This window comes from Mesorhizobium sp. M0938 (genome assembly GCF_040319125.1).
GTDB lineage: Bacteria > Pseudomonadota > Alphaproteobacteria > Rhizobiales > Rhizobiaceae > Mesorhizobium > Mesorhizobium robiniae.
Genome location: NZ_JAMYNS010000007.1, coordinates 1 through 105,498 on the forward strand (window position 1 = coordinate 1; position 105,498 = coordinate 105,498).

Annotated in this window: 137 protein-coding genes, 2 tRNA genes and 1 pseudogene (1 of these 140 only partly in view); 85 read left to right on the plus strand and 55 right to left on the minus strand. The window is 61.3% G+C overall.

Annotated elements, in window-relative coordinates; translation table 11 throughout:
- The 3 genes from NKH73_RS13890 to purM all read right to left on the minus strand — a co-directional run.
- Positions 1–477, minus strand: a 477-nt coding sequence (locus tag NKH73_RS13890) for a SixA phosphatase family protein (protein ID WP_352932280.1), incomplete at its 3' end; no start/stop codon positions are given.
- A 16-nt stretch (positions 478–493) separates the two neighbouring features.
- Complete coding sequence (gene purN / locus NKH73_RS13895) at positions 494–1,204, minus strand: phosphoribosylglycinamide formyltransferase (protein ID WP_352932283.1); 711 nt, start codon at positions 1,202–1,204, stop codon at positions 494–496.
- Entirely contained in the window at positions 1,201–2,265 is a 1,065-nt protein-coding gene (gene purM / locus NKH73_RS13900; RefSeq protein WP_352932285.1) for a phosphoribosylformylglycinamidine cyclo-ligase, read from the minus strand. Before purM ends, purN begins: the two co-directional genes overlap by 4 nt.
- Positions 2,266–2,884: 619 nt before the next feature.
- Between purM and NKH73_RS13905 the strand changes: the two genes are divergently transcribed.
- The 5 genes from NKH73_RS13905 to NKH73_RS13925 all read left to right on the plus strand — a co-directional run bounded on the left by NKH73_RS13905 (position 2,885) and on the right by NKH73_RS13925 (position 6,205).
- Positions 2,885–3,442, plus strand: a complete 558-nt coding sequence (locus tag NKH73_RS13905) for a CDP-alcohol phosphatidyltransferase family protein (RefSeq protein WP_352933011.1) — start codon at positions 2,885–2,887, stop codon at positions 3,440–3,442.
- Positions 3,414–4,613, plus strand: a complete 1,200-nt coding sequence (locus NKH73_RS13910; RefSeq protein ID WP_352932287.1) for an AI-2E family transporter — start codon at positions 3,414–3,416, stop codon at positions 4,611–4,613. The genes NKH73_RS13905 and NKH73_RS13910 overlap by 29 nt, the downstream gene beginning before the upstream one ends.
- A 5-nt stretch (positions 4,614–4,618) precedes the next feature.
- Positions 4,619–5,323, plus strand: coding sequence for a DnaA regulatory inactivator HdaA (gene hdaA, locus NKH73_RS13915; protein WP_352932289.1), 705 nt, complete (start codon positions 4,619–4,621; stop codon positions 5,321–5,323).
- Between the two features lie 244 nt (positions 5,324–5,567).
- Complete coding sequence (locus NKH73_RS13920; protein ID WP_095483249.1) at positions 5,568–5,825, plus strand: type II toxin-antitoxin system Phd/YefM family antitoxin; 258 nt, start codon at positions 5,568–5,570, stop codon at positions 5,823–5,825.
- Positions 5,822–6,205: a type II toxin-antitoxin system VapC family toxin gene (locus NKH73_RS13925; RefSeq protein WP_352932291.1), complete on the plus strand. Its 384-nt coding sequence runs from the start codon at positions 5,822–5,824 to the stop codon at positions 6,203–6,205. Before NKH73_RS13920 ends, NKH73_RS13925 begins: the two co-directional genes overlap by 4 nt.
- Positions 6,206–6,554: 349 nt before the next feature.
- On the opposite strand, the gene NKH73_RS13930 is transcribed toward NKH73_RS13925, so the two are convergent.
- The gene (locus tag NKH73_RS13930) at positions 6,555–7,571 is read right to left on the minus strand and encodes a GlxA family transcriptional regulator (protein WP_352932294.1); all 1,017 of its coding nucleotides are present in this window, start codon (positions 7,569–7,571) and stop codon (positions 6,555–6,557) included.
- Between the two features lie 130 nt (positions 7,572–7,701).
- On the opposite strand from NKH73_RS13930, the gene NKH73_RS13935 reads away from it, so the two are divergent.
- On the plus strand, positions 7,702–8,529 hold the full coding sequence (locus tag NKH73_RS13935) for an alpha/beta fold hydrolase (protein WP_352932296.1): 828 nt from the start codon (positions 7,702–7,704) through the stop codon (positions 8,527–8,529).
- A gap of 103 nt (positions 8,530–8,632) precedes the next feature.
- Here the strand turns inward: NKH73_RS13935 and NKH73_RS13940 are convergent.
- Positions 8,633–8,709: transfer RNA gene (locus tag NKH73_RS13940), tRNA-Pro, on the minus strand.
- Positions 8,710–9,016: 307 nt separating this feature from the next.
- Here NKH73_RS13940 and NKH73_RS13945 point away from each other — a divergent pair.
- Both NKH73_RS13945 and NKH73_RS13950 read left to right on the plus strand, forming a co-directional pair.
- Positions 9,017–9,322 carry an ETC complex I subunit gene (locus NKH73_RS13945; RefSeq protein WP_027152615.1) on the plus strand — a complete coding sequence of 102 codons (306 nt, stop codon included), beginning with the start codon at positions 9,017–9,019 and terminating at the stop codon, positions 9,320–9,322.
- A 62-nt stretch (positions 9,323–9,384) separates the two neighbouring features.
- A tRNA-Arg gene (locus tag NKH73_RS13950) sits at positions 9,385–9,461 on the plus strand.
- 87 nt (positions 9,462–9,548) lie between these two features.
- On the opposite strand, the gene NKH73_RS13955 is transcribed toward NKH73_RS13950, so the two are convergent.
- From NKH73_RS13955 to NKH73_RS14030, 16 genes are all read right to left on the minus strand, one after another.
- The gene (locus NKH73_RS13955; RefSeq protein ID WP_352932300.1) at positions 9,549–10,580 is read right to left on the minus strand and encodes a tyrosine-type recombinase/integrase; all 1,032 of its coding nucleotides are present in this window, start codon (positions 10,578–10,580) and stop codon (positions 9,549–9,551) included.
- A 210-nt stretch (positions 10,581–10,790) separates the two neighbouring features.
- The gene (locus tag NKH73_RS13960) at positions 10,791–11,156 is read right to left on the minus strand and encodes a hypothetical protein (RefSeq protein ID WP_352932302.1); all 366 of its coding nucleotides are present in this window, start codon (positions 11,154–11,156) and stop codon (positions 10,791–10,793) included.
- Positions 11,153–11,380, minus strand: a complete 228-nt coding sequence (locus NKH73_RS13965) for a hypothetical protein (protein ID WP_352932304.1) — start codon at positions 11,378–11,380, stop codon at positions 11,153–11,155. The genes NKH73_RS13960 and NKH73_RS13965 overlap by 4 nt, the downstream gene beginning before the upstream one ends.
- Positions 11,377–11,730, minus strand: coding sequence for a hypothetical protein (locus NKH73_RS13970; RefSeq protein WP_352932306.1), 354 nt, complete (start codon positions 11,728–11,730; stop codon positions 11,377–11,379). Before NKH73_RS13970 ends, NKH73_RS13965 begins: the two co-directional genes overlap by 4 nt.
- On the minus strand, positions 11,727–11,978 hold the full coding sequence (locus NKH73_RS13975; protein ID WP_352932308.1) for a hypothetical protein: 252 nt from the start codon (positions 11,976–11,978) through the stop codon (positions 11,727–11,729). Before NKH73_RS13975 ends, NKH73_RS13970 begins: the two co-directional genes overlap by 4 nt.
- On the minus strand, positions 11,975–13,363 hold the full coding sequence (locus tag NKH73_RS13980) for a Lar family restriction alleviation protein (RefSeq protein ID WP_352932310.1): 1,389 nt from the start codon (positions 13,361–13,363) through the stop codon (positions 11,975–11,977). Before NKH73_RS13980 ends, NKH73_RS13975 begins: the two co-directional genes overlap by 4 nt.
- On the minus strand, positions 13,360–13,752 hold the full coding sequence (locus tag NKH73_RS13985) for a DUF968 domain-containing protein (RefSeq protein ID WP_352932312.1): 393 nt from the start codon (positions 13,750–13,752) through the stop codon (positions 13,360–13,362). The genes NKH73_RS13980 and NKH73_RS13985 overlap by 4 nt, the downstream gene beginning before the upstream one ends.
- A gap of 205 nt (positions 13,753–13,957) precedes the next feature.
- Positions 13,958–15,532: an ATP-binding protein gene (locus NKH73_RS13990; protein WP_352932314.1), complete on the minus strand. Its 1,575-nt coding sequence runs from the start codon at positions 15,530–15,532 to the stop codon at positions 13,958–13,960.
- Complete coding sequence (locus tag NKH73_RS13995) at positions 15,529–16,956, minus strand: AAA family ATPase (RefSeq protein WP_352932316.1); 1,428 nt, start codon at positions 16,954–16,956, stop codon at positions 15,529–15,531. Before NKH73_RS13995 ends, NKH73_RS13990 begins: the two co-directional genes overlap by 4 nt.
- Positions 16,953–17,978, minus strand: a complete 1,026-nt coding sequence (locus NKH73_RS14000; RefSeq protein WP_352932318.1) for a PD-(D/E)XK nuclease-like domain-containing protein — start codon at positions 17,976–17,978, stop codon at positions 16,953–16,955. Before NKH73_RS14000 ends, NKH73_RS13995 begins: the two co-directional genes overlap by 4 nt.
- On the minus strand, positions 17,975–18,364 hold the full coding sequence (locus tag NKH73_RS14005) for a hypothetical protein (RefSeq protein WP_352932320.1): 390 nt from the start codon (positions 18,362–18,364) through the stop codon (positions 17,975–17,977). The genes NKH73_RS14000 and NKH73_RS14005 overlap by 4 nt, the downstream gene beginning before the upstream one ends.
- Positions 18,361–18,621, minus strand: a complete 261-nt coding sequence (locus NKH73_RS14010) for a hypothetical protein (RefSeq protein WP_352932322.1) — start codon at positions 18,619–18,621, stop codon at positions 18,361–18,363. The genes NKH73_RS14005 and NKH73_RS14010 overlap by 4 nt, the downstream gene beginning before the upstream one ends.
- 27 nt (positions 18,622–18,648) lie before the next feature.
- The gene (locus NKH73_RS14015) at positions 18,649–19,017 is read right to left on the minus strand and encodes a hypothetical protein (RefSeq protein WP_352932324.1); all 369 of its coding nucleotides are present in this window, start codon (positions 19,015–19,017) and stop codon (positions 18,649–18,651) included.
- Positions 19,014–19,442: a hypothetical protein gene (locus NKH73_RS14020; protein ID WP_352932326.1), complete on the minus strand. Its 429-nt coding sequence runs from the start codon at positions 19,440–19,442 to the stop codon at positions 19,014–19,016. Before NKH73_RS14020 ends, NKH73_RS14015 begins: the two co-directional genes overlap by 4 nt.
- A gap of 333 nt (positions 19,443–19,775) precedes the next feature.
- Positions 19,776–20,606 (minus strand): hypothetical protein, encoded by an 831-nt coding sequence (locus NKH73_RS14025; protein ID WP_352932328.1) that lies wholly within the window; start codon positions 20,604–20,606, stop codon positions 19,776–19,778.
- A 72-nt stretch (positions 20,607–20,678) separates the two neighbouring features.
- On the minus strand, positions 20,679–21,320 hold the full coding sequence (locus NKH73_RS14030; RefSeq protein ID WP_352932330.1) for an XRE family transcriptional regulator: 642 nt from the start codon (positions 21,318–21,320) through the stop codon (positions 20,679–20,681).
- 29 nt (positions 21,321–21,349) lie between these two features.
- Here NKH73_RS14030 and NKH73_RS14035 point away from each other — a divergent pair, with 29 nt between their 5' ends.
- From NKH73_RS14035 to NKH73_RS14110, 16 genes are all read left to right on the plus strand, one after another.
- Complete coding sequence (locus NKH73_RS14035) at positions 21,350–21,571, plus strand: helix-turn-helix domain-containing protein (protein ID WP_352932332.1); 222 nt, start codon at positions 21,350–21,352, stop codon at positions 21,569–21,571.
- Positions 21,568–21,735 carry a hypothetical protein gene (locus tag NKH73_RS14040; RefSeq protein ID WP_352932334.1) on the plus strand — a complete coding sequence of 56 codons (168 nt, stop codon included), beginning with the start codon at positions 21,568–21,570 and terminating at the stop codon, positions 21,733–21,735. Before NKH73_RS14035 ends, NKH73_RS14040 begins: the two co-directional genes overlap by 4 nt.
- 133 nt (positions 21,736–21,868) lie before the next feature.
- Positions 21,869–22,198, plus strand: coding sequence for a LexA family protein (locus NKH73_RS14045; RefSeq protein ID WP_352932335.1), 330 nt, complete (start codon positions 21,869–21,871; stop codon positions 22,196–22,198).
- Positions 22,195–22,965, plus strand: coding sequence for a deazapurine DNA modification protein DpdA family protein (locus NKH73_RS14050; RefSeq protein WP_352932336.1), 771 nt, complete (start codon positions 22,195–22,197; stop codon positions 22,963–22,965). Before NKH73_RS14045 ends, NKH73_RS14050 begins: the two co-directional genes overlap by 4 nt.
- Positions 22,962–23,135 (plus strand): hypothetical protein, encoded by a 174-nt coding sequence (locus NKH73_RS14055; protein ID WP_352932339.1) that lies wholly within the window; start codon positions 22,962–22,964, stop codon positions 23,133–23,135. Before NKH73_RS14050 ends, NKH73_RS14055 begins: the two co-directional genes overlap by 4 nt.
- A 243-nt stretch (positions 23,136–23,378) precedes the next feature.
- On the plus strand, positions 23,379–23,768 hold the full coding sequence (locus NKH73_RS14060; protein WP_352932341.1) for a hypothetical protein: 390 nt from the start codon (positions 23,379–23,381) through the stop codon (positions 23,766–23,768).
- Positions 23,769–23,798: 30 nt separating this feature from the next.
- The gene (locus NKH73_RS14065) at positions 23,799–24,371 is read left to right on the plus strand and encodes a hypothetical protein (protein WP_352932343.1); all 573 of its coding nucleotides are present in this window, start codon (positions 23,799–23,801) and stop codon (positions 24,369–24,371) included.
- A gap of 6 nt (positions 24,372–24,377) precedes the next feature.
- Positions 24,378–24,749 carry a hypothetical protein gene (locus tag NKH73_RS14070; protein WP_352932344.1) on the plus strand — a complete coding sequence of 124 codons (372 nt, stop codon included), beginning with the start codon at positions 24,378–24,380 and terminating at the stop codon, positions 24,747–24,749.
- Positions 24,746–26,023: a DNA-methyltransferase gene (locus tag NKH73_RS14075; RefSeq protein WP_352932346.1), complete on the plus strand. Its 1,278-nt coding sequence runs from the start codon at positions 24,746–24,748 to the stop codon at positions 26,021–26,023. The genes NKH73_RS14070 and NKH73_RS14075 overlap by 4 nt, the downstream gene beginning before the upstream one ends.
- Positions 26,020–26,580 carry a hypothetical protein gene (locus tag NKH73_RS14080; protein WP_352932348.1) on the plus strand — a complete coding sequence of 187 codons (561 nt, stop codon included), beginning with the start codon at positions 26,020–26,022 and terminating at the stop codon, positions 26,578–26,580. The genes NKH73_RS14075 and NKH73_RS14080 overlap by 4 nt, the downstream gene beginning before the upstream one ends.
- Positions 26,581–26,893: 313 nt before the next feature.
- On the plus strand, positions 26,894–28,333 hold the full coding sequence (locus tag NKH73_RS14085) for a DnaB-like helicase C-terminal domain-containing protein (RefSeq protein ID WP_352932350.1): 1,440 nt from the start codon (positions 26,894–26,896) through the stop codon (positions 28,331–28,333).
- Entirely contained in the window at positions 28,333–28,680 is a 348-nt protein-coding gene (locus tag NKH73_RS14090) for a hypothetical protein (protein WP_352932352.1), read from the plus strand. The genes NKH73_RS14085 and NKH73_RS14090 overlap by 1 nt, the downstream gene beginning before the upstream one ends.
- Positions 28,677–28,850 carry an NrdR family transcriptional regulator gene (locus NKH73_RS14095; RefSeq protein WP_352932354.1) on the plus strand — a complete coding sequence of 58 codons (174 nt, stop codon included), beginning with the start codon at positions 28,677–28,679 and terminating at the stop codon, positions 28,848–28,850. The genes NKH73_RS14090 and NKH73_RS14095 overlap by 4 nt, the downstream gene beginning before the upstream one ends.
- Positions 28,847–29,296 (plus strand): hypothetical protein, encoded by a 450-nt coding sequence (locus NKH73_RS14100; protein ID WP_352932356.1) that lies wholly within the window; start codon positions 28,847–28,849, stop codon positions 29,294–29,296. The genes NKH73_RS14095 and NKH73_RS14100 overlap by 4 nt, the downstream gene beginning before the upstream one ends.
- Positions 29,293–29,532 (plus strand): hypothetical protein, encoded by a 240-nt coding sequence (locus tag NKH73_RS14105; protein WP_352932357.1) that lies wholly within the window; start codon positions 29,293–29,295, stop codon positions 29,530–29,532. Before NKH73_RS14100 ends, NKH73_RS14105 begins: the two co-directional genes overlap by 4 nt.
- Positions 29,519–30,202, plus strand: coding sequence for a hypothetical protein (locus NKH73_RS14110; protein WP_352932360.1), 684 nt, complete (start codon positions 29,519–29,521; stop codon positions 30,200–30,202). Before NKH73_RS14105 ends, NKH73_RS14110 begins: the two co-directional genes overlap by 14 nt.
- Here NKH73_RS14110 and NKH73_RS14115 read toward each other — a convergent pair.
- Together NKH73_RS14115 and NKH73_RS14120 are read right to left on the minus strand one after the other, a co-directional pair.
- Positions 30,199–30,465 carry a helix-turn-helix domain-containing protein gene (locus NKH73_RS14115; RefSeq protein ID WP_352932362.1) on the minus strand — a complete coding sequence of 89 codons (267 nt, stop codon included), beginning with the start codon at positions 30,463–30,465 and terminating at the stop codon, positions 30,199–30,201. The two genes, NKH73_RS14110 and NKH73_RS14115, sit on opposite strands and share 4 nt — an antisense overlap.
- A gap of 298 nt (positions 30,466–30,763) precedes the next feature.
- Positions 30,764–31,204, minus strand: a complete 441-nt coding sequence (locus NKH73_RS14120) for a DUF4145 domain-containing protein (protein WP_352932364.1) — start codon at positions 31,202–31,204, stop codon at positions 30,764–30,766.
- Between the two features lie 267 nt (positions 31,205–31,471).
- Here NKH73_RS14120 and NKH73_RS14125 point away from each other — a divergent pair, with 267 nt between their 5' ends.
- Genes NKH73_RS14125 through NKH73_RS14135 form a run of 3 tightly spaced genes read left to right on the plus strand, consistent with a single transcriptional unit; the run spans position 31,472 to position 35,173 of the window.
- Complete coding sequence (locus tag NKH73_RS14125; RefSeq protein WP_352932366.1) at positions 31,472–31,837, plus strand: hypothetical protein; 366 nt, start codon at positions 31,472–31,474, stop codon at positions 31,835–31,837.
- Positions 31,752–33,365, plus strand: coding sequence for a terminase large subunit (locus NKH73_RS14130; protein WP_352932368.1), 1,614 nt, complete (start codon positions 31,752–31,754; stop codon positions 33,363–33,365). Before NKH73_RS14125 ends, NKH73_RS14130 begins: the two co-directional genes overlap by 86 nt.
- On the plus strand, positions 33,362–35,173 hold the full coding sequence (locus tag NKH73_RS14135; RefSeq protein WP_352932370.1) for an anti-CBASS protein Acb1 family protein: 1,812 nt from the start codon (positions 33,362–33,364) through the stop codon (positions 35,171–35,173). The genes NKH73_RS14130 and NKH73_RS14135 overlap by 4 nt, the downstream gene beginning before the upstream one ends.
- On the opposite strand, the gene NKH73_RS14140 is transcribed toward NKH73_RS14135, so the two are convergent.
- Positions 35,165–35,653: a hypothetical protein gene (locus NKH73_RS14140; RefSeq protein WP_352932372.1), complete on the minus strand. Its 489-nt coding sequence runs from the start codon at positions 35,651–35,653 to the stop codon at positions 35,165–35,167. The two genes, NKH73_RS14135 and NKH73_RS14140, sit on opposite strands and share 9 nt — an antisense overlap.
- Positions 35,654–35,727: 74 nt before the next feature.
- On the opposite strand from NKH73_RS14140, the gene NKH73_RS14145 reads away from it, so the two are divergent.
- The 20 genes from NKH73_RS14145 to NKH73_RS14240 all read left to right on the plus strand — a co-directional run bounded on the left by NKH73_RS14145 (position 35,728) and on the right by NKH73_RS14240 (position 52,243).
- Positions 35,728–36,552, plus strand: a complete 825-nt coding sequence (locus NKH73_RS14145) for a minor capsid protein (protein ID WP_352932374.1) — start codon at positions 35,728–35,730, stop codon at positions 36,550–36,552.
- The gene (locus NKH73_RS14150; protein WP_352932376.1) at positions 36,552–36,962 is read left to right on the plus strand and encodes an HK97-gp10 family putative phage morphogenesis protein; all 411 of its coding nucleotides are present in this window, start codon (positions 36,552–36,554) and stop codon (positions 36,960–36,962) included. Before NKH73_RS14145 ends, NKH73_RS14150 begins: the two co-directional genes overlap by 1 nt.
- Positions 36,963–36,970: 8 nt before the next feature.
- Positions 36,971–38,056, plus strand: a complete 1,086-nt coding sequence (locus tag NKH73_RS14155) for a DUF2213 domain-containing protein (protein WP_352932378.1) — start codon at positions 36,971–36,973, stop codon at positions 38,054–38,056.
- Positions 38,057–38,129: 73 nt separating this feature from the next.
- Positions 38,130–38,594 carry a structural cement protein Gp24 gene (locus NKH73_RS14160; protein ID WP_352932380.1) on the plus strand — a complete coding sequence of 155 codons (465 nt, stop codon included), beginning with the start codon at positions 38,130–38,132 and terminating at the stop codon, positions 38,592–38,594.
- A 60-nt stretch (positions 38,595–38,654) separates the two neighbouring features.
- Positions 38,655–39,662: a major capsid family protein gene (locus NKH73_RS14165; RefSeq protein WP_352932382.1), complete on the plus strand. Its 1,008-nt coding sequence runs from the start codon at positions 38,655–38,657 to the stop codon at positions 39,660–39,662.
- Between the two features lie 75 nt (positions 39,663–39,737).
- The gene (locus tag NKH73_RS14170) at positions 39,738–40,067 is read left to right on the plus strand and encodes a hypothetical protein (RefSeq protein WP_352932384.1); all 330 of its coding nucleotides are present in this window, start codon (positions 39,738–39,740) and stop codon (positions 40,065–40,067) included.
- A 3-nt stretch (positions 40,068–40,070) separates the two neighbouring features.
- Positions 40,071–40,538 carry a DUF4054 domain-containing protein gene (locus tag NKH73_RS14175; protein ID WP_352932386.1) on the plus strand — a complete coding sequence of 156 codons (468 nt, stop codon included), beginning with the start codon at positions 40,071–40,073 and terminating at the stop codon, positions 40,536–40,538.
- A complete protein-coding gene (locus NKH73_RS14180) occupies positions 40,538–40,909 on the plus strand; it encodes a hypothetical protein (protein WP_352932389.1) in 372 nt (123 codons plus the stop codon). Before NKH73_RS14175 ends, NKH73_RS14180 begins: the two co-directional genes overlap by 1 nt.
- Before the next feature lie 5 nt (positions 40,910–40,914).
- Positions 40,915–41,205: a hypothetical protein gene (locus NKH73_RS14185; RefSeq protein ID WP_352932391.1), complete on the plus strand. Its 291-nt coding sequence runs from the start codon at positions 40,915–40,917 to the stop codon at positions 41,203–41,205.
- Positions 41,195–41,617, plus strand: a complete 423-nt coding sequence (locus tag NKH73_RS14190) for a DUF3168 domain-containing protein (protein WP_352932394.1) — start codon at positions 41,195–41,197, stop codon at positions 41,615–41,617. Before NKH73_RS14185 ends, NKH73_RS14190 begins: the two co-directional genes overlap by 11 nt.
- 77 nt (positions 41,618–41,694) lie before the next feature.
- Complete coding sequence (locus tag NKH73_RS14195; RefSeq protein ID WP_352932397.1) at positions 41,695–42,426, plus strand: hypothetical protein; 732 nt, start codon at positions 41,695–41,697, stop codon at positions 42,424–42,426.
- A gap of 8 nt (positions 42,427–42,434) precedes the next feature.
- The gene (locus NKH73_RS14200) at positions 42,435–42,863 is read left to right on the plus strand and encodes a gene transfer agent family protein (RefSeq protein WP_352932399.1); all 429 of its coding nucleotides are present in this window, start codon (positions 42,435–42,437) and stop codon (positions 42,861–42,863) included.
- 20 nt (positions 42,864–42,883) lie between these two features.
- A complete protein-coding gene (locus NKH73_RS14205; protein WP_352932401.1) occupies positions 42,884–43,030 on the plus strand; it encodes a hypothetical protein in 147 nt (48 codons plus the stop codon).
- A complete protein-coding gene (locus NKH73_RS14210; RefSeq protein ID WP_352932404.1) occupies positions 43,030–45,345 on the plus strand; it encodes a tape measure protein in 2,316 nt (771 codons plus the stop codon). The genes NKH73_RS14205 and NKH73_RS14210 overlap by 1 nt, the downstream gene beginning before the upstream one ends.
- Positions 45,342–46,055 (plus strand): hypothetical protein, encoded by a 714-nt coding sequence (locus NKH73_RS14215; protein WP_352932406.1) that lies wholly within the window; start codon positions 45,342–45,344, stop codon positions 46,053–46,055. Before NKH73_RS14210 ends, NKH73_RS14215 begins: the two co-directional genes overlap by 4 nt.
- Positions 46,056–46,643 carry a hypothetical protein gene (locus NKH73_RS14220; RefSeq protein WP_352932408.1) on the plus strand — a complete coding sequence of 196 codons (588 nt, stop codon included), beginning with the start codon at positions 46,056–46,058 and terminating at the stop codon, positions 46,641–46,643.
- Entirely contained in the window at positions 46,636–47,037 is a 402-nt protein-coding gene (locus NKH73_RS14225; protein ID WP_352932410.1) for a DUF6950 family protein, read from the plus strand. Before NKH73_RS14220 ends, NKH73_RS14225 begins: the two co-directional genes overlap by 8 nt.
- Positions 47,034–49,187, plus strand: a complete 2,154-nt coding sequence (locus tag NKH73_RS14230) for a phage tail protein (RefSeq protein WP_352932412.1) — start codon at positions 47,034–47,036, stop codon at positions 49,185–49,187. The genes NKH73_RS14225 and NKH73_RS14230 overlap by 4 nt, the downstream gene beginning before the upstream one ends.
- A gap of 15 nt (positions 49,188–49,202) precedes the next feature.
- The gene (locus NKH73_RS14235; RefSeq protein ID WP_352932414.1) at positions 49,203–51,506 is read left to right on the plus strand and encodes an SGNH/GDSL hydrolase family protein; all 2,304 of its coding nucleotides are present in this window, start codon (positions 49,203–49,205) and stop codon (positions 51,504–51,506) included.
- A 23-nt stretch (positions 51,507–51,529) separates the two neighbouring features.
- Positions 51,530–52,243, plus strand: coding sequence for a GDSL-type esterase/lipase family protein (locus tag NKH73_RS14240; RefSeq protein WP_352933014.1), 714 nt, complete (start codon positions 51,530–51,532; stop codon positions 52,241–52,243).
- Here NKH73_RS14240 and NKH73_RS14245 read toward each other — a convergent pair.
- Entirely contained in the window at positions 52,215–52,943 is a 729-nt protein-coding gene (locus tag NKH73_RS14245) for a hypothetical protein (RefSeq protein WP_352932416.1), read from the minus strand. The genes NKH73_RS14240 and NKH73_RS14245 overlap by 29 nt on opposite strands.
- A 123-nt stretch (positions 52,944–53,066) precedes the next feature.
- On the opposite strand from NKH73_RS14245, the gene NKH73_RS14250 reads away from it, so the two are divergent.
- Positions 53,067–53,822, plus strand: a complete 756-nt coding sequence (locus tag NKH73_RS14250) for a class I SAM-dependent methyltransferase (RefSeq protein WP_352932419.1) — start codon at positions 53,067–53,069, stop codon at positions 53,820–53,822.
- Positions 53,823–54,024: 202 nt separating this feature from the next.
- On the opposite strand, the gene NKH73_RS14255 is transcribed toward NKH73_RS14250, so the two are convergent.
- Positions 54,025–54,234: a hypothetical protein gene (locus NKH73_RS14255; RefSeq protein ID WP_352932421.1), complete on the minus strand. Its 210-nt coding sequence runs from the start codon at positions 54,232–54,234 to the stop codon at positions 54,025–54,027.
- 222 nt (positions 54,235–54,456) lie between these two features.
- Between NKH73_RS14255 and NKH73_RS14260 the strand changes: the two genes are divergently transcribed.
- From NKH73_RS14260 to NKH73_RS14295, 8 genes are all read left to right on the plus strand, one after another.
- Positions 54,457–55,335, plus strand: coding sequence for an N-acetylmuramidase family protein (locus NKH73_RS14260; RefSeq protein WP_352932423.1), 879 nt, complete (start codon positions 54,457–54,459; stop codon positions 55,333–55,335).
- Positions 55,332–55,535 (plus strand): Pam3-gp28 family putative phage holin, encoded by a 204-nt coding sequence (locus NKH73_RS14265; RefSeq protein ID WP_352932425.1) that lies wholly within the window; start codon positions 55,332–55,334, stop codon positions 55,533–55,535. Before NKH73_RS14260 ends, NKH73_RS14265 begins: the two co-directional genes overlap by 4 nt.
- 2 nt (positions 55,536–55,537) lie before the next feature.
- Positions 55,538–55,666 (plus strand): hypothetical protein, encoded by a 129-nt coding sequence (locus NKH73_RS14270; RefSeq protein WP_352932426.1) that lies wholly within the window; start codon positions 55,538–55,540, stop codon positions 55,664–55,666.
- The gene (locus NKH73_RS14275) at positions 55,663–55,935 is read left to right on the plus strand and encodes a hypothetical protein (RefSeq protein WP_352932428.1); all 273 of its coding nucleotides are present in this window, start codon (positions 55,663–55,665) and stop codon (positions 55,933–55,935) included. Before NKH73_RS14270 ends, NKH73_RS14275 begins: the two co-directional genes overlap by 4 nt.
- On the plus strand, positions 55,920–56,123 hold the full coding sequence (locus NKH73_RS14280; protein ID WP_352932429.1) for a hypothetical protein: 204 nt from the start codon (positions 55,920–55,922) through the stop codon (positions 56,121–56,123). Before NKH73_RS14275 ends, NKH73_RS14280 begins: the two co-directional genes overlap by 16 nt.
- Positions 56,123–56,446, plus strand: a complete 324-nt coding sequence (locus tag NKH73_RS14285) for a hypothetical protein (RefSeq protein ID WP_352932431.1) — start codon at positions 56,123–56,125, stop codon at positions 56,444–56,446. The genes NKH73_RS14280 and NKH73_RS14285 overlap by 1 nt, the downstream gene beginning before the upstream one ends.
- Before the next feature lie 176 nt (positions 56,447–56,622).
- Positions 56,623–58,071 (plus strand): M12 family metallopeptidase, encoded by a 1,449-nt coding sequence (locus NKH73_RS14290; protein WP_352932433.1) that lies wholly within the window; start codon positions 56,623–56,625, stop codon positions 58,069–58,071.
- Between the two features lie 32 nt (positions 58,072–58,103).
- The gene (locus NKH73_RS14295; protein WP_352932436.1) at positions 58,104–58,322 is read left to right on the plus strand and encodes a KTSC domain-containing protein; all 219 of its coding nucleotides are present in this window, start codon (positions 58,104–58,106) and stop codon (positions 58,320–58,322) included.
- Positions 58,323–58,493: 171 nt separating this feature from the next.
- On the opposite strand, the gene NKH73_RS14300 is transcribed toward NKH73_RS14295, so the two are convergent.
- Positions 58,494–58,688 carry a hypothetical protein gene (locus tag NKH73_RS14300; protein WP_352932437.1) on the minus strand — a complete coding sequence of 65 codons (195 nt, stop codon included), beginning with the start codon at positions 58,686–58,688 and terminating at the stop codon, positions 58,494–58,496.
- Between the two features lie 88 nt (positions 58,689–58,776).
- On the opposite strand from NKH73_RS14300, the gene NKH73_RS14305 reads away from it, so the two are divergent.
- Genes NKH73_RS14305 through NKH73_RS14320 form a run of 4 tightly spaced genes read left to right on the plus strand, consistent with a single transcriptional unit; the run spans position 58,777 to position 61,349 of the window.
- A complete protein-coding gene (locus tag NKH73_RS14305) occupies positions 58,777–59,655 on the plus strand; it encodes an ATP-dependent DNA ligase (RefSeq protein ID WP_352932438.1) in 879 nt (292 codons plus the stop codon).
- Between the two features lie 39 nt (positions 59,656–59,694).
- Positions 59,695–60,225 (plus strand): DUF2231 domain-containing protein, encoded by a 531-nt coding sequence (locus NKH73_RS14310; RefSeq protein WP_352933015.1) that lies wholly within the window; start codon positions 59,695–59,697, stop codon positions 60,223–60,225.
- 55 nt (positions 60,226–60,280) lie between these two features.
- A complete protein-coding gene (locus tag NKH73_RS14315; protein ID WP_352932440.1) occupies positions 60,281–60,790 on the plus strand; it encodes a ferritin-like domain-containing protein in 510 nt (169 codons plus the stop codon).
- Between the two features lie 7 nt (positions 60,791–60,797).
- Positions 60,798–61,349 carry a DUF2243 domain-containing protein gene (locus tag NKH73_RS14320; protein WP_352932442.1) on the plus strand — a complete coding sequence of 184 codons (552 nt, stop codon included), beginning with the start codon at positions 60,798–60,800 and terminating at the stop codon, positions 61,347–61,349.
- A 70-nt stretch (positions 61,350–61,419) separates the two neighbouring features.
- On the opposite strand, the gene NKH73_RS14325 is transcribed toward NKH73_RS14320, so the two are convergent.
- The 4 genes from NKH73_RS14325 to NKH73_RS14340 are packed head-to-tail and all read right to left on the minus strand — an operon-like array spanning position 61,420 to position 62,890.
- Positions 61,420–61,653 (minus strand): hypothetical protein, encoded by a 234-nt coding sequence (locus NKH73_RS14325; RefSeq protein ID WP_352932444.1) that lies wholly within the window; start codon positions 61,651–61,653, stop codon positions 61,420–61,422.
- A complete protein-coding gene (locus NKH73_RS14330; protein ID WP_352932446.1) occupies positions 61,650–61,829 on the minus strand; it encodes a hypothetical protein in 180 nt (59 codons plus the stop codon). The genes NKH73_RS14325 and NKH73_RS14330 overlap by 4 nt, the downstream gene beginning before the upstream one ends.
- Positions 61,826–62,518: an SOS response-associated peptidase gene (locus NKH73_RS14335; protein ID WP_352932447.1), complete on the minus strand. Its 693-nt coding sequence runs from the start codon at positions 62,516–62,518 to the stop codon at positions 61,826–61,828. Before NKH73_RS14335 ends, NKH73_RS14330 begins: the two co-directional genes overlap by 4 nt.
- A gap of 6 nt (positions 62,519–62,524) precedes the next feature.
- Positions 62,525–62,890 carry a hypothetical protein gene (locus NKH73_RS14340; RefSeq protein ID WP_352932448.1) on the minus strand — a complete coding sequence of 122 codons (366 nt, stop codon included), beginning with the start codon at positions 62,888–62,890 and terminating at the stop codon, positions 62,525–62,527.
- A gap of 79 nt (positions 62,891–62,969) precedes the next feature.
- Between NKH73_RS14340 and NKH73_RS14345 the strand changes: the two genes are divergently transcribed.
- From NKH73_RS14345 to NKH73_RS14365, 5 genes are all read left to right on the plus strand, one after another.
- Positions 62,970–63,281, plus strand: coding sequence for a hypothetical protein (locus NKH73_RS14345; protein ID WP_352932450.1), 312 nt, complete (start codon positions 62,970–62,972; stop codon positions 63,279–63,281).
- Positions 63,278–63,649 carry a hypothetical protein gene (locus NKH73_RS14350; RefSeq protein ID WP_352932452.1) on the plus strand — a complete coding sequence of 124 codons (372 nt, stop codon included), beginning with the start codon at positions 63,278–63,280 and terminating at the stop codon, positions 63,647–63,649. The genes NKH73_RS14345 and NKH73_RS14350 overlap by 4 nt, the downstream gene beginning before the upstream one ends.
- An 800-nt stretch (positions 63,650–64,449) precedes the next feature.
- Positions 64,450–64,749, plus strand: coding sequence for a DUF1236 domain-containing protein (locus tag NKH73_RS14355; protein WP_352932454.1), 300 nt, complete (start codon positions 64,450–64,452; stop codon positions 64,747–64,749).
- A 233-nt stretch (positions 64,750–64,982) separates the two neighbouring features.
- Complete coding sequence (locus NKH73_RS14360) at positions 64,983–65,138, plus strand: hypothetical protein (protein WP_352932455.1); 156 nt, start codon at positions 64,983–64,985, stop codon at positions 65,136–65,138.
- Positions 65,139–65,792: 654 nt separating this feature from the next.
- Positions 65,793–67,019 carry an anion transporter gene (locus tag NKH73_RS14365; RefSeq protein WP_352932457.1) on the plus strand — a complete coding sequence of 409 codons (1,227 nt, stop codon included), beginning with the start codon at positions 65,793–65,795 and terminating at the stop codon, positions 67,017–67,019.
- A 38-nt stretch (positions 67,020–67,057) separates the two neighbouring features.
- Here NKH73_RS14365 and NKH73_RS14370 read toward each other — a convergent pair whose 3' ends face one another.
- Positions 67,058–67,642 carry a TetR/AcrR family transcriptional regulator gene (locus tag NKH73_RS14370; RefSeq protein ID WP_352932460.1) on the minus strand — a complete coding sequence of 195 codons (585 nt, stop codon included), beginning with the start codon at positions 67,640–67,642 and terminating at the stop codon, positions 67,058–67,060.
- 83 nt (positions 67,643–67,725) lie between these two features.
- Between NKH73_RS14370 and NKH73_RS14375 the strand changes: the two genes are divergently transcribed.
- Positions 67,726–68,541 carry a crotonase/enoyl-CoA hydratase family protein gene (locus NKH73_RS14375; RefSeq protein ID WP_352932462.1) on the plus strand — a complete coding sequence of 272 codons (816 nt, stop codon included), beginning with the start codon at positions 67,726–67,728 and terminating at the stop codon, positions 68,539–68,541.
- A 67-nt stretch (positions 68,542–68,608) separates the two neighbouring features.
- On the opposite strand, the gene NKH73_RS14380 is transcribed toward NKH73_RS14375, so the two are convergent.
- The 6 genes from NKH73_RS14380 to NKH73_RS14405 form a co-directional block, all read right to left on the minus strand.
- Entirely contained in the window at positions 68,609–68,998 is a 390-nt protein-coding gene (locus tag NKH73_RS14380) for a YkvA family protein (protein ID WP_352932464.1), read from the minus strand.
- 256 nt (positions 68,999–69,254) lie between these two features.
- Positions 69,255–69,584 carry a cupredoxin domain-containing protein gene (locus tag NKH73_RS14385; protein ID WP_352932466.1) on the minus strand — a complete coding sequence of 110 codons (330 nt, stop codon included), beginning with the start codon at positions 69,582–69,584 and terminating at the stop codon, positions 69,255–69,257.
- A complete protein-coding gene (locus NKH73_RS14390; protein ID WP_352932468.1) occupies positions 69,581–70,141 on the minus strand; it encodes a DUF4142 domain-containing protein in 561 nt (186 codons plus the stop codon). The genes NKH73_RS14385 and NKH73_RS14390 overlap by 4 nt, the downstream gene beginning before the upstream one ends.
- A gap of 60 nt (positions 70,142–70,201) precedes the next feature.
- The gene (locus tag NKH73_RS14395; protein WP_352932470.1) at positions 70,202–70,867 is read right to left on the minus strand and encodes an RNA polymerase sigma factor; all 666 of its coding nucleotides are present in this window, start codon (positions 70,865–70,867) and stop codon (positions 70,202–70,204) included.
- Between the two features lie 117 nt (positions 70,868–70,984).
- On the minus strand, positions 70,985–72,073 hold the full coding sequence (locus NKH73_RS14400) for an HPP family protein (RefSeq protein ID WP_352932471.1): 1,089 nt from the start codon (positions 72,071–72,073) through the stop codon (positions 70,985–70,987).
- A gap of 264 nt (positions 72,074–72,337) precedes the next feature.
- Positions 72,338–73,504 carry a cystathionine beta-lyase gene (locus NKH73_RS14405; RefSeq protein ID WP_352932473.1) on the minus strand — a complete coding sequence of 389 codons (1,167 nt, stop codon included), beginning with the start codon at positions 73,502–73,504 and terminating at the stop codon, positions 72,338–72,340.
- 442 nt (positions 73,505–73,946) lie between these two features.
- Here NKH73_RS14405 and NKH73_RS14410 point away from each other — a divergent pair, with 442 nt between their 5' ends.
- The 5 genes from NKH73_RS14410 (at position 73,947) to NKH73_RS14430 (ending at position 79,002) form a co-directional block, all read left to right on the plus strand.
- Positions 73,947–74,975 (plus strand): amino acid ABC transporter substrate-binding protein, encoded by a 1,029-nt coding sequence (locus tag NKH73_RS14410; RefSeq protein WP_352932475.1) that lies wholly within the window; start codon positions 73,947–73,949, stop codon positions 74,973–74,975.
- Positions 74,976–75,037: 62 nt separating this feature from the next.
- Positions 75,038–76,225, plus strand: a complete 1,188-nt coding sequence (locus NKH73_RS14415) for an amino acid ABC transporter permease (RefSeq protein ID WP_352932477.1) — start codon at positions 75,038–75,040, stop codon at positions 76,223–76,225.
- Between the two features lie 4 nt (positions 76,226–76,229).
- On the plus strand, positions 76,230–77,387 hold the full coding sequence (locus NKH73_RS14420; protein ID WP_352932479.1) for an amino acid ABC transporter permease: 1,158 nt from the start codon (positions 76,230–76,232) through the stop codon (positions 77,385–77,387).
- A gap of 21 nt (positions 77,388–77,408) precedes the next feature.
- On the plus strand, positions 77,409–78,212 hold the full coding sequence (locus NKH73_RS14425; RefSeq protein ID WP_352932481.1) for an amino acid ABC transporter ATP-binding protein: 804 nt from the start codon (positions 77,409–77,411) through the stop codon (positions 78,210–78,212).
- 121 nt (positions 78,213–78,333) lie between these two features.
- Positions 78,334–79,002: a TIGR02117 family protein gene (locus NKH73_RS14430; protein WP_352932483.1), complete on the plus strand. Its 669-nt coding sequence runs from the start codon at positions 78,334–78,336 to the stop codon at positions 79,000–79,002.
- An 8-nt stretch (positions 79,003–79,010) separates the two neighbouring features.
- Here the strand turns inward: NKH73_RS14430 and NKH73_RS14435 are convergent, their stop codons facing one another.
- Both NKH73_RS14435 and NKH73_RS14440 read right to left on the minus strand, forming a co-directional pair.
- Positions 79,011–80,237 (minus strand): FAD-dependent monooxygenase, encoded by a 1,227-nt coding sequence (locus NKH73_RS14435; RefSeq protein WP_352932485.1) that lies wholly within the window; start codon positions 80,235–80,237, stop codon positions 79,011–79,013.
- 16 nt (positions 80,238–80,253) lie between these two features.
- Positions 80,254–80,499: a zinc-finger domain-containing protein gene (locus NKH73_RS14440; protein WP_352932487.1), complete on the minus strand. Its 246-nt coding sequence runs from the start codon at positions 80,497–80,499 to the stop codon at positions 80,254–80,256.
- Positions 80,500–80,816: 317 nt separating this feature from the next.
- Here NKH73_RS14440 and NKH73_RS14445 point away from each other — a divergent pair, with 317 nt between their 5' ends.
- Both NKH73_RS14445 and ppx read left to right on the plus strand, forming a co-directional pair.
- Entirely contained in the window at positions 80,817–83,018 is a 2,202-nt protein-coding gene (locus NKH73_RS14445; protein ID WP_352932489.1) for an RNA degradosome polyphosphate kinase, read from the plus strand.
- A complete protein-coding gene (gene ppx, locus NKH73_RS14450) occupies positions 83,018–84,550 on the plus strand; it encodes an exopolyphosphatase (RefSeq protein WP_352932491.1) in 1,533 nt (510 codons plus the stop codon). Before NKH73_RS14445 ends, ppx begins: the two co-directional genes overlap by 1 nt.
- Positions 84,551–84,688: 138 nt before the next feature.
- On the opposite strand, the gene NKH73_RS14455 is transcribed toward ppx, so the two are convergent.
- From NKH73_RS14455 to NKH73_RS14470, 4 genes are all read right to left on the minus strand, one after another.
- On the minus strand, positions 84,689–85,105 hold the full coding sequence (locus tag NKH73_RS14455; RefSeq protein ID WP_352932493.1) for a DoxX family protein: 417 nt from the start codon (positions 85,103–85,105) through the stop codon (positions 84,689–84,691).
- Between the two features lie 149 nt (positions 85,106–85,254).
- On the minus strand, positions 85,255–85,677 hold the full coding sequence (locus NKH73_RS14460) for a DoxX family protein (RefSeq protein ID WP_352932495.1): 423 nt from the start codon (positions 85,675–85,677) through the stop codon (positions 85,255–85,257).
- A 122-nt stretch (positions 85,678–85,799) separates the two neighbouring features.
- Entirely contained in the window at positions 85,800–87,197 is a 1,398-nt protein-coding gene (fumC, locus tag NKH73_RS14465; RefSeq protein ID WP_352932498.1) for a class II fumarate hydratase, read from the minus strand.
- 106 nt (positions 87,198–87,303) lie between these two features.
- On the minus strand, positions 87,304–88,086 hold the full coding sequence (locus NKH73_RS14470) for an NIPSNAP family protein (RefSeq protein WP_352932499.1): 783 nt from the start codon (positions 88,084–88,086) through the stop codon (positions 87,304–87,306).
- Positions 88,087–88,181: 95 nt separating this feature from the next.
- Between NKH73_RS14470 and NKH73_RS14475 the strand changes: the two genes are divergently transcribed.
- Complete coding sequence (locus NKH73_RS14475; RefSeq protein ID WP_352932501.1) at positions 88,182–88,847, plus strand: TetR/AcrR family transcriptional regulator; 666 nt, start codon at positions 88,182–88,184, stop codon at positions 88,845–88,847.
- 54 nt (positions 88,848–88,901) lie between these two features.
- On the opposite strand, the gene NKH73_RS14480 is transcribed toward NKH73_RS14475, so the two are convergent.
- Positions 88,902–89,342 carry a hypothetical protein gene (locus NKH73_RS14480; RefSeq protein WP_352932503.1) on the minus strand — a complete coding sequence of 147 codons (441 nt, stop codon included), beginning with the start codon at positions 89,340–89,342 and terminating at the stop codon, positions 88,902–88,904.
- A 273-nt stretch (positions 89,343–89,615) separates the two neighbouring features.
- On the opposite strand from NKH73_RS14480, the gene NKH73_RS14485 reads away from it, so the two are divergent.
- A complete protein-coding gene (locus NKH73_RS14485) occupies positions 89,616–90,737 on the plus strand; it encodes a metallophosphoesterase (RefSeq protein WP_352932506.1) in 1,122 nt (373 codons plus the stop codon).
- Positions 90,738–90,806: 69 nt separating this feature from the next.
- On the opposite strand, the gene NKH73_RS14490 is transcribed toward NKH73_RS14485, so the two are convergent.
- Positions 90,807–90,995 carry a CsbD family protein gene (locus NKH73_RS14490; RefSeq protein WP_352932508.1) on the minus strand — a complete coding sequence of 63 codons (189 nt, stop codon included), beginning with the start codon at positions 90,993–90,995 and terminating at the stop codon, positions 90,807–90,809.
- A gap of 539 nt (positions 90,996–91,534) precedes the next feature.
- On the opposite strand from NKH73_RS14490, the gene NKH73_RS14495 reads away from it, so the two are divergent.
- The 5 genes from NKH73_RS14495 to NKH73_RS14515 all read left to right on the plus strand — a co-directional run bounded on the left by NKH73_RS14495 (position 91,535) and on the right by NKH73_RS14515 (position 93,282).
- Positions 91,535–91,744 carry a cold-shock protein gene (locus NKH73_RS14495; RefSeq protein WP_010915421.1) on the plus strand — a complete coding sequence of 70 codons (210 nt, stop codon included), beginning with the start codon at positions 91,535–91,537 and terminating at the stop codon, positions 91,742–91,744.
- Positions 91,745–92,089: 345 nt separating this feature from the next.
- The gene (locus NKH73_RS14500) at positions 92,090–92,317 is read left to right on the plus strand and encodes a hypothetical protein (RefSeq protein WP_352932511.1); all 228 of its coding nucleotides are present in this window, start codon (positions 92,090–92,092) and stop codon (positions 92,315–92,317) included.
- Positions 92,317–92,724, plus strand: coding sequence for a hypothetical protein (locus NKH73_RS14505; RefSeq protein ID WP_352932513.1), 408 nt, complete (start codon positions 92,317–92,319; stop codon positions 92,722–92,724). The genes NKH73_RS14500 and NKH73_RS14505 overlap by 1 nt, the downstream gene beginning before the upstream one ends.
- Before the next feature lies 1 nt (position 92,725).
- Positions 92,726–92,893: a hypothetical protein gene (locus NKH73_RS14510; RefSeq protein WP_352932516.1), complete on the plus strand. Its 168-nt coding sequence runs from the start codon at positions 92,726–92,728 to the stop codon at positions 92,891–92,893.
- 5 nt (positions 92,894–92,898) lie between these two features.
- Positions 92,899–93,282 carry a YkgJ family cysteine cluster protein gene (locus NKH73_RS14515; RefSeq protein WP_352932519.1) on the plus strand — a complete coding sequence of 128 codons (384 nt, stop codon included), beginning with the start codon at positions 92,899–92,901 and terminating at the stop codon, positions 93,280–93,282.
- A gap of 9 nt (positions 93,283–93,291) precedes the next feature.
- Here NKH73_RS14515 and NKH73_RS14520 read toward each other — a convergent pair whose 3' ends face one another.
- Together NKH73_RS14520 and NKH73_RS14525 are read right to left on the minus strand one after the other, a co-directional pair.
- Entirely contained in the window at positions 93,292–94,590 is a 1,299-nt protein-coding gene (locus NKH73_RS14520; protein ID WP_352933018.1) for a metal-dependent hydrolase family protein, read from the minus strand.
- A gap of 470 nt (positions 94,591–95,060) precedes the next feature.
- Positions 95,061–95,906, minus strand: coding sequence for a class I SAM-dependent methyltransferase (locus NKH73_RS14525; RefSeq protein ID WP_352932522.1), 846 nt, complete (start codon positions 95,904–95,906; stop codon positions 95,061–95,063).
- A 277-nt stretch (positions 95,907–96,183) separates the two neighbouring features.
- Here NKH73_RS14525 and NKH73_RS14530 point away from each other — a divergent pair, with 277 nt between their 5' ends.
- Entirely contained in the window at positions 96,184–96,795 is a 612-nt protein-coding gene (locus tag NKH73_RS14530; protein WP_352932525.1) for a LysE family translocator, read from the plus strand.
- 8 nt (positions 96,796–96,803) lie between these two features.
- Here NKH73_RS14530 and NKH73_RS14535 read toward each other — a convergent pair whose 3' ends face one another.
- Both NKH73_RS14535 and NKH73_RS14540 read right to left on the minus strand, forming a co-directional pair.
- Complete coding sequence (locus tag NKH73_RS14535) at positions 96,804–96,938, minus strand: hypothetical protein (RefSeq protein ID WP_352932528.1); 135 nt, start codon at positions 96,936–96,938, stop codon at positions 96,804–96,806.
- Positions 96,939–97,000: 62 nt separating this feature from the next.
- The gene (locus NKH73_RS14540) at positions 97,001–97,672 is read right to left on the minus strand and encodes a VOC family protein (RefSeq protein WP_352932532.1); all 672 of its coding nucleotides are present in this window, start codon (positions 97,670–97,672) and stop codon (positions 97,001–97,003) included.
- Positions 97,673–98,022: 350 nt separating this feature from the next.
- Here NKH73_RS14540 and NKH73_RS14545 point away from each other — a divergent pair.
- Together NKH73_RS14545 and NKH73_RS14550 are read left to right on the plus strand one after the other, a co-directional pair.
- Positions 98,023–98,322, plus strand: a pseudogene (locus NKH73_RS14545) (LysE family translocator); the annotation flags it as partial.
- 238 nt (positions 98,323–98,560) lie between these two features.
- Positions 98,561–100,024 (plus strand): FAD-dependent monooxygenase, encoded by a 1,464-nt coding sequence (locus NKH73_RS14550; RefSeq protein ID WP_352933021.1) that lies wholly within the window; start codon positions 98,561–98,563, stop codon positions 100,022–100,024.
- Between the two features lie 60 nt (positions 100,025–100,084).
- Here the strand turns inward: NKH73_RS14550 and NKH73_RS14555 are convergent, their stop codons facing one another.
- Positions 100,085–100,471: a nuclear transport factor 2 family protein gene (locus NKH73_RS14555; protein ID WP_352932535.1), complete on the minus strand. Its 387-nt coding sequence runs from the start codon at positions 100,469–100,471 to the stop codon at positions 100,085–100,087.
- A gap of 16 nt (positions 100,472–100,487) precedes the next feature.
- A complete protein-coding gene (locus NKH73_RS14560) occupies positions 100,488–100,925 on the minus strand; it encodes an OsmC family protein (RefSeq protein WP_352932538.1) in 438 nt (145 codons plus the stop codon).
- Positions 100,926–101,023: 98 nt separating this feature from the next.
- On the opposite strand from NKH73_RS14560, the gene NKH73_RS14565 reads away from it, so the two are divergent.
- Positions 101,024–101,623, plus strand: a complete 600-nt coding sequence (locus tag NKH73_RS14565; RefSeq protein ID WP_352932540.1) for a TetR/AcrR family transcriptional regulator — start codon at positions 101,024–101,026, stop codon at positions 101,621–101,623.
- 235 nt (positions 101,624–101,858) lie between these two features.
- Here the strand turns inward: NKH73_RS14565 and groL are convergent, their stop codons facing one another.
- The 3 genes from groL to NKH73_RS14580 form a co-directional block, all read right to left on the minus strand.
- Positions 101,859–103,514, minus strand: a complete 1,656-nt coding sequence (gene groL / locus NKH73_RS14570; protein ID WP_352932542.1) for a chaperonin GroEL — start codon at positions 103,512–103,514, stop codon at positions 101,859–101,861.
- 62 nt (positions 103,515–103,576) lie between these two features.
- Positions 103,577–103,873 (minus strand): co-chaperone GroES, encoded by a 297-nt coding sequence (gene groES, locus NKH73_RS14575; RefSeq protein WP_006203049.1) that lies wholly within the window; start codon positions 103,871–103,873, stop codon positions 103,577–103,579.
- A 160-nt stretch (positions 103,874–104,033) separates the two neighbouring features.
- Positions 104,034–104,831, minus strand: a complete 798-nt coding sequence (locus tag NKH73_RS14580; protein ID WP_352932544.1) for a class I SAM-dependent methyltransferase — start codon at positions 104,829–104,831, stop codon at positions 104,034–104,036.
- A gap of 86 nt (positions 104,832–104,917) precedes the next feature.
- On the opposite strand from NKH73_RS14580, the gene NKH73_RS14585 reads away from it, so the two are divergent.
- Positions 104,918–105,498: the 5' portion of a hypothetical protein gene (locus NKH73_RS14585; RefSeq protein WP_352932546.1), read on the plus strand. 271 nt of this gene lie beyond the right edge of the window; 581 of the gene's 852 nt are visible here — the first part of the coding sequence; the start codon lies at positions 104,918–104,920; its stop codon lies beyond the right edge, outside the window.

Below are 105,498 nucleotides of genomic sequence, written 5' to 3' on the forward strand. Positions count from 1 at the left end.
TTGTGCTGGCGGTGCCATTCTGAGGTTTATAGTTAAAGGGTTATGGGCTTGGGTGGGTTTTTTTTTTTCTTGTTTTTTTTTTGCCTGTCTTTCTTTTGCGCGGCGGGCGTGCCGGCGCGCGAATTCCTCCAGGCCGGGATTGTGGCCAATCACCAAAAGGCTGTTTGTCCCCGCATTCGCCTGCCGTATCTTGGCGAGAACGTCTGCCACACTGGCCTCATAGAGCGCCTGAACAAATTTGGCCGGCGTTTTCGCCGGCAATTCCGCCGAGACCAGCCGCCATGTGTCGCGGCTGCGCAGCGCCGGCGATACCAGCGCCAGATCGGGCAGCCAGCCTTGCCTGGCCAGTTCGCGCCCGACCAGCGGCGCAGCCTTCAGCCCGCGTCCGGAAAGCGGCCGGTCGAAGTCGATAAGGTCAGGATCGTCCCAGCTCGACTTGGCGTGGCGCAGAAGAAGGAGTTGCTTCGCCGTCGCCATGCCAGCCTCCTCCTGCTCAGGGCGTAATCCGCGCCAGATGCTCGAGGTCGCTCTCCTCGCGCAGCGGATCAGGCGCCATCACCACGGAGGTGCTGTTGTCGGCATCGTCGGCGAAGTGGGCAAGCACGGTGCGGCCATCTTCCATCCGCGCCTTGCCCTCGGCGACCAGCCCGAGTGCCAGCGGATAAAGCCTGTGCTCGGCCTTCAGTACGCGGGCGGCCAGCGTATCCTCATTGTCGCCGACCATCACCGGTACGGCAGCCTGGGCGATGATCGGCCCGTCGTCCATATCGAGCGTTACGAAATGCACCGTGCAGCCATGGATGCGCGTGCCCGCGCGCAGCGCGCGCGCATGGGTGTCGAGGCCCTTGAAGGCCGGCAGCAGGGCAGGGTGGATGTTGATCATCCGTCCCAGCCATTTCTCGACGAAGCGTGCGCCAAGAATGCGCATGTAACCGGCCAACGCCACGATCTCGGCGCCGAACGAGACAAGTGCCGCGTCGATCTCCCCGTCATGCGCTTCCTTGCTGGTATAGTCGGCTCGCGAAATCACCTTGGTGGCGATGCCGCGCGCCGCCGCGATACCGAGACCGGCGGCATTGGCCCGGTCGGAAATGACGCCGACGATCTCAGCCGGATAGTCCGGGTTGCTCGCTGCGGCGATCAGCGCCGTCATGTTGGAGCCGCGTCCCGAAATCAGCACCACAGTGCGTTTGCGCATCCTCATAGGCCGATCGACCCCCGATAGATCACGCCGGCGTCGCGGCGCGGCACGATGCGGCCGATCGGCGTCACGGTCTCGCCCGCCTCCTGCAGCACGGCCGCGACCTGTGCGGCCTGGCCGGAGGCGACGGCGAGGATCATGCCGACGCCGCAATTGAAGGTACGCATCATCTCTTCGGGTGCTACTCCGCCGGTCTTTGCCAACCACGAGAACACCGGCGGCACCTCGATGGCGTCGAGGTCGAGCTCGGCCGAAAAATCCTTTGGCAGGACGCGCGGAATGTTTTCGGGAAAGCCGCCGCCGGTTATGTGGGCCAGGGCTTTGATGCCATGCGTGCCGCGGATCGCCTTGAGGAGCGACTTGACGTAGATGCGGGTCGGCTCGAGCAGCGCTTCGGCCAGCGTGACTTCATCATTGAAGGGCGCCGGATCGGCCCACGAAAGGCCGCTGGTGGCGACGATGCGGCGGACCAGCGAAAAGCCGTTCGAATGCAGGCCCGACGAGGCCAGCCCCAACAGCACGTCGCCCTCGACGATGTCGTCGGTCGGCAGCAGCTGGCCGCGTTCGGCCGCGCCCACGGCAAAACCGGCAAGGTCGTAGTCCTTGCCGTGATACATGCCGGGCATTTCCGCCGTCTCGCCGCCGATCAGCGCACATCCGGCCTGCCGGCAGCCCTCGGCGATGCCGCCGACGATCGCCGCACCCTGGTCGGGATCAAGCTTGCCGGTGGCGAAATAGTCGAGGAAGAACACGGGCTCGGCGCCTTGCACGACGATGTCGTTGACACACATGGCGACGAGATCGATGCCGATCGTGTCGTGCTTGCCCGCATCGATGGCGATCTTCAGCTTGGTACCGACGCCGTCATTGGCGGCGACCAGCACCGGGTCGGAGAAGCCGGCGGCCTTGAGGTCGAAAAGGCCGCCGAAGCCGCCGATCTCGCCATCGGCGCCCGGCCGGCGCGTCGCGCGCACCAGCGGCTTGATCTTCTCGACCATGAGATTGCCGGCATCGATATCGACACCCGCCTCGGCATAGGTGAGCCCGTTTTTGCGCTTGCTCATTTCTGGCGCCTGCTCATCTCTGTTTCCACTTGCTTGAGGGCTCTTCGCATGAACGCTTTTGCCTCGCAAGGCAAGCGCGCGATGGCGACGTTCAATTGGAGATCGGCCGAACCGGACGCCCTACGCTCCAGCAGTAGAAAGAAATGCCCGCCAGTGCAGCGGCGAGGGTACCGACGGTCGCTAAGACCTGACCTCGTCGCTCGGGAGGGCTCCGTAGGAGAAACCGGCGGCGATCAAACTTGCCGCCACAGTCCAGACACCCGGGTTTGCGGCGATTGACCGCCCGAAAACGAACGCCACGGCGGCAGCCATCAACCAGAGAGGCCAAGACGCCAGAAGGCCGACGACCAAGGCAAGAACGAAACTGGTCAAAAGGTCATGCATCGACGCGTCGCGGTGTGGGGTTGTAAAAGATGCGAAAGCTAGGAGGCTTTCTGTTACCCCGGCCAAATAGCAAAGTGTGACACGCAGGGCGATTGTAAATCTCTGTGCCATCGTCATTCGTTAGGTTCATTTTTCGGTCTGGGGTGGAGCAGGTGAGCGAGGAGAGAGCGTCGCCACTTGCCCTAGCGTCCTATCTCCATCATGTATCATTAAACAGAAACAACGGGACATGCGTTTGACCATCCCCAACATGATCACGATCATGCGTTTCGTGCTGGTGCCGGGCGTGGTGCTGGCCATGCTGCAGGCGCACTGGGACTGGGCTTTCGCCGGCTTCCTCATCGCCGGCATTTCCGACGGTGTCGACGGCTTTATTGCCCGCCATTTCAACCAGTTTTCGCGGCTTGGCGCCTATCTCGATCCGATGGCCGACAAATTGCTGCTGGTCTCGGTGTTCGTGGTGCTGGGCTTCATCGGTGAATTGCCGCTGTGGTTGGTCGTCACCATGGTGTCGCGCGATGCGCTGATCGTTTGCGCCGTCGTTTTATCCACCGTCATGACCCACCCGGTCGAGATGAAGCCGCTGTTCGTGTCGAAAGCCAACACCGCCATCCAGATCGTGCTGGCGGCGGTGGTGCTGGGCGAACTGGCCCTCGCCCTCGATCTCGATCCGCTCAGGCCGGTACTCATATTGCTGTCCGGGGTCTTGACCGTGGCTTCGGCCGCGGCCTATCTCGTGGCTTGGCTGAGGCATATGAGCGGCTATGGCGAAGGCTCCACACCGGGCACCTGACCAGGACATCGACGCGGCAGCCGAGGCTGCGGCCGCCGATGCCGCCGCGTCCGGCGTGTTTCGCCGCCAAATCCGCTTCTGGCTGATCAGCGCCATCATCCTCGCGGTCTTCCTCTACGTCTTCAGCGGCATCCTTCTCCCGTTCGTCGCAGGCATGGTGCTCGCCTACTTCCTCGACCCGGTCGCCGACCGGCTGCAGCGGCTCGGCCTGTCCAGGCTGATGGCGACGGTCGTCATCCTGTTTGCCTTCATCGTCGTTCTGGTGCTGGCCTTTGTCATCCTGGTTCCAGTGCTGGCCTCGCAGATGGCCGATTTTGCCAGCAAGCTGCCGGAATACCTGACCCGCCTGCAGACCCTGATCACCAGCTTCGATCCGAGATGGCTGGAAGAGAAATTCGGCGTCGACGCCAATGGCCTGCGCGAAGGCTTGAATTCGCTGCTGACCTCCGGCTTCGGGCTTTTGACCACGGTGTTCACCTCGATCTGGAGCTCCGGCGTGGCGCTGGTGTCGGTGGTCAGCCTGTTCGTGGTGACACCAGTCGTTGCCTTTTACATGCTGCTCGACTGGGATCGCATGGTGGCCATCGTCGACAGCTGGGTGCCGCGCGACTATGTCAAGACCGTCAGGGCGATCGCCAACGACATCAACACCGCTACCGCCGGCTTTGTACGCGGCCAGGGCACGCTGTGCCTGGTATTGGGCGCCATGTATGCCACCGGCCTGACGTTGACCGGCCTGAATTTCGGCATCCTCATCGGCCTGTTCGCCGGGCTGATCTCCTTCATCCCCTATGTCGGCTCGCTGACCGGGCTGGTGTTGGCCGTCGGCGTCGCCTTCGTTCAGTTCTGGCCGGACTGGACCATGATCGCGGCGGTGGCCGGCGTGTTCTTCGTCGGCCAATTCATCGAGGGCAACATCCTGCAGCCGAGGCTGGTCGGCAAAAGCGTCGGCCTGCATCCGGTTTGGCTGATGTTTTCGCTGTTTGCCTTCGGCGCGCTGTTCGGCTTCGTCGGCCTGCTCATCGCCGTCCCGGCCTCCGCCGCCGTTGCCGTTCTGGTGCGCTTTGCCATTTCCCGTTATCTGGAATCGCCGCTCTACAAGGGCCACAGCACCGAGCCTGTCCCGCCGCTGCAGGCGCGTCGCCGCGGGAGCAGCGGGCCGCGCAGTTGAGCCAGATGCCGGACAACAAGATCGATCCGCCGCGCCAGTTGCCGCTCGATCTCGGCCACGGCACCGGCTATTCGCGCGACGAGCTCGTCGTCTCCGGCACCAACAGCCAGGCGGTGGCGCTGGTCGATCGCTGGCCGGACTGGCCGTCGCCGGTGATTGTGCTTGCCGGTCCGGCAGGCTCTGGAAAAACCCACCTGGCGTCGATCTGGCGCGCCCGCGCCGGGGCTGTGGCAGTCGACGCCGGGCGCATCGGTGACTGCATCGCAAGCCTTGGCGCGCGGCCGGCCCTGATCGACGATGTCGATGCCGGTCCAGTCGATGAAGAGGGGCTGTTCCATCTGATCAACGCAGTGCGCGGGGCCGGCTCGACTTTGCTCTTGACCGCGCGGCGCTTTCCGTCCGCCTGGGGCGTCAGGCTCCCTGACCTCGCCTCGCGACTGAAGGCTGCGGCGACGGTCGAGATCCACGAGCCCGACGATCTCTTGCTGGCCGGCGTCATCACCAAACTGTTCGCTGACCGCCAGGTCGAGGTCGAGCCGCATGTCGTGCAATATCTGGTGCGCCGCATCGAACGCTCGCTCGCCACCGCGATGCGGGTGGTGGAGCGGCTCGATCGTTCGGCATTGGAGCGCAAGACGCCGATCACCCGGGCGCTCGCCGCCGAAACCGTCAGCGCCATGGATGAGGGGCAGGGCGAGTTCGAGATCTGATACGACAGGCTTAGCCGGTGTCCCATTTCGGGAAACCAGTACTGGCATCCATCTTGCAACGTCAGCCTTGCCGGCTAACCCCGGTCCTGATTGCGTATCAAATCAGGTTGTAGGCTCGCCGGGAGTTGAGGCGGTTGGGGTTCTCTTCCCGGCGAGCTTACCTTTGGCCGTTGTAATGGACCGTTGAATGGTCTATTTTTACCTACAAGTATGGACCAGAGGATGGTCTATAAAGGAGCGGCCGATGCAGGTATCCGTTACAGACGCCAAGGGACAACTGACCGAGTTGGTGCGTCGTGCCGAGGCAGGTGACGAGATCATTCTGACCCGTCACGGTCACGCGGCCGTGCGTCTGGTTCCGGTCAAGGCAGTGCCGGACAGGAAAAGCCGTCGGGCATTGCTAGAGGCGATGCGGGCATCCGGCGCCGCGAGGGCGAAGGCTGGGCCATCTGCCGCGCGAAGCCAGGATTTCCTCTACGGCGACGATGGCCTGCCCGAATGATCGTGGTCGATACCTCGGCGCTGATGGCGATCGTTCTTGACGAACCGGAGGCTGATGCCTGCATCGCGGCGCTTGAGGCCGAAGACGACATCCTGATTTCCGCCGGCACCGTGGCCGAAGCGCTGATCGTCGCGGCGCGGCGCAATGTCGGCGAAGAGCTGTCCGGACTGATCGACGGGCTTGGTTTCGAAATCGCGGCAGTGACGCCGGCCTCTGCGCGTCGCATCGCCGAGGCCTATGCAAAATGGGGTAAGGGCATTCACCCCGCCGCGCTCAATTTCGGTGACTGCTTCGCCTATGAGGTGGCGAAAGAACATGCCTGCCACCTGCTTTATGTCGGCGACGATTTTTCGAGGACCGATATCGAAAGCGTTCTCTAAGCACGGGGTTGCCTGCGCCACATGCGCGCGACAACGCTACGAGATCGACGTTCCCACCTATGAGCTCTCCCTCGAAATAATTTCGGCGATATATTTTGACCGAGAGCTGTCCCACCCGCAAGCTGTGCACCGGCCGTCTTTGAACTGATGTTCGCAGGCGGGGTATCCATAGAGATGAAACGCGCATTCAGCACAAAGGCTGGCCATTGCGCTGCTTTCGACGAAATATATGCTGCCGCATTCGTCGCAACTCGTGACTGATCGGTCAGTCATAGGCTCACCCCGCGCTTTCGTTTCAGTCCGATCGCCACACGCAGCCGCCGGGTCGTGCCGCCACCGCCGCCACGACTCAGATCCCACCGCCAGGCAGGGCGGCACGTTCGACGCCAAAGCGCCTGCGGTAATCGCCCGGCACGAGGCCGGTTATCCTGGCGAACACTTTGCGGAAGGAGCCGGGATCGTCATAGCCGACATCCCAGGCGATCTGGTCTACTGATCGGGTCGTCGCTTCCAGCATCTCACGCGCCTTGCCGACGCGCAGGTGCTGGCAATATTCGGTCGGCTTGAGGCCGGTGGCGTTGCGAAAGCGGCGCAAAAAAGTCCGCTCCTCCAAGGCCGCATGCTCCGCCATGGTGGCAAGCGTCACATCGCGCGCGCCTCTCGCCTGGAGCCAGTGCTGCACCTTGAGAATGGCTTCGTCGCCATGGTTCAGCCTGGGAGCGAAGGGGCTGTAGAAGCGCTGTTCGCGCCCCGGCGGATCCACCAGCATGAAACGGGCGGTGTCCATCATGACGGTCGGCCCAAGCACCCTGTCGACAAGTTTTAGGCCGAGATCGGTCCAGGCCATGTAGCCGCCGGCGGTGATGATGTCGCCATCGTCGATGACCAGCTTGTCGGCATCCAGTGCGATGTCGGGGAAGCGCATCGCCAGCGCGTCGCGATAGGCCCAATGCGTGGTCGCAACACGACCCGACAGCAGGCCGGTCTCGGCAAGCACGAAGGCGCCGGCGCAGACCGAGCCGAGCGTCGCGCCCGCCGCATGGCGGGCCCTGAGCCAGTCGGCATACGGCGCGGCCGACTCTCGGGGGATCGGATCACCTAGGGTCGGAGGCAAGATGACCATGGCCGGTCCATTGCCAGGGCCGGGGTCGCTGTCGCCGGGCTCGCTGTCGAAGGTGCGGATGATCGTTTGGTTCGCCTCCTGCCATTGCCAATGGCTGACACGAAGCCTCAGCGCGTCCGGCGAGCGTTCGGCAGCCAGGCGGTTGGCCAGCTGGAAGAGATCGGTCAGCCCAAGAACAGCCGCTTCCTGAACGCCGGGATAAACAACGAGGCCGATTTCGACCGTATCGCGTGCCGCAACCATCTGTCAGTTTTGCCGTGTCAAATGTCTGTTTTGCCAATCGTCACCATGACGCCGTTGCAGTAGCTTGTCCACAGAAGGAAACGAACCTTCCCCCCAACAACTTCAGCTATCCACATCAAGGAGCACGATGATGAGCACATTCACCACCAAGGACGGCACCGAGATTTTCTACAAGGATTGGGGCACAGGCCAGCCAATCGTGTTCCATCACGGCTGGCCGCTCAGCGCCGATGACTGGGACAACCAGATGCTGTTCTTCCTCGACAAGGGCTATCGCGTCATCGCGCATGATCGGCGCGGGCATGGCCGCTCGACACAGACGGCGACCGGCAACGAGATGGACACATACGCTGCCGACGTCGCAGCCCTGGTTGCCCATCTGGATTTGAAGAATGCCGTTCACATCGGCCACTCGACCGGCGGCGGCGAGGTGGCGCGTTACGTTGCCCGCTACGGTGGCGAAGCACGCGTCGCCAAGGCGGTGCTGATCGGCGCGGTGCCGCCGATCATGGTCAAGACCGACAGCAACCCCGGCGGCCTGCCAATCGAGGTCTTCGACGGCTTCCGAGCGGCTCTGGTCGCCAACCGCGCTCAGTTCTACAGGGATGTGCCGGCCGGCCCGTTCTACGGTTTCAATCGCGAGGGCGCCAAGGTCTCGCAAGGGGCTGTCGATAATTGGTGGCGCCAGGGCATGATGGGCGGAGCCAAGGCTCACTACGACTGTATCGAGGCTTTTTCCGAAACCGACTTTACCGACGACCTCAAGAAGATCGACGTGCCCGTCCTGATCATGCATGGCGATGACGACCAGATCGTGCCGATCGCCGACTCCGCTTTGCTTGCAGCCAAGCTCGTGAAGCAGGGCACGCTCAAGGTCTACAAGGGCCTTCCGCACGGAATGTGCACCACCCACCCGGAGATCATCAATCCGGATCTCCTGGCGTTCATCCAAAGCTGACGCTCGGAGCTTCAGGCGGGCACGCTCGGAAATCCGGGCTGCCCGTCGGCCGCAGTCCGGCGCAGGTGCACCGGCAGCACGGCTGATGATTGCGATGGATGAATGGTCGGAGTGGAGAGATTCGAACTCCCGACCCTCTGGTCCCAAACCAGATGCGCTACCAGGCTGCGCTACACTCCGAGTCCTTGCGGGCTATAGGGTTCCAGGCTTGGCTGCGCAACCCCTTAAAAGACGAAAACGGAACAAACGGCAGGCCCGGGCCGAGAGCGGAGCGGAAAATGCCAGCCAAGTCGCGCAACGGCTTCGCCGCAAAATGTTCAAGCTGATGGCGGGGAACGGAGTTTTGCCAAGACCCTGGCGCGATCATTGTCGGTGGCCAGCCCTGCCGAAGGGTGCTGCGGCAAGCATCGGCCTTGCCGCCGACTGCATTGCGAAGTAATGACGGGGCTATAGCGGCGGTGCCGCTGCACTTAGCAACGAGGTGGCCATGTCCGCGCGCATTTTCAGCCCAGCCAAAACCGCGATGCAGTCCGGTAAGGCCAAGACCGGCCACTGGGTGCTGGAATTCGATCCCGAAATGCGGAAGAAAATCGATCCGCTGATGGGCTACACCACGTCGGGTGACATGCGCAGCCAGATCAGGCTTACGTTCGACACCAGGGAAGAGGCGGTGGCCTATGCCGAAAAAGAGGGGCTGGCGTACCGTGTCGAGGAGCCGAAGGAATCCAAGCGCCGCCAGATTTCCTATGCGGAGAATTTCCGCTATGACCGCAGGACGCCCTGGACACATTGACCGGCAATGCCGGGCAGCGATCCCGGCGCATGATTCAGCCGGCCTTTTGGCGTCGGCCCAGCGGTCCCGTAGCTCAGCTGGATAGAGCACCGGCCTTCTAAGCCGATGGTCACAGGTTCGAATCCTGTCGGGATCGCCAATATTTTCAAGTACTTAGATACCATATTCGGGCTGGAAACCCAACCGAAATTGGCCGTTTTACACCGCGTTTTACAGATTTCGTTCCTCATGGGTTCCGTTCCATGCGGAGAATGACGGCATCGCTGGCGTCTTGATCGTCGGCCAGGTAGTGCTTTTCCAGCACTGACTTGATCTCGGAAATCGAGTGTCCGGATATCTTAGCGATGTTCTCGACGCTCGATCCTTCCCGCGCCCGCTCGGTGATGAACGTTCCGCGCAGATCGTGGAACGTCACAGCCCCGATCTTGAGCCGGCCGCACTCTTTCCCCCACGACGTTTTAAAGCCGTCCTTCGTCCATGGCCGCTTGCGCGAGTTGAGCAGAATGCGCAGCTTGTCCTTGTCCATCGGGTCGAGCATCGCCTTGAGCGTGGAATGAACACGCACCTTCAGCCGCTTGTCGGTCTTCGACTGGCGGAACTGGAGATAGATCCCGTCATAGTCCTTCCATGACAGCGCCAATAGGTCGCCCTGGCGCTGGCCGGTGTGCAGCGCCATTTCGAAGGCAAGCAGGAGGTGCGCAGGGGCGCCGGCACGGAATGCCTTGATCTGCGCCTGCGACCACACGCTTTCGCGCCTGGAGCCGCTGTAGAGCCGTTCTATCCCGGTGCAGGGGTTCTTCTCTATGATCTCGTCAGCAATGGCGTAGGAGAAGACCTTGGATAGCGAGAACAGCAGCTTATCGGCCTTGCGCGGGTTCGCGGTGAAGCTCCGGTGCCACTTCCTGATTTCGGCCTTCATGCCCTTTTGCTGCGTCAACTTCGCTGGCAGCTTCGGCCATTTGGCCTTTATCAGCTTAAACGCATAGAGATGGTCCGTCTGCGTCGTATCGGCCAGCGCGAGAAAATCGTGATTGCGCTTGCTCTCCGGTCCGGTGAACCGATCGATAAGGCTTTCCAGCGTCTCGACAACCTTCGGCGTCGCGTCACCTTTGAGCCTGGCAAACTCCAGCGCAAAGGCTTCGGTGTGCGGCTTGGCTTCCATCTTCGGGCCGCCGCGCCATGCATAATAGTAGGTGCGCGCGGTGCCATCGGCCAGCTTGCGCTTGACCTTGTGGATACCCTTAAGCGCCACCAGCACCGCCCCTGTCTCTCCACGCTAGATACTCATCCAGCGTGTCAAAGGCTTCAGGCGAAACGTCCTTGTCAATTGGCCGTTCCCGTTGTGCATCATCCTTGGGGATTAGGCGCACAACCACTTCGCCGATCTTGACTTCGGCAATATGGCCAGCTTTGGCCGCGCCCCTACAGAGCACGGTTATCTGACGCTCAGTGAGGGCCAGTTGGCGCGTCATCGGCCACCTACCTGCCGAGCGAGGGCGCGGATTTCGGTGGCGACAAGCGTTCCGAACGCCGGACCGTTCTCGGCAATCTTCGCGCATTTTTCGATCGTCGCCACCCTCAGCGTCTCCCGGTCGGATTCGGCGGCGGTAGCGCGGGCTTGCCACATCTGGCGGCAGTCGTCTTCCTTGTTGGCTTGCTCGGCCCATACCTCGACCTCCTTAACCAGCCTAGCGTTCTCATCTGCGAGCGCGGATATGTGGTCGGCGGCTTCGCGTAGTATCGGAACAGCCGGGATACATGCATCGTCAGGAAGGTTGTTCCAGTCGGTCCTCATGGTGGCGGCGCGCAGTCGTTCGATCAACTCGGTGCTCATGGTCGCGGCTCCTGTTGAAGTGCAGCGCGGCCGGCAGCGGTGACTTTGGCTCCTGTAAATGCAGTCCACGCTACCGGCACCGTCACCAACCCTTTCGCCGCTAGCCGCTCTGCCACAAGTATCTCGATGCCGTCGACGGGAAGCGCGCCGCTGCCGCTGCCGTCCCGAAGGCTAAAGAGTTCAGCGCGCCTCAAAAATCGGCGCTGTGCTTCGGTCAGCTTCATTTCTGACCTCCCTCAGCATGAGAGGCGGCGAGGGCGGCGAGCGTATGAATCGCGCGTTCGATGGTGACGGCATTCGAGCCGACCATTTTGAAATCGGCCTTCAGCCGTTCAAGCCCGCGAATTGCGCCCCTGACCTTCTCTACCCCAGGCTCTATCGGTGCCTTGGGGAGAGGGTGGGCGGCGCGTTCCATGGCGAGGCGGACTTCCTCGGGGACAAGCAACAGGAATTCTGTGGAGACATCATTGGCGAGGAATGCCCCGACATTCCTGCCAACCGCGATAAGCGCCTTGCGCAACTTGTCCACCGCCTCGGCAGCATCCCCTACAGGGGGTGTTTCGGGGTTGGTCATGACGGCCTCCCGCCGATCTCGATCATCCGGTCGATGGACGTGTAGACTGAGTTTCGACACTCATCTTCGTCCCACTCCAAGCGCTTGTCGGCGCTGAGAAACACCTGGCCGAACTCGATGCGACCAGCCTCGATCATGGCGTCGATCTGACCATCGGAAAGACCGTCGCGCATCTGGTAGTCGACCAGCAGGTTGATGTGGCGTTTGCCGTGCAAGACTTCAGCTTTGTCGATGCGGATGGCTTTCATCGCCCTGTCTCCCCACCAGAGGGAAGAGAGGGGTTTCCGGCGAGGGCGCGGAGGACGCGTTTGAGAGCTATTCTTTGAATACCGTGCGTCTTGCCGATCTCATCGGCGGGCATTCCGAAGATCGAGAACAGCGCTAGACGGTGTTCATCGAATATATCGCGGAAGAACCACAATTCGAACTTCCGCCGCACCGCCAAATCTACCGCCCCATCCGTGGCGGCAGGGACGGCTTGGGCGTTGGAGAGGGCGCGGTAGACCTTAGCGAGTTTGCGGAAATCACCTTTGGTCAGATAGAGCGCATGTCGCATCTCACCCGACGAATGGACCTTGGCACCGTCAGGGGAGTAGTGCGACATGTCGGATTCGTCGCCGCCGTTCTTTTTGAGAAAGGCCAGATCAGACGCGTCCTGCTGCTCAACAAGCAATGCAAAGGGCTCAATCGCCTTCACCACCTCCCCATCCACCGCCGATGTTGGGGCGGGCGGGGTGGCTACGAGAGCGGCGACGGGCAATGCGGAGCCGACAGGCTTGGCCGCCTGCTTAGCCCTGATCTTGTCGACCTTCGTCCAGATGCGGGCAAGCTCCGCTTCGCCAGCTTCATGCATGTTGAGGTCGTGAGCGAGGCAGTATCCAGCCAGCGTGATCATCACGCCGCCAGCCTCTTGGGAGGGCTCGCCAGCATCTCGGCCCCACACGTAGTCGCGAAGAGCGAGGACACGGGCAGGATCGTAGCCGCACGACTGAAGCAGTTCGAACACTTCCTCCAGAAGACGGTCACCGCGCTCGACGCGATCCATGCTGATTTCCCGGCCAAAGCAGGACATCAACCAAGGCTGAACTCGCGCTTGCAGAGTTTCGTCCACCGGCACGGCTGGCGCTTCGGGATTGCTGAGAGGGGGAGCAAGGCAACTGCGGATGCGGGCCTCGTAATCGGCTTGGGCGGTAGCTTGGGCGGCTTCGATGGTCTTGTGTTTCCCACCAAGACCGGCGTCATCATCAAGAAGATATAGAACCCAAAGCCCTTCTTCGTTCTGGATGATGTACAAGCCAAACGATGTCTCAGCCTCGCAGTTGCCAGACTTCGAGCAGAACACGCGCCACTCCAGCCCCTTCACCGCCACAGCTTCAACCGGGCTGGATTTGGTGAGAGTGGCGCGACGGTTCCAGTGGAATGAGCGAGGCTCGGCTTCGAATGCCGGGTCTTCATCAAACCCGCTGGTAGCGTGACACCAGTCGCATTCGAACCACTCTTCATGGCCATTGTCGTTCGGCGATACGTCATGGCATCCGCAAAACGGGCACGGCTTCAGCGCGTCCAGCATCCCCTCGGTGGGCTTGGTGGTGGCGCCAAGCATGTTCTCGTCTTCTTCGTGAGCGTGCGTCATGGCGTCCTCGCATTTCGAATGATGATTTCCGCGGCTTCGTCATCGCCAGAAATGGCATGGAGGGCCAAGGCGACACGGCACGGATCGATGGAGTGCTTTGCCCAGAACTCCCGCTCAGAACCGGAGTGCTGTTCGCGGTGCTTGTCCGACGAGATGGGCAGGCACCAACGGTCATCTGGCTTTTCAGCTTTGCCAGTTTCCCGCTTGCCGTAGGCTGGATCTGCATACCGAGTGTGCGCGGCCTCCACAGGGCGCGTCCCGGTGATGATGCAGGGAAGCGTGCGCAGCCACTTCAAATGCGCGTCGTCGGTTCTCCTCGGACGTTTCTGGCCCTTTGCTGGCGAAGTCGAGAATGCCGTGTCAGGGCGCTTTATTGCGAAGCCAGCCATCACGCCCTCCGCTTTCCGGCGAGAGCCGCGTTAATGACGTCGCGCTTCGCACGAATGATTTTTGCCGAGCCGCGGCGGTGCTGCTTTCGATATACGGCCTGGAGCCGGTCCAGCTCCCTTAGCGCAGGCATGGCTCGACGCGTCTCTCGGTGCTGGCGCCATAGCTGCCATTGGACGATCGTGCGGCGGATGAGGGAGGAAAGGGTCATTTCGTTGCCTCCAAGCCTGCAGCGATGCGCAAACCATTGGACTCGGTGATCAGACCGTTCTTGCGCAGGATCGACATGCCGGTATTCCAATGGCCGCCGCGCGGCTGCATGCCGAGCTCGTTGGCGAGCGCATAGATGTCGATCCCTGGCGATCGCCGGATCGTCGCGAACATCTTCTGGGCCGGCTGCGGAAGGTTCTGCTCCAGCAGATCGGCTGGGATGACGCCGGCGGGGATAGCCGGAGGCGAGCCTGGAACAGCGAGGTCGCCTTCTTCGACCATCAAGCCGGCTTCAATGAGCCGCTTGCGCTTGGTGTTGAAATGACCACCACGCGCCTTGCGACCGCACATCGAGGCGAGGCCTGCCCACGTCATCTTTGCCGGCCAGACCTGGAGCGCGGCATTCAGCAGCGGATCTGACGCAAGGTCTGTCGCCCTTTCAATTCGGTTGGCTGCCGGAACGGGCCGCAGGCGGACCTCAACTGGCCTGCTCTCCGCCTCGATCGTCGCGGGGATGCCATTTTCCTCGTCGTCGGTTCGCATGGCGTCGATGGCCTGTTTGGCGCGCTGTAGGCCAATAGCAATTCCGGCGAGGCGTCCGCGGGCAGTCCCCTCGTCAAACCCCCGCTCAAAACCCTGCGCTTCAGCCGCCACGATGTCAGCGGTGTTGGCCGTGTTAAATTTCTCGACCTTCTTGGAGGCAGGAAGTGTAGCCTCAAGAGCCTCACGGATGGCCGAGACATCGACATCGGCCAGGGTCTTCGGTTCGATGCGCTTTTCCCCGGCCTTGGGGGTTGCGCTCGTGTCCAGCGTCTTAATCGTGGGGAAGCGCTTTCGCTCCAGCATCGTCGGGTCTTGCGACAACACCCAAGCTTCGCCGACATTGAGGCCAGCAAGCGTGTCGAAAACTTCTTTCGACTTGTCCCTGTCGCCATTGCCATCGACCCACGCCTTCGCCGCATCGCGGTCCTGTGGCGCCGGCAGGCGGTGAATGATCAGTGTGTTCGCCTGGGTCAGCACGTCCTTGGAGAGACGGGCTGGCCGCTGGGTGATCGTGATCAGCCGGAAGCCACGAAAGCGACCACGGCGGGCGATCCAGTCGATCTCACCATGAAGCTGCTTGCTGTCATCGCCTTGCGGATTCTGCGGCGCGAAGACGTCCGCTTCCTCGAGAACGATTGTCAGGGCATCGCGGTTCACGCGCCGCAGCTCATGCAGGAATTTCAGCAGGAAGCCTTGCTGGGCGCTCTTGGTCAGTTCGGACAGATCAATGACGGCGGGCACGTTCTCACGCGCCAGAATATCCGCCATGGCCACGGCTGCGGCGGTGTCGAGAGGCATATCGGCATGCGGACCACCAAAAATGGCGACCGGATAGCCAGGGCCTTCGCCATCGGCGGATGTGCGCAGCCCGGCCCACACTCCGAGCGGATCGAGAACCAGCACGCGCCGGCCCATGTCGAGCAACCGCTCAACGATGCCCTTTGAGGTATAGGTCTTGCCTCCGCCCTTTTTGCCAAGGATAGCGATGTCGGCGTCAAGCGCATCGTCTGGAATTGGATGAACGCTCACAGCAAGCCCTCCAGATACTTCCGCGCCGCATCGGCCTGCAGTTCGCCCCTGACCAACTTGTCGGCGCTCTCGAAGCAGGACTTCACGAAGTCGAGCTTCTGCGGCAGTGCCTCCTTCCATGCGTTCTTCGCAAACTCGATGTTGGCCCGGCGCTGCTTTGCATCCGGCACGTTGGCATCGACGGCGAGCGCCATGAACTTGTCCAGGCACTCGAGCATCAGATTGCGCGTGATGAGATCGGAGGCCGGCGGCGTGGACTGGTCATCAGCCACTTCATGCTCGCCGGCCTCCGCAGGCCCGCCAACGGGCTCTGATGGATCGGCAGCGACTTGGCCGGGGGACGGGGCCTCCTCGCTGCCTACGTCCGACGAAGGGGAATTCTCGGACGGTTCTTGGATCGTGGTTTCCTGTTCGTCACCAGCACCGCCAGACAGCGCGGCCGTTTCCCGAAGCACATGGGCGGTGTCGAAGCCTTCGCCGTCCTGCGGGCTCCCTGGCGCAGCGCTGAGACGTTCCGAAAGAGGCTTCTCCTCGTGCTCGGCAAGCTCGGCTGCCATGAGGTCACGAGCTGCTGCGACAGACTTGAAGGTCTCCTTGAGAGCTTCCATGGTTTTCTGCCGGGACGGCGACAGACCCTTCCACCAATCGGCAAGCGCTTTCGTGCCAAGGTTGGCCGCGTTCAGACCGGACAGGCGATCGGCCTTGAATTGCGGGTCGACTGCGGTGCCCTTGTCGGACCACATACGGACGGCGTTGCCGGCGGCGACGGTGACCTGTTTCCCTTCCTGAAAGCCCCCGCGCAGATCGTCGGGGCATTTCTGCATGAAAGGAACGTGGGTGCCTTCCTCCAGCATCATCGAAACCGTCATCTCGTAGATGAACGATTTCTCCTGCACGACGACGAAGCCTTGATTGACGATCTCAGTCTTGCCGTTGGCGCCTTTGACCTGGGCGACCTTCTCCTTGACCCGGCAGCAGAAGATCAGATGCGCCTTGGTCTGGAGCAGTTCGTTCATGAGCCGCTTGTGGGCGCCCTTCGGCTTTTTCCAGCAATGTAGCCCGGCGCGTTTGGTCGCTTCCTCGATCGCCTCGGCTTGCTCCAGCACGCCGCCGGTGCCTTCCCATTCATGGGAGATGCTGTCGATGATGATTGCGGTGTAGCCGGCATCCTGAAAGGCGTTGATCGCCTCGATGTACCGCGCCGACGTGAAAGGCGGGTCCATGTCGATGACGTCGAAGCCGCCGCCAACATCGGCATAGAAGCGAGACCGCTTGTTTTCGGTGTCGATGAACCCGATCTTGCCGGCGTCGCCGACCAGACCGCGCGCGTAGAGGATCGCGCTATAGGTTTTGCCCGAACCGGACGGTCCGGCGATCGAGGTCAACGTGAACGTCTTCTCGCGAACGGCGCGCTCGATCTTCATGCTGCTTTTCCTTTGAGAGCGGGTAGGGTGGGATCGTTCTCGTTCCGATCAGACCACCACTGCGGAGCGGACCACGTCCGCATGTTGTCGGCGTAGGTCGGCCAGTCGTTTGCGGCCAAGCACTCAGCGAAGATGTTCAGCGCCCGCCGGTTCTGCCGCATGGCGGTGTGGATATCGCCGTTGTCGAGCGGCTTGATATTGAAGGCGTAGGGATAGCTGGTCTCGACAAACAGCAGGACCGCCTCATCGACCTGGCATTGGCCGACTTCCTCAAGGCAGGTGATCGCCAGCGCCATCTGCTGCAGGTAGCCGTAGTTGATGATTGACCTGCCGATAGCGACCTGTGAGGCGTCGGCGCACGTTTTCAGATCGGCGATGATGGTATCGCGCGGGATACTGTCGGGCCGGGACTTCGCCCAAACGCCGGTCTTGGCGTCCTTGACGATGATCGAACGCTCGATGCGGCCGCGCAGCAGATCGACCGCGACTTGGTTTTTCGATAGCCGCTCGGCCATGCCGTTGATGTCGACGACCTGTTGGGGCAGCAGGACGGTCTTGCCCGCCTTGCGCTGATCGGAGAGCCATTCGCGGCAGACTGTTGCGTTGCCGTTCCACGGCTTGAATTCGCCGGTCTTGGCGTCGGGATAGGTTTCGGGCCGAACCACGTAGTCGTCACGGAAACCGTCTTCGGACAGAAGCAGGGTATGGACGGCCCGGCCGAAGTCGAGCGAGGCCGTCGTTTCCTGCTCTGGCTTGTCAGGGTTGAGGTACGATCCAGCCCAATAATGCAGCGGTGACCGGTTCTCTATTTCGCGCAGCCCGCTGGACGAGATGGATGGGCCGACGGTCAGCTGCTCGTGATACGCCGCCATCGGGATCTTGCGGTAGATGCCCGGCTCGCTGATGGGCTTGCCGTCCCAGTCCTTCTCGCCGCGGTTCCCATGCACGATGGCATGAGTGATCTGCCCGATCGACTGAATGCCGTCGACGTCGTTGTCGAGGATTGAAAGCTGGTCGGTCATGCCGGATCCTCCTGCATGAGCTCGGCGACCCACCTGCGAGCCCGCTCGATGTCACGGTCGGCATCTTCGGCGCAGTAGCCATAGGTCGGCGTGCGCCGGTGCTCGTCGGGCATGCACTCGATGCAGAGTTCGGGGCCGTCCTCGCAAACCAGGCGCGGCATTTCGGGTGTCAAAACCCGGTGGCAGCCTTCGCAGGTCGAGCTTCCCGAATCGGACTTGCCGTCGAGGATGTCCAGGCAATGCAGCAGCCCGCGAATGGGGCTCTGGTAGCGATCGAACTTCTGGTCCTCGCTGTCATCATTGCGCGGCATTGCAAAGAACAGCATGGCCGCGATCTGCCGGCGAAGTTCCTCGGCGCGCTCGGCTGTCATCGGTTCGGTGATCATGCTGCATTCCTTCGTGATGGCAGGTTTTCCGCTGCCCATGTTTCGTAGAGGGTGAGCCAGCGACGACGCGCCGCGCGCAGTTCATCAGCCGGCGGGCCGTAACCCGCCTCCTTGTCGCGCTGGGCTTCCTGGATGAGCTCGGCGAGCGCGGTCAGTTGTTCATCTAGCGGCTTGCCCGCGATGGCGGCATCGACTTGCTGGCTGAAGAAGATCGGCTTGCTCACGGCGCCAATCTGTGAGGCGCGGATGATCAGCAAGCCAGTTGCAGGCGTGGTCGAGCGCGCTCATCGTGCGGCCTCAATCTCGGCGAACATCTCGCGAAGGTCATCGGCGGCGCGCCAGTCGTCGCTCGAAATCGCAAACGCCATGCCGACCATGTCCATGCGCTGCTCGCATTCGGAAACCGCCCGGACGTGTTCGAGGTAGAGGGACAGACGCCACGGCAGGAGCTTGCGGGCTTGCTCAACGGTGTCGGCGCGGTGCAGCCGGACCGTCGGCGTCAGCATCACATCGGCTTCGTCGATCGTCTTCCGATACTGCTTCACAAACCGGATGCTCTCGACGACTTCCTGGCAGTTGATCCGCCATGCGGTGGCAATACGCTCGTCGAAGGCGCTAACCCCGACCGGGGCAGAGGTGAGGGCCGCGTTCATGGCGACACCAGGCCCAAGGCAGATGCCATGCGGGCTTTCTCGGCGCGGATGCCGTCTTCGTGCCCTTTTTGAGCTGCGGCGATGATGTCGGCGGTGTACTTGGCCTGAAGTTCGCGGACGAATGCCTGCTCGGCGGTCGTGTTCACCATGGCGTCGTCGTGAATGCCGGTTTCGATGTCCTGGTGCAGATCGACCGCAGTCAGAAGCGCATTTTCGATCTCGCCGGCCTCGATATTGTTGACGATCATTTGAACGAAATTCGCCAAACCCTCTCGCTTGTTGGCCGGCAGTTCGATCTTGCGGGTGTAGGTGTTCATGTCCGTTCCCCAGTGGGTATGAACGGATAATATGCGCAAACGGATAACTGTCAACAAAGAAAATGCGCAAACGGATAAAAATGATTGCGCCGACGGATAACCGCGCATAAAAGAAATCCACCGGCGGGACGACCCGCCAAGGCAAATCGAGCGGCGACCCGGTGCAATTCCGGTGCAGGTGAAGCCGCAGGCGCGGGAAGCGAAAGTCCTACCGTGCTGCCTGAAAGTGAGGACGGATTGCCGAGAGGCATCCTGGCATGTGTCCCATCCCGGCTCCGGCCTTCAGGACTCGGCCATAGCTCTCCCGCTCCTTGGGCTCAGCTCATGGGGTAGGGGGAAGCTGTGGCCGGAACCCTCCCTCACCGACCTTCAGAGACCGAATTGATGGCTAGAGATGAGGGGAGACCGGCTATCTCTAGTCAAATGCCTCTTTATTCTACCTCAATCCTCAGGCTGCAAACCCTTTGGAAATCTCCGGCGGTTAAGCCAGAGTAACGATGTGCCCAACGCGAGATACAGCGCTCCAACAACAGCTCCGGCTGTTCGAAGGGTAAGCGCTGTTTTCTCCCCCAGTTGGTTCAGCTTCATGAAAACATCATCGTTGAGAAAGGCTGTGCCAGCGAGAGCGGCCAAGCCCATAATCACCGTAGCAGCTCCTACTGTTCCTGGAGATCGCAAGAGACTGATTAGAAATGTCTGCCGCCGGCGTTGTCGCATGGCATATTGCAATGGCAACCGGCCCAGAGATTTTACGCCTTGGGGTACGCCTATAACTGTAGCAGAGCAGCTAGGTCGTAATTTCGTCCCGGTATGCCATATTCGAATGGTCGCGCCATCGTCTTTATCTAAAAAGTCGAATATAACTGAGGCCGACTTGCGATCTTCAGAGGGCTTGGCAGCAAGATTGTTGGCTGTGCGGGTAACCGCTGACAATTCGACATCGAGAATGCTACCGTCGCCGAACGAAAACGATATTGGGGTATTGCCGCCGATATCTTGAGATCTTAGGGGCGTGGGTCCGTCATTCCAAAATACGATCTGTGTCAGCGTCAAACGATCGACCGCAGTACCATCGAATAATACTTCGACTTTTCCGGGTATAGCGCCGTCGCTTCCTTCAATAAAGCGCTGGTTGGTATACTGGAAGCAGGGTGCCGCATGGGTCCGCCGCATAGTTTGATAGACGGCGTAAAGTATGCCGCAGATGCCCACAGTGACACCGACCCACCCTTGATTCATGTACCAAAATGCTGAGCTGAGCGTCTCGTTCACGAATTCCCCTCCGCCTCACTATCGTCGTCGACCTCGCACACCGGCAGATACGCGTTTGCCTCTCTCCAAAAGCTATCTAGGAACCATGCTTTTGACTCGAGCTGCCCAGGTCACTTCCACGTCGAACAGCGGGGCTTCGGTGTTGGACAGAAGATGGTACAGACCATCAGTCTTTGATTTCTTGATCTGCTTCACCAGCACTCGATCATCGATCAGCCCTACGACACACAGTCGGCCGATTAGATCTGAAGTAACCGGCGCACGCACGTCGTCGTAGTAGACGAGCCAGTGCTCGAACAGCGCGCCCAGGCTCTCGCCTCGGATCTCGACTGCAACAGTGTCTTTGGTCGCGCCCTCTGGCGCCGGTACGGTGCCAAGATCCGTCGCGTCATAGAAGTGGGCTGCCGCTCCCGCGCCGACATAGCCAACGAGCTTGACGGTCGACGGCACATTGTTCGTCAGCTCGTGGACGCCGAGCACCTCGTCATACAACTCGTTGATGGCATCGCGACGGTGTCCTTCCGGCTCGGAGCCGGCAAGCCACCTATTCACAGTCGATTGCGACACGCCAAAATGCTCGGCCAGGTCCTGCTGCTTGCGGCCGGTGGCCTTCATTATCCCGCGGAGCTTTTCTTCGATCGTCGCCATGATCGGGACGCTACTCGGCAGCGCGGATAAACGAAAATCCGCTTGCGCATAAATTTCCGCTTGCAAAGTATCCGTTTGCGCATAATATCCGCGACATGAGCGCAATTCGCCACATCCGCCGAGAAGTCTTCAAAGTGACCCAAGCTGAGTTCGCTGTACTCGCCGGTGTCACACAAGCGAGCGTGTCTCGTTGGGAAGCCGGCGGCGCCCCTTCGCTCGACGAAATGCAGGCCATCCGAAAGGCTGCCGCCGACCGCGAGATCGCGTGGAACGACGCTTGGTTCTTCGAGGCTCCCGCCCAGGAGAACGCAGCGTGAGCGTTCTTACCATTCCGTCGCAGATCGCCGCATCCGGCGCCGGTCACGCCCAAACCGATCTCGCTGCGCAGTCGGGCGACAAGAGCGCAGGCCTTCATTCCCGAGCCGACGCCGGTACTTCCATCACGATGATGCATACGAACATCGCGGGGCAGGGCGCATGAGCATCGTGGTCATTTGCACCGCAGATGGCACATGGATGGCTCGCGATCCGTGGACGGGCACTTTTGCGACCGGTGCCACACGGGCGGAAGCCGAAGCGGAACTGCGGCGCCTGGTCGAGGCGAGGCGAGCGGCATGAACCTCACCCCGCGCCAGTCCGACGCTCTGTCGTTCATCCGCCTTCACCAAGCCGAAAAAGGCGTCTCGCCAACGTATGACGAGATCGCGTCCGGACTTGGTCTGGCCTCCAAAAGCCGCGCCCATGATCTGGTGAAGGGGCTCGAGCGTCGCGGTGCTGTTCGCACTCAACCAGGCATGTTCCGGACGATCGAAATCATCGGAGAGCAGGGCGCCGAGCATCATCTAAAGGCCATCCTGGCTGAGATCGGGCGAGCCGGTGCGGTGCATCAGGACAGCTTGTGCGTCATCGACGCGATGCAGTTTTTCGGCAGGAGGGACGCATGAGCGTCCGGTTCTTCGTCGGGCTTCACCAGCCAGCGGATGCACAGCACTTCGATCTGTCGTGCATCAGCATCAATCGCTTGCGCGGCCGGAAGAAGCCAGTCGATTGCCAAGAGGTGTTGGTCGATAGCGGCGCCTTCACGGAGATCAACCTGCATGGCGGATACCGGTCCAGCGTTAGCGTCTACGCCGACGAACTGCGGCGGCTGCATCAATCCAGCGTCGTCAAGATCGCGGCTGCCGTGGCCCAGGACTTCATGTGTGAGCCGTTTATGCTCGCCAAGACGGGTCTGACAATCAAAGATCACCAGCGGCTCACCATCGAGCGCTATGACGATCTGGTCGCTTGCGGTCTGCCTTTCCCGATCATGCCTGTCCTGCAGGGCTTCGCGCCTCGAGACTATCAAGACCACATTCGCGCCTATGGCGAGCGCCTGACCTTCGGCATGTGGGTCGGCGTCGGATCGGTCTGCAAGCGCAATGGCGCCCCGGAAAAGATCGTTGAAGTCCTGTCGGCGATCCATGCACTTCGTCCCGATCTTCTTCTTCATGGCTTCGGCATCAAGCAAACTTCGCTGATGCATCCCGGCGTCCGTGACATGCTCCACAGCGCCGACAGCATGGCTTGGTCATTTGCAGCTCGGCGCCAGGGCCGAGACGGAAACGCATGGCAAGAGGCCAAGGCGTTTGCAGTTCGCGTCCAGGGTGCGGCATCACGCGCGTTTGACGAATGGCAGTTGCCACTCCCGCTTTGGAGGGTGGCCGCATGAGCGCGCTTCTGATTATCACCGTTACCGCAGTCGTCTCATTCCTGACGGGATGGACCCTGGCGCTTAATCGCATCCAAAAGCGTCAGACTGCGCGCCGCGAGTTGGCGATGCAGCTGCGCAGCCCTCTCGACCTCGCTCCGGCTGACTTTGCGCGGGAGGATTGGGCGTGATGCGAACGGGCAATCATCATTCGCGGCAGTCCGCATGGACGCCCTGGGGAGGGCTTCCACTCTCGCCGCGAACAATTCCAACTGCGCATTCGCTTGTCCCTGGAAGTTCATCCGACTGCGCATTTTCGTACATCCCCGCTTTCGACTTTTCGCCAGCTCTCCCGGCCCCGAATGTCGCCGGATCGGGTTTTGTGTCCCGGCGCGGCTCCTTCGACGCTCACAAGAGTATCGAAGGAGTCACCCATGAGTGTGGAAATCTCACCCAAGAATCCGGAAAGGTCAGCCATGAAAGACGCTGATGTTGCCGCAAGTCTTTTGGATGAAGTGATTGGTAACCGCGGCATCCGTGAGCCGGTCAAGTCCATGTTGGAACGTGCCTATAGCCAGTTATGCAAGCGTAATAATGCGTGGACGAGACGGCGTGTTCGCGCCGTCTTCAACAAAGAAGCAAATCGGATCGACCACCGCGAGATCGAGGAAATGCGCGCGGTCATCCAGGCAAGGGAAGAACATGCGGCATTCAAGAAGGAAACCGCCCGTCTGGTTGCGCTGGCTTTCCACAAGGAAGCGGATTGCACTGGCTGGGATGGTTCGGAAAGGCGCGGCGGCAATCGCCGAATGGATCGCGCCTGAACTCAGACCTGATCAAAGGAGGCCATGACCATGGCGAAAGCAGCGAAGACGAGTGCGGCGCCCGGCGAGGGCCACAATAGCAAGGAACTGACAGAAGCCGAGCGCAAGGCGCTTTTCTTCCATCACCTGCGCAAGCGCATGGCGCACAACGGCAACGTCGCCGAGGCCAATGCCGCGAAGAAAGCCGACGGCAAGATCGCCCAGGCTGACGAGATCGTTCTTGGTGACCTCGACTATGCCATCAAGGCGCTGAGTGCCGACGACAAGAAGACGGTCACCGATCGCTTCGTTGCCGAGGGCGAGATCCTGGCATGGCTCGGTCTGTCGACCGGTTTCCAATCCGATATGTTCCGCGATCGCGCGCCGGCGATCGAGAAGATCGAGAGGGCAGGCGAACTAGCCGGCCTTGCCGCGCTGGACCGCACCAGCGGTTACGGCACCGGGTCCGACGAGGATACCCGCTGGCTTGCCGGCTACGACAAGGGCCAGGCGACCGTCCGCGACAATCTCGAAGCCGCGATGCTCAAGCGCAATGCGGCCAAGGATGAACTGATCAAGGGCGCCGACGACGGCGAAGACCCGTTCGCGCAAGCGGCGGAGTAGGGCGCCATGGCCATGCTCGCCGACCTCTTCCTCCGAACCTTCGGCCTTGCCGAGGACGTGCCCGTGATGGTCATCGAAGATCATCTCGCCCGGCAGCTTGAAGCCGATCTGGCCTTTGCCTTCCCGCCATTGACGCGCATCGAACCTGAGCGCCAGGCCATCACCAACAGGCGGGCACGATACGCGCAAGACCTCGATACGGTCAGATTGGAACGCGAATGGCGCAAGGCCGAAATCATCGACCTAGACGCCGATGAAGCTGACATCGTTCGCATCCTCGCCGGGCTGGACAAACATGAGGCCGAGCTTGGCGGGGCTGTGGTGGCGATCGCTGCCGAGCCCAAGCGGCGGGCGCGGAAGTTGATGGTGGCGGCGTGAGCGAGCCGCAAGTCTTCCTCGACGGGCGCGTGTCGCTCTACATCGGCGACTGCATTGCCATGCTTGACGCCATGGAGACCGACTCCGTCGATTGCGTGGTGACATCACCGCCATATTGGGGGCTGCGCGACTACGGCGTCGCCGGTCAGATCGGGCTCGAGCCGACACTTGGCGAGCATCTTGCCGTCATGGTGCGCGTGTTCGAAGCCGTGCGTCGCGTCCTGAAGCCAACCGGCACGCTGTGGGTCAATTATGGCGATTGCTACGCGACCACACCGAACGGACGTTCCGCAGTCGACACCAAGGCGGCAGGCAACGACGACCGCACATTCCGCGATAAGCCGTTCTCGACCATAAGCGGTTCTCTGAAGGCCAAAGACCTTTGCATGATCCCGAACCGGCTCGCCATAGCGCTGCAGGATGCCGGCTGGTGGGTGAGATCGGAAATCGTCTGGGGCAAGACCAACCCCATGCCGGACAGTTCCGGCGCGCAGCGTCCGTCGACGGCCCACGAGAAGATATTCCTCCTGACCAAATCGGCAGATGCCGATATCTGGCGCGCTCGCGATACCGGCGAAATGTCCTTTGCGCCGGACCTTTCGGAGCGCTGTCCGCTCATCACAGATGAGAGCCGCGACGGCGCACGATGGATGAAAATCGGCTCGTTCTACGATGCCGAGGCTGTGCGGCAGGGCCGAATGTCCGACGAGGATGCAATCACCTTCCGCGGCGGCTCATATGTCGGCGGTGTTCCGGGCAAACGGGCCATCATCGGCAATAAGCGCGTCAAGATGCCTGACGGCTGGGATACTGGAGAAGGCGGCCATGGTTCGCGCCACCGCCGCGGACGTGAAAACGGCAAGATGATCGAGGTCACCCCTCGCCATCAAGGCCAGATCAACCATACGGGGCTGGACGAACTTGGCCGCGGTTCCGGTCGATTGCTCCGAAACTACGAGCCCGCCCCGGTCAATGTCTGGGAGATGGCGACGCAAGCCTATTCCGACGCCCATTTCGCGACATTCCCGGCTGAGCTAGCCGAGCGCTGCATTCTCGCCGGCTGCCCGAAGGGTGGACTGGTGCTGGACCCGTTCGGCGGCGCAGGCACCACCGCCCTGGTTGCCCTTCGTCACCACCGGCGCGCGGCACTGATCGAACTCAATCCAACCTATGCCGAGATGGCCCGCGCCCGCATCGAAGCCGAGTGGCGGGTGCCACAGAAGCCAACGGTCGTCGACCACGGCCCGTTGTTCTCTGGCGAGGTGGCCGCATGAGCCTGATTTTGGGCCTCGACATTGCCACCGTGACCGGTTTCGCCTGGTATGAGCCCGGCTCCTCGCTCTCGTCGATCAAGACCGGCCTCATCAAGGCTGTCGGCGACAACGCCGAAGAGAAAGCCGCCTCCCTCGCAACGCAGATGGTCGCCATGTTCAAGCTGGCGGGCCGCCCCGACTTCGTGGCGATCGAGCAGCCGATGCGGAACATCAAATCCTTCCGCAAGACAAAGACCGATCTGGCCGGCGTCATCGACGAGGCCACCATCAATCCAAATGCGCTGCAGCTCGAAGGGCTGGTGTGCGCGGCGGTCGCCATCATCGCGGCCTATCGCATTCCATGGGAGTGCATTTCCTCGCAGACCTGGCGCAAACACTTCCTCGGCATGGGACGCTCACCCGGCTTCGATCGCGCCATGTGGAAGCGCGCAGCAGTCGAACGCTGCCGGGTTTTCAAGATCGACGTGAAGAATGCGGACGCCGCGGAAGCCGTCGGCATAGCGATGGCAGGCGAGGCATGTCAGCGGTTCAAGATGATCGGGGCGAGGGCGGCATGAAGACCTTGGCGCCTCCGAGCGGCCAAGAGCGCACCGCGGCTGGTGTCGCGGCCGCTGCCATGCGAGCGGCCATTGCTGACCACATCACGATGGGAGAGCGGTCTGTGGCGCACATTGACCTGTCACGACCCCGCCGGGGCGAATGGTGGGAGACATGGAAAAATCTTCCGGGGTTCTGCCGGATCAATGGGAACCGGTTCTGCCATAGCCTTTTGCCCGGGTGGGAATACACCCGCGCCGAGGTCCGCAGCGAAATGATCCCCGACTTGGAGGCGCTAGCAGAGCGAGGCGTTCGGCCTACCGAGGCGACGCGATGAACGCCCATCCCAGAGATTTTAAGCAGCCGCTGCCGGATGCGATTGAAGCGGAATGCGCGCTTCTAGGCGCGATACTGACCTCGAATGACGCCTACTGGCGCGTGGCCGGCTTCCTGAAGCCAAACCATTTCAGCGAAAAGCTGCATGGCGACATCTATGAGGTCATGGGAACGATGATAGCCGAGGGCCGGCCGGTGAACCCGATCACGATTAAGTCGTATATCCCGGCTGATCAGATGGTCGGCGAATTGACGATGTTCGCCTATGTGATCCGGCTCGCGTCGGAAGCCGTCACCATCTCCGGCGCCTATGACTACGGCCGCGGCATCATCGAAATGTGGGCCAGACACCAGCTCATAGCGACGGCACAGGATCTCGACGCACTTGCTCGCAATATGCCGGTGGACATGACGCCGGAGAAGATCATCGGGTCGACGGCCGACGAATTGACCCGCATTGCCAGGGAAGGCAACGAGCGCGCCGCCTCGGTGCAGTATGGCGTCATCCTGCCGAACGCCGTGACCAAGGCCGCCAAGTCCAGCGGCGACGCATCCTCCCGCATTCCATGGTTCCTGCCGGAGATCACTTCTGCGCTCGGGGATATCCGCCGCGGCAACCTGGTCGGGCTCATGTCCGACAGTGGCGGCGGCAAGACATCGTTCAGCCTCCAGCAATGCCGCTTTGCCGCCTCGCAGGGTTTCAAGAGCGCGTTCTTCTCGATCGAGGTCACTGACGAAGAGGCCGCGCTGCAAGCGGCCGCACAACAGGCGCATATCTCACTCGGCCGGATCGATGCCTACACCCTCAACAGCAAAGAAAGCGGCGATCTCGAGCGCGAGATGATGACGTCGGCCAATCTGCCTTTCTACATCGTCGGTTTTGGCGAGTGCTCGCTATCCGACATCCGGATCAAGGCCGAGGCCATGGTGAAAAGCCAGGGGCTCGATCTGATCATGATCGACCACGCCAAAATGATCAGCCTGCCGAATCCGAAAGACATCTTCGCCGACCGGGTGAATGCGCTCTATCGCGGGCTGAAGGCTCTGGCCAAGTCGCTCAATGTGGCGATCGTCATCCTGATCCAGCGCAATGATGACTGGAAACGGCGATGGCAGACCGGCGGCATCATCCGCCCGATGATGGGCGATGCCTATGGCGGGTCGGGTGTGAAGCAGAACCTGGACGTCTGGTTTTCGCTGTATCGGCCAGAACCGCTCTACAAGGAGCTGATCCCGCAGACCCAGCGGGAGGAAAAGCGCGCCGATCTGATCGCGCTTTACGAGCGCTCACGCGGCAAGGCGCAGATCATCAACCACAAGCGCCGGCGTGGCGAGCCTGGAAGATCGCCCGAGATCAAGTTCGAGGCTGAGTTCACCCTGTTCGGCTCGCTCATGGACGATGCTGCACCTGCATTCGAAGGGTTCGAGGGTTTCTGATGGCGGAGTTCCTCCCAGACTATTCAACAATGCAGATCAATGGCCGCTACAGGCCTCTGTTCAAGCTGTTCTGTTCCGATGGCTGGCGATACGTCCGCAAGGATGGCGCTCCGGTCGAGTGCGAAACGGCCAGCCAAGCCATCGAGGCCGCCAAGGAATGCGTCAAGCACATCCTCAACCCGCCGATCCGCGCCGAACAAGTAGAAGTCGTCGCCGATGTGCTTGGCGTCGCTGCCTGGCACCGTGAGCGCGCCGGCCAAGCCGCGCGGGACCAACAAGAGGCTTTCGGGGCGCTGATAGTCAAAGGCCGGCAGATCGTGGTGGAAAAGAGGAGGGCGCGGGCATGACCAAACCCGTCGGCCTCCATTGCATCGCCTGCGGCAAGGGCAAGCTCCTCACGGTCGATACTCGCCCCTGCCATGGCGGCATCCGTCGCCGGAAGGAATGCAACAAGTGCGGCTGGCGCATCACCACAATAGAGACCGTGGTCGGCAAGATCAGGAAGGGCAAGCGATGACAGACCGGCGCGTCCAAGCCCTATGCGATGAATTCGGCATCAAGATCGTCGATCGGCACCGCTATCCGGAGCCGGGAGAGACTCGCGCGGTCGAGACGCTTGCGCGCATCTCGCGCCGACACGGGGAAGGGCACTTGCGCCTGGTGCTTTCGACCTTGGCCGAGACCGACAACAACAAGGGCCAACTCGACGAGGTTCTGTTTTGGGCCGCGTCTGACATGGTGCGGGCATGCCCAGAGATTGTTGAGCGGCGCGCCGGCGACTGGTTGACGATGTGGGATGTCTGCCCGGTCGGCGAACTGCAGTTCATTGCCCAGGATCTGCGCAGCGTCGTGCCACTAAGATTTGCACTTGTCGGCATGCTATATGAGCGGGTGGTCAAGGCATTTGGCCCGCGAGCAATCCAGCCGGATTTGTTCGATGACCGCAGGAGAAATTCGGCATGAGTAACGTCGTATCGCTTCATGGCGACAAGCGCTGGAAAGCTGTTCTCGTCTACGACCACCAGAACGGCCCCATCACGATCGAGCACTTTTTGGAAGAAATTTCCGAGCTTCATGACGTCATCGAACACGGCCCGGACTGGAACACCCTGATCACGTGCACGGTGACAATCAATCGTACGGACGGTGGCGAGGAGCAGAACAGCCAGGAAAAGAAAGCGCGCCATGAACATCGGTGAGATCGCGGAGCGTTTCATCAGGCAGGCAGAGATCGAGCGCGCCAGCCATGAGCATGTCGGGCCAGCGGCGCTTCGTGCACAGCAATTGCCCTATGTCCACACCTACACCGACAAGCTCGGGTGGCGCAAAGAGGTCGGCGACAGGCTGGACCCGAAGGCCGACCCGCTCGCCGACGAGCGTAAGGCATTCTGGGAGCGAATCGGCATCATGCCTTCGGCGCATGAGATCAGTGAGCTCGAGACGCTGCACGAATGGCTGCTGGCCGTCGGCAATGAAAAGGAACGCCGCGCACTCCTGGCATGGGCGCGATCGAAGGTCGGCGGCAAGTCATTCCGCCGCTGGTGCTTCAAGGTTGAGGGCATTCATCCGAACACCGGCCGGGATAGAAAAAACCGGGCTTTGCAGCAAATTTCAGCCATTCTCGCCCGCAGGGCATCGCAGAATAGCGAAAGCGCCGAAATCAGGCTGTTGCACCACACCCATGAAATCAGCGATGTTTCGGCTACGGTCACAGAAGATGCGGGCGAACGGGACTGCCTGAATTCGTGGATCGCAGATGGCGCCTTTGCCAAGATCCTTCCATCGGAGCATGACGACTTCTCTTGGGCTGCCAAGCGCAACGAGCGCCGGCGCCAGCAAGAGGCGAAGCGGCGCAAGGAAGCGGCTTAGTCGGCCATCTGGTCTGCCGCCGCACGTGCTTCTCTATACAATCGGCCAAACCATTGCGTGCCTGCAATTTCTTTGTGGTGCCACAGCTGGTTGAGCTTGGAGAGGGCAAATCGCTCCGCGGCCATAATGTGCATCTTCCGCAGCGTGGCTGTTCCGCTCTCGATGTCCTGGTATGCCCTAAGCTTCAAGCCAAGTTCTTCAGCCATCTGGGTCTGGTTGAGTACCAGCGCCTTTCGCACAGCTATAAGCTCATCAGTGTTCATTGAAAGCTGACCTCGATTTTGCTATATCGGAACCGGGTGAGGTTTGGACCCCCACCCGGCTCCGGTGTTACCGGCCGATGGAGAGGATCAGTCTCCACTTGCGAACCGGACTTGGAAGGTGAGCTTGACGCTCATGGTGTCCTCCAGTCCGTTGCCGAAGCGGGAATGCTTCGGTTATTGAACGTAGCAAATATGCAGAAACTGCGCAAGCAGAATATGCAGAAAGTGCACAAATTATAAAAGCCGCATCGGGTCCAACCGGGCGGCTTTTGTGTTGGAAGCGTTAGTCCAGCCTGCCTTAAGGCACCTTCGGCTTCTTTAGAGCGGTCAACCGCGCAACCAGGGATGTGTACTGGTAGACCGCTTTAAGCAATTCCTTGGCAAGCTCTATCGCTAATTCGGACTCTTCCTCGCCAAGGGAGTCGTAATCCTTAGCCTCGACGTGCGCGGCATCATTTCCAAGAATCCGCAGCTCGTCAGCCGCGGCAAGTAGCTCGGAAGGCAGCACGGCGACTGAGCTCAACGAAGCCAAGCGAGCTTTGAGATCTTTTCCAACTGCTTGTTTGTCGTTGCATAACTCTTCCAAAGTTCGCCGAACCATCAGAGCTGCCGCTCGATAGCATCCCGCAGCGTGGCATTTTATTGACTCCTCCAAGGTGGAAAGGATGTTTGCCGGAAGGTTCGTCGCATCAAAGTCGATGACTTCTGGAGGGTAGCAGATCGCTTCGTTGTCGGACAAAGCGACAAACACAAGCGCCGAACACGTTGGGTTGGGACACCATCTCATTCCAGCTGCGGCTGGTTTTGCGAATTTTTGCGTCCCTTCAATCCATGTAATTAGCCAAGTGACGTCGTGACAGTTTGCGTAGCCATGAAACGACCCCGCGTGCCGGCAATGGGGACACCGAAGAGAAACTACTTGCGCGCCTTGGAAGCCGACATTCTCCCTAGTAATCAAATTCAAATTGTCTCTCCCCCCGTTGAAAACAATCAAAGGTAATCAGACGTGGCGCGTGGTGGCAAGCGAATAGGGGCAGGGCGCAAGGCAGGAGCCGTCACAAGGCGAACGCGCACGATCGCGGACAAGGCTACCGCCGAAGGCCTGACGCCTCTGGAGGTCATGCTGACCGCAATGCGGGTCCATGCCAAAGCCCAGAAATGGGACGATGCGGCGTCGATCGCGAAGGACGCCGCTCCCTACATGCACCCGCGCCTTGCTTCCCTTCAACACACCGGCCGCAATGGCGGTCCTATCCAGACGGTCGACCTGACCAAACTGAGTGGCGATGAACTCGATCAACTCGAAGCTATCATCGGTCCGCTTGCCGACATTGGCGCAGATCAGGGCGGAGAAGGCGAGACGGGCCGCTGAGGCACAGGCTGGTGGTTGGGAGGTCGAGCGCGAGAGATGCGCTGCTGACATCCTCTACTGGTTCGACAAGTGGGTTTATACCTACGATCCCCGCCTAGTCGGCAAGCCTGGGGGCGCCTTCGTCCAGTTCAAGCTTTGGTCGAGGCAGCGGGACGTCCTGCTTTGGATGAAAGACCGGCTCGATGCGGCCGAGGAAGGATTGCTGGAAAAGAGCCGAGACACTGGCGCCACGTATCTCACGGCCGGCTTCGCGCTTCACCAATGGCTATTCTCGCCGGGCTTCAAGGCTACGTTCGGCTCTCGCAAGGTCGATTACGTCGACAAGAAGGACAATCCGGACAGCATATTCGCCAAGCTGCGCATCATGTTGCGGCGCCTGCCGGCTGAAATGTTGCCGGAGGGATTCAACTGGTCGCAGCACGATAACTATATGCGGTTCGTTAATCCGGCGAACGGCGCGGTCATATCGGGGGAGGGCGGCGAGGACATGGGCCGCGGTGGCCGCTCCTCGCTGTATGTGGTCGACGAGGCGGCATTCGTACCCAACGCCGAGACGGTCGAGAAGGCGCTATCCGGCAATACCGACTGTGTAATCTGGGTCTCGTCGGTCAACGGCATGGGCAACCTGTTCGCCCGCAAGCGCCATTCGATCATGAAGCCACATCAGATCGCGCGGCTACACTGGCGCGATGATCCGCGTAAGACCGAAGAATGGGCAGCGGCCAAGCAGGCCAGCTTTTCCGACCCGACGACATGGGCCAGCGAATACGATATCGACTATTCGGCCTCGGTCGAGGGGATCTGCATCCCGGCGCTGTGGGTTGAGAGCGCGAAACGGCTTAGACGGATAGAGCCTCGCCTGCAGCCTTCGAACGCCACTACGCTCGGTGTTGACGTCGGCGCAGGCAAAGCGAAGTCGGTCACCATTCCCCGTCGTGGCGCTATCGTCGAGTCGCCGCGGTCGCGCGGTGATCCGGACACGACGGAAACGGCGCATTGGGCGCTGGATATCGCGAAGGAACTGGGCGCGCGGCAACTGAACTTCGATGCGCCAGGCGTGGGCGCGGGCGTCTCGTCAACGCTGATGAAGCGGCCGGTGGACGATCTTCTCGTCGTGGCCGTGAACACCGGCGTTCCGCCTACTGAGCGGATATGGCCGGATGGCAGAACCTCGGAAGAGATATTCGGCAATCTCAAAGCCGAGATCTGGTGGCTCGGCCGCACAGCGTTCCAGCGCACGCATGAGCATGTGCTGTTCATCGAGGGGAAGGAAGGCGGCAAGGAGCATCAGCTCTCCGACCTGATCGCGCTGCCGAGCGGCGACAAAGACAGCGACCAGCTTTGCTTGGAACTGTCTCTGGTGAAATGGGGCCGCAACGAGCGCGGCAAGATCGTTATCGAGAAGAAGGAGGCGTTGGCGCGCCGCGGCATCAGAAGCCCCGACTATGCCGACGGCTTCATGCTCACATTCGTTGATCCGCCCCGCCGTGCCTACACCCTCGCAGACCTGCAAAAGGCCTTCGCATGAACGATCTCGTCAAGCCGCGCGTGCGCATGCATGCCGACGGCACAGTTACGTTCGTGGATGGCTTTGCCAATCTCCTGTCGGGGCTTGGTCTCGGCAATCCGAAGACCGCGGCAAACACCTATCTGCTGAATTGCTCGCAGGTTGATCTTGAAGCCGCCTATCGCACGTCAACATGGTTCGGGAAGATCGTCGACATCCCGGCCGACGATGCCACCAGGGCATGGCGTTCATGGCAGGCCGACAATGACCAGATCGAGCTTCTGGAAGGCGAGGAGAAACGCCTGCAGGTCAGGCAAAAGGTGCGCCAGGCGCTGATCTGGTCCCGGCTATACGGCGGTGCGGTCATCATCCCCGGTGGCTTGCCTGGACGGCCGGAACAGCCGCTGCCGATCGATCGCGTTGGGAAGGGGTCAGTTAAGTTCCTGACGGTGCTGCACCGGTACGAGGACATCAATCCATACGGCATCATCCGCGACCCTCTGAGCGAGTTCTACGGCCAGCCCGAGTATTGGACCATCAACACCGAGGGCGGGCGGCAGACGAAGCTCCACCCGTCCCGCGTGATCCTGCTCAACGGCCGCAAGACAGCTACGCGGCTAGGAGGAGAGGAGATCTGGGGCGATAGCGTCTGGATGCACCTCGAGGACGCGGTTCGCAATGCGGATGCAGGGGCTGCCGTCATCGGCGCGTTGATGCAGGAAGCGAAGATCGACGTCGTCCGCGTCCCGGACATGATGATGGGCATGGCGACGACCGAATATGAAGGCGTCATGCTAAAGCGCTTCCGCATGGCGGCGATGCTGAAGAGCATTTCCAACGTTCTGCTCCTCGACAAGGAAGACGAGTGGGACCAGAAGCAGATCACATGGACCGGCATTCCCGATGTGGTGACTCTGCTGCTGACGATCCTGTCTGGCGCGGCAGACATTCCGGTCACGCGCCTGATCGGGACCAGCGCCAAGGGGCTGAACGCCACGGGTGAGGGCGACCTTCGCAACTACTACGACAACGTCAACGCCAAGCAGGATCTCATCCTATCGCCCGCGCTGACCCCGCTGGATGAGATGCTGATCCGCTCGGCACTCGGCTCGCGTCCGCCCGAGGTCTGGTACGATTGGGACCCGCTGTTCCAACCGACGGACAAGGAGCAGGCCGAAGTCGACAAGCTGGAAGCCGAGACGACGCAGATCTACGCGAACAGCGGTCTCCTACCGACCGATGCGCTCGCCAAGTCCGTTCAGAACCGCATGGTGGAAAGCGGCCGCTGGCCGGGCCTTGAGCAGGCGCTTGAGGAATCGGAGATGGAGCTTGAACTTCCCGACCCGGACGAGGAAGAGATCGAGCCTGCCGCCCAGCGCACGCCAACTGCCGATGCCGCGCCGCGCACGCTCTATGTCCGCCGCGATGTCGTGAACCGCGCCGAGATCGTCAAATGGGCGAAGGCGCAGGGCTTCACCGATATCGTGCCGGACCTGCATGTCACGATCGCCTACAGCACCACGCCGGTCGATTGGTTCGCCGTCGGCACGTCATGGTCCGAAAAGGTCGAGATCGCGCCTGGTGGGCCGCGCCAGATGGAGCGACTTGGCGATGACGGCCGCTATATCGCGCTGCTGATCACGGCGAGCGAACTGATATGGCGGCATCGGGAAATCATCGAGGCCGGCGCTTCGTGGTCTTGGCCCGACTATCAGCCGCACGTCTCAATCCAGATCGGCGGTGAAATCGATCTGACGAAGGTCGAGCCTTATCAGGGCAGGATCATTTTCGGGCCGGAAGTGTTCGAGGAGGTCGCGCCACTAAAATAGCATTTTGTTTCTCTGAACGAAACTAAACGCCTCTCGCTGAAATACAGCGAACGATGACCTATAAGGATCATAGGTTTTCGCCATGTCGTCGTTGACGCCAGTAAGGTTGTTTTCTAGGCGTTTTTTGCGGACGCCGAGTATCCACATAATGTACGATCCTGCGTCGTTCTCCACCTTTTGCACGTGCGGGAGGAGTTCCGGGAAATGCAGCGAGCACAACAAGATGGCACGCTGAATCGGCGGCTGGCTGTCTATATCTCTGCCCTCAAACGCGGCGCTGGCGCGTTGGGCAAGCCAGTGGTCATACTCGTAGACGGCCGAAATCAGATCTTCGTACTTTTGTGTCCGTTTTGCCTTTTGGCTAGTGCGGTCTGTAAGCAATTGAGTCACCGCCGGCCCCGTTGCAACTCCCAGTAGCGCGAGTAGGCCACCAAGAAGTACCTGGATGATGGTCGTCCAAATATTTGTATCGTGTTCCATCCCGCCCTCCGCCAATAGAGCAACAATACCATGAACTTCGCCGAAGCTGTATCCGTTGCGGGAATGCCGCGGACGTGACAGCGATCGACCTCCGCCGCATGGCTAAGGCGCAGGGCATCCGCAAGCCGCGCGTCGAGATCGCCCCCATCGTTACCACAAAGGCGCAAGCAAACGATCTGGCGCGGCTCTACATGCGCACGGTACGGATTTGGGCCACTGGCGCCAATGAGCGCATCAAGCCCGCCTACGCCCGCGCGCTGGCAGAGCAGAAGGCGATGGACGGCCTTATCCTCGACAGGGCAGGCGATGTCGAAATCGAAATCGAGGCGGTGAACAACGAGGCGGTGCGCTCGATCTTCACGTTCCGCGGCTTGTTGCAGTCATGGGCCGAGTCCGTCCAAGCCTTGCACATGCGCCGGTTCGTCTCGCAGCTGCTCTATTCCACCAATGTCGATCTCTCGACGCAGATGTATGCCGGCGAGGTTCAAGAGACGATCGAGGACGTGCTTGCCCGCAACATGGCGCTGATCCGCGATGTTTCGGATCAGGCGAGGGGCAGGATTTCCGACATCGTGTTTCGCGGACTGCAGAGCCGGACGCCGGTAAAGGAAGTGGCGGCCGAGATCGCCAAGGTGGTCGGCTTGGCGCGGGAAAGGGCGCTGCGCATCGCCAGCGACCAGACCGTGAAGCTTTCGGCTTCACTCGATCGCCAGCGTCAGTTGCAGGTCGGCATGACCAGCTTCGAATGGCGGCACAGCGGGAAACTGCACTACCGCCCCGCCCACAAGGCGAGAAGCGGCAAGGTGTTCGCCTGGAGCAGTGATGTCGGCCGAAACGATGCGCCCGGGATGGCGCCGTTCTGCGGATGCAAGGCCAAGGGCGTGTTGGAGCTGGATTGATGGCACTCGTCACCGGCGCCGAGCGGCATAGCCAAAGGCTCAAGAAAGCCCGCAACGTGACGAAGCAGGTTGTGGCGGCGCTCTACAGTGCCGGCCAGGACATCGAGCTCGACGCCGAGCACAGCATCACGGCCGGCTCGGTGAGTGGCGCCGGCCATGTTCCATCGTCTCCAGGGTCTCCACCGAACCGCGATACCGGATTTCTGGACAGCAACATCGAAACCACGATCGAAGGCCAGTCCCCGCCGACGGTGCATGTGACGTCGAATGCGCCTTACTCGGCAGCACTCGAGTTCGGCACGTCCAAGATGGCCGAGCGCCCGTTCATGCGGCCGGCTACGGAAAAGAACCGCACCAAGGTGGGCCGGAAAGTCGCTAACGCCGTCCGCGTGACGATCAGGAGAGGATAGAGGCAAAGATGAACCTCTTCGACAAGATCACGCTGGACGGCATTCGCCGCACCAGTGACGGATACCTTGTGGCCGATGCCAAAGTGGCTCGTACCGGGATACAGGAATATCGCGGCTGGGAAGTCGGCAAGCCCGACATGGCCGTGGTGCGGGTCTACCGGCCCGAGGCTGAGGTGTTCTCGAAGGATGCCCTGCACAGCTACGCCCATCGGCCGGTAACGCTCGATCATCCCGACGAGGCGGTTACGGCCGACAACTGGCGCGACCACGCCATAGGCCAGACGGGCGGCGATGTTGCCCGCGACGGCGAGTTCGTCCGCGTGCCGCTCGTCCTGATGGACGCCAAGGCCATTGAGGCGGTCCAGAACGGCAAGCGAGAGCTTTCCATGGGCTATTCGGCCGAGCTCGTCTTCGACAGCGGCACGACGCCATCTGGCGAGGCCTACGACGCCATCCAGACCAATCTTCGCATGAACCATCTCGCCGTCGTCACCATGGCGAGGGGAGGTTCGCAACTGAAAATCGGTGACGAAAAGGAAAAGACCATGACGCTCAAGACGGTTACCGTCGATGGCATCCCTGTTGAAGTGACCGATCAGGGTGCCGCGGTCATCACCACGCTACTGCAGCGCCTCGCTGACTCCACCGCTGCCTCGACAAAGACGCTGGCGGATCACGCCACCGCAATCGCGGGCAAGGATGCCGAGCTCGCCAAGAAGGACGCCGAGATCGACGACCTGAAGAGCAAGGTCCTCGACGCTAAGGCGATCGATGCGAGGGTCACGGCCCGCGCCGACCTGATCACCAAGGCGAAGGCCATCGCCGCCGATATCCAGACCGACGGCAAGTCCGACGATGACATCCGCAAGGCCGCCGTCGTTGCCAAGCTCGGCGATGCCGCGGTCAAGGAGAAGCCGCAGGCCTATATCGATGCCCGCTTCGATATTCTCGCCGAGGATGTCGGCGGCACCGACCAGGTCCGCGATGCCATCACGCATCTGCGGCCGTCCACCGGCCTGACCGATGCCGCCAAGCTAGAAAAGGACGCACACGCGGCCTATCTGGCCCGCTTCGAGCGCAAGAAGTCGGCGTAAGCGCCGGCTCTCAACCAATCACCGCAACCCGATGGCCGGCCATTGAGCCGGCTTTTTCAATGGAGAGAAGCGAATGCCTCCCCTTCAGACGACTATCCCGACCTCCATGGCGCCTGGCGTCGTTGGCCGCCGCCAGAACATGGAAGAGTGGAACGGCCTTACCGGCCTGGCCGAGGACACCGTTGCCAACCCGATCGGCTTTGCCCAGCCCGTCATGCGCGGCACCGCTGGCGAGCAGGTCAAGAAGTATGCCGCTGCCGGCAAGTTCCGCGGTCTCACCGAAGCCGACGTGACCATTGGCGCCTCCGTCTATCCCGAGGGCTACAATGTCCCCGTAATGGAGAGCGGCGTCATCTGGGCGCTCGCTGGTGGCGTGTGCACCATTGGTGGCCCGGTCTACTGGACCGCTGCTTCGGGCAAATACACCAGCACGGTTGGCACCAACCTACTGATCCCGAACGCCGAATTCGACAGCGCGGCCGCTGCCGATGGTGATCTGGTCCTGATCCGGCTTCGCCGTATCCCGGCCGCCCCGTAACCCCTCAATCCGACAAGAACGCCGCGAGGCAGTCCAGTCCCTCAGAAGGATCATTTTCCAATGCAGCCTTTCAACATCTTCGACGCGGATCCGGCGCTGGTCTTCAGCTTCGCGCGTCAGCAGAGCCATGTGCTCAACGCCCGCATCTATGAGATCGAGTATCCCGAAATGGATTACGCCGCTCTCGTGCCGATCAACACCGCCTATCCCGAGTGGGCATCGGGCGTCGACACCCTGATCGGCGACATCGTCGGCAAGGCCGAATGGCAGTCCGGCTATGCCAAGGACATCCCGCTCGCCGACACCACGCTCGCCATGGTGTCGACTAGCTTCGACATGTACGCGGTCGGCTATCAGTGGAACATCGAAGAGCTCGGCAAGGCCGCGTTCCAGGGCTTTCCGCTGACCAACCGCCGCGCGGAGGCCGCGCGGCGGGCTTCCGAAACTTTCCTCTGGAACAATGTCCTCAAAGGCTCGACCCAAAAGAAGTGGACCGGGCTGATCAACAGCACGTACATCACTCCTGTCGCGGCTCCGAACGATGGCACCGCTGCCACCACGGCATGGGTGAATAACCTCGGTGTCGGTCAGAAGACGCCGGAGCAGATCGTCCGCGACATCAACATCATGATCATGGGGCCGATTGCGAACCCCGATCAGGTCGTTACCAGCACGCTCGCGGATACAGTGCTCCTTCCGTCGCTGGCCTACCGGTACATCGCCGGCACACCTTACGGCGTCACCAGCCCCGGCATGTCGATCCTTCAGTACGTCATGTCCAACAACGTCTACCGCCTGCGCACCGGCCGCGATCTCATGATCCGCGACCTGGCCGACCTATCTCGGGCGGCAACCGTAGGCATCGTTGGGGGCGGCCGAGGAATCGGCTACCGCAACAGCGTCGACGTTCTGGAACTTCCGCTGCCGATGGCGTTCCGCTTCCTGCCTGTCTACCAGGATGGCCCGCTGAACTTCGTCGTGCCGGGCATCTCCCGTACCGGCCCGATCGACATCAAGCGTCCGCTGTCGATGCGCTACCTAGACGGCATCACGCCCGTCCCGACCTGATCGTCCCACTGACAAGGCGGTCCCGGTTTCGATTGGGGCCGCTCTCCTCCCGCTCTCTTCGTCCGGAGAAGATCCATGCACAAGATAGTCAATCTCACGAACTCTCCGTACGACATCAAAGTCGAGGGGGGTGGCGTCGAGCGCCTGCCGGCACGCGGCGAGTTGGAGAACATCTCCATCGATCCGATGCATCTGCCGCTCTACCGCGCTCTCGGCTATTTCGTGATCACCGCAGTGGACGCCAAGCCGAAGAAGGCACCAAAGGCACCGAAGCCGGCGACACCAGCCGATCCCGCACTGGCCAAGCTGCGGGCTGAATACACCGAACTGACCGGCAAGCGCCCGTATATGGGGTGGAAGGCTGACAAGCTTCAGGCTGCAATCGACAAGGCGCTGGAGGCCTGACCCGTGGCCTACGAAGCCGTCACGCCTGCCGAATTCAAGGCGGCAAAACCGCAATTTGCGGCCGTGGCCGATGTAACGGTGCAGATGTACCTAGACATGGCGGCGCGCGTCGTCGACCAGTCTTGGACTGCCGGCGACTACAAGAACGCGATCATCGCCTTTGCCTGTCATCTGATGTCGCTTGAGGGGCTTGGCACCGATGCCGCAAGCCAGTCGCACGCATCCGGTGCGGTCGAATATGAGACCATCAAGTCCGGCGTTCTGACGCTGACCCGGTTCCGGGCCGCTGCTGCTGCGACAACGCCCTACATGGACTGGCTGAATTCAACGCCTTGCGGCAAATACTTCGTGTTTCTGCTGCGGCTCAACCGTGGCGGTCCGCGCGTCGCGACCGTCTCCACCATGACGCCGAGCGGCTACGCCAAGGATTGGTGCGGCCCGACGTATGGCTGGCCGGGAGTGTTCTACTGATGGCCGGCTTGCTCGACGGCAATGTTCTGCAGGGCATTTTCGGCTCGGTCCTGTCCTCGATCTATGGGGATGGGCAGTTGATCCGAGTGACCATGCAGCGCCAGCCAGGCGGCGTGATCGTCCCCTTCGAGGCCCCGCCGGTCCCGATCAAGGTGCAAGTGGACGCCTGCACCGAGGCGATGCGCCAGCAGCCCGGATACACCGATACCGATGTTCGCCTACTGATCCTTCAGAGCGGCGTCGCAGGCGCCAAACCGAACACCGATGACATCGTCATGGCCCAAGGTCAGCGCCGCAAGCTCTTCGGGATCACCGAGGATCCGGCGCGTGCCTACTGGGAGATGCGCGGAATCAGAGACGCGACGGAGTAGCAACGATGGCACGAGCGAAAAAGACGGCGCCCAAGGCAGAGCCGGAAATCATCGGCGAACAGGCCTACGCAGCAGCGAAGACCGGGGCAACCTCAAGGTGGTTCCGCGTCACGGCCGAGCGGTTCGACTGGCTTTTCGCGCCGAACAAGATGAAGGCGTTCCGCAAGGGGCAGATCGCCTACGAGCCGTTGGCTTGCGTCGAGGCGGGACTTTCCATCGGGGCGATCGAGACCATCGAAAAGCCGGCCAATGCCCGCGTGGGAAAAGATGGCCGCGTGGTGTTCGATGCCGACTGACATTTCCGGCCCGCTCAAGGTCGCTGTCATCAGCCATCTTGAGGGCGATGCAGTGCTGACAGCCATTGTGCCGGTCGCGCGCCTGTATGGCATGCAGATGCCGGCCAAGCCGCGTTTTCCTTACATCCGCTATGGTTCTCCGGTCACCACCGGCTATGAGGCGACGTGCTGGGATGGCGCGGCGGTTCGCGTGACCCTGCATGCCTTCGCCGAGACGTCGCCAAGCGGCGCCGGCGAAGACAAGGCGGCGAACATCGCCGCACTCATCGTCGAACGCATGAAGACTTTCGCCCCGGCAGGTCTGGGCATCATCGAAAACGAATGGGTCAATACGAACCTCATCCGCGACGAGCCGGAAGCGGACAGGTGGCACGCAATCACTGAATTCTCGATCACAGCGGTTCGCGCCTGATCGACGCCTGAAAACGACCCTGGCAAGGTCGCTCGGCCCGCTGAACCGCGCGCCAGTCCCTCAGAAGGAGCCTATCCATGGCACAGGAAGACTATTCGATCCGCTTCGGTCAGCAGCAGCTTCTGGTCGAGGAGCCGGTCGGCAGCGGCATCTTCAGTTCGCCCTGCGGCATCACCGGCCTTACCCGCTCGGTCACCACCAACACCAATGATATCGACCTTCCGCCGTGCGATGATCCGGACGCGGTGATCTGGCTCGGCATCGATCCGGTGTCCAAGCGCATGACGCTGACCTTCACCGGCACGCTCGCCGACAAGGCGCTTCCGGTCTGGGATATCTGGTCGATGTCAGCCGACAGCGAGGAATCGTTCCGAGAGGTTCGCTGGTATCGCAATATCGGAGCACCGAACCAGGGATATTGGGAGGGCAGGGCGCTGCTAACCGAATACGAGGAGTCCTCCGAAGGCCGCGGCCGCTACACCAATTCCGGCACTGTGGTTTGGGATGGGCGGCCGAACTGGGTTTCCATCCCGCCGGCGCCCGGCATCACCACGCCGGTTTCGATCCCGGCGACCGCGCCTGTGGTTGGCACGCCGTTCGTCGGAACCGTTGGCATCTATACCGGTGCGCCGACGCTCAGCTACCAGTGGTTTGCGAACAACGTCGCAATCGCTGCCGCAACCGCGATCGGCTACACCGCCGTCGCTGGCGATATCGGCAAGATGCTGGATCTCGTCGAGACGGCAACGAATGCCTCCGGCAGCATCAATACCAAGTCCGCCAAGTCGCTCGCGGTCGTAGCGGCGTGAGGTGAGGCGTGAGTAAACCGAACCTCTCTTCCGAGGTCGTTCTCCCTTGGGGCGACGGGAACCACCTGTTCGCTCTGAAAGGGAAGCAGATCGAGCATCTGGAAAAGGCGTGTGACGCGGGCATTGCAGAGCTTGCAAACCGCGTCATGTCGCTTCGGCCTCGATATGGCGATCTCTACCAAATCATCCTTCTTGGGCTGGAAGGCGGCGGAATGCCACCAACCCAGGCCAAGGCGATGATGGACCGCTATTTCGAGGGCAGGCCGATTGCCGATCCCCGAGATGAGGCCTCGCCCTTGGCAACAGCCGCCAAGGTCATGCAGGCGGTTTGGTTCGGGATGGAGGATATTCCATCGGGGGAAGCCGGAGCCGGGGAAACCCCGGCAGCAAAACCGACTTCGCCGGTTACCGCGCAGCCTTCCTCGACAGCGGAGTAGACCCGCGCGCTATCGAGACCATGAGCCTCTACGAGATCGTCTCGATGCTCCGGGCGCTGGAAAAGCGGCGCACCAAGGACAAGCCGACCGTCACCGACGAGGAATGGTCTCAGGCTGAGGATTTGCTGCGGTCTGTGACGATGAATGACCCGAATGTGAGGCTGTAATGGCGATTGTCGCTGATCAGGTCATTGTTGAACTTCAGGCGAAGGTCGACCGGTACAACCGCAATGTGATCAATGCTGAACGCCAGTTCAGCAGATCCATGACGTCCATCAGGACGGCAGCGCTCGGGATGTCGACAACTCTCGTTTCCGCTTTCGCCGGGACCGCTGCCCTGCAGGGTGCCCAGCGGCTTATCGATGCGGCAACGCGCATTGAAAACGCTCTGAAGGTTGCCGGTCTGTCCGGCGCTGCGCTGGAGGGTGTCTATGATCGTCTGTTCGAGAGCGCCCAAAGGAACGCCGCTCCCGTTGAGACCCTTGTTACCTTGTATACGCGCCTTTCTCTGGCCCAACAGGACCTTGGAGTTTCCAACGAAGAAATCATCGGCTTCACCGACAAAATCGCTCTTGCCTTAAGGGTGCAAGGCACAACTGCGGATGAGGCCCGCGGCGCACTGATCCAACTCACGCAAGCACTCGGCGGTGGCATCGTTCGTGCGGAAGAGTTCAACTCCATAATCGAAGGCGCGCCGACCATCATGCGCGCCGCGGCGGCCGGACTAGAGGAAGCGGGAGGTTCCGTCGCAAAGCTTCGAAAGCTAGTCATTGACGGAGAGGTGTCGTCGAAGGCCTTCTTCCGTGCCTTCGAAGCGGGTTCCGTCATCCTGGAAGACAAGGTTGCCAATGCCGAATTGACGGTCTCGCAGGGGTTCGTCCGTCTCACCAATGCAATGATAAATGCCACGCGAGAATTCGCCAAAGGCAGTGGCGTCGCGACCGATCTGGCCAGCGCCTTCCAGTTGATGGCGAACACCATCAACAGCGTCGATTTTGAAGAGTTTGGCGGGAAGGTCCGCGCTGTTATTGGATGGCTGAACGACGTCGCTGGATGGTTGAACTACGTCAACAACGCAGCGAACAACCTTGGCGCAAGTATCGGCTCCGCCTTGGGCACCGACCGAGTAGGCGAGTTCCTGTCGGGGACGGACGCCGGCCAAGCTCTAGGCATGCAGTCGACCCGCACAATGAACGAGCGGTTCGGCGGTTCAGTCACGGGTGGTGAACCTGCCGCCGTGAAAGCGGTTGCTGAGTACGCAAAGCGAAGGGCGGATGCGCTCGTCGCTGAGGGTGTAAAGACAACCGACAAAACGGGAAGAGTTCCGGCAACCCCGACTGTTAAGCCGGTTTCGTTGGCTAATTTTGCTGCACCGGATGCAGCCAAAGGTGCCGCGGCAAGCACGAAGGCTGCGGAGCGCGCCGCCAACGATGCCGCCGAGCAGATTGATCGGGCCGTTGCCGACCAGACCGCTATCGCCGTCGACGCTGCAACCTTGCTCCTAGGCAAGAACGAGAATGCGAACCGCGGGGAGATTAACAGCTTCCTGAAGGCCGGCGGCGTCGATCTGGACGCAGCCACAAGCGCATGGTGCGCCGCCTTCGTCAATTCCGCCCTGGCGCAAGTTGGCGTGAAGGGATCAGGCAGCAATGTAGCAACGGACTTCCTGAATTGGGGGAAGGGCGTCAGCGCGGCCAATATCCAGAAGGGCGACGTTCTCGTTGATTCCAATGGCAAGAATGCCGGGCAGACGGGCGGCCATGTCGGCTTTGCTACGGGCAACCTGCGCGCCACGGCGGACGGCATTGCACAGATCGAGATGCTGTCTGGGAACGCCTCCGACAAGGTAACGACCGAGTGGGTCAACGCAAGCGAGGTGGTCGCACGCCGCGCCGCTGATGCGTTCCAGATCCCGGCCGACGCGCTGTCGCATCTGACGCAAGAATCGACCTCGGCCAAGGTGGCGGCAGACCAGCTGGCGGCGAGCTATAAAGCATGGGGCCAAGTTGCGCAGACTGCCGTTAACGGCCTTGCCACCGCCCTGGCTGATGGCAAGATCGAAGGCCGCGAGCTACTGCAAATCCTTGCCCAAGTCGTTCAACAGATGCTGTCGATGCCGTCGATTGGTGGTTCGGGCGGATTTGGAGGCTTTCTCTCCAGCCTGCTCGGCGGCATTCCGGGCTTTGCCAACGGTACGAACTCTGCACCGGGGGGCATGGCCATTGTCGGCGAGCGCGGGCCGGAGCTTATCAACCTGCCGCGCGGGTCTCAGGTCATCCCGAACAACAGGATTGGCGGTGCGCAGCAGGCGCAGCGGGTCCATGTAACCGTAGGCGTCTCGGCCAACAACAATGGCAACCTCCTGCCATTCGTAGAGGGTGTTTCGCAGCGCACGGCCGGCGGCGTCATGAAGGCCGGCATCTCGAAATACGACAGCGAACTTCCGGGCCGCTTCGGCGACATCATGGAGCGGCAGGGATGACGGTTACAGTGGACTATCCGCTTTGCGTCCTGACGCCGCGTAGCGTCAGCCTGACCGTCGATTACAACACGCGCCCCGGTCAGCAGGCGACCAATGGGATGCGCCGGTCGACCGGCATGAGCGGGGCGCAATTCCGGCTGACGCTGAAGGACATCTACATAAACTCGATCGCCAAGGTGCGCACCATGCGTGGCTTTCTTGCCAACATGGAGGCCGATAGCCAGTTGGTGCGGATAAGGCTGCCCGACCTGTACGGCATCGACGGCCCCTGGAGCATCGCAACCAAAGCGACACGGCAGGCGTATCCGCTTGGCATCCCGTTCGCCACTGATGCCCTCTATGCCACCGGTGTCGGTCATGCCGTGCCGACGCTGGAAGCAACGCTGAGTGAGCCAGCCGCGCTAAACGATCGGGATATATACGTTGCCGCCGACGGCGAACTGCCCGGCGGCTGCGCCATCTCGATCAACGAATTCTGTTACATGATCGCCGGCTCCTGGATGGAGCCGGATGGCTCTAATCGGCTCAAGCTGTCGCCGGTCCTTCGACAAGCGGCAAGCGTAGGCGCCATTGTCTCGCTGGCTCCGGTTTTTGTCGGATATTGCACCACGGCAATACCTGGTTCTGAGGAGCTGCAATATGCCAAGCGCGGTTCGGTCACGCTCGAATTCGTCGAAGACCTCACCCGCCTGGTCGAAAGCGTCGATTAGATGTTTTCGCAGACGATCAAGGAATATCTGCGCGGCAACCACGTGCATCTGCTGGTGCTTGGCGAATTCCAATTCCTGTCGGGCACGCAATATCTGCACAATCAAGGCGGCATTGCCATCTCGCGCGGCTTCGACGGGGCCAAGGAATCGATCCAATGGAAGGGCCTGCAGGGGCTGGCCAGGGTGTCGAACCTCGGCGCCTCGAAAATCGGTGCATCGCGACAGGTGACGTGCACGCTGAATGCCGACGACCCGACTTTGAAGACGCTGTTCGCCGAACACCAGCGCGACATCAGGGGTCGGTTCTTCCGCTTCTGGGGGCAGTTCTACAACAGCGACATCCAGCCGCTCGATCCGCGCTTTCACCTCTACACCGGCATCGGCGATCGGCTGTCGATGAACAAGTCCGGGCCGTCGTCGCGGACGCTGACCCTGATGCTCGAGGACTGGTTCGTGCGCCGCCGGCGCTCCGCCAATTCGATGATCACCAACAGCGATCAGCAGAAACGCGATCCCGGCTCGACCGGCTTCATGTACGTCAACCAGATGATCGACAAGAGCCTGAATCTCTTCGACGCGAATGCTTGATCTTCTCGATGATTACCTCGCCCGCGAGCGCGAAAGCGACTTCGTATGGGGCGAAGGCAACGGCGACTGCATCCTGTTCCTGATCGGCTGGGGCAAGCTGATCAAGGGCGTCGATTTCGGCGTCTCCTGGCGCGGCCTGTACCACAGCAAGGAAGAAGCCCGGGCGCTGCTGGAACGCCGCGGCGGACTGATTGCACACATGGTGGAATACCTCGGGGCGCCGCGCATGGGCAGTCCGGCTGTGCGCGGCGATGTCGGCATCCTGCAAACCAGGGACTGGACCTTTGGCATGATCTTCGACGGGCACAGCTGGGCAATGCGGGATCACCCGAAGGGCGTGAGGCACCTGCGCATCGGCGTCGATTGCGTCTGGTCGATGGGGTTCGGCGGATGAGACCGCGCCTCAGCGACATCAGGCTGTTCGAAAGCAGTCTCAGCCCTGACAATCTGCCGAGGATGGCGGGGCGCGACCCGCTGTCCGCCATTATCCTGACGCTTGTCGTCAACAGTCCGGTGTTCTTCCTCGGGCCGGCCGCCGTCAGCGCCATTGCCGGCGCCATCGTGTCGACGATCGGCTACGGTCTTACGGCAGCACTGACGTTGGCGCTGCAAAAACCGCCGCCGAGCGCCAAGCCGTCCGACATCCAGACCAACATCCGGCAGCCGATTTCGCCGCGCCGGCGCATCTATGGTCGTTTCCTGGCCGGATCGGTGATCGTGTTCGCCTTTAGGCGCGGCCAGAAGAGCTACCTGCTGCACTATATCTGCGAAGGGCCGATCGAGGGTTTTGTCTCCTTCCGGCTCGATAAGAGGCCGGTGACGCTTCGCCCGGACGGCTTCGTCGATGAGCGCCAGTACACCGCCGATGACCGGTCCAGGGTGCAGATACTGAGCACGCTCGGCCTGGCCGATGACGAACCGTTTCAGGCAATCCTCGACGCGTTCCCCGAGCTCGACGATCCGCTAAAACCGTTCCGTCACCGCAGCTGCGTGATGGTGCTGCAGATCTGCGAGCAGGTCGGCACCTCGAAGATGCCGACCGTCTACCCCAACAACATGCCATCGCTTCAGGTGGTGATCGACGCCTTCAACAACATCTATGATCCCCGCGACGGGACATCTGGCCTGACCACCAATGCCGGGCGATGCCTGCTGGCCGAGACGATGGATGTCTATGGTTTTACGCCTGCCGATACCGAGTTCGTCAACTTCGATGCATTTGCCGCCTTCTGCGATCATAGCGACGAGCCGGTTCCGCTGAAATCAGGCGGTGTCGAGCCGCGTTACCGTGCCACCGGCATGATCCTGGCAAACGCGGAAAACGAGGAGCGCATCAAGACGATCGCCTCGGTCTGCAATGCCGATGTGTTCATCGATCCGCAGGGCCGCATCTCGGTGCGCCAGAAAATGCGTTCGGTTCCCGGTATCGCGCTGCGCGCCAAGAACGGCGATCACTTCAGCATCGACCTGGTCGGCGGCCGTGCCATGCAGAAGTCGTTCAACACCGTCAAGGTCACCTATCTTGATCCCGCTTTGAACTACAAGGAAAACGAGGTCGCGTGGCGCCATCCTGATCTCTACGCGGACGACGGCGGGGAACTGAGCGAGCCGATCAGCCTCTTGCTTTGCCCATCGCCGACTCAGGCGTTGCGCTTGGGCAAGCTCTATCTGCATGAGCAGAACCCCGACTTCGCCGGAACCGTGACTTCCGGGCCCCAAGCGCTCGACTTGCTGGAGGATTATGCCTTCACGCTCGACCTGTCTCCGGAGGACGATCTGGACCGCATCGCCAACGCCATCGGCGGCATAGAATACGATGCCGATGCCATGACGGTCTCGGCGAACTTTGTCGTGCTGGGCGCCGGTGCCACCGACTGGGTACCGGCGATCGACGAACAGGATACCGTCATCATCCCGCCTGTCCTGCCGTCCGACATCGAAGACGTCACGCTCGACGTCACCCCGACGGTGGAGCTGGCCGCCAACTCGGCGCCGATCCTCAAATTCGCATGGGTGGCGGCTGGGGCAGGCGTTCTGCCCGACAGCTACACACAGGAGCTCCAGGTCTCGGCGGCGGGTGCTGACGACTGGTTCGACGCCTCGGTCAACCAGGATCTCGACAATGCCCAATATACCGCGATCGTCGATGGCGGCGCCTATGACTGGCGCATCCGTAACAAGGACGGCAACACACCGTTCGATTGGCAGAATTCCACCGCGCCGGTGACGGTCGTCGTCGACACGACTGCGCCTGTTGCGCTGCTGACCTTCTCGGCATCGGACGGCACCGGGCAATTCTCAGCCAATTTCGGCACCGCCAACGACAGCCATCTGGCGACGGTGGCGGTCTACAGGGTGGTCTCGGGCGGCACTCTCGACCGCACCACAGACCGTGTCGCGCCGCCCTATGCAGTGGCGCCGGGTATTGGCTACGTCCTGCCGATCGTCTCGGCGCCGGGCAGCTTCGACATCTACGCCGAGCCGTTTAACCGATCGAGCATTGCAGGACCGCTGGCCGGGCCGGCCGCCGCGATCGTCAGCTAACCCAGAGGATCACCGATGGCGACCATCAAGGAACTGGGCCGTAACGCCTGGCGCAAATGGAAGATCGACGGCGTATCGTCTTCATCGCCGAACGAGCCGACGACGGATGACATCTTTCCGTTCGTCGACCAGATCGATGCCGAGATCGAGGCGGTCAAGTCTCTGGCATTTAGCGGTGTCAAGCTGAAGCAGTCGGTGCGGTTGCTCGTCACCACCGCCACCGCACCCGCTGCGATGACGGCGGGGTCAACGCACGATGGGCTTGTGGTTGCGGCCGGGGATCGCGTCGCGCGTGCAGTAACGCCGGCGGATGCGTTCAACGGCATCTATGTCGTGCAGGCCTCCGGTGCGGCCATCCGCTCGGCAGACATGGACGCTGCAGACGAGCTGGTTGGCGCATCCTTCACCATCGACGCTGGTACTCATGCGGCAGAGACGTGGGGCTGCACGACACCCGCACCGATCGTGGTTGGCACGACAGCACTTACGTTCGTCAAGACAGCCTCGTCCAATGCTCTTCTCGGAGAGGTCGATGCGCTTGGTACTCGTGTCGACCAGACCGACGCACAGGTGGACACCGTTGCCATGCTGGAGGGACTTAGCGTCCCTACTGCCAAAGTCACCGAGGCCAGCGGCTCAATAAATCCTTCCGTCTTCCGGTCCTACTCGTTTGTCAGCGGTGACACCATCGAGCATGTCGTCGTGGCGAAGGCAGCGGAACGGGGGATCTTGCAACTTATTCACATTGGCCCCGGAGCGGTTTACAACGCAACCTTCAATCTTAACGAGGGAACAATCACCGCCACGGGTGGCGCGAACTTCGTCAGCGCCGCAATCACCCCAATGGGGTCAGGCTGGTATGAGTGCATTGCGCGTGTGCTGGTCGCAGCCAACGTCACCAACAATGCTCAGGCGCGCATATCGCCGGCCGGAACCTTTCCATATGCGGGGGACGGTGCGTCGGGGATGTACATGCGGAGCTTCGTGCTGCGCAAGCAGGGATCCACGACAAACCTGCTCCCGAGCAGCAATCCGGCTGACGCATCCTTCTCGAAGACGAACTGCACCGCAACGAACACGGTCAGCCCCGCCGCTCTTGTCGTGCCACCGCTTGTGGCATCCGTCGACCAGCTCGACGTCCTTGTCAACGGCCGCATGACGGCAACCAAGCTTGTCGAGCAATCAGGGTGGGGAAATCCAGCATTCTGGCAGCCAAGAACCGTTACCAACGGCAACACGGTCGAGATCAAGGTCTCCGCGAAAAAGGGAGAGCGCCATCGTCTCAATTTGTTCTCGAACTCTGGCGCTGTTTACAACTGCACCTTCGATCTGGATCTTGGTATTGCCTCAGGGACAGGGGCGAGCATCGCGGCCCTTGGCAATGGCTGGTACGAGTGCACGGTCAACGTGACAGCGACTGCCACGTCCTCGATGAATCCGCAGCATCGGATTTTCCCAGCGTCTGGCGGTCACCCTTATGTCGGCGACGGTGTATCTGGTCTCTTCGTGCAGCGATCGGCCTTCAGCATTAATGGTGGTGCGAACGTCAACGTGTCGCCGGAAGACCTGTCAGTCGCGCCGTGGACCCGAAGTGCTGGTACGACAGCCACTCCAAACGCTGGCCTGTATATTGGGGCGCTTGGTCCGGGTGGCGGCGACGAAAGCTCCTATGACGACGGCTCTGCTGCTCTCGTCGGAAAGAAGTGGACGGCGCTGGGCTCCAGCATCACGATCGGCGCCTACTATGCGTCGCTGCTCGCCGGACAAACGGGCATGATCCTGACCAACCTAGCAGTCAGCGGCTCGGCGCTGGGGCTGAGTACCACTGCGTATCCAAGCTACGGTATGTCCACGCCAATCGCTACGATGCCCACGGACGCTGAGATTGTAACCTTGGAGCCCGGTCCGAACGCCTTCGGGGCGCAGGAGACGCCTCTGGGTGCTTTCGGCGACACGACCTATGGCACGCACTACGGCTCGATCTGGAAGGCCATTCTCGACATCCGTACGCGCGCGCCTGGTGCCAAGATCATCGTGTTCGGTACTTACAGCGGTGGCCCCGGCCACGCGACCCATCGGCTTGGCCGTACCAACGGGCAGGGCAACACGATGGATCAGTTCATGCGGGCTGAGCGCGAAGTGTGTCAGGCGCTAGGTGTGAAGTACGTCGACATTTCCCAGAGCGGAATGGGCTATATGACCTCGACGCTGTATATGAGCGACGAGCTTCACCCGAATGCGGCTGGTTCCTTGCGCTATGCTACATACGTTGCCGGCAGCCTTCGCGATATGGTTCGTCGCGGCATGTTCGTGAACTAGACTGGAATGGCCCTGTGTGGCAGATGTGCTCCGGCAAAACTTGGGGCTTTACATTGCATCCTTCATTCAAGCCGGTCATTGACCTGATCCGGGCGATTCTCGGGAGATCCCGAGAGGACCGGGAAGCCGAGTTGATAGCTAAGCTTACCCAATCGCAGAAGCGCTCGATTCTGTTGTTAGGAGACAGCCTGGTGGCCGCATCTCAGGCGCACGGCGGCCACCCGGACGTCATAATGGCGGCTGTCGGAAGGTCCCGCGTCGCGGATGTCCTGGCGATCGTCAGCCGCACCAAGTCGAACGGCGTCTGGGACAGCGTCGGCGGCCTCGTTGTCGGTGTAGGCATCAACGATGCAGAGTGGCGCGAAGGGGATGATCTCCAGTCGAGGACGCTCTACTTCCGATCGATGCTCGATGCGCTTGTGCGCGCCTGCTTGGATCGTCCTGTCGCGATCCTCACCATAACGGAGCCGGAAAAGGAAGGGGCTCAGGTCGACCGGTTTAGCAGGGATCTCATCGAACGCCAGAATGCCGAAATCCGGGCTGTCGGCGACAGGGCAATTGTCTTCGATATGGACACAAAGTTTCGGGCGTCACTGGCGAAGGCGGGGTTGCCGGTTTCGGCCGGCTTCACCGATGGCGTCCATATTTCGGAAGCTGGTTACCAGCACTGGAGGCCTCTGTTGGTCGAATGCATCGATGCGGTTCGCGCTATATCTCGACAAACGGAAGGTGCTTGACGGCATCCCACTGCTGCTGCGGTGTCGTGCCTGACCACTTCGCGCGCAGCTCGGATGGCCTCCATGCCGTCTTCGGGTCCAGTTTCCCGGACTTGGTGAAGAAGGCATTAACGCCCCCGTTGGACACCGCTGCCAACCCGTATCCCTTGGCCGCGCATAGCTTAGCCATCGCGACGAGTGAAGCACCATGGTACCAAGCGCTAGGGTGCTTCTGGTGGCGATCAAAAACGGGGTCGTAAACGACTGAGATCGAGCGGTCCAAGAAGCTCGGGTTATATTCGATCGAAATGATCGATGGCTCGATGTCCAACAGTTTTTCAAGGAACCAGTAGTCGTTGCCATCGATGTCGATGGAGAGAACGCCAACCTTGGGAAAGGCTTTCCGGATGAAATCGAGGTTCTCCAAGTCGAGGAAGCGCTCTTCAACCCGGATGTTGGATGGCAGCACCGCTCTCGCGTCGGCGACCTGCTGGCTGTTGGCGTCAATGAGCAGCCCCTTGAATGAGCCCATCAGCGCTGCGCAATTGAACTGGATCGGGTGGAATCCGAATTCAATGAAGGTGTTCGGCGCGCCGGTCTCCTTCGCAAGTCGCAAAAGGATTTGCCCTTCGTCGGACTGGCCGCCGATGCCTTTGGCGATCAATGACCGATAGTACATGCGCCGGAGAGGTGTGAATTTCTTGACCAGTCTGGCGAGCATCGTGTTCCCCTTTGGAGGCGTGCGGGACTCGGTCGATAGCACGAGACCATGACGATTTGAAAGGGAGGCGAAATCTCAGGCTTTTGTCACATTGGTCAATCTGGTAACGCTGCCAAGGGGATCTTGGCGAAGTCGCCGGATGGTCTTTCAAGGGGACTGATTTTCGTGGCCAACGCAGACAGCATCATTGCCATCTATGACGACTACTACACCGATGGAAAGGTGGCAGCGAAACGTGAGATTGCTTCCAAGCAATCTGTCGGACACATCGAGAGCATCCTCCAAGGACAGACGTTCAATAAAATACTCGACATCGGTGCCGGCGAAGGTGCTGTCTTGGACAAGCTGAACAAGAAAGGGCTCGGAAAGACGCTTGGAGCTGTCGAGATTTCGACAAGTGGCGTCGAGGCGATCAAGACCAGGAAAATAGCCAACCTAGCCAGTCTGGACATCTTCGACGGCTATCATATTCCACATCCCGACAAGTCCTTTGACCTCGGTCTTGCCATCCACGTCGTCGAGCATGTCGAGCACGAGCGGATGTTCTTGATGGAAGCGGCGAGGGTTTGCAAAAAGCTCTATATCGAAGTGCCGTTGGAGCACACGCGGAACCTAAAAAAGGCGATCCGCATGTCCGGGCCGTATGGGCACATTAATTTTTACACGCCACAGACCTTCGAAAACCTACTCAAGACTTCCGGCCTCAAAGTCGAAAAGCTGATGACGTTCGGTCACGATCTCGCTTATGAGCAGCACCTAGCCGGCCCGTCGAAGGGATGGTTGAAATACAAGCTGCGGACCGAATTTCTTAGGTTCGCGCCGAAGACCGCAGTGCGCAACATGGCGTACATGGCCGGAGCGCTTTGTTCGTCCAAATAGCCTCTGAAAAGGAGTGGCAAACGCCAAGTCATGAAAGAGCTGCGCAAAAAGGTCGAGGACTATTTCTCAGGCCCTGGGTTCTGGCCGTTCTTCATCATGATGGTTATGCTGTTTTTTCCCAGTGTCCTTGCCGCGATTATCTATTTGTGAGGCTTTCAGCCTCGATGCGATCGGCGCGGGTGACTCGCCCTCGGCCGCCCATCTAATTCGGCGGCCGTAGCGCATTCAGCACGACGTCGGCCTCGTTGAGGTCGCCACTTTTCAGCACTTCCCATCGGCCGTCAATCAGCATCACCAGGCCATTGTCTTTGGTGTGGATTTCTCCGGCCGTCTGCGCAGCGTTCGTTCGAAACTTTGCGCTGTGGGAAGCCCACTGTCCACCAAGGATGATCAGGTCTTTGCGCGCCGCCATTGGCATCTCCGTAAAGCCTCCAATACCCAAGATCCGAAACCCGCACAACCTGCCCGCGAGGGCGGAAAGGCATTAGACCTCGGCTAGTTACGGTCAGACTTTCGCTTGTTCGACCACCAGATCAGATAGATCGAGCCAACCTTCATGACCGGGACGCGCCGGTCCCGTTCGCGAGTTCGCAGCTCTCGATAGGTCTTCACCTTCAGGGTGCCCCTCGGCAGCTTGATTCTCAAAGCCATGACCAGCCTTTTTGTGCAGTGCACGATAAAAGCGCCGACCTTACGAAACAGTCAACCCATCTCAACCTGCCCGCGAGGGCGGAAAGGAACGACCATGGACATGACGTTCAGGGGCGCTGCGAAACGTCTTGACGATCTCGACTTGCCCAAGCTTGGCGCGATGATCGGCGTCGGCGAGGATGAGATACACGCCTTCCTTGATGTCGAGACCACAGGCCACGGGTTCGATACACAGGGCCGGCCGATCATCCTATTCGAGCCGCATGTGTTCCTCCGCAATCTCACGGGTGCGAAGCGCGCCCAGGCCGTTGCGCAGGGGCTCGCATATCAAAAGTGGGGTGAGAAGCCCTATCCGAGAGACAGCTATCCCAGGTTGAAGGCGGCATGCGCGATCGACGAGACGGCGGCGCTGAAGTCCGCCTCCTGGGGATTGGGCCAAGTTCTCGGCGAGAACTACGCCGCCGCCGGCTTTCTGACGGTGCAGGCCATGGTTCAGGCAATGATGGCCGATGAAGAACTTCAGCTTCTCGCCGCGGTGAATTTCATCAAGACCAACAAGCTGGACGACAATCTGCGCGGTCACGATTGGGCTGGATTCGCCAAAGGCTACAACGGCTCCGGCTACCGGAAGAACGCCTACGATACGAAGCTCGCCAACGCTTTCCGCAAGTGGTCTCGCATCAAGGACACCGCTTGGCCACAGCCATCGCCATCGCCATCCGCTCCGGTCACGACTCCACAGCCACCCGCCGCGCCCAAGCCTCCTGCGGCCGCGCCTGTGCCGACGCCAGCGGCGAAGCCAAGCCTATGGGCCATGCTCCTCAATCTCATTCTCAAAATACTCGGAAGGAAGCCGTCATGATCGGCCTCATCATTCGTATCGCGATGCGGTACCTCGCTGGCGTCCTCGTCGCGCGTGGCCTGCTCGGGGCGGACGATGCCGCCTCGTTCTCCGCCGATCCCGATATTCAGATGATGCTTGAAACCGGCACGGGTCTGGCGATCGGTGCATCGGTTGAGGGCTGGCATTGGCTAGCGCGGAAATTGGGCTGGGAGCACTGACCATGGACCCATTTTGGATACTCACGGCGCTGGTCGCGTGGCTCACTTTCGGCATGGCCGGCCTGATTTTTTACCGCCGGGCGAAGAAACGTATGGCCACAGTCCTTAAGGTCTGGAGCGGGCTGAAATGACCGCGCTCCTTGCATGGGTTTTCCGCGCAGTGATCGGCAACAAGGCCATCATGGCGCTCTTCGCCGCGGTTGTAAGCGGGCTCGGCCTGTATGTCGCCGGCGGCGTCAACCGGGCCAAGAAGGAAGCGGCAAAACAGGCGGCGGGGAAACTCGCTGCTGCTGAAGACCGCCTCGAGATGGACCGTGAAGCCACAGAGGCCGAACGCCAGGCTGCCGGCCTGACGGACGATGCGGCGCGCAAGGAGGCAGAGAAATGGGCAAGGCGCTAATCCTGTGCCTGGTGCTCGCCGGCTGCACGACAATGCCGCCGATCGGCAACCCGCGTGAAGTCTGGTGCGACCACAATCAACCGCGACGGCCGAGCTTGGCAGTCGTCGCGGCCATGACCAGGGCCGAGCTCGATGAGCTGAACACCTTCAACAATCAGGGCGCCAATTGGTGCGGCTGGAGACCATGATGCAAGAATTGTTCGATCTACTAGGCATCAAAGGCCCGGTCGTCGCTGCAGGCCTCGCAGGCGGCGTTCTAAGGGCCTTATCGCGCCACCGCTACAAGGTCCGCGAGATGGTGGCGTCGCCGATCTGCGGTGCCCTTGCGGCGGCCTATCTCACGTTGCCGGTGGTGCACTATTTCCGCGCCACCGGCCTGCCGATTCCAGCGACCGACGACGACACTACGACACTTGCCGCGGCGTTCCTGATTGGTGTGTCGGCGATGTGGATATCAGACGCGCTCTTCGAATTCGTGGTGCGTAGGTTCAAGCCATCGGCGGAAGAGTAATCGCTGGCACGCTGATCTTTGAATTTTCCGCATGTTACTCGTTGGAAGACGGTTATTCCCTTCCGATCACAGCCTGCGTCTCCGTCCGCTCGGACGCGGGCACTTTCATCTATTCGACCGATGCTCCGGGTCGGAGAATAGCCGACATTGAGGTAAAATGAGAGGGGAGTCGTACTATGCGGTTATTTTACATCTTCCTCGTGTTTTATATTGGAGTACTCGGAAGTTCTCACGGCTCTGCTCTCGCGCCCGAGACATTGAGCCTCGAAGATTTGGCTGGAGGCGCCACGATTACGTACGATCAGAACGGTGAATTTCTGCTTGGCGACATCATCATCAAAAAACGGTCGGTCTCAGCGCTCGGGGCCGTGGTCTCGAACAGGTGGACGGGAGGCAGAATAGTCTACCAGTTCGACGCGTCGGTAAACGCCTTTCAACAGCAGACCTTCAGAGGCGCCTGCAATGCGTGGACAGGCGGAACACCATTGACGTGCGCGCAGCGGACGAACGAACCCAACTTCATAACTGTCAGAACACATCACGGTGAGCGATGTGCCGGGGTCTATACTAGCTGTTCGGAGCTCGGCATGCGCAAAGGCGGCCAAGATCTTTGGATTTATGGCCAGCACTGGAACGGCTACAACAGCGTAATCCAGCACGAAATCGGGCACGCCATAGGCCTGATGCACGAGCATCAGCGACCAGACCGCGACAGCTACGTGTTGATTCTGGAGGGCAACATTGAGGGCGGGGCGGGTCAATTTAACAAGCAGAGCTACACCCTAAGCGGGGCCAGCGACTACGATTTCGATTCAATTATGCACTATGCCAATTGCGATTTCTCAAAGTTTGAAGATTGCATTCTGGGGCCGGACAGCAAGCAGACCATCCAGGCTCTGTCTTGCTCGCGAGATGCAGTGGGCGGCAACTCGATCACTGCATTGGATCGGCAGGCCGTCTCGCGCGCCTACGCTCCGGCGTTCCTGGCCCTGTTCGAATACAGCCGCAACTCTTCATGCGAGATGCTCAATTTCAACGATGCTCAGTGGTCGGCGGTCTGTTCAGACGGTACTTGTGTCGCAGCAAAGCCTCCACGCCGCTGGAAAAAAGTCGTGACCGAATACCATCGAACCTGCTCGTTCATCCCAGCCAACAAAGAGCGGCAAATGTGCGCAGCAATTCAGCGGGAGTACATCGATTCCTGGACTGATGATGACCCAGGCTCATGTCCGTGGCTTGGAACAAGGCACGAGATTTGGTCAATGTGCGGATGCTCCCTGGTCGATTACTCCAGCAAATGCGCTAATTTCGATCGGCCGGTTTATCCGACCTATGAAAAGGCAAAAAACTCGGTTGATTGGCGGCAAGGTCGCGCCCTCTACTTCCTTGATGTCAGTAGCCAGCTGAAATCTGACGGGCTGCTATCCGACGAAGTGGCGGCGCATCTCAAGTCCTTCCTGCTTGGGAACTATATGGACCGACACTTTGAGACGCGGCTCGCACGTTTCCGTGCGGGAATGTACAGCTATGCCCGCTGGAAACGAACGATGGATCCTGACTACAAACTGGACATGAGGATGTTCAGCAAGATAGCTGCCCGCGCGCGCCTAAGGTCTCCCAATTAGGCGAGCTACGGGCATTTGGGCGAGCCGCCGTCATGCCATCCGCCTCGATACGCAAAACGGAATACGATCCGGACAGCAGAACTCTCTCGGTATGGTTCGTGGCCAGCGGTAAATGCTACCAATTTGAGGACGTGCCGCCGGAGACCTTCGACGCGTTCAAAGCGGCCTTCGCCAAAGGCCGCTTCTTCAACGACCACATCCGCAATCACTTCCGGTACCGTCGGGTTGCGGCCGGGAGCGATCCTGAATGACCGCAAGCTGTTGAAACATTCCAACTGCCGGTTGGTAGACGCAGCGCCGCCGGCGCGCCTATGATTTTTCACGATCCGTGCACCGGGCACATCCGATCCCCCGCCCACACCTGTGCTTGGTGAACGACCGGTCGCCCGCCGTGCCGAAAGGTGCGGCGGGCTTTTCGCGTTTCATGGCCCGGTCAACCTCTCCACCGTGGCGATGATGGCCTTGGCCAGCGCTTCCGCTTCATGGATCGGCTTCGGCCCATAGAGACCCAGAACGGCTTCCTCGCTGGGCAACACGCCAGCCGGACAGGTTTCCTCGATCGCCATCCTGATTAGGCTGAGCGCCGCCCGGCAGGCCGTCACTTCCATCGTTGCCATAACCACTCCCACATACAATTTCGCTAAAATACCCGGAACCGATTGCTTGCCTGCGGCTTGAATCGCGGTTCCGGAGTGTCAAGTGCGCATGCGTAACGCCCAAGATCGGCTGAAGTTCATCGAGCCATTGTTGCCGACGCTTGTCGACAAGCCTCCCGAGGGCGACGACTGGATCCACGAGGTCAAGTTCGACGGCTACCGCTCGCAGATCGTCATCGACGCCGGCGGTGTGCGCATCTTCACGCGCAATGGGCTCGACTGGACGAAGAAATACCCCGATCTGGTTGAGGCAGCCAAGGCGCTGGCTGTGGAAAGCGCAATCATCGACGGCGAAATCATCGTTCTTAATGAGGCCGGCCTCTCCAGTTTTTCGGAATTGCGCAAAGCGATCACGCGCCGGCAGCACGACCTCTATTTCGTCGCCTTCGATCTCCTCCATTTGAACGGCCATGATCTTCGCGACATGGCGCTGGAGGATCGGCGCGATATCCTCGCCGGTCTAGTCGAGGCTGGCAGCCACATTCAATTCAGCGAAGCTTTACCGGGAACCGGCGATGCGGTGTTCCACCTGATCGAGCAGGCGGGGCTCGAGGGCATGGTATCGAAACGCCGCGACAGCAAATACCGCAGCGGCCGATCGACGAACTGGCTAAAGGCCAAGGCGTTGATGGAAAGTGATCTCGAACTGCTCGGTGTCGAGCGTGAGAGAGGTAAGCCGGCATTTGCGCTCATGGGAGAGCCAGGCACCCGGAAATATGTCGGCAGTGCTTTCGTCAGCGTCAATCGCGAGATGCGGGAACGGCTATGGAAGCGGGTGCAGGAACACGCCGGCCCGGCGCCAAAGGGCATGAAGAAACGACCGGCGACGCAGTGGGTGAAGTCGGGCATCAAAGCCCGCGTGAAGCACCTAAGAGGCCCCGAAGATTTGCGTCATGCCTCGCTTCAGGACTTCTGGGATGAGGACTAGGTTTCGGAACTAATTCGGGATTCTTATCGTTCTTTGTACATGCCTTTGGACCGACCAAATCATCTGCTGGGCGTCGCCACCACCGCGAAAATCGGCGGTCATCCGATCCACCCCATGTTGATTCCCTTCCCGATCGCCTTGCTTGTGTCGGTGTTCCTTGCAGACGTGGTGTTCTGGTCCACCAGGACTGCCTTCTGGGCCGAGGCGTCTTTTTGGCTGCTCGGCTTTGCCCTGCTGATGAGCACCGCTGCAGCACTGGCCGGCTTTGCCGACTTCCTTGGAAATGCAGCCATACGTTCTTTTGGCGCGGCATGGCACCACATGATCGGCAATGTCTTAGCAGTGCTACTCGCCTTGAGTAACTTCCTCTTGCGTCTGAGTGCCGGCGCGGTCGAGGGGGCTCTACCTTGGGGGTTGGCCCTATCGACGGTGGTTGTCCTGCTTCTTGTTTACACTGGCTGGAAGGGCGGAACGCTCGTCTACGAGCACAGGGTGGGAATGCATCCTGAGGAGGGTGAGAACCCCAGATCTGAAGCGCGGCGATCTCTGACCCGCGGCGATCGGAACTAACGGTCTGTGGCGACGTTGCGATGGCAGTAAACCTATACTGACAACGGAGACAGACATGACAGATTCCCAGGAACGCCTGGCGCAGTGGCTTCGCGACGCTCACGCCATGGAAGAACAGGCCGAGACCATGTTGAGCGGCCAAATCGGACGCCTCGAAAACTATCCCGAGCTACGCGACCGGATGAAGATGCATCTCGAAGAAACGAAGCAACAGGCAAAACGGCTCGAACAATGCCTCGATCGGATGGGGGAAGGATCATCGACGCTTAAAGATGCCGGCGGGAAGATAGTCGCCATGGGACAGAGCATCAGCGGCATGTTTGCAGGCGACGAGGTGATGAAAGGATCGCTGGCCAGCTACACGTTCGAGCATATGGAAATCGCCAGCTACAAGATGCTCATCGCTGCAGCCGGCGAGGTCGGCGATGCCGAGGCCCAAAGAGCGTGCGAGCAAAACCTTCGCGAGGAACAGGCGATGGCCGACTGGCTGGAAAACAACCTGGCTACGATCACCACCGAGTTCCTCCGACGCGACGAGCGGGACGCCGACAGCGCGAAACGGTGACGTGCATATGGCCCGGCCCGAAGTTAGGTTCCCAAAGGAGAAAAAGGATGGGGACGACTTCGGGCATCGCCAATTTCCAACGTCTGCCGGTATTCTGCTCGGGCTTGGCCTGGGCGGATTCTTCGATGGAATCGTGCTGCATCAGATACTCCAGTGGCACCATATGGCGACCAGCGCCGGCTATCCCGCTGATAGTGTTGAGAACATTCGGTTCAACACGCTCTTAGATGGCCTATTCCATGGGGGCACCTATCTGTTCGTCGCGCTTGGTCTGATCATACTCTGGCGTGCTGCGCACAAACCTCATCTCTGGTGGCCAGGGAAGATGTTGCTTGGGACGGTCCTCATGGGATTCGGCATATTCAACCTGGTCGAGGGTGTGATCGATCATCAGCTTCTCGGACTCCACCATGTCAACGAAACCGTCCCCCGGGACCAGTGGATCTACTGGGACATCGGGTTCCTGATTTGGGGTGCGCTGATGCTGATTGGCGGCTGGGCCTTGTCAAGGCGGGGCAAACAGGAGCGCTGGCTTCAACCTGGTCGAATTAATGGATAGATCCCACGCCGACGGTAATAGAGTGCTTCTACGCGTGTTATCGTCGGCTCTGGCGCCCGCCCGGCAATCGTCAAGGCCGGCCGGCGCGCGTGATCGCCAGTTGCGCCTCGACCTTGGCGTTTTCCTTCTGCGTCATGTTGTCGGCCGCGATCAGACGCCGTAGCGAGCGTATGATCTCCCCGCGCGTCCATCCGGCCAGCAGCATGCCGTCGACGATCGCCTGAAAGCTCGGCTCCATTGCCTCCTGGCAATCGATCTCGCGATCGGGGTATTCGTCGGGTCGTCTTGGCGGGTTTATCGTCACAGATATCGCTCCCCCTCTTCGTGGTGCTCGAAACAGAACCAGTGCGGCGACTGCCGCGGCTTAGCAAAGCCCCATCCGGCTATCTTGCCGCAGCCGGAATGCTCGCAGCTATGGTGCTGAATGCCGGGGCGGGTCACGGGCTCCATTGTGCCGGGGAGGCGGATTTCGTCGCTCATAGCAGCGCTATCGGCTCGATCATGTGTGGGCTGTCGTTTGGCAGCTTGTTCTTGACGGAGGCGTTCACGTCGCGGCTGACACGGTAGAACTCCAGGTCCTCATCAACGTTTTCGTGCAACAACTGTTTGGCGTCGTTCGGTGGTGTCTCCGGGTCCAGCCAGGCATCATAGACGTCCGGATCGAGGATCACCGGCTGCCGATCATGAATCTGGCGCATCGTCTCACCGGCCGGCATGGTGACAATCGAACAGCTCGTCACGTCGAGGTTCTTGTTGTAGGCCCAGATGCCGGCGAAGCTGAACGGCTGATGATCGGGCAGGAAGATATGCCAGGGGTCACGTCCCTTGTCAGCCGGGCTGATCGTCCACTCATAGAAGCCGTCGGCAGGGATCAGGCAGCGTTTCGACTTGAACGCATCCTTGAAGGCTCCAGAGGTATCGATGGTCTCGGAACGGGCGTTGAACATGGTGGCCTTGGGGAGTTCCTTGGCATGCCAGGGAACCAGCCACCATCGACCTTGGCGGAGCTTGTGGCCCCCTTTCTCGCCCGCCGTGACGAATGGCACTTCCTCGGTCGGCGCGATGTTGTAGCGCGGCGCGTCGTTGCGGCCGATTTCGGCTGGCGCCGTCAGTCGATAGAGCCTGTGGATTTCCGACCACGGGAGATACCTGGTGTAGCGTCCGCACATGGTTCTCTACTTGGCATCGTAGGCGAAAGGATCGCGGCCTATTTCATCGCCTGGACCTAGCTGGCGGCCAGGATTGAGATAGCCGGAAACGTCGTAGCCTTCCATCATCCAGTCTTGGAATTCCTCGTCATCAACGCGATCTAGAAACCCAGCATAATATTCGGGGCACAACTCATCGAGCAGATTGCGTAGCTGCTCCACCTGTTCCCTTTTGGCGCCGGGCTTGATTGCCAGGCCGTAAGTAATACCTGGCAATGATGGAATTGGCTGGCCTTCCAAATCGATCCGAAAACGCCCGTTCGGCATTTCATGAACAGCGAAATAGACGCCGGCGAATTCGACGGGAACCATAGTCGGGTTTTTCTGAGCCATGTTCCGCTCCTTTCGATAGATGCCGATAGTGAACGAAATGAGAACAAAATTGTCAAGCGCGCCTTGACGGAACAGGAATATGTTCCCTTTTAGAGGGATGGCGCACGATCCAATCGACACGCTGGGCAAGGCGACCCGGCACAATATGCTAGTCAAGGCGGAATGCAGTTGTGGCAATGTCCGCTACTGCCGCTCCGCCGATCTCATGATGGTCTATGGCGGCGGGGTCGATCCGCTGAAGCTTAAATTCGACTGCATCCGCTGCAAGCCGGAGATCAAGATCACGCTCCTCGAGGTACATCCCGAGCATCTTCCGAAGCGCCTGATGATCCACAAGCCAATGAAGATCGACGGCAAGATCCGGTGGACCACAGAGCGGTTCCGCGGATGACAGACCGCCTCAAAGTCCGCTTCGCCTACCAGCGCGGCTTTCAGGTCGTCGACAACAACCATGTGGTCGAGACATTCGACAGCAAGGTCGAGGCATTCTCGTATGTAAACGCGAGGGGCTCCCGGGTCTGGCTTTCATGGTCGCGAACCGTGATCGGCGGGCAGTCAGCGCCATTCGACTTTACCGCTAGCTTTCAGCAGGATGCTATCGGTCGGATCATGAAAGCGGTAAACGGCCCAAGCGCCGGCACATGGTTTTGGACCTGCTTTGAAGGCGGTGCACGGGGGACTGTCGCGAATAAGGACGAAGCGGCCTTCGAGGTCGAGCGTGCCTACACCCGGCGTGTCGTTAAGGCGGATTGGCGCTAGGCCCATCCCAACCACTGCAAAGCGCGATAGATCAGCCCGCCAACGATCACGATAGGCGCGACGATCAGAGCGGCGGTAACGATTGGGCGGGCGCGACGCTGGATCACAGCTTAGCCGGGTGCCGCTGCGTATAGCTGGTCATTTGAGAGCCATTTCCGTTTACAATTGCCCGGGTTTCCTCAACGTATCGATAGGGTCCGTTTACAGCAAGGGAGGTCAGAAACCGCAGAACTGCGCGGTTTGCTTTGGGCCTTCTAAGCCGATGGTCACAGGTTCGAATCCTGTCGGGATCGCCAAACTTTCCAAGGTCCATTCTGGACACATAGGTAACGGTTTGTGCCGCAAGACACTCTTGGCCTTCTGTAAGCTGGCCGGCTTGGTCAGCCGAAATGCGGTTCGGACCACCCGCCAAATCGAGGAATAGCGGGTGGTCCCTTATCAGCGCAGGAAGGGACGTAGCTGCGCAGATCTCAGTACGGCTCAGTTGGTTCTTAGCTAACGATCATTCCAATCGCCAGAAACGTGATGGAGACCGCGAGGACCGGAGCAAGTAACCAGCGGGCTTGGTGAACACTCTTTTCCATGGGCTCCTCCCGTAAACTCGCAGCTTGCAACGGTTGCGAGCAACCGCGGTTCCGGATGGCGCGATATCCAGCCTATTGCGCGAACAGCTGAGACTTAGGTCCTGTCTCGTATAGGACCGAAGCCCACTCAAGGAACGTTTGCTGCTGCCTCAGGTTTGGTGAGCCTGACGCGAAGACGCCGTTTGGCGCAACAGAGCTCACACAAAGGAGGCACTTATGAGAATGCGTCTTTCCACTGCAGCGGCGGGATTTCTGCTGCTGGCAGGCATCGGCGCCGCTGCCGCTCAGGACGTAGTCATCGAGCCTGAGCAGGAGACCGTCATCAAGGAATATGTGAAGAAGCAGCCGCTCGCATCGGTGAAGGTACCAGGGGTAGAGCTCAATATCGGCTCAACACTGCCCGAGACGGTCGAGTTTCATGAAGTTCCCGACACCAAATACAGCTACGTGGTGGTCGATAACCGGACTGTTGTCGTTGATCCAGGCACACGCAAGATCATCAAAGTCATTGAATGACCATAGCAATTCGAGGAAAAATGCGTAGCGGTTCTCCGTCCGGAATTGCGCAAAAACAAATACTTAGAGCGATTCGGAGGTTCTATAAAAAGCTCAATCGCTCTGGCGGCTAGGAGGAGATCCCGCCGTGCCGAAACGTGCGGCGGGAAGCCGGCAAGGGAAGCCAGCAAGGGAGGAATATGATCACCATGTTGAACCGTGAGATTGGAGCATCGCAGGCGCTTCGAAGGCGCATGACCAACCTCGATAAAAGGATGCGCGACGCGCGGATTACCGAGAATGAACTGAAGACTTTTCGAAAGGTCGCAGCCGTCATGGAGGACGGCAAGGGCAGAATCGATGCCGACGATTTGATTGCCGCATCCTTCGTCGTCGAGACGCTGGACTAACCAAGCCGCCCTTAAGCTCTCCAGAATGCGAGGCGCTGCAATGTCCCTCTCACCCAGCCTATTCTCTGTCGGTCTGACCTTCCAATGCCCGCAGTGCAATTTCACCGTCGTCAAGAACGGCAGTTGGTTTCAGGTCGTTTCCCATTACAAGTGCGACGGATGCGGACGCGATATCCGGATCACCTATCCCGACAAGATTGCTATCTTCAGGAAGCACGAGTACTTGCTCACGACTCCACCGGGAGCGCGGTAGATGCGGCAATAAGCTCGACTGCCGGGGGCGAGCGCGCGAGGCGGGGAAGCCGGCGTTCGCCTCGATGGGCGAGATCGGCACGCGCAAATACGTCGGCTAGGCCTTCACTAGTTCCGGCCGCGGGCCGCGAGCGGCTCTGAAGAGGCTTCCAAAAGCACGCCGGGCCGCCTCCGAAAGTTGTGAAGCGCCCACGTAATGGATCAAACCGATCCCTGCGCATAATATGGATGACAGATCGCGCCGGAGACATGCCGCGTGAATCCGTGCCCTTTTTCAGGTATCACCGATCGCTGCACGCCTCGCAGGTTGGATTCGCCGACGTCGCGGGCACTTCCTGTGCTTCATCCAATGTTCGCGGTGAGGGGGCGTTGTTGGGCGGATCTGAACGGGGCTTTCCACGAATGACAACGATGGGCGCGGCGGCACTGCTGATCCTGATCCTGACCTATGCCGGCGTCGCCATCGGCAGGTTCCCCGGTCTGCGCCTCGACCGGGCAGGCATTGCGCTGCTCGGCGGTGCGGCGATGATCGCCATCGGCGCGCTCAGCTTGGACGAGGCCTACCGTGCCATCAATTTCGACACCATCACGCTGCTGCTCGGCATGATGATCGTCGTGGCGCATCTAAAAGTGTCGGGCGCTTTTCGCGCACTCGGCGCCATCGCCATCGAACACGCGCATGCGCCGTTTATGCTGCTGGTGATGGTGACGCTGCTGACCGGCGTGCTGTCGGCGTTCCTGGTCAACGACGCTATCTGCTTGGTCATGGCGCCGATTGTCGTCCATGTCACCCGTGTCATCAACCGCAACCCAGTTCCCTACCTGATCGCCACCGCCACGGCGTCGAATTGCGGCAGCGTCGCCACCATCACCGGCAATCCGCAGAACATGGTCATCGGCGCGCTATCGGGAATTTCCTATCCGGCCTTTTCGGCGGCTCTGGCGCCGGTCGCCCTGTTCGGCCTCGTCGCCGTCCTCGTCATCGTGCGCATCGTCTATCGCGCAGAATTCGCTCGCAAGGCCGAACTCAGCCCCGAAGTCTATCGCGGCCGCATGCTGCCGGGACAGGTGCTGAAGGCGGCAGCCGTGTGCATCGGACTGGCGATCGCCTTCTTCGCCGGCGTGCCGGTCGCCAAGGCGGCGCTCATCGGCGGCGCCATTCTTCTGGTCACCCGCGCCATCAAGCCGGCGCGCATCTATCGCGAGATCGACGGGCCGCTGCTGTTTATGTTCGCCGGCCTGTTCATCGTCGTCGCCGGCGCCGAGAAGGCGCTGCTCAGCCCCGACATCATCGCCTCGGCAAAGGACCTCGGGCTGGACGACGTCTGGCGGCTGTCCGGCTTCACCGCGGTGTTGTCCAACATCATGAGCAACGTTCCGGCCGTGCTGGCGTTGCGGCCGTTCATACCCGGTCTGGAAAACCCCGAGCGCGCCTGGCTGGTCGTCGCGATGAGTTCGACGCTGGCCGGCAATTTCACGCTGCTCGGTTCGGTCGCCAATCTGATTGTCGCCGAGCACGCGCGGGTCTCCGGCAAACCACTATCGTTCGCCGCCTTCTTCAAGGTAGGCCTGCCGCTGACGCTGGTCACGCTGCTTGTAGGGACTGCGTGGCTGGCTTTCGGGCTTTAGCCGGCACGGATAGTTCCGGCAGCATTATGAACGCGTCGTCAGATGCTGTTTTTGGATCTCGCCCGAACGAGCATCGCCGCAGCCCGGCCGGCTGCTTCGATATAATCAGGGTTGCGGTGGATCAACATGATCGAGAAGGCGCCGTCCATGAGAAGTACGATTTCGCGCGCTAGCGTCTGCGGTTCCAAAATGCCGCGGCCTGACATTTCGCCGGCCAGCCATTTTTCGAAATTCGCCTTGTGTCGCGCCCCAACCTTGATCGCCGGGTGTCCGGGCATGGCGGCGAGTTCCGCGGCCGTTCGCAGGAAACCGCATCCTTTCCATCTGGGGTGGCGCGCCACCCGTGCCAGATTGGTGAAGATCGCTTCGACCTTGCGATCGGGGCCGCCTTCGGCGGTGTCGAACCAGCCGGCCATCTGCTTCAGGTTTGGCTGGTCGCGGCCATCGAGATAAGCGGCGATCAGGTCGTCCTTGCTCTTGAAATGATAGTAAAGCGTGCGCTTGGTGAGGCCTGCCTTTTCAGCGACCGCATCGACGCTGACACGGCCAATCCCCTCGGCATAAAAGAGCTTCGTCGCCGCATCGACAATGCGTTTGCGGGTAGGGCTGGGCGCTTGCGGCATGGGGCGAGGTATACTGACTAGTGAATATACAAGCAATCGAAAGCCTGATCCCTTCCTGCCCAGCCATATCGGAAAGGAAGCAAATGACCGGACTTGTCCTGAGCGAGGTTCGCGACGGAGTTGCCGTCCTGACTCTCAATCGCCCTGAAAAACTCAACGCACTGAACTACGCCCTGATCGATCGCCTGCTGGCCATCCTCGACGCCATCGAGGTCGATGGCTCCATCCGCGCAGTCATCCTCACCGGTGCAGGCGAGCGGGCGTTCTCGGCAGGCGGCGACATCCACGAATTCTCGGCAAGCGTGGCACTTGGCGCCGATGTCGCCCTGCGCGATTTTGTCATGCGCGGGCAGCGATTGACGGCACGGCTGGAAGCGTTCCGCAAGCCCGTCATCGCCGCGGTCAACGGTCTTGCCTTCGGCGGAGGTTGCGAGATCACCGAGGCCGCGCCGCTCGCCATCGCCAGCGAGCGTGCCTCGTTCGCCAAACCCGAAATCAATCTCGCTATGCCGCCGACCTTCGGCGGAACGCAGCGCCTGCCGAGACTGGCAGGGCGCAAGCGCGCGCTTGAATTGCTGCTGACAGGGGAGGTGTTCTCGCCGCAACGCGCGCTCCAGCTCGGCCTCGTCAACCAAGTGGTTCCACACGACGACCTGATGCCGGCCGCTCTCGACCTGGCTCGGCGGATATCCCGGCACTCGCAACTGGCGGTCGCCAGTGTCCTCACTGCGGTAACGCGCGGCCTCAACCAGTCCATCGCCGAAGGCTTGCTGGTCGAGGCCGAACAGTTCGCCCGCATGGCTCCGACCGCTGATCTGCGCGAAGGGCTCGACGCCTGGATCGCGCGCCGCAAGCCGACCTATTCCGGCTCGTGGTCGCGTATTGCTACGGATGCGTGAAGCGCCAGGGACTGTGATCTCGCTGGAGCCGGTTCCGGAGATAGTTGAGGCGTTCGATTGCGGAGGACTATTTGGCGCGGGTGGGCCAGAACGCCCAGATCAGCAAAGCCGCCAAAGCCAGCCAGAGCGCCACGATAAAGAACATTGCCGTCCTGCTTTGCGGGCGTCTTTCGAGCGCGGCAGCCCGCGCCCGAAACTCGTCCATCAGTGGCGGCGGAATAAGCTTTATCGCCAGGATTACGCCGAGCGGCACGATGATCAGGTCGTCGAGATAGCCGAGCACCGGGATGAAATCCGGGATCAGGTCGATTGGGGAAAGCGCATAGGCGGCCACCATCCCCGCCACGAGTTTCGCGGACCAGGGCACCCGAGGATCGCGCGCGGCGAACCACAGGGCGACGACATCAAGCTTGATGTCGCGCGCCCGGCGCTTTGCCGTTTCCAGCCATGCTTTCATAGGATTATTTTAGCACAGATTGTCCGCCGGCGGTTGCTGCCCGCGGAAGACATGATCGACGCCGCCCTTAGCAGGGTTCGATCAGGGTGAAGCCATCCCGCTGCTGTCAGTCCACGACCGCGCTGTGGGAAACCTACGACGCCGCCCGCGCCATCCTGTTCGCCGCGACGCAAACCGGCGAACCCGCGCCTCGCTACCGGGCGGCTTGACGCCGCCGGACCGCCCTGTGCGCGCAGGGCGGTCTCCGCTGGCATCGCTACGGCGACGTCACCGTCAGATGGCCTTTCATGTTGGGATGGAAGCGGCAGAAATAGTCGACCGAACCCGCCGTCTTCAGAATCAGGCTCGCCGCCTTCTTCGGCGGGATCGTCACCTCCCAGCCGCCTTTGACGGTCGCCGTATGGGCGAACACGTCCTTGTTGACCCATTCGATGGTATCGCCGGCCTTCGCCTCGATGCTTGCGGGCGAAAATACAAGCTTCTCGATCGTTACCTCAATCGTGTTGGCCTTGGCTGGTGCGGCCCCAATGGTTAGCGCCAGAGCAATCCACAGATGCCGTTTCGACGCCGTCGGTGCTGTTCTCATTTCAGTCTGCCGGCGACATGTTCGGCATGCTGTTCATGGCCCTGGAATAGCTTCAGGCCGGTCTCCAGCAGATTCTTCAGTTCGGCATTCTCGGCCGCGGGTATCAGCAGGGTTTTCAGCGCGCCGTTGACCTGCTTATGGTAGGCGACCTCGTTGGCGACATAGGCCTTGTCGAAGGCGGCGCCGTCGAGTTTGGCGAGCTTGGCTCGTTCCTCGGCCGCCGCCTCGGTCAGCGCCTTGCTGGTGGCGTTGTCCTCCGGCGTAACCTTGAGCTTCTTGACCAGGTCAAGCGCTTGTTTGTTTACGGCTTCATGGTCTCGCACCATATCTTTGGCGAAATCTACAACCTCTTTGTTCTTCGATTTCTCCAGCGCTTGTTTGGCTGCTTCGACGTCAAGCACGCCGGCTGTGTAGGCGATGTGAGCGATCTGCGGGTCGGTCGGCTTGTCGGCAGCTTGCGCCAACGGCGCTGCGCTGAGCAGGAAAGCGCTGCCAGTGCGGTGGTCGATCGAATAACATGACGTTCTCCTTCGCCGGATGCGGTTGGCTCCGGGCATTTCAGTTGACGATGATTGGATGCCGGGCGGGGGCAAACGTTCCCGGGAATTCGGGAGAAATCAGTCTGTAAAGCCAAGCCGCTGCATCACCGCGGCGGTCAGCCGTTCACACCGGCGGCCGGCGAAGGGGAAGGCATTGAGCAGCACCGGGCCGATCTGATCGTCCAGCGCCTTGCGCACGAGGGCGCGGGCGCGGTGCAGGCGGCTCTTGACGGTTTCGGGCCGCACATCAAGCAATTCGGCGGTCTCCTCGATGCTGAGACCCTCGATCACCCGCGCCACGAACACTGTCCGGTACACATCGGGAAGCCGATCGGTCGCCCGTTGGACAAGCTCGAGGATTTGCCGTTGCGCCATCGTCCGCTCCGGATCGTCGCTGGGATCGAGGGGAAATTTGATGATTTCGGCGTGTGGAGTTTGCGGCATGGCTACTGTTCGCCGTCTTTTGCGCAAGCGCCCAAGCGCCTCATTGATGACGATGCGCGACAGCCATGTGGCGAGCGAGGATTCGCCGCGAAAATCCCCGAGATGGGCAAAGGCTCTGACATAGGCCTCCTGCACGATGTCTTCAGCCTCACTGTCGTTGCGGACGATGCTGCGGGCGATACGATAGAGTCGCTGGTTGTGCATCTTGATAATCGTGCGGAAGGCTCCGCCCTCGCGCGCCAGCGCGCGCCCGACAAGCTGGATGTCGCCAGATGCCGTGACGGTCAAGACAGCAGACATGACCGGTTTCCTCATCGCGAGCCAATCTCCTGACCGGAAGCAAATCCTCCGATCGAAACAGTGGACGGCCTAGCCGAGAAAAGGTTCCCGAATATTTTTCGCGGCGGCCGGCACCGATTACGCTGCCGCTTCCGCCAACGCCTTGTCGCCAGCTTGCGCGCGTGCCGTTGCAGCCAGCAGATCGGTCTGCGTAATCAGGCCGAGAATGTGCTGGTTGTCGTCTACGATGACGACGGCGTGGCTGCGGCCGTCGGTAAGCACCGGCAGGAGGCCCATGGCCGGCGCGCTCGCCGAGGCAGTTGTCACGGCCTTCGTCACGCTTTTCACCGCGCCCGTCGCCCACGCCAGTTCGCGCAGTCCGACGGCGCCGATAAGCCTTGCCTCCGCGTCGACGACCGGCAGCGTCCGGATATTGTGATCGAGCAGCAGATGACGCGCCTCGTCGGCATTAGCGTGCTCGCCTACGGCAATTACGTCGCGCGACATGATGTCCTCACACAGCAAGGACCGGTGCGTGCGCACCGTCGCCTGTAACTCCACCTGGCGCAGGAGCCGTTCGAGATCGTTGCGGTCGATGTCGAACGTCTCCTCCAAAGCGCCGAGCGCAGCATCGATGTCCTCGGGCCGGAAGCCGATACGCTCCTGCGCCGGTGGATCGATGGTGCCGTGACTGTTCTTTGACGCAGCGGTGATACCATGCGGGTAGGTCCGTCGCGTCAGCTTGTGAAAACCGTATCCGAGTGCCACCAGCACGATCGAATTCAATGCCACCGGCACGAACGGAAACAGGAAGCCGGCGTCGATGACGGCCGGGCCGCCGAACACCGCCGTCAGAGCCGCCGCGCCGCCTGGTGGATGCAGGCAGCGTGTGAACGACATCGCGGCGATGGCAAGCGCAACGGCAATGCCCGTGGCAAGGACGGGCTCATGCACGAAGTGCGCCACGATCACGCCGACGAGCGCCGATATCGTGTTGCCGCCGATGATCGACCAGGGTTGCGCCAACGGGCTCGCCGGCACTGCGAACAAAAGCACGGCCGAGGCACCCATCGGCGCCACGAGCAGCGGCACATGCGGGCCACTGCCGAGCACGAGGCCACCAATCGCGCCGGTCAGCGCAATGCCGATCGTCGCACCGAAACAGGCGATCATGCGCTCGCGCAGTGTCGCGCCGGCCAGTATGGGAGAAAAAAGACGAAAGGCCATGGGTACTCTGGGGTTTATCCCACTCTTGGGTTGAACCCCGAGGAGTGTTGAACTTTGAAACGCATTCCAATGACGCCGGACGGCTAAGTTCGAAAGCCAAACGAATCCGAGAAATAGCGGATGTGGGAAATATTGTTGCGCGCGGGTAGACCAGGCGAGGTTCCGGGCCGCCAGCCGGAGCAGCTACGCAGCGTGATCCGGCTAACTCTTTTCAAGAGGTTGAGCGCGTTTTCTGAATCGGTTTTGGAGGCTCGCTGCCGTCGCTCAACCCGCCGCCGCAGCGAGGCCGCGTGCAAGGTCGGCCTTGAGGTCATCGATATCCTCAAGCCCGATCTGCAGGCGGACAAGCGGACCTTCGTAAGGGCCCTTGGCGACGACGCGGTCGCCGAGGAAGACCGGCACCGCAAGGCTCTCATAGCCGCCCCAGGAATAGCCGAGGCCGAAAATCTCAAGCGCGTCGAGGAAGGCATGCTGCTGTTTTTGGCCGCCGCCCTTGAGGACGATCGAGAAAATGCCGCTCGAGCCGCAAAAGTCGCGCTTCCAGAGATCATGGTCGGGATGGCTGGGGAGGGCGGGATGCAGCACGCGCGCCACGCCCGGTTGGCCCTCCAGCCAACCGGCGATATCAAGTGCGCTGCGCTGATGCTGGTCGAGGCGCACGCCCATCGTGCGCAGGCCGCGCAGCACCTGGTAGACATCGTCCGGTCCGGCGCAGCAGCCCATCGTATAGAAGGTCTCGCAAAGCTGTTTCCAGCAGGCTGTATTGGCGGAGACGGTGCCAAGCAGCACGTCGGAATGGCCCGCCGGATATTTCGTCGCCGCATGGATCGAGATATCGACGCCGTGGTCGAGCGGACGGAAGTAGAGCGGCGTCGCCCAGGTGTTGTCCATCATGACGGTCGCGCCGGCTGCGTGTGCCGCGCTGGCGATGGCCGGTACGTCCTGAACTTCGAAGGTGTTGGAGGCCGGCGATTCGGTGAACACGACCCTGGTGTTGGACTTGATCAGCGCCGCTATACCGGCACCGGCATGCGGATCGTAATACTCGACGTCGATGCCCAGGCGCTTCAGCATCGTGTCGGCGAAATTGCGGGTCGGATGATAGACGGAATCGACGATCAGAACATGGTCGCCCGCCGAAAGGAACGCCAGCAGCGGCACCGTCACCGCCGCCAGACCGGACGGCACTATGATCGTCCCGGCCGAGCCTTCCAGCCCATCGATGGCGCTTGCAAGGGCGTCGGTGGTCGGCGTGCCGCGCGTGCCGTAGGTGTATTTCTGGCCGCGGCCCGCCATCGTCGCCGCGTTGGGATAGAGCACGGTCGAGGCATGCACGACCGGCGGATTGACGAAGCCGAAATAGTCGCGCGGATTGTTGCCCGAGTGGGCAAGCCGTGTGTTGATGCCCAATTCGTTGCTGTCTTTTGTCATTGCGCTTCGCCCCTGGTGAAGCGCTAGCCATAGTGCGGTGGCATTGGCCGCGCAACCGTTCGCCATCCGCCAGCCGGCGGACTTTGGGTGTGCCAATTGACCCCATGACGACTCGGCAAAACGCAGCCTCCCGAAGGCGGTTTCGAGGTCCAACCCCGATTTTGCACCGACCGGACCTGCCGGCTTCGTTCGCACCATTGACTAATTTCCAGGCGTGTTCGTCTGCAATTCGAGCATTTCCGGCAATTGGTTTTCGAACTCTTTCGGTTTCGGTCATTTTCCTTGACCTCACAGGAATAATCGCCTTCGATGCGGTTCGTGAATGGGAGGCAGCGCGTCGGTTGCGATGCGGGGTTCCGGGAATGGGCCGGAACCGGAAGCTGCGTTCACACGGGAAAAAAAGTCAGGTTCGCCTGAAAAAACAGAAAAGGGTCTGTGGGTTATGAAACACATTGCAATCGGCGTTCTGGGCGCCGCCGTGCTTGGATTGGCGGCTTCGGCCGCGTCGGCGGCCACGCTCGACGACGTCAAGGCGAAGGGCTTCATCCAATGCGGCGTCTCGACCGGTCTGGCCGGCTTCTCGGCACCGGACGACAAGGGTGATTGGCAAGGCATCGATGCGGATTTCTGCCGCGCTGTCGCGGCGGCCGTCTTCGGTGATGGCAGCAAAGTCAAGTTCACGCCACTCAGCGCCAAGGAGCGGTTTACCGCGCTGCAGTCCGGCGAGATCGACATCCTGTCGCGCAACACCACCTGGACCATCAACCGCGACACGGCACTTGGCCTGAATTTCATTGGCGTCACCTACTATGACGGCCAGGGTTTCATGATCAATGCCAAGAAGCTGCCGGGCGTGAATTCCGCGCTGCAGCTTTCGGGCGCGGCGGTCTGCGTGCAGAGCGGCACCACGACCGAGCTCAACCTTGCCGACTATTTCAAGTCGAACAAGATGGAATATAACCCGGTCGTCTTCGAAAAGCTGGAAGAGGTCAACGCCGCCTATGACGCCGGCCGCTGTGACGTCTACACCACCGACCAGTCGGGCCTCTACGGCATCAGGCTGACGCTGGGCGCGCCGGCCGACCACGTCGTGCTGCCCGAGATCATCTCCAAAGAACCGCTCGGACCGGCCGTGCGTCAGGGCGACGACCAATGGTACCACATCGTCAAGTGGACCTACTTCGCGCTGCTGCAGGCCGAAGAACTCGGCATCACCAAGGCCAATGTCGATGAGATGAAGAGCTCGGACAATCCCGAGATCAAGCGCGTGCTCGGCGAGGAGGCCGATACCAAGATCGGCACCGATCTCGGCGTCTCCAACGACTGGGTCGTCAACATCGTCAAGGCCGTCGGCAATTACGGCGAAATGTTCGAGCGCAATGTCGGTTCGGGCAGCCCGCTCAAGATCGCCCGCGGCATCAATGCGCTGTGGACCAAGGGCGGCCTGCAATACGCTCCGCCGATCCGCTGATCGAGATGTGATCCGGAAGGCAGCTTCCTGCCTTCCGGTTTCTCTTTCCAGGGATGGTCGAAATGGCATCGCAGGAAATTCTTCGCGAGGAGCCAAGCCGCGGTTCCTTCATTAACGATCCGAAGGTCCGCGGCATCGTCTTCCAGGCGCTGGTTATCATCGTGCTGGCGGCGTTGGTCTGGTGGATCGCCCACAACGTCATTGCCAATCTGACGCGCCTGCGCATCGCATCCGGCTTCGGCTTCCTCAGTGGCCGCGCCGGCTTCGACATCAGCGAGAGCGCGATCGCTTACTCGTCGGATTCGACCTATGGCCGCGCCATTTTGGTCGGCTTCATCAACACGGTGATCGTTGCCGTCGTCGGCATTATCACCGCGACCATTATCGGCTTTATCATCGGCATCGGCAGGCTTTCGAACAACTGGCTGATCAGGAAGATCTGCACGGTCTATGTCGAGGTGTTCCGCAACATCCCGCCGCTGCTGGTCATCTTCTTCTGGTATTCCGGCGTGCTTGCCGTGCTGCCGGCGCCGCGCGAGAGCATCCATTTGCCGTTCGGCTCCTTTCTCAACCAACGCGGCTTCTATTTTCCGCGCGCGATGTGGGGCGATGGCTCCTGGCTGATCCTGGTTGCTTTGCTTCTCGGCATCGCCATGGCGTGGTTCGTCGCCCGCAAGGCACGACAGCGGCAGATGGCGACCGGCCAGCAATTCCCGGTGTTCTGGACATCCATGGCGCTGATCGTCGGCCTGCCGTTGCTGGCCTATGCGCTGAGCGGCTTCCCGTTGAGCTTCGATTATCCAAAGCAATCGACGTTCAATCTGACCGGCGGCTTTCAGGTCAGGCCGGAGTTCCTGTCGCTTTATCTGGCGCTTTCCTGCTATACGGCCGCCTTCATCGCCGAGATCGTGCGCGCCGGCATCAGGGGTGTCAGCAAGGGCCAGACCGAGGCGGCCGGTGCGCTCGGGCTGCGGCCGGGATCGATCCTGCGGCTTGTCGTCATTCCGCAAGCCATGCGCATCGTCATTCCGCCGCTGACCAGCCAATATCTCAACCTGACCAAGAACTCCTCGCTGGCCATCGCCATCGGCTATCCGGACCTGACCGCGATCGCCGGAACGGTGCTGAACCAGACCGGCCAGGCGGTCGAGGGCGTGGTGATCATGATGGCCGTCTATCTGGCGCTCAGCTTGCTGACCTCGGCGGTCATGAACGTGGTCAATGCCAGGATGGCGCTGGTGGAGAGGTAGGGCCATGCAGGAACACGACCTTTCCTTCGTCCGCGCCGAAATGGTGCAGGCGCAGCCGGCGCCGCCAAGCGAGCGTGGTCTGGGCGCCTGGATCCGCAAGAACCTGATCGCGTCGACCGGCGACACAATCCTGACCATCATCGGCATCGTGCTGGTGGCGATGCTCCTGCCGCAAGTGATCAACTGGGCCTTCATCAACGCCCAGTGGACGGGACCGAACCGCACGGTCTGCGCCACGGTGGCACAAGGCGGCATCCAGCCGGACGGCTGGTCCGGCGCCTGCTGGGCTTTCGTCAACGCCAAGTTCGGCCAGTTCATGCTCGGCCGCTATCCCTTGGAGGAGCGCTGGCGGCCGATCCTGGTCGCCATCCTGTTTGTGGCGCTTCTGGTGCCGCTGCTCATCCCGAAGGTGCCGCGCAAGGGACTGAACGCCATTCTTCTCTTTGGCGCGCTGCCGGTCGTTGCCTTCATCCTGCTGGTCGGGGGCATGTTCGGCCTGCCGCATGTCGAAACCTCGCTGTGGGGCGGACTGCTGGTGACGCTCAGCCTGTCCTTCGTCGGCATTGCCGTGTCGCTGCCGGTCGGCATCGTGCTGGCGCTCGGCCGGCGCTCGAAGATGCCGATCATCAAGACGCTGTGCGTGGTCTTCATCGAGACGGTGCGCGGCATCCCGCTGATCACCGTGCTGTTCTTTGCAAGCGTCATGCTGCCACTGTTCCTGCCGGCCGGTGTCAGCTTCGACAAATTCCTCAGGGCACTGATCGGCGTATCGCTGTTTGCGGCCGCCTACATGGCAGAAGTGATACGCGGCGGTCTGCAGGCGATCCCCAAAGGTCAGTACGAAGGCGCCGATTCGCTCGGCCTCGGCTACTGGCAGAAGATGGGCCTGATCGTGCTGCCGCAGGCGCTGAAGCTGGTCATTCCGGGCATCGTCAACACTTTCATCGGCATGTTCAAGGACACCAGCCTGGTCATCATCATCTCGATGTTCGACCTGCTCGGCATCGTCAAACAGAATTTCTCCGACGCCAATTGGGCGACGGCGCAGACGGCCAGGTCCGGCCTGGTGTTCGCCGCCTTCGTCTTTTGGCTGTTCTGTTTCGGCATGTCACGCTATTCGATGTTCACGGAACGTCGGCTCGACACCAGCTACAAACGCTAAGAACAAAAAAGGGAACCCTCCATGTCCACAGAAAATGCGGTCAGCGCGGAAGAGATCAAGGTCAATGCCGCCAAGATGCAGGTTTCCACCACCGATGTCGCCATCGACATCATCGCCATGCATAAATGGTACGGCGAATTCCATGTGCTGAAGGACATCAACCTGAAGGTGATGCGCGGGGAGCGCATCGTCATCTGCGGCCCGTCGGGCTCCGGAAAATCGACGATGATCCGCTGCATCAACCGCCTGGAGGAGCACCAGAAGGGCAAGATTATCGTCGACGGCAAGGAATTGACCAACGATCTGAAGAAGATCGACGAAGTGCGCCGCGAGGTCGGCATGGTGTTCCAGCACTTCAACCTGTTCCCGCATTTGACCATCCTGGAAAACTGCACGCTGGCGCCGATCTGGGTACGCAAGACTCCGAAGAAGCAGGCCGAGGAAATCGCCATGCACTTCCTCACGCGCGTCAAAATCCCGGAACAGGCCAACAAATATCCCGGCCAGCTTTCCGGCGGCCAGCAGCAGCGCGTGGCCATCGCCCGCTCGCTGTGCATGAACCCGCGTATCATGCTGTTCGATGAGCCGACCTCGGCGCTCGATCCGGAAATGATCAAGGAAGTGCTGGAGACGATGGTCGGCCTTGCCGAAGAGGGCATGACCATGCTCTGCGTCACCCACGAGATGGGTTTTGCGCGCAAGGTCGCCAACCGGGTGATCTTCATGGACCAGGGCCAGATCGTCGAGCAGAACACGCCGGCCGAGTTCTTCGACCATCCGCGCCACGAGCGCACGAAACTGTTCCTGTCGCAGATCCTGCACTGATCGCTCTCGTGCAAATCAGAAGAGCCCGGCCGAAACCCGGCCGGGCTCTTCTGCGTCTGAGTTGTCAGCCGGCGGTCGCGCCCCGGCTGCAAGGCTGGGGCTCATGAAGAAGCTGTCCCTCATGAAAAGGTTTGGGCGTTTCCTCGCCATTCTGGTGGTGGCAATCGTGCTCGCCGTGATGCTGGGCACGTTCATTCCACGGCCGCTCTTGCCGGCGGCCGCCGCCGATCCCGCCGCCACCCGTCGCATCCTGGTGCTGAAAAATCCGATCCACACCGATATTGCCATCCCAGTCGATGACGATGTGCGCCGGCGCTTCAATTTCCTGGTCGATGGCGGCATCCCGGCCGACATGGCTGAAGTCCGCTACATCGTCTTTGGCTGGGGAGGCCGCGCTTTTTATCTGGAGACGCCGACCTGGTCGGAACTCAAGGCCGTGCCGGTGATGAAGGCGCTGACCCTTGACGCTTCGGTCATGCATGTCGATGTCGCCGGCGACATTGTCGAGCCGCATCCTGACATCGCCGGCTTCGATATCGGCGAGGAGCGTTTTGCAGCAGTGCTCGACTTCATCGCCGCGAGTTTCCAGCAAGGGCCGAACGGCCCAATGCCGATCGAGAATGCTGCCTATTCCAGCTTCGACCGCTTCTACGAAGCCAACGGCCATTTCAATGCGCTGGTCGGCTGCAACACCTGGACCGCGGCTGCCCTGCGCATTGCCGGCCTGCGGACAGGCTGGTGGAACCCGCTGCCGGCCTCGCTGGACCTATCGATGCGGATTTACAATTGATGCTGGCGCTATTGGCCGCCGATTTCCGGCGGCCGCCAGCCATAGAGCCAGTCAAGATCGGCCGCGAGCTTTTCCGGCGAGCGCAGCTTCAGGAACAGGTTGCGCGCGACGGCCACCGGCCCCGAGGCATGCCAGGCGAAGCGGTTGAGCGCGCCACGGCGGGCGACCTTGGCGATGCGTGGACGCCGCGTTTTTTCCCAGGCAGCAAGCGCGCCCCAGGGATCGGCGGGCGAGGCGGCGACAAAGCCGGCAAGGGTTGCGGCATCCTCGATCGCCATCGCCGCGCCCTGCGCCGCAAAGGGCGTCATCGCATGCGCTGCATCGCCGATCAGCGCGATGCCGGCGGGCGTCGTCCATGGCTGGGCCTGGTCGACCGTATGGATCGGCCATGCGGTCCACGGGCCGGCATCCTCGACAAGCCGGGCCAGTGCTGCCGCCGTGCCACGCATGGCGCCGGCGAGGATTTCGGGATCGGCGCGACCTGACCAGCCCTCAGTGATGATCTCGCCCCTGGTGAAGGCAGCCAGGTTGAACGCCGCACCGTTGCTGACCGGATAGGCGACGAGGTGGAAGCCGGGATGCAGGAAGGTGGTCACGCAATCGGCGGCGCCGAACGCCGCAAAAGCTTCGCCCGCGGCACTGTCTGCGCTGATCGTAGCGCGCCAGGCAAGCTCGCCCGAAAACCGGCTTCTGGCCGCAAACCCGCCAAAAGTGCGGACCGCCGACCAGACGCCATCGGCGCCGATCAGCAGAAAGCCGTCGGCTTCGACGGTCTTGCCGGCAATCTCGACTGTTGCCGTGGTATGGCGCGGTCCCGCGGCAATGCCGCCGACACGCGCGCCGGTGACGAGGCTGATATCAGGCTGCTCGGCAAGGCGCGCCATCAGCGCGTCTTGCAGATCAGCCCGGTGGGCGACGAGATAGGGTGTCTGCCAGCGCCTTTCGGCTGCTTCGCCAAGCGGCACCCGCGCCAGTTCGCGCAGCGTGGCGGCGTCCTTGAGCACGACCGCCTCCGGCCGCACCGCCGCCGGCCGCAGCCGCTCGAGCACGCCGAACTGGCGAAGGATGCGCGTCGCGTTGGGCGAGAGCTGGATGCCGGCGCCGGCCGCTTCGAGGCGCGGCGCCTGTTCGAACAGCCGCACCAGATAGCCGCGCTCGGAAAATGCCAGCGCTGCAGTCAGTCCGGCAACGCCGGCTCCGGCGATGACGACCTGCCGGGACCGCGTGTCGTCCATGGGGATGGCGCGCGCGTCAGGCGGCCTGATCGATATAGAGACATCCCGCAGGCTGCGTTTCCGTTGCCGTCAGCTTTGGCGAATAGCGAAAAAGCGTCGAGCAATAGGGACAGACTTTTTCATTGTCGTCGCCCATGTCGAGAAACACATGCGGATGGTCGAAAGGCGGGTTTGCGCCGGTGCACATGAATTCCTTGACGCCGATGTCGATCGCAGCATAGCCCGCATCGTTCTGGAAATGGGGAATGGAACCGCCTGCCATCGTCGTCTCCTACATCTGCCGCATGACCCGGATCATGCGTAAAATCAAAATTCCACGGCGGCACTTGCGCGTCCAAGAACGCACCGCGCTGTAGCCTGGATTGCATCTGGATCATAACCGGTCTCTTTGCAAGATCGATGAAATCAAACTGTCGTAAAAGCCTGTCACAGGATAAGCTAAGCCGATTAAGGCATGGCCCCGAAAATCGAATCCGGTTTCGCTGGGATCATGCCTGGCTTAAGAGCGGTAGAACGTCCTTTGCGCGTCAGGAAAGACGCGCGACGCTGTGGCCAGCGGGTGCGAAACGAGCAGGAACCATGAACGAACTAAAGCCGGTGCAGAGCGAATTCACCACCGTGGAGGTGGCGAGCCCAGAGGGCGGCAACCCGGACCGCTTCGTCAACCGCGAGTTTTCCTGGCTGCAATTCAACCGCCGCGTCCTCGAGGAATCGCTGAACGCCAATCATCCGCTGCTCGAGCGTGTCCGCTTCCTGTCGATTTCGGCCGCCAATCTCGACGAGTTCTTCATGGTCCGCGTCGCCGGTCTCGCCGGCCAGGTCCGCGAAGGCATCACGCTGAAGAGCCCGGACGGCCGCACCCCCGAACAGCAGCTGGAACAGTTGCTGCGCGAGGTCGAGCGTCTGCAGGAAGATCAGCAGAAAAGCCTTTCCGCGCTGATGCTGCTGCTTGACAAGGAAGGCATCGAGAGCATCAGCCGCGATGCGCTGACCAAGGATGAGAAGACCTGGCTCGAGGATCATTTCCAGGAGCAGGTGTTTCCGGTGCTGACGCCGCTATCGATCGATCCGGCGCATCCGTTCCCGTTCATTCCCAATCTCGGCTTCTCGATGGCCCTGCAGCTGCGCCATCGCAGAAATGGCGAGGAGATGAGTGCGCTGTTGCGTCTGCCGGTGGCGCTGAAGCGCTTCATCCGCTTGCCCGACCGCAAGCACCATATCCGCTTCATTCCGCTGGAAGAGGCGGTCGGCCTCTATATCGGCAAGCTTTTCCCCGGTTATGAAGTCAAGGGCTCCGGCACGTTCCGCATCATCCGCGACAGTGACATCGAGGTCGAGGAGGAGTCCGAGGATCTCGTGCGCCTGTTCGAGACGGCGCTGAAGCGCCGCCGCCGCGGCTCGGTCATCCGCATCGAATTCGACAAGCTGATGCCGGCCGAACTGCGCGACTTCGTCGCCGGCGAACTTGGCGTTTCTTCGAGCCGCATCAGCGTGCTTACCGGTCCGCTGGCACTCAGCCAGATTTCAGAGATCGTCGCCATCGCCCGCGACGATCTCAAATTCAGGCCCTATAATCCGCGCTTTCCCGAACGTATCCGCGAGCACGGCGGTGACTGTTTCGCCGCCATTCGCGAGAAGGACATTATCGTCCATCACCCCTACGAATCTTTCGACGTGGTGGTGCAGTTCCTGCGCCAGGCGATGGCCGATCCGGAAGTGGTGGCGATCAAGCAGACGCTCTATCGCACCTCGAACGACAGCCCGATCGTGCGCGCTTTGGTCGACGCCGCAGAGGCTGGCAAATCGGTTACGGCGCTGGTCGAGCTCAAGGCGCGTTTCGATGAGGAAGCCAACATCCGCTGGGCGCGCGACCTCGAGCGCGCCGGCGTTCAGGTCGTGTTCGGCTTCCTCGAACTGAAGACCCATGCGAAAATGTCGCTGGTGGTGCGGCGCGAGGACGGCAAGCTGCGCAACTACGTGCATCTCGGCACCGGCAATTACCACCCGGTCACCGCGCGCATCTACACCGACCTGTCGTTCTTCACCACCGATCCGACGATCGCCCGCGATGTCGCCCAGCTGTTCAACTTCATCACCGGCTACGCCGAGCCGGCCGAGGAGATGCGGCTGGCCATCTCGCCCTTCACGCTGCGCAAGCGCATCCTCAAGCACATTTCGGACGAGATCGCCCATGCGCTGGAGGGCAGGCCGGCCCGCATCTGGATGAAGATGAATTCACTGGTCGACCCGATCATCATCGACGCGCTCTATGACGCCAGCCGCGCCGGCGTCGAGATCGATCTCGTCGTGCGCGGCATCTGCTGCCTGAGGCCTCAGGTGCCGGGTCTGTCGGAGAACATAAGGGTCAAGTCGATCGTCGGCCGCTTCCTCGAACACAGCCGCATCTACTGTTTCGGCAACGGCCATGGACTGCCGTCGGACGGGGCGGTCGTCTACATCTCGTCGGCCGATTTGATGCCGCGCAATCTCGATCGCCGCGTCGAGACCATGGTGCCGATCACCAATCCAACTGTGCATGAACAGGTTCTCGGCCAGATCATGCTGGGCAACATCATGGACAACCAGCAAAGTTTCGACGTATTGGCTGACGGAACCTCCCGGCGCGCCGTGCTTGAGGAGGGCGAGGAACCGTTCAACGCGCAGGAATACTTCATGACCAATCCGAGCCTTTCCGGACGGGGCGATGCGCTGAAATCGCATGCGCCCAAGCGTATCGCGCAGTTCAAGCGCCGCAAGAAAAACGGCGCAGCGTCCGGCTGATGATTTCAGCGTCCCAGGGCCGGCTTCAGGACCGCCGACCGCTGTCCATCATCGATATCGGGTCGAACTCGATCCGTCTTGTCGTCTATGAAGGGTTGTCGCGCTCGCCGACCACGCTGTTCAACGAAAAGATGCTGGCTGGCCTGGGTCGCGGCATCGTTTCGACCGGAAAGCTCGACCCCGAGGCGGTGACCCGCTCGATGGACGAGTTTCGCCGTTTCCGCGCGCTGTCCGAGCAGGCCGGCGCCGAGCATATGTATGTGCTGGCGACCGCCGCCGCCCGCGAGGCGATCAACGGCCCCGATTTCATCCACCGCGCCGAAGATGTGCTCAAGACCGAGGTCCAGGTGCTGAGCGGACGCCAGGAAGCTCATTATTCCGCGCTTGGCGTCATTTCCGGCTTCCATCCGGCCTACGGCATCGCCGGCGACCTCGGCGGCGGCAGCCTCGAACTGGTCGACGTCGACGGCGAGACGATCGGCGACGGCATCACGCTGCCGCTGGGCGGCCTGCGGCTGCAGGACATGGCGAAGAGCTCACTGGCCCAGGCGGGAAAGATAGCGCGCGACGAACTCGCGAAAGCAAAGCTCCTGGGCGGCGGGCGGGGCAGGCCATTCTACGCGGTCGGCGGCACCTGGCGAAACCTCGCCCGGCTGCACATGGAAATGACCAACTATCCGCTGGCAGTCATGCACCACTACGAGATCGGCATCGACAGCGCTGCCAACTTCCTTAAGCAGGTGGCCAAGGGTGAGATCGAGAAGGTGAGGGGTATCGAGGGCGTGTCGAAGAATCGCCGCTCGCTGCTGCCTTATGGCGCCATCGTGCTTCAGGAGATCATGGCGGCGATGCAGCCGTCCAAGATCATCGTCTCGGCGCTGGGCGTGCGCGAGGGCTTTCTCTATTCGCTGCTCGACGAAGCCGAGCAGAAGGCGGATCCGCTGATCTCGGCCTCGGAGGAACTCGCCCGGCTGCGCTCGCGCTCGGTCGCCCACGCGCATGAGCTTGTCGAGTGGACGGGCAAGGCCTTTGCCGCCTTTGGTATCGACGAAACCGACGATGAGAGGCGCTATCGCCAGGCCGCCTGTCTGCTTGCCGACATCGGCTGGCGCGCACATCCCGAATATCGCGGCAAGCAGTCGCTCAACATCATCGCTCATGCCTCCTTCATCGGCGTCGACCACCCCGGGCGCGCCTTCCTGGCGCTTGTCAATCTGTTTCGTCACGAAGGCTTGTTCAACGAAGCCGCTCCGGAAATCCGGGGTTTGGCGACGCCGCGCTACCTCGAGCGCGCCCGCGCACTGGCCGCGGTGATGCGCGTCGTCTACGTGCTGACGGCGGCGATGCCGGGCGTCATGCCGCGGCTGAAATGGCAGAGCCGTGGCAATGGTGTGCTGGCGCTGGTGTTGCCGGCCTCTTTGTCCGATCTTTACGGTGAGCGGCCGGCCGGGCGCTTGGCGCAACTGGCGAGGGTCACCAATCGCCGGCTGGTGTTGGCAGTCGAGGGCGGCCCCAATATGCCAGGCAAGTAGTCCGGCTCAGTCAAGTAGCTTGTGTCGGTCAAGTCGTTTCAGGGCCGATCCTAATGCATCTCGCCCAAAAGTGTGCAGCGGTTTGTGGTAACGACATGCCTAAAAAACAACAGCTTAAAGCGCGTCGCATTAATCCCTTCAGACGCGACGCGCTTTAAGTGCCCTGCCGTCGATCGAATAGGCACCTGCACCTGCCATCGCCAGCGCCAGAAAACCGCCTGATAGGGCGATGTCCTTCATCAGCATCTGTGAATGCATGAAGGTCAGCGTCGGATCGTCGCCGCCCTGGCCAAAATGGCCGATGAAGCCTGCCGCAAAGCAAAAGGCGGCAAGAAGGAGCGCTACGATTGAGGTGTTGAGGCCGACGAGGATGAGCAGTCCGGCGATCAGCTCGAACAGGCCCGTCGCCCAGGCCACAAGTGTCGGCAGCGGCAGGCCGAGGCCGGCAAAATAGCCCGATGTGCCGGCAACGTCGCTAAGCGCGTGGAAGCCGGACGGAACGAACAGGGCGGCGAGCAGAAGACGGGAAAGCAGAAGCAGCGCATTGCGGGGCATCGTCAGCTCCGATCTTGGCGACCGATTGGCCTTTGCCGAGGGCCGATCCTAGCAAAGTTCCGGCCAGCAGATCGACGGGCATAAACCGACAACGAAAAAGGGGCACGGAAAATTCCGCGCCCCTTGCTGCAACAGCTATTTAGCTTGCGTCAGCCGCGCTTGGCGTCGACCGAATAGGCGCCGGCTCCCGAGGAAGCCAGCACGAGGAACCCGCCGGCAATCGCCAGGTTCTTCATGAAGCTGATCATCTGCATCTGATCGGCCCAGCCGGTGTGGGCGACCAGCCCGGTAGCGACTGTGAAGACCGCCAGCACCCAGGCAACGACCCGGGTTTGGAAACCGATCAGTATAGCAAGGCCGCCGAGCAGCTCGAGCAGGCCGACGACAACAGCCGTTACGGTCGGCATCGGCAGGCCCATGCTGCCGAAGTAGCCGGCGGTGCCGGCGATCGCAGTAAGCTTGCCGAAACCGGAAAGCACGAAGATGACTGAAAGCAGGACGCGGCCAAGCAGGATGGTGGCCGAGGCGTTGGAAACGGTGCCGGAACCGGCAACGGACGTGTTGGTGGACATGGTGGCTCTCTCCGGAAGGGGTTGTAGTGCCGTTGAGATAGAGCAGGTCAACTGTTCACCAAAGATGCGGATTTGGTTACAGATCGTTCACAGCAGTAACGTTTTTGCGATCAACGCGAAAATCATCCGGGACGTGTCATGTCCTCCGGCCGCACCAAGCGGTCGTAGTCGGCTTCGGTAACCAGCCCGGTGGCCAGCGCTTCCTCGCGCAAGGTCGTACCCTTCTTGTGCGCGGTTTTGGCGATCTTGGCGGCGTTGTCGTAGCCGATGGTCGGCGCCAATGCCGTCACCAGCATCAGCGAACGCTCGAGGGCAGCCTTGATGTTGTCTTCCCGCGCCTCGATGCCGACGACGCAATTGTCGGTAAACGAGATGGAGGCGTCGGCGAGCAGCTGCACCGACTGCAGGAAATTATAGGCCATCAGCGGGTTGTAGACGTTGAGCTCGAAATGGCCCTGACTGCCGGCGAAGGTCACAGCCGCATTGTTGCCGAACACCTGGATGCAGACCTGCGTCAACGCCTCGCATTGGGTGGGGTTGACCTTGCCCGGCATGATCGACGAACCGGGTTCGTTTTCCGGCAGCGACAGTTCACCAAGGCCGGAGCGCGGGCCGGAGCCGAGCAGACGAATGTCGTTGGCAATCTTGAACAGGGCGCCGGCGCAGGCATTGATGGCACCGTGCGAGAACACCATGGAATCATGGGCCGCCAGCGCCTCGAACTTGTTCGGCGCGGTGACGAAGCCGATGCCGGTGATGTCAGCGATGCGCGCCGCCACCTTTTCGGCAAAGCCGACCGGCGCATTGAGGCCGGTGCCGACGGCGGTGCCGCCCTGTGCCAGTTCCTGCAGGCCGGGCAGCGTCATCTCGATGCGCTTGATCGACGAGGCGACCTGCGCTGCATAGCCTGAGAATTCCTGGCCAAGGGTGAGGGGCGTCGCGTCTTGCGTATGCGTGCGGCCGATCTTGATGATGTGGGCGAAAGCTTTGGTCTTGGCTTCGAGCGCCGCATGCAAATGTTTCAGCGCCGGCAGCAGGTCGTGCACGATGCGCTCCGCGCAGGCGATGTGCATGGCCGTTGGATAGGTATCGTTCGACGACTGGCTCATATTGACGTGGTCGTTGGGGTGTACTGGCTTCTTCGACCCCAGCACGCCGCCCAGCAGCTCGATCGCCCGATTGGAGATCACCTCGTTGGCATTCATGTTGGACTGTGTGCCCGAGCCGGTCTGCCAGACGACCAGCGGGAAATGATCGTTGAGCTTGCCCTCGATGACTTCCTGGGAGGCGTCGATGATCGCCTTGCCGATAGCCGGGTCAAGCCGCTTCAGCTCCATATTGACTTCGGCCGCCGCGCGCTTGACGATACCGAGCGCGCGAACGATCGACGCCGGCTGCTTTTCCCAGCCGATCTTGAAATTACCTAGGGAACGCTGCGCCTGCGCGCCCCAGTAGCGGTCGGCGGTGACCTCGATGGGACCGAACGTGTCGGTTTCGGTTCTGGTCTCTGGCGCGCTCACATGTCTCTCCGGTTCGCAATTTTGCAAACGGCCTATCGCGTTGCACAAAAGCCTTCAAGCGAAGATTGCGAACGATAAGAATGCAAATCGGTTTGAAAAGCGCCTCTTACCCAACAAGCAACGATCGTGAGGTCGGAGATAGGCGCAAGGTCTCGGTCGATCCCGCCAGACATGTCTGGACCTTCTGCTGCAATGCCTGCCACTCCGGAGAACCGGCAAGCGCCGCTTCAAAGCTTGCATGGGCGTCCGTACCGTCGAAGCCCGCGGCACTGATAAAAACGTTTTCACCTAAGCGCACCGGCAGGCGGGGGAAGCTGTTTTCGGCATGCTCGGTGACGAAAGCAGCAAGCGGCCGCGCGCCAAGTGCCGCCAAGACAGGAATGGCGTCGGTTTCGAAGCGGCTGGCGAAGTCGGCTTCGGCATCAGGCCGCAAATGATGAATCTTGATGACAACGATACCAGACAAACGATTGTTTCTGCTCGGCTTTTCGTGATCCTGAAAAGCCGCTCGTTGCGAGCCCGTCAGGTCGAAGCCCGCGCCCGGCCATGCGGGTTTCAGCAACAGCACGTCGTCGGAGTCAATCATGGTGGCGTTGGCAGCATCGCGCCAGGCGGCCCACACGGGCCCCTCGTAGAACGCAGCCAGTGCATTTTTCCTCGCTTCCATGCCGTCGAAGCCGCGCAGCCAGACGAACATGTCAGGCCGGTCGAGATCGCGGAACTGGCCGATGATGGTCATCCCTGCCGCTTCCTGCCCCTCGATCAGGTGATTATCGAAGACGCCGATCAGCGCATCGCGCTGGCCGGGTTTCAGCGTGTATTGCCTGAGCTCGACGACCGGCGAGGCGTCGAGGCCGGACTTCGACGGGGCATCTAGGGGCAGGCTCATCATGCAATCTCCAAAACAGGGTAATCATCCTGTTTTATAAACAGACTGGTTGTCCTGTTTTGTCAATCTGCTATCTCTAGGACATGTCAGCAGAGATGACCACTCGCCCAAAGGCGTTGCCCGGGAAACGCACCAACGACCCGGAAGGCCTGCGCAAACGCGTGCTCGATGTCGCCGAAGCCTCCTTTCAGGCGCGCGGCTACCACGCTTCCAGCATCGGCGACCTGATGGCGGCGGCTGATGTCACCGGCGGCGCGCTGCACCATCATTTCCCGACCAAGAAGGCGCTGGCGCTGGCGGTGGTCGAGGAGCGGGTGGCGGCGGCCGTGGAAGAAACATGGATCGCGCCTGTGCAGGCGGCAGGCTCGGCGCGCGAGGGTATACGCAAGGTGTTCGACACCGTGGCGGCGGAACTGGAACAGCAGGGTTTCGTGCGCGGCTGTCCGCTCAACAATCTGGCGCATGAACTGTCGCTCGCCGATCCGGATTTTCGCACTGCCCTTGCCGGCATCTTTTCGGCATGGCGCGCGGCGATTGCCGATAAGATCAGGGCCGATCAGCAGGCGGGCAGGGAGCAGGGCATCGACCCGCAGCGCTTCGCAGCACTAGCGGTCGCCACCTATTCCGGCGCCATGTCGATGGCCAAGACGGAGCAGGATTCTGCTGTGCTGCGCGATTGCCTGATGGCGCTGGAGCCGGGTGCTGTCCCGGCAAGAGCGAAGCGACGTCGCCGGGTGCTGCTGCGCTCCGGAACCCTTTGATGTCGGCAGGCCCCTCTGGCCTGCCGGACGGGAGGGGTGGGAAGGCTAAGGGGACTACTCCGCCAATGGCTTGATCGTCTCGTAGCCGACCACGCTTTCGCCGCTGGTGCCCTCGTCATAGCGCCTGGCCAGAACGGCCTGCAGGTCGGGGGCGTAGAGCGCGGTGAATTCATCCTGTGTCTTGCCGGCCTCATTCTTGATCGTCTGCCTGACGGTGAGCACGTTGTATTTGCAGTCGCCCAGGCTGAACGTCTCCTTGCCCTTGACGTCGATCTCGAGCGTCTCGGTACCCTTCGGTTGTTTGTTGGGTGCGAGACGGACGAACACGGTCTTGCTTTTCGCCCCGGCCTTGAGCGGAAACAGCTTTCTGAGATCGGAAAACGGGATCACGGCAAGCTGACCGGTTTCGCTGTCGCGAAACACCTCGATCAGACCGCCGAACAGAAACTGCGTCTGCGGCGATTGAGACTCGTATCTGTTGGCAACCGACACCATTCCACCCGCCGCCGGCCAAACTCGCTGTGGATGCCGGGCCTTTCGAGAATAAAGCCGGCTTTGGCTGCCTTGGCGTCGATGCACTCCGCACCATGAGCGGCGCTCGCCAGGATGGTGAGTGTCGTGCCGATGGATATAGTCTTCATAGCGTCCTCCTCTGCCCGTGAAAGTTGAGTTCAGACACCGAAAGGAATGCCAGACCTGCGGCACCGTGTCGACATTCCGTTCGGGGCAACTGGACGAAGAGGCGCTGGCTGTGCTGAACTTCGCGCCATGAATTCCATCTCGGCAGGATCACTCTCCCGGCGCAGCTTCCTGGCGCAAGCGGCGGGGCTTGCCGCGGCCGGCGCCCTTGCGCGACCAGCGCTTGGTCAGACCCGGCAGCCTGTCGACGCCACCTTCCTGTTCGTCGCCGATGTCCATGCCTGCCGCATGGCCAGCGGGCTGAGTCCCAATTGCCAGCAGGAAGGCAAAACCGACGCCGCCTTGCTGCGCAGTGTTGCCGCGTTGAACGGCCTTGGCGAAAAGGAGTGGCCGGCCGAAATCAACGGCATCGCCACCGGCCTACGCTCGGCCGGCAGCCGCATCGGCACGCCGCTCGGCCTCGTCGTCGGCGGCGATATGACCGACGACGGCGGCGGCCAGGTCACCCAGCCAAGCGAAGGCACGCAGCTCCTTCAGTTCAGCCAGCGTTACCAGGAGGGTGTCGGCCCCGATCGCGTGCATGTGCCGGTCTATGTCGGGCTCGGCAACCACGATCTCGACCAGAACGGTCCGCCGCAGCACGTCGACTGGTACCGCCGCGAAATGCGTGACTACGTCGAGGTCAATCACCGCTCCGGCGTGTTCTTCAAGCCGCCGGTGCCGGTGACCGATTACGATGTCGACACGGACTGCTATTCATGGGACTGGGGCGGCCTGCATCTCGTGCAGACACACCGTTTTGCCGGCGACACCGGCCACGGCGCGGCATCCGGCCTGCCATGGCTGAAGCAGGATCTGGCGGCCCACGCGGCGGACGGCCGCCCGGTCATCCTGTTCCAGCACTACGGTTGGGATGTTTTTTCGATCGAACGGTGGGATGCCGCCAAAAGTACCTTCGACGATGACGGCACTGGAGCGCCGCATTGGTGGAGCGCGGCGGACCGGCAGGCGCTGCTGGCAGCACTGAAGGGTTACAATGTCATCGGCATTTTCCATGGCCACCAGCATGAGACACCGATGATCTACCGCAGCGACGGGCTCGATTTGTTCAAGCCCAAGGCTGCCTATATGGGCGGCTTCGCGCTGGCGCGGGTGACCAGCGACGGCATGGACGTGGTGCTTGGCGAAGCTGTTGGCGACCATGGCGAGGTCGCCTTCACCAACGCTTTCTCGAAGAGCCTGAGCTTCTAACGACATCAACTAAGGCAAACAGGAGGCCAAGCCGCCTTCCTCATCGCTGTCGAAACGGCCGCGCACGGATCAGAGCGCCTTCCTGACCCTGTCCTTCACGTCGCCATAGGCCTTCTGCAATTTGCCGGCGATCTTGTCGGCCGAGCCTTCAGCCTGGATGCGCCGGTTGCCTGTGGCCTTGCCGGCGGCTTTCTTCACCGAACCTTTGACCTGCTTGGCCATGCCCGCAACCTGATCCTTGTTCACCATGGGCCGCATCTCCTGGGATTAATTTGGGAAACGGGCGGCTGGGTTTTCGGTTCCGGGTCCGCGGAGGTGACGAGGGGGGACAGGGCCGGAGCCCGGTCCGGCCCGCCGGCGGCAAAGCAACGATCGCCGCTCACCATAAAAGAACGCCCCTCGCGCGTTTTATTGCACGGGAGGCGTCCTTTGTGTCAGCCTTCCTGAGATTGCTCTCGTGAACTGCTGACGATACCCAAAATGCACGGGTGCCAAAATGGTTCCCGGCATGGCGCGTTTTTTCAGCAGCTGCGCCCGACCGGTTTAGGCGCCAAATCCGCCATTGAATCTCCTGCCTCAGCCAGGCTTACGGTGACCGGTCCGTCCGGTGGCGAAAGCAAAAATTGACACGGCGCTAAAAGAAGTCTATAAGAAATTCGTCGATATTTGTTTGACTGACTTTTGTTATCCGCGTGCCTAGGCGCGCCTTTGACGAACTTCCCCCATCAAAATCGAGACAAACGCTGTTGTGCATTCGCATGACGGCGAACGAATATTTGCCACGGAAAGGGTTCGTTATGAGCACAGGCACAGTTAAATGGTTCAACGCCACCAAAGGTTTTGGTTTTATTCAGCCTGACGACGGCTCGGCCGACGTTTTTGTCCACATCTCGGCCGTAGAGCGCGCCGGAATGCGCGACATCGTCGAGGGCCAGAAGCTCGGCTACGAGATGGTCCGCGACAACAAGTCGGGCAAGATGTCTGCCGATCAGTTGAAGGCGGCCTAAAACGGAATTCAGCCTCGCCGGTGACCACGGATGTACTGGCACTGGTGAATGGCGAATTTCGCGCATGGCCCCGGAAACATCGGTTTCCGGAAGGATCATGCGCAGAATGAGAAGTGCCAGCGCGTTCATGTGGATGCGCGGCGCTCCAGCGGAAGGTCAGGCAATGCCTGGCCTTTTGCATTTGGGGCGCTTCAAAAGTTCGAAAAGAGCACCGCGCGTTCGCTTGAACGTGTTAAGGGTGCTTCAGCAATTTGAATCCGACTGCCGTATTGCATTGTGCGTGGTCCTGGTCGAAAGACCGGTCTCGCCATTTGCGGCATTACGCTCCGAACCGGGAGAAAGACCTTGACCGCCACTTCAAAGAAATCCCGCGACCTGGCCGAATCCATCTTCAGCAAGACCCAGACCCAGTCCATGTCGCTCAACCGCATCATTTCCGAACAGGATGCCGCCAGCCAGGCCCGGGAAGCCAAGACCGCGCGACTGCGCGAACTGCGCCTGGAAAAGGAAGCCGACGATATGGCTGCGGCCGCCGCGCTCGCCGCCGCGCCGAAGCGCATGGGCAAGCGCTGATGGCTACCAAGCGCGTCCCGCAAAAGGCGATCGCCGCCGATTCGACCATCGCCGATGTCGTAGGAGAGCTCGACAAGCCGGTCGAATATGTCCGGCGCGTGCTCGAGAAGCTCGAGCGCTGCAAGCGCGCCCATGGCGATGCCCAGGTCCGCCTCGGCGTGCGCGGCCGCTCCGAATGCCCGAACTACCTGATCGAGTATGTCCGCGAAAATGCCAAGACCCATGAGCGGGTCACCCATCAGGACGCCGCCTATAGCGGCAGCACGCATCGCGAACTGGCGCCCCGGCACATCGAGGAGGCCAAGAACTGGTCGCCTGAGGAAATGAACATCACGGCGGTCTCGGCGCTGATCGGCCGCCTTCGCAACCCGAATGCGCCCTCATCGCGTTTCTCCGACGAGGATTGATATGGCTATAAAATTCTCCGCCAAGGACCAGCCGGTGGCATCCACTGCCACCGCAAAGCTGGCCAAGCCGGCCGCCGCGCCGAAAGCCGACGTTACCGCCGAGGCCGCGACCGATCTGTTCAAGTCGCCGGCGGAAGTGGGGTCGCGCAAGACCAGGAAGAAGAAATAGCGCTCTTGCCGCGAAACGCCGACCTGAATCCGGTTGCGTCAGGGCTGCTTGCCCTGGTGAGCGCCCGGGACGTTTCGTCTCTGGAGGAGGGCGCCGTCCCTCTCTTTGATTGCCAGAGCTGCGGCGCCTGCTGTTCCTATTCGGCCGAATGGCCCCGCTTTTCGACCGAGGATGACGCGCAGCTCGATCGGATCCCGCAAAAATATGTGGCTGCCGACGAAGCGGGCATGTGCTGTGACGGCGTGCGCTGTTCGGCACTTTCCGGCGAGGTCGGCAAGTCCACCGCCTGCGGCATCTACGAGGTCCGGCCGGACGTCTGCCGCGCCTGCATGCCCGGTGGCGACGATTGCCTGATGGCGCGCAAGGCGCATGGGCTGTCGACGCTGTAGTAGCGGGCCTCAGATAGTGTTTTTGTAGATCAGGCCATCTTTCATGATGATTTTGAAGTTGTTGGCTGGATCGGCCACCACGTCGAGGTTCTCCAGCGGATTGCCTTCGACGAGCAGGAGGTCCGCGAGCGCGCCTTCTTCGATCACGCCGAGTTTCCCCGGATAGGGGTTGCGACGGCCCGACAGCGCGAGCAGCTCCGCATTGGTGCCGGTGGCCATGACGAGCGCTTCGGCAGGCGTATACCAACGCACAAGCGACGCCAGAATTGCCCCCTGCTGCTTCGCTAACGCGCGGGAGAACAGGACATCGGTGCCCCACGCCGTCTTGATCTTGTATTTCTTCGCGAGTTCGTAGGTCCTGCCGATGCCCGGCCACACCTCATCGGCCTTGGCTCGCTCGACCGAACCCTCTTGGAGGCCTGTCCTCATCAATTCGGGAAGCGGCTGCAAGCTCAGCCAAATGTCCTTTTCGGCGATCAGCTTGGCGGTTGCCTCGTCCATGAGGAAGCCGTGTTCGATGCACTTAACACCAGTCGCGATAGCCTTCCGGATCGCATCCGAGGTGAAGGCGTGCGCGGCGACGTAGGTGCCCCAATTCTCGGCAATTTCAACGGCGGCCCGCAGTTCGGGCTCGGTGAAGGTGGTGACGTCGAGCGGGCTGTGAGGCGACGACACTCCGCCGCCGGCTGTCAACTTCAGCAGCGCGGCCCCCTGCATGAACTGCTCGCGGGCACGCAAACGCACCTCGTCGGGGCTGTCCACAACTATGCTGCCGCCGTTCCTCTCCATGGGAGTGAACAAGCCGCCGATCGTCCGAGGCAAATCGCTGAGCTGGCGGAAATCCCCATGCCCGCTGGTCACGGTGATCATGGCGCCGGACGGATAGATGCGTGGTCCCGCTATGATGCCTTGATCTATCGCGCGCTTGAGGCCGAACGCCGGCCCGCCCACGTCGCGAACGGTGGTGAAGCCGCGCATCAGCGTATCCGTCGCCTCGTCGCCGGCCGCAAGATTGGCGAAGCCGACATCGCCCATCGCCTCTGCCGGCGTGGACGCAATCAGCATTGCGTGCCAATGCGCATCGATCAGCCCCGGCATTAGCGTTCGCCCGTTGCCGGCAATGCGCCGCGCGCCTTCGGCCGCGATGGGACTTGTCGAGATCCGCGCGATCACATTGCCCTCGACCAGCACATTCGATGGGGCCGAAAGTGCAGCGCCTTTTCCGTCGAAGATGCGGACGTTTTCGAAAAGCACGTCGTCAGCGGCCGCAGTTGCGCAAAGTCCGAGCACGAGGGCTGCCGCAAGCATTTCTCTGCCTGAGCGAAGAATCATGAAAGCCGTGCGGGCAGAGAAAACGGCTGCGGCGAAGGACACGGCATGCGCCACGACCTCGCCTTTTGTCAGCTCCTGCGATCCAAAGGATTTGTGACACATGACGGTTATCCTGCTTCAGGAGGAGGTGGTCACGGCGCAAGGACAAGTTCTAGCTTATACGTCATCGTCGTCAAGAAGCGTTCCAGACTGGTTTCTTTCGCAGCGGGGGGTCGTTCGAAGGTCAGGCCGATCGTGGTGATACCAGGGCAAGCAGTGCATGGTTCGCCTGAGGAAGCGATCAGACGAGGGAGCGCCCGGATGGGTGGAAGTCGCCGTTCGGTTCATCTGGCAGAACAAGCACGTTGCCAGGAGCGGGACATTCGCCATGGTCTTTCCTGCGAGGCAGCCGCCCAGAACCAGGAGAAGGATTGGCACGGGCTAGCCTGTTGCTCCAGCTCTTGTCACTAGGTCGGGGCACGCGACCAGGCGCCCACTTCCGAGCGGCTCACGATCACGCTACCCGCCTCGATTTCGAGCTGCATGCGCTGTCCCAAAGTTTCGACATCGACCTCAGCAGCCGTCGCAACTCCCCGGCTCTGTATTTCCGGCAACATTGTGACAATGAGTTCAGCGGTCTGGTGTGACCAGTCGAAACCGCCCTTGGTTCCCCCAACAACCGCCTCCAAGTGCATTGAGGGCGCGGTCAATCCAGCTGCGCGGAAAGCCGCATCGAGCTTGATACCCATATTGGTCTCGATACCGCTGCGCCGGAACGTCTCGACGATCCATCGACAGCAGTCGTTGTAGGTCGGCGCTGGCGGGCTGGATCGACAGCCGTCCCAATCCGGCTCATGGAAGACGATTGTCCCTCCAGGCCGGAGGTGACGAGCGACGCCACGCAGCATGGCCACCGCATCGGCTTGAAACATCAGAACATAGCGGCCGATCACGGCGTCGAACGGTCGGTCGAACGAGAGTGCCGCGGGATCGCCTTCACGGAAGCTGACATTCTGGATCGGATTCGCCGTCGCGCGCGCCTCCGCCGCCGCAAGAGCCGCTGGAGCCCGATCTGCGCCGATGACGTGACCTTCCCCGCCAACCATCTCGGAAACCAGGAATGTAACGTCGCCCGCGCCACAGCCGACGTCGAGCACGCGCATCCCGGGACTTATGCCCGCAGACAGCAAGATCCTTCGCGTGATCGGGTTAATGATGCCCGCCTGATGGCTGAGACGCCTGATCTCGCGATCGGAATGGACGAGAATATACGGGACGTGAACGTCGGCACGACCGCCACCAGCGACTTCCATGGCTTGCCTCCCCTCATACGACTGTTCCCCAAAAGGGGACATCGCGTAAGTCGACGACTATGCGCCGATGCGGCAGCCAGTCAACCAGACTCGCTGTTGACCTCAATGCGATGTCGCTTCAGGGTCAATGCTTGCCTTAGAAGTCCTCCGAACAAAGTGCAAAAACGGTCGTGAGCCGAAATTCGAAATGAGACACTACCGACCCCGGGCTGGCTTGTGCCCGTGTGCTTCGCTGGTTACGTTGCCGGCGGCAGGTAACAACGCCGGAGGATCATCCGTGAGCATCGAATTCTTGTTGACGTCGCTGATTGTCGTGGCTTCGCCCGGCACCGGCGTTCTCTATACGCTGAGCGCCGGGCTTTCGCGTGGCGCGCGCGCCAGCATCATCGCTGCTTTCGGCTGCACGCTCGGTATCATCCCGCATATGGCGGCGGCCATCACCGGACTGGCGGCGCTGCTGCACACCAGCGCACTCGCCTTCGAGACGATCAAGTATCTGGGCGTCGCCTACCTGCTCTATATGGCCTGGAATACGCTGAAGGAGAGCGGCGGCTTAAACGTCGGGCGGGATGTCGCGCCACGCTCGGCCGGCGAGGTGATCACCTCGGGCATCCTCATCAATATCCTCAACCCGAAGCTGTCGATCTTCTTCTTCGCCTTCCTGCCGCAGTTCGTCAGCACCACCGAACCGTATGCGCTGTCGAAGATGCTGGAGCTCAGCACCGTCTTCATGCTTTTGACCTTCGTCGTCTTCGTCGGCTACGGCATCTTCGCCGCCTCGATCCGCAGCCATGTTGTGTCGCGGCCGATGGTGCTGACCTGGATGCGCCGCACCTTCGCCGGCGCCTTCGTCATGCTTGGCGCCAAACTGGCGCTGACCGAGAGGTAGTGCCGGCCCTAGCCCTTGACGTAGCCCATCGCCTCGACGATCCGCCCGTTCTCGACGCGCATCAGGTTGACGCCGCGCAGCGAATGCCGTCGGCCATGAAATAGCGCGAGCTGGAGGCCGCTCTGCGCCCGAGGATAGAGCACGGTCGCGTGTAAGCGCGGCTGCGTCGATGCTGCCGTTTCAAAATGACGTCGTGATCCAATCCTTACAGCGGCAGCGGCTTGCCAGCCTGCTCGGCCACCATGTACTCGGCATACCAGTCCGGCCAGTTCTCATCACGCTGGCCGCCTGTCCGCTTCTCGTGCTCGCCATGGGCCGCAGACGCACGCCGGAACGCGGCCGCGAGCTCGGCCGACGAGACAAATGTGGCGTCGTCAGCGTCGACGCGGCCGGGCGCTCGCGCAGTGACCTCCTGCAACAGCCAGACATTTCCGGACGGATCGCTGAAGGAGGCCCACGAGGAGTAGCTGCGCCGCTCAGGGTCCGGACCGCTGACACGGCCTTCATGGCCGGCATAGTGGTACACCTCGCTCACGTCGACACCGCGATCGGCGAGTTCGGCGCGCGCTGCCTCGATGTCTGACACCACGAGCTCGCCAACGCTTTCGAGGACATCGAGCTCGACCCGGGCATAGGGCCCTGGGGTGACCCCTGAGCCGAAGACTATCGAACACGGGGAGCCCGGAGGCGTAAACTGGATGACACGAAATTCGTCGCCTGTGATGTCGGCGTCGAGCCTCCAACCCAAGCCGCCGTAAAATCGCTTGGCTCGATTGATGTCCGAAACGGGGATGACGACGACTTCGAGCTTGATGTCGACCCTTCGCGCTGAAGGGATTGCGATTGTGGCTTCGCCGCGCTCCTGAATATCATTCATGACGATCTCCCTGGGTTTGGGTTGCGTTATCTTCAACGCCACGCGCTCTGGCCGGTGCTCGTGGTGGCTGTTCATGCATGCAAGCGGGATTGAAGGAACGGGGCCGCACCTATGCCGCCGAACCTCGTGATGCTCTTCTGGATGTGCGCATATCCGGTAACGCGAACTCGCGCCCGCTAGTCCGAGATGGACTTCGCAGCGGACGAACGCACCCTACGTTTTGGCAAGCTGGTCGCTAATCAGCAAAAAATATTAGCGGCTAAATATCGTAGCATTCTTACTGTATTGCAGCAAATCAACTCCCAAAAACCAAAGTCCAATCGAGGGCGAGCGAACTTTCGTTGGCGGTCATGGACAGGGATCTCGCGCCGCGCTCGGCCGGCAAGGTGATCACCTCCGGCATGCTGATCAACATCCTCAACCCGAAGCTGTCGATCTTCACCACCGAACCGCATGCGCTGTCGAAGATGCTGGAGCTCAGCGCCGTCTTCATGCTTTTGACCTTCGTCGTCTTTGTCGGCTACGGCATCTTCGCCGCCTCGATCCGCAGCCATGTTGTGTCGCGGCCGATGGTGCTGATCTGGATGCGCCGAACCTTCGCCGGCGCCTTCGTCATGCTTGGCGCCAAACTGGCGCTGACCGAGAGGTAAGCCGAGCTGCCGGGTGGGCGGTTGATCACCGCATTTGCTGGGGAATTTCGTGGGGGGCGACGGCTGTCGCGCCTCTTGCTTTAATAGATGGGGCCGAACCAATTAAGATCAAGAATTGGCATTCGGCTTTTTATGCTTAGATTGCGGAGCCCTGACTGAAAGAGGGCTCAAAATCATGCAGCAATTCGAAATAGGCGCTCGCGACGCCGGGCGCTTGGCGAGCAGTAGTGCCGATCGCATGGCGATTTCCCATCAGATACTGATTGTCGGAGGCGGTCCAACAGGGTTGATGCTGGCGGGCGAACTCGCCCTGGCGGGCATCGATACCGCCATCGTCGAGCGTCGCGCCAACCAGGACCTTGCCGGTTCCCGCGCCGGAGGCCTGCACGCCCGCACGATTGAGGTTTTCGATCAGCGTGGCATTGCCGACCGGTTTTTGTCGCAGGGGCAAACTGCCCAGGTGGCCCGGTTCGCAGACGTCACCATGGACATCAGCGACTTTCCCACTCGGCACAATTACGGGCTCGCTTTGTGGCAGAGGCAAATCGAGCAGATATTGGCTGAATGGGTCGCTGAACTCGGCGTCACGATCTATCGCGGCCTCGAGGTGCTGGGCTTCGTGGAGAGAGATGCGGGCATCGACATCGAATTGTCCAATGGCACGTTTCTGCATGCGCATTATCTCGTCGGCTGCGATGGCGGACGGAGTCTCGTGCGCAAAACGGCCGGTATTGATTTTCCCGGTTGGGACCCGACGACCAGCAATTTGATCGCTGAGGCAGAGATTTCAAGCGAACCGGAATGGGGCATCCGCCGCGACGCCATCGGCATTCATGGCCTCAGCAGGATGGACGGTCCGGTGGTGCGCATATTGGTGACCGAGCGGCAAACAGGTGCCGTGGGCGAACCCACGCTCGCCGATCTCAGCCAGGCGTTGATCGATGTTTACGGCACGGACTATGGTGTCCACAATCCGAGATCGCTTGGTCGCTTTACCGACATGACCCGGCAAGCGGCGTCCTACCGCAAGGGACGGGTGCTGCTTGCTGGCGACGCCGCGCATATCCACTCGCCGGATGGTGGCCAAGGTCTCCAGACCGGCGTGCAGGATGCAATAAATCTGGGCTGGAAGGTGGCCCAGGTGGTGAAGGGGATTTCCCCCGACAGCCTGCTCGACACTTACCATGCCGAGCGTCATCCGGTTGCCGCGCGGGTTTTGCGCACCACGATGGCATCGGTTGCACTGCGCCGCGGAGACGAGCGCACTAATGCGCTGCGCGACACGATGACGGAATTTCTTGCCATGGAGGAGCCACGCCGGCGCTTTGCCGGCATGATGTCCGGTCTCGATATCGCCTACGACTTTGGCGAGGGGCATCTATTGCTTGGCCGTCGCATGCCCGACCTCGATTTAGCCACCGACGCCGGTCCGCAGCGGGTTTTCGCGCTGCTGCACGAGGCCCGACCGGTGCTGCTCAATTTTGGCGATCCCCTTGCTTTCGACCTCAGCCCATGGGCCGACCGGGTCCGCCCTGTCGACGCCCGCTATTATGGAGCGTGGCAGCTTCCGGTGATCGGTGAGGTCAGCGCGCCCAGTGCCGTGCTGATTCGGCCCGATGGTTATGTCGCCTGGGTTGGCGGCACGGCTTCGACGGGCCTTCGCGAAGCGCTGACGCGCTGGTTTGGACCATCCGCGGCGTAGGAAGACGGATGGCAACTCGCCCGGAATCTACGTCCTGCTGGCGGGCTTCCGGGCGAAGCCCTACCCCTTGACGTAGCCCATCGCCTCGACGATCCGCCCGCTCTCGACGCGCATCAGGTTGACGCCGCGGATAGAGTTGCCGTCGGCCATGAAATAGCGCCAGCGGATCGTCGCCCGCTCGCCGGCAACGAAGGTTTCTTCCACGTCGAAGCGCGTGCCAGCCTGGGTGGCGATCGCCGACCACAGCCCGACGCAGGCTTCGCGGCCTGCGTGGCGGGCGCCATCCGGCGCCGGCACGGTGTTCTCGATCACGCAATCCTCAGCCACCAGCTCGTCGAGCGCCGACGGGTCGTGGCGCTCGAACACGTTGTTGAAGCGCCGCATGATCTCGGCCGTCTGCCCGGACAGCTCGTTCGCAGCCCTGTCCATGATAAGCTCCTGTGTCATCGTCATTCTCCTGCTTTCATTTACCCTTGACGAGCGTGGCCTTGAGCGTGATGCGGGGCACGCCGGCAAGCGCGCGCGAGACGAGGCAGCCTGCCTTGGCGGACTGCGCAAGGCGCTCGAATTCGTCGTCTGCCAGATCCGCGATCGCCGCCTCGGTTTCGAGCTCGATGCGCGTGATCGTCGGCCCTGCCTCGGTTGCGCCGAGATGCACTTTGGCGATGGTGCGGATGTTTTGGGCGACGTGGCCGTCGCGGCCGAGGATAGCGGTCAGCGCCATCGAAAAGCAGCCGGCATGTGCGGCGGCGATCAGCTCTTCCGGGTTGGTGCCGGGGCCATTCTCGAAACGCGACGGAAACGAATAGGCGCCTTCGAAGACGCCGCTGCCAAGCCGCAAGCGGCCTGAACCTTCTTTCAGCGTGCCTTGCCATTCGGCCGAAGCTTCACGGACTGTCATTGGATCTCTCCTTGTATGTAGACTGATCTACCTATTATATAGACCGGTTGTCATATTCCTGGCAAGGCCTATAATGCTGTCTCCTGACAGAGGCTGACATGGCGAAAGACACACGCACCCGCATGATCGAAGCGACGGCGCTGCTGCTGAGGCAGCGCGGCTATCACGGCACCTCGCTCAACGATATTTTGAGCGCCTCCGGCGCGCCGAGAGGATCGCTCTATTTTCATTTTCCGGGCGGTAAGGACCAATTGGTCATCGAGGTGACGCGCGACAGCGTCGAAAAGGTCACGCAATGGATGGATGAGGCGCTCGCCGCCGAGCACGACCCGGCGGTGGCCGTCCACCATATCTACCAGGCGGTGGCACGCATGCTGGAGGACAACCAGTTCACGCTTGGCTGTCCGGTCGCGCCCGTGGTGCTGGACTCGCCGGCCAACATGCCGGAGTTGGCCGAATTATGCCGGTCGGCTTTCCAGCAATGGGTAGGCTTGCTGCAAGCGGCCTTCGTCAGGGCAGGGGTGCCTGAGCGCCGCGCCCACGCTCTGGCGTTGCTTGTCGAATCATCGCTGGAAGGGCTGATGGTGATCGCGCGCGCCACCCGCGACCGTGCCCCGGTGCTGGCGGTAGCCGATGAGGTCGCCGCGCTGGTGGAAAGTGCATTGCCTGCCAAAAAGGTCGCTGTCACAGCGCGTTGACGCTTCACGCCTCATCGCTTTTGAGGACGGCGCGGAGTCCTGTCGAGGGGCCGAAAGGCTGAACAGAGATGGTTCCAGCCCTGCAATCCATGCCGTTACTATTGCCAAAGCGTACAGCGATACAGGAGGTCCCGCCTGCCGATCGAGGCTGGCACGGCGATTGTGGTGCATGACAAACAAAAAAAGGCGGCCTCTCGGCCGCCCTTTCCGTATCTGAAGGCTGATGGAACGTGGATCAGAAATCCATGCCGCCCATGCCGCCCATGCCGCCGCCGCCCATGCCGCCTGGCATGCCGCCGCCAGCCGACTCCTTCTTCGGAGCCTCCGCGATCATGGCTTCGGTGGTGACCAGCAGGCCGGCGACCGAGGCCGCATCCTGGAGAGCCGTGCGCACGACCTTGACCGGATCGACGATACCCATGGCGATCATGTCGCCATATTCGCCGGTCTGGGCGTTGTAGCCGAAGGTCGGGCCCTTGTTCTCGAGGATCTTGCCGGCAACGATCGATGCTTCCGCACCGGCGTTGGCCGCGATCTGGCGGGCCGGAGCCTGCAGCGCACGACGCACGATGTTGATGCCAGCGGTCTGGTCGGAGTTGGCGCCGGTTGCCTTGATGTTCAGCGAAGCGCGCAGGAGTGCGACGCCGCCGCCGGGAACGATGCCTTCTTCGACGGCCGCGCGGGTCGCGTTGAGGGCGTCATCGACGCGGTCCTTCTTTTCCTTGACTTCGATCTCGGTCGCACCGCCGACGCGGATGACGGCAACGCCGCCCGCCAGCTTGGCGAGACGTTCCTGCAGCTTCTCCTTGTCGTAGTCCGAGGTGGTCTCCTCGATCTGCTGCTTGATCTGGGCAACGCGGCCCTGGATCTCGGCCTTCTTGCCGGCACCGTCGACGATGGTGGTGTTCTCCTTGGAGATCGACACCTTCTTGGCGCGGCCGAGCATGTTGAGGCCAACATTCTCGAGCTTGATGCCGAGGTCTTCGGAAATGACCTGGCCACCGGTGAGGATGGCGATGTCTTCCAGCATGGCCTTGCGGCGATCACCGAAGCCCGGCGCCTTGACGGCGGCGATCTTCAGGCCGCCACGCAGCTTGTTGACGACGAGCGTGGCCAGAGCCTCGCCTTCGACGTCTTCCGAGATGATGACCAGCGGCTTCGAGGTCTGCACGACAGCCTCGAGGATCGGCAGCATGGCCTGCAGGTTGGAGAGCTTCTTCTCGTGGAGAAGGATGTAAGCGTCTTCCAGATCCGCAACCATCTTGTCGGCGTTGGTGACGAAGTAGGGCGAGAGATAGCCGCGGTCGAACTGCATGCCTTCGACGACCTCGAGTTCGGTCTCGGCGGTCTTGGCTTCCTCGACCGTGATGACGCCCTCATTGCCGACCTTCTGCATCGCTTCGGCGATCATCGAGCCGACCGAAGCATCGCCATTGCCGGCGATGGTGCCGACCTGAGCAACTTCTTCCGAGGTCTTGATCTTCTTGGCGTTCTTGATCAGCGTTGCGACGACGTCGGTTACCGCGAGGTCGATGCCGCGCTTCAGGTCCATCGGGTTCATGCCGGCGGCAACCGCCTTGTGGCCTTCCTGGACGATCGACTGCGCCAGAACGGTCGCGGTCGTGGTGCCGTCGCCGGCGATGTCGTTGGTCTTCGAAGCAACTTCGCGGACCATCTGCGCGCCCATGTTCTCGAACTTGTCTTCCAGCTCGATTTCCTTGGCGACGGTGACGCCGTCCTTGGTGATGCGCGGGGCGCCGAACGACTTGTCGATGACGACGTTGCGGCCCTTGGGGCCGAGCGTCACCTTCACTGCGTCGGCGAGGATGTTGACGCCGCGCAGCATGCGCTCACGGGCATCGCGGGAAAATTTTACGTCTTTGGCAGCCATTTTTAGCTCCTGGCAGGGGCTTGAATTGAGCCCGAAGATTTAAGTGACGGTGAGGCCGATATTCAGCCGATGATGCCCATGATGTCGGATTCCTTCATGATCAGAAGGTCTTCGCCATTGAGCTTGACTTCGGTGCCCGACCACTTGCCGAACAGGATACGGTCGCCGGCCTTGACGTCCAGCGGGACGAGCTTGCCGGCTTCGTCGCGGGCGCCGGAACCAACGGCGATGATCTCGCCTTCCTGCGGCTTTTCCTTAGCCGTATCGGGGATGATGATCCCGCCGGCAGTCTTGGATTCGGATTCAACCCGGCGTACGACCACGCGGTCATGAAGCGGGCGGAACTTCGACTTTGCCATTTTTTATTCCTCGATGAGAATGGTGAGAACAGTTCCTCCGTCCGGCGGCGCCGGACCTGGTTAGCACTCACCAATGGCGAGTGCTAACGTGGCGCTGAAATAGGCTGGCGGCATGCGAGAGTCAAGGCGCTCGTTGAGCCGATCGATGCCGGACGACGAACTATTGGTGTCTTGGCGAACCAAGTACCAGCAGCGGGCATCGTTCCGCCAGCGGATACGATCCGCTCGGCACGACGCGCACTTCGTCGAACCAGCCGTTCGCCTCGTCGACGAGCATGGCAAGCGTCGCGAAGCAGTAAGTCGTTTGCGAACCCGCATAGACATCGATGGTGCCGATAGACGCCACGCTCCACCCCGTTCGCGCGGCAAGGGCGGCGCGGTCCGGGAAGGTCTTGTCAAAAGCGTCGCGGATCACCTGCACATTTATGGCGCGATCGGAATCGCTGGTCGTACACGCCATGGCGATTCGCCATTTGAGCGCGTGGAAATTCTCAATTCCGCCGGCCAGGGCCTGGGCCTTGATGTCCTGCAGATCCTCGAATGCCTCAGGTCCGGCGAATACGCGGATCGCCGCACGGCTGCCGGGCTTCAGCACTCTGGCAACCTCGCCCAGGAGGGCGCGGCGAGCGCGTGCGGAATCGACGACCGTCAGACAACCGTCGCCTATGACCGCGCCGACGCTGGCGCGGCCGAGCGGAAGGTCCAGCCAGTTCCCGGTCGTTGCCTTGCGGCAGGCGCTATCGCCCGGCCATACGCCCGAAACCATGGCAGCGGATCCGTCGACGGCCAACATCGTCTTGCCGAGGCCGGCCAGTTCCGGGGTAACGCCCAGCAGCAGAACGTCGGCCTCGTCGAGATCAAGCTCGCGCTCGACAATGCCAACTGTCTCGGCAGTCGGCCGGAGCGGCGCCTCCAGGAGCATCCAGTGGCGGTGATAATCGTCCCAATGATTTGTCATGCAGGCTCGTCGGACCTAAGAAGGTCTGGCATCAACTGCTCATAACCGCTTAACGGAAGTGGTAAGGACGACAAGGGGGGACAACTGTGGCGCATGTCGTCGTCATAACACATGAGCACGACCGCTTCCTAGGCAAGCGCGATATCCTGCTGCGCAGGGATAGTCCCTATCTGCTTTTCGACGTTCTGGGAGAATTGAAAAGACGCGGCCATTCGGTTCGAATTCAGCAAGGTCTGTCGAAGACATACAGCGCCGACGTCGCGGTTCTGCATGTCGATGCGACGATAACGCCCGCAGACTATCTCGACTATGCACGGAGTTTCCCGTTCTGCCTCAATGTCGGGGCGGCTGACATATCCAAACGACGGATCAGCGGAGCGTTGGTGAACCAGGGAGACGTTTGGCAAGGGCCGGTCATCGTCAAAAGCAATCTCAACAATCAAGGCATTCCGGAGACTCTCCTCAATCGGCGAGCGCGGCGCGCGAGGAAACCACCGCCACTTCCTGATATGCCAGTCCTGCAGCCCTATGAGGTCTACGGATCTCTCGGGGATGTTCCGGATGGCGTCTTCGAACGCGACGATCTGGTCGTGGACAAGTTCATTCCGGAGAAAGAACCCGATGGTTTCGCGGCGCGGTTCTGGGTGTTTTGCGGAGAGAGCGAACG

Coding starts and splice junctions, on each gene's coding strand:
- NKH73_RS14195 (WP_352932397.1), top strand. CDS start 41,695: ATGGCACAGGAAGACTATTCGATCCGCTTCGGTCAGCAGCAGCTTCTG.
- NKH73_RS14405 (WP_352932473.1), bottom strand. CDS start 73,504: ATGACAAAAGACAGCAACGAATTGGGCATCAACACACGGCTTGCCCAC.
- NKH73_RS14395 (WP_352932470.1), bottom strand. CDS start 70,867: ATGTCTGCTGTCTTGACCGTCACGGCATCTGGCGACATCCAGCTTGTC.
- NKH73_RS14140 (WP_352932372.1), bottom strand. CDS start 35,653: ATGGAACACGATACAAATATTTGGACGACCATCATCCAGGTACTTCTT.
- NKH73_RS14020 (WP_352932326.1), bottom strand. CDS start 19,442: ATGCGCGGTTATCCGTCGGCGCAATCATTTTTATCCGTTTGCGCATTT.
- NKH73_RS14490 (WP_352932508.1), bottom strand. CDS start 90,995: ATGCGGCCCATGGTGAACAAGGATCAGGTTGCGGGCATGGCCAAGCAG.
- NKH73_RS14565 (WP_352932540.1), top strand. CDS start 101,024: ATGGCGAAAGACACACGCACCCGCATGATCGAAGCGACGGCGCTGCTG.
- NKH73_RS14370 (WP_352932460.1), bottom strand. CDS start 67,642: ATGCCGCAAGCGCCCAGCCCTACCCGCAAACGCATTGTCGATGCGGCG.
- NKH73_RS14180 (WP_352932389.1), top strand. CDS start 40,538: ATGGCCGGCTTGCTCGACGGCAATGTTCTGCAGGGCATTTTCGGCTCG.
- NKH73_RS14230 (WP_352932412.1), top strand. CDS start 47,034: ATGAGACCGCGCCTCAGCGACATCAGGCTGTTCGAAAGCAGTCTCAGC.
- NKH73_RS14330 (WP_352932446.1), bottom strand. CDS start 61,829: ATGAGCGACGAAATCCGCCTCCCCGGCACAATGGAGCCCGTGACCCGC.
- NKH73_RS14375 (WP_352932462.1), top strand. CDS start 67,726: ATGACCGGACTTGTCCTGAGCGAGGTTCGCGACGGAGTTGCCGTCCTG.
- NKH73_RS14435 (WP_352932485.1), bottom strand. CDS start 80,237: ATGGACGACACGCGGTCCCGGCAGGTCGTCATCGCCGGAGCCGGCGTT.
- NKH73_RS14160 (WP_352932380.1), top strand. CDS start 38,130: ATGCCTCCCCTTCAGACGACTATCCCGACCTCCATGGCGCCTGGCGTC.
- NKH73_RS14555 (WP_352932535.1), bottom strand. CDS start 100,471: ATGACACAGGAGCTTATCATGGACAGGGCTGCGAACGAGCTGTCCGGG.
- NKH73_RS14540 (WP_352932532.1), bottom strand. CDS start 97,672: ATGAATGATATTCAGGAGCGCGGCGAAGCCACAATCGCAATCCCTTCA.
- NKH73_RS14340 (WP_352932448.1), bottom strand. CDS start 62,890: ATGGCTCAGAAAAACCCGACTATGGTTCCCGTCGAATTCGCCGGCGTC.
- NKH73_RS14315 (WP_352932440.1), top strand. CDS start 60,281: ATGACAGATTCCCAGGAACGCCTGGCGCAGTGGCTTCGCGACGCTCAC.
- NKH73_RS14115 (WP_352932362.1), bottom strand. CDS start 30,465: ATGAACACTGATGAGCTTATAGCTGTGCGAAAGGCGCTGGTACTCAAC.
- NKH73_RS14235 (WP_352932414.1), top strand. CDS start 49,203: ATGGCGACCATCAAGGAACTGGGCCGTAACGCCTGGCGCAAATGGAAG.
- NKH73_RS14130 (WP_352932368.1), top strand. CDS start 31,752: ATGAACTCGATCAACTCGAAGCTATCATCGGTCCGCTTGCCGACATTG.
- NKH73_RS14205 (WP_352932401.1), top strand. CDS start 42,884: ATGAGCCTCTACGAGATCGTCTCGATGCTCCGGGCGCTGGAAAAGCGG.
- NKH73_RS14430 (WP_352932483.1), top strand. CDS start 78,334: ATGAAAAGGTTTGGGCGTTTCCTCGCCATTCTGGTGGTGGCAATCGTG.
- NKH73_RS14550 (WP_352933021.1), top strand. CDS start 98,561: ATGGCGATTTCCCATCAGATACTGATTGTCGGAGGCGGTCCAACAGGG.
- NKH73_RS13985 (WP_352932312.1), bottom strand. CDS start 13,752: ATGGCTGGCTTCGCAATAAAGCGCCCTGACACGGCATTCTCGACTTCG.
- groL (WP_352932542.1), bottom strand. CDS start 103,514: ATGGCTGCCAAAGACGTAAAATTTTCCCGCGATGCCCGTGAGCGCATG.
- NKH73_RS14470 (WP_352932499.1), bottom strand. CDS start 88,086: ATGAGCCTGCCCCTAGATGCCCCGTCGAAGTCCGGCCTCGACGCCTCG.
- NKH73_RS14305 (WP_352932438.1), top strand. CDS start 58,777: ATGCGTAACGCCCAAGATCGGCTGAAGTTCATCGAGCCATTGTTGCCG.
- NKH73_RS14385 (WP_352932466.1), bottom strand. CDS start 69,584: ATGAGAACAGCACCGACGGCGTCGAAACGGCATCTGTGGATTGCTCTG.
- NKH73_RS14155 (WP_352932378.1), top strand. CDS start 36,971: ATGAACCTCTTCGACAAGATCACGCTGGACGGCATTCGCCGCACCAGT.
- NKH73_RS14095 (WP_352932354.1), top strand. CDS start 28,677: ATGACCAAACCCGTCGGCCTCCATTGCATCGCCTGCGGCAAGGGCAAG.
- NKH73_RS14190 (WP_352932394.1), top strand. CDS start 41,195: ATGCCGACTGACATTTCCGGCCCGCTCAAGGTCGCTGTCATCAGCCAT.
- NKH73_RS14455 (WP_352932493.1), bottom strand. CDS start 85,105: ATGCCCCGCAATGCGCTGCTTCTGCTTTCCCGTCTTCTGCTCGCCGCC.
- NKH73_RS14495 (WP_010915421.1), top strand. CDS start 91,535: ATGAGCACAGGCACAGTTAAATGGTTCAACGCCACCAAAGGTTTTGGT.
- NKH73_RS14170 (WP_352932384.1), top strand. CDS start 39,738: ATGCACAAGATAGTCAATCTCACGAACTCTCCGTACGACATCAAAGTC.
- NKH73_RS13980 (WP_352932310.1), bottom strand. CDS start 13,363: ATGACGCACGCTCACGAAGAAGACGAGAACATGCTTGGCGCCACCACC.
- NKH73_RS13960 (WP_352932302.1), bottom strand. CDS start 11,156: ATGAGCACCGAGTTGATCGAACGACTGCGCGCCGCCACCATGAGGACC.
- NKH73_RS13965 (WP_352932304.1), bottom strand. CDS start 11,380: ATGAAGCTGACCGAAGCACAGCGCCGATTTTTGAGGCGCGCTGAACTC.
- NKH73_RS14290 (WP_352932433.1), top strand. CDS start 56,623: ATGCGGTTATTTTACATCTTCCTCGTGTTTTATATTGGAGTACTCGGA.
- NKH73_RS14035 (WP_352932332.1), top strand. CDS start 21,350: ATGAGCGCAATTCGCCACATCCGCCGAGAAGTCTTCAAAGTGACCCAA.
- NKH73_RS14445 (WP_352932489.1), top strand. CDS start 80,817: ATGAACGAACTAAAGCCGGTGCAGAGCGAATTCACCACCGTGGAGGTG.
- NKH73_RS14100 (WP_352932356.1), top strand. CDS start 28,847: ATGACAGACCGGCGCGTCCAAGCCCTATGCGATGAATTCGGCATCAAG.
- NKH73_RS13925 (WP_352932291.1), top strand. CDS start 5,822: ATGATCGTGGTCGATACCTCGGCGCTGATGGCGATCGTTCTTGACGAA.
- NKH73_RS14215 (WP_352932406.1), top strand. CDS start 45,342: ATGACGGTTACAGTGGACTATCCGCTTTGCGTCCTGACGCCGCGTAGC.
- NKH73_RS14300 (WP_352932437.1), bottom strand. CDS start 58,688: ATGGCAACGATGGAAGTGACGGCCTGCCGGGCGGCGCTCAGCCTAATC.
- NKH73_RS14090 (WP_352932352.1), top strand. CDS start 28,333: ATGGCGGAGTTCCTCCCAGACTATTCAACAATGCAGATCAATGGCCGC.
- NKH73_RS14265 (WP_352932425.1), top strand. CDS start 55,332: ATGATCGGCCTCATCATTCGTATCGCGATGCGGTACCTCGCTGGCGTC.
- groES (WP_006203049.1), bottom strand. CDS start 103,873: ATGGCAAAGTCGAAGTTCCGCCCGCTTCATGACCGCGTGGTCGTACGC.
- NKH73_RS14310 (WP_352933015.1), top strand. CDS start 59,695: ATGCCTTTGGACCGACCAAATCATCTGCTGGGCGTCGCCACCACCGCG.
- NKH73_RS14220 (WP_352932408.1), top strand. CDS start 46,056: ATGTTTTCGCAGACGATCAAGGAATATCTGCGCGGCAACCACGTGCAT.
- NKH73_RS13930 (WP_352932294.1), bottom strand. CDS start 7,571: ATGGTTGCGGCACGCGATACGGTCGAAATCGGCCTCGTTGTTTATCCC.
- NKH73_RS14580 (WP_352932544.1), bottom strand. CDS start 104,831: ATGACAAATCATTGGGACGATTATCACCGCCACTGGATGCTCCTGGAG.
- NKH73_RS14165 (WP_352932382.1), top strand. CDS start 38,655: ATGCAGCCTTTCAACATCTTCGACGCGGATCCGGCGCTGGTCTTCAGC.
- NKH73_RS13920 (WP_095483249.1), top strand. CDS start 5,568: ATGCAGGTATCCGTTACAGACGCCAAGGGACAACTGACCGAGTTGGTG.
- NKH73_RS14225 (WP_352932410.1), top strand. CDS start 46,636: ATGCTTGATCTTCTCGATGATTACCTCGCCCGCGAGCGCGAAAGCGAC.
- NKH73_RS14415 (WP_352932477.1), top strand. CDS start 75,038: ATGGCATCGCAGGAAATTCTTCGCGAGGAGCCAAGCCGCGGTTCCTTC.
- NKH73_RS14005 (WP_352932320.1), bottom strand. CDS start 18,364: ATGATCACCGAACCGATGACAGCCGAGCGCGCCGAGGAACTTCGCCGG.
- NKH73_RS14045 (WP_352932335.1), top strand. CDS start 21,869: ATGAACCTCACCCCGCGCCAGTCCGACGCTCTGTCGTTCATCCGCCTT.
- NKH73_RS14085 (WP_352932350.1), top strand. CDS start 26,894: ATGAACGCCCATCCCAGAGATTTTAAGCAGCCGCTGCCGGATGCGATT.
- NKH73_RS14015 (WP_352932324.1), bottom strand. CDS start 19,017: ATGAACGCGGCCCTCACCTCTGCCCCGGTCGGGGTTAGCGCCTTCGAC.
- NKH73_RS13975 (WP_352932308.1), bottom strand. CDS start 11,978: ATGAAAGCCATCCGCATCGACAAAGCTGAAGTCTTGCACGGCAAACGC.
- NKH73_RS13945 (WP_027152615.1), top strand. CDS start 9,017: ATGTCCGCGCGCATTTTCAGCCCAGCCAAAACCGCGATGCAGTCCGGT.
- hdaA (WP_352932289.1), top strand. CDS start 4,619: ATGCCGGACAACAAGATCGATCCGCCGCGCCAGTTGCCGCTCGATCTC.
- NKH73_RS14280 (WP_352932429.1), top strand. CDS start 55,920: ATGGGCAAGGCGCTAATCCTGTGCCTGGTGCTCGCCGGCTGCACGACA.
- NKH73_RS14520 (WP_352933018.1), bottom strand. CDS start 94,590: ATGCTTGCGGCAGCCCTCGTGCTCGGACTTTGCGCAACTGCGGCCGCT.
- NKH73_RS14080 (WP_352932348.1), top strand. CDS start 26,020: ATGAGCCTGATTTTGGGCCTCGACATTGCCACCGTGACCGGTTTCGCC.
- NKH73_RS14050 (WP_352932336.1), top strand. CDS start 22,195: ATGAGCGTCCGGTTCTTCGTCGGGCTTCACCAGCCAGCGGATGCACAG.
- NKH73_RS14355 (WP_352932454.1), top strand. CDS start 64,450: ATGAGAATGCGTCTTTCCACTGCAGCGGCGGGATTTCTGCTGCTGGCA.
- NKH73_RS14150 (WP_352932376.1), top strand. CDS start 36,552: ATGGCACTCGTCACCGGCGCCGAGCGGCATAGCCAAAGGCTCAAGAAA.
- NKH73_RS14360 (WP_352932455.1), top strand. CDS start 64,983: ATGACCAACCTCGATAAAAGGATGCGCGACGCGCGGATTACCGAGAAT.
- NKH73_RS14485 (WP_352932506.1), top strand. CDS start 89,616: ATGAATTCCATCTCGGCAGGATCACTCTCCCGGCGCAGCTTCCTGGCG.
- NKH73_RS13995 (WP_352932316.1), bottom strand. CDS start 16,956: ATGAAGATCGAGCGCGCCGTTCGCGAGAAGACGTTCACGTTGACCTCG.
- NKH73_RS14255 (WP_352932421.1), bottom strand. CDS start 54,234: ATGGCGGCGCGCAAAGACCTGATCATCCTTGGTGGACAGTGGGCTTCC.
- NKH73_RS14350 (WP_352932452.1), top strand. CDS start 63,278: ATGACAGACCGCCTCAAAGTCCGCTTCGCCTACCAGCGCGGCTTTCAG.
- purM (WP_352932285.1), bottom strand. CDS start 2,265: ATGAGCAAGCGCAAAAACGGGCTCACCTATGCCGAGGCGGGTGTCGAT.
- NKH73_RS14270 (WP_352932426.1), top strand. CDS start 55,538: ATGGACCCATTTTGGATACTCACGGCGCTGGTCGCGTGGCTCACTTTC.
- NKH73_RS14070 (WP_352932344.1), top strand. CDS start 24,378: ATGGCCATGCTCGCCGACCTCTTCCTCCGAACCTTCGGCCTTGCCGAG.
- ppx (WP_352932491.1), top strand. CDS start 83,018: ATGATTTCAGCGTCCCAGGGCCGGCTTCAGGACCGCCGACCGCTGTCC.
- NKH73_RS14440 (WP_352932487.1), bottom strand. CDS start 80,499: ATGGCAGGCGGTTCCATTCCCCATTTCCAGAACGATGCGGGCTATGCT.
- NKH73_RS14335 (WP_352932447.1), bottom strand. CDS start 62,518: ATGTGCGGACGCTACACCAGGTATCTCCCGTGGTCGGAAATCCACAGG.
- NKH73_RS14480 (WP_352932503.1), bottom strand. CDS start 89,342: ATGGTGTCGGTTGCCAACAGATACGAGTCTCAATCGCCGCAGACGCAG.
- NKH73_RS14365 (WP_352932457.1), top strand. CDS start 65,793: ATGACAACGATGGGCGCGGCGGCACTGCTGATCCTGATCCTGACCTAT.
- NKH73_RS13935 (WP_352932296.1), top strand. CDS start 7,702: ATGAGCACATTCACCACCAAGGACGGCACCGAGATTTTCTACAAGGAT.
- NKH73_RS14245 (WP_352932416.1), bottom strand. CDS start 52,943: ATGCTCGCCAGACTGGTCAAGAAATTCACACCTCTCCGGCGCATGTAC.
- NKH73_RS14510 (WP_352932516.1), top strand. CDS start 92,726: ATGGCTATAAAATTCTCCGCCAAGGACCAGCCGGTGGCATCCACTGCC.
- NKH73_RS14420 (WP_352932479.1), top strand. CDS start 76,230: ATGCAGGAACACGACCTTTCCTTCGTCCGCGCCGAAATGGTGCAGGCG.
- NKH73_RS14425 (WP_352932481.1), top strand. CDS start 77,409: ATGTCCACAGAAAATGCGGTCAGCGCGGAAGAGATCAAGGTCAATGCC.
- NKH73_RS14185 (WP_352932391.1), top strand. CDS start 40,915: ATGGCACGAGCGAAAAAGACGGCGCCCAAGGCAGAGCCGGAAATCATC.
- NKH73_RS14505 (WP_352932513.1), top strand. CDS start 92,317: ATGGCTACCAAGCGCGTCCCGCAAAAGGCGATCGCCGCCGATTCGACC.
- NKH73_RS14210 (WP_352932404.1), top strand. CDS start 43,030: ATGGCGATTGTCGCTGATCAGGTCATTGTTGAACTTCAGGCGAAGGTC.
- NKH73_RS13970 (WP_352932306.1), bottom strand. CDS start 11,730: ATGACCAACCCCGAAACACCCCCTGTAGGGGATGCTGCCGAGGCGGTG.
- NKH73_RS14400 (WP_352932471.1), bottom strand. CDS start 72,073: ATGGCCTTTCGTCTTTTTTCTCCCATACTGGCCGGCGCGACACTGCGC.
- NKH73_RS14055 (WP_352932339.1), top strand. CDS start 22,962: ATGAGCGCGCTTCTGATTATCACCGTTACCGCAGTCGTCTCATTCCTG.
- NKH73_RS14525 (WP_352932522.1), bottom strand. CDS start 95,906: ATGGAAGTCGCTGGTGGCGGTCGTGCCGACGTTCACGTCCCGTATATT.
- NKH73_RS14110 (WP_352932360.1), top strand. CDS start 29,519: ATGAACATCGGTGAGATCGCGGAGCGTTTCATCAGGCAGGCAGAGATC.
- NKH73_RS13910 (WP_352932287.1), top strand. CDS start 3,414: ATGGCGAAGGCTCCACACCGGGCACCTGACCAGGACATCGACGCGGCA.
- NKH73_RS14460 (WP_352932495.1), bottom strand. CDS start 85,677: ATGTCCACCAACACGTCCGTTGCCGGTTCCGGCACCGTTTCCAACGCC.
- NKH73_RS14320 (WP_352932442.1), top strand. CDS start 60,798: ATGGCCCGGCCCGAAGTTAGGTTCCCAAAGGAGAAAAAGGATGGGGAC.
- NKH73_RS14285 (WP_352932431.1), top strand. CDS start 56,123: ATGCAAGAATTGTTCGATCTACTAGGCATCAAAGGCCCGGTCGTCGCT.
- NKH73_RS14135 (WP_352932370.1), top strand. CDS start 33,362: ATGAACGATCTCGTCAAGCCGCGCGTGCGCATGCATGCCGACGGCACA.
- NKH73_RS14410 (WP_352932475.1), top strand. CDS start 73,947: ATGAAACACATTGCAATCGGCGTTCTGGGCGCCGCCGTGCTTGGATTG.
- NKH73_RS14105 (WP_352932357.1), top strand. CDS start 29,293: ATGAGTAACGTCGTATCGCTTCATGGCGACAAGCGCTGGAAAGCTGTT.
- purN (WP_352932283.1), bottom strand. CDS start 1,204: ATGAGGATGCGCAAACGCACTGTGGTGCTGATTTCGGGACGCGGCTCC.
- NKH73_RS14240 (WP_352933014.1), top strand. CDS start 51,530: ATGTGCTCCGGCAAAACTTGGGGCTTTACATTGCATCCTTCATTCAAG.
- NKH73_RS14560 (WP_352932538.1), bottom strand. CDS start 100,925: ATGACAGTCCGTGAAGCTTCGGCCGAATGGCAAGGCACGCTGAAAGAA.
- NKH73_RS14065 (WP_352932343.1), top strand. CDS start 23,799: ATGGCGAAAGCAGCGAAGACGAGTGCGGCGCCCGGCGAGGGCCACAAT.
- NKH73_RS14275 (WP_352932428.1), top strand. CDS start 55,663: ATGACCGCGCTCCTTGCATGGGTTTTCCGCGCAGTGATCGGCAACAAG.
- NKH73_RS14475 (WP_352932501.1), top strand. CDS start 88,182: ATGACCACTCGCCCAAAGGCGTTGCCCGGGAAACGCACCAACGACCCG.
- NKH73_RS14295 (WP_352932436.1), top strand. CDS start 58,104: ATGCCATCCGCCTCGATACGCAAAACGGAATACGATCCGGACAGCAGA.
- NKH73_RS14380 (WP_352932464.1), bottom strand. CDS start 68,998: ATGAAAGCATGGCTGGAAACGGCAAAGCGCCGGGCGCGCGACATCAAG.
- NKH73_RS14390 (WP_352932468.1), bottom strand. CDS start 70,141: ATGCCCGGAGCCAACCGCATCCGGCGAAGGAGAACGTCATGTTATTCG.
- NKH73_RS14060 (WP_352932341.1), top strand. CDS start 23,379: ATGAGTGTGGAAATCTCACCCAAGAATCCGGAAAGGTCAGCCATGAAA.
- NKH73_RS14345 (WP_352932450.1), top strand. CDS start 62,970: ATGTTCCCTTTTAGAGGGATGGCGCACGATCCAATCGACACGCTGGGC.
- NKH73_RS14000 (WP_352932318.1), bottom strand. CDS start 17,978: ATGACCGACCAGCTTTCAATCCTCGACAACGACGTCGACGGCATTCAG.